The sequence below is a fragment of the Steroidobacter agaridevorans genome, assembly GCF_009932555.1.
Lineage (GTDB): Bacteria > Pseudomonadota > Gammaproteobacteria > Steroidobacterales > Steroidobacteraceae > Steroidobacter > Steroidobacter agaridevorans.
In genome coordinates this window covers 983,691-1,099,033 of record NZ_BLJO01000001.1, presented here as the reverse complement: position 1 = coordinate 1,099,033, position 115,343 = coordinate 983,691, and the positions used below count along the sequence as shown (strand labels likewise).

Here is a 115,343-nt window from a genome sequence, read left to right as displayed (position 1 = left end):
CCAACTTCGACAAGCCGCAGCGAATCGGCGTGTTCTCGTACGGCTCGGGCTGCTGCTCGGAATTCTTCAGCGGTGTCGCCACCAAGGAAGGGCAGGAGCGCGTTCGCGCCATGGGCATCAAGGAGCATCTGGATCGCCGCTATGAGCTGTCGATGGACGAGTACGACGACCTGCTGGTCGGCAGCAATGCGGTGAAGTTCGGCACGCGCAACGTGGTGCTGGACTCGAATTTCATTCCCAAGGCCCGCACGACGCACGGCCGGCCGACGCTGTTCCTGAAAGAGATCAAGGAATACGGGAGGAAGTACGAATGGGTGCAGTAATCGCGGAAGCGCTCCCGTACGAGACGCTGCGGGTCCGGGCGGCCCAGGATGTTTGTTTCATCCAGATCCACCGGCCCGACGCCAACAATTCGATCAACGATCGACTGATCGAGGAATTCACCGCGGCGCTGGATCGCTGCGGCCCGGAAATCAAAGTCGTGGTGCTGGAAGGCAGCCCCGAAGTGTTCTGCTTCGGCGCCGACTTCAAGGGCCTGCAACAAAGCTTTCAGGCCACGGGCCGGCCGGCTGTCATGGATCCGGAGCCGATGTACGAGCTGTGGCGACGGCTCGCCTCCGGTCCTTACGTCACGATCGCTCATGTCCGCGGTCAGGCCAATGCCGGTGGCATGGGTTTCGTCGCCGCCTGCGACATGGTGATTTGCGACGACAAGGCGACCTTCAGCCTGTCGGAGCTGCTGTTCGGACTGATGCCGGCGTGTGTGCTGCCGTTCCTGGTGCGCAGAGTCGGATTCGCTCGCGCCAACTACATGACGCTGATGACCGAGCCCATCACTGCGAAGACGGCGCTCGAGTGGGGCTTGGTGGATGACTGCGCGGCGGATAGCGGCAATCTTCTCAGGAAGAAACTCCTGCGTTTGCGTCGCCTGTCGAAGTCCGCGATTCATCGCTACAAGCGCTACGCGCAACATCTGGACGACACGCTGGAAGCGGCCAAGCCGAAGGCATTGGAAGCAAACGTCGAGGTGTTCTCCGACCGCGCGAATCTGCAGAAGATTGCACGGTATGTGAGCACCGGTCAGTTCCCTTGGGAAGCGGAGTAGCCATGGAACCCGCGGTCGAGCTGCGCTACGTCGACGACGGCATCGCTCAAATCAGGATGCAGGATCGTGTGAGCAAGAACACGTTCTCGATGCCGCTGGCCGAGGGCTTGATCGCGGCATTTGGTGAGGTCAGCGAGGATGAGCGCTGCAAAGTCGTGATCCTCACGGGTTACGACAGCTATTTTGCCAGCGGCGGCACCAAGGAAAGTTTGCTGCTGCTGTCGGATGGCAAAGGCAAGTTCACCGACGTCGATCTTTACAGCCTGGCGTTGAACTGCCCCGTGCCAGTCATCGCGGCCATGCAGGGGCACGGCATCGGCGGTGGATTTGCGTTGGGAATGTTTGCTGACTTCCCCATCCTGAGCCGAGAAAGCATCTACACCACCAACTTCATGAAGTACGGCTTCACGCCGGGCATGGGCGCGACCTTCATTCTGCCCAGAAAGCTCGGGATCACGCTGGCCGAGGAGATGATGATCGTCGCCCGCACTTATCGTGGCGAGGAGTTGCAGAGGCGCGGTGTGCCGTTTCCAGTGCTGCCGCGAGCCGAGGTTGCCGCCTACGCGTTCGATCTGGCGAAGGACATCGCGGAGAAGCCGCGAGTCTCGCTGGTCACGCTCAAGGACCACCTGGTCGAATCGTTACGAAGCGGGCTGCCCGCGACCATCGATCAGGAGCTCGAGATGCACGAGCGGACCTTCCACCGGCCCGAGATCCGGGATCGTATCGAAACGCTGTTCGGGCGCTGAGCGCGCTCACCTTCAATCGAGACAGGAGTACATCGTGAACAAAGAAGACATCTTCGCCATCGTCACCCGCCATACGCAGGAAGTGATTCCGGCGCTGCGCGGCCATCAGTTTCAACCCACCCAGTCGCTGCGCGAGCTGGGCGCCAATTCCATCGATCGCTCCGAGATCGTGATGATGACGCTCGAATCGCTGGCGCTGCGCATTCCGTTGGTCGAGACCGTCAAGGCCACGAACATCGGCGAGCTGGTCAACGTGCTGCATGCAAAGCTCTGACTCATCCGCCGTCCTCGTCACGGGAGTTGGCATCACCAGCGCCATCGGCCACGGCGCGGCCGACTTCACCGCCGCCTTGCTGGAAGGCGAAAGCAATTTCGCGGTGATGAAGCGTCCGGGGCGGCAATGTTCGACGGGAGATGAGCCGCCGACCACGCAGTTCATCGGCGCGGAGATTCCGTCGTTCTCGCCGCCCGATGGGCTGCCCGCGAGCATCCTTCGAACAGCCTCGCTGTCCGGGCAAGTGGCGCTCGCTACGCTTCATGAAGCGTGGCACGACGCCAAGCTGGCGGATGTCGATCCGGTGCGCATCGGTCTCGTCGTCGGCGGCTCGAACGTCCAGCAGCGAGAGCTGACTCGGGCTCACGAGTCCTATCGCGAGCGGCCGCAGTTCCTGCGTCCGACCTACGGATTGTCGTTCATGGATAGTGACATCTCCGGGATGTGCAGTGAGGTCTTTGGCATCCGAGGCTTCGCATACACCTTGGGCGGTGCATCTGCCAGCGGGCAGCTCGCTGCAATCCAGGCGGTACAGGCCGTGGCGTCCGGCCAGGTCGATGTTTGTATCGCAGTCGGTGCATTGATGGATCTTTCCCATTGGGAGTGCCAGGGCCTGCGTTCGCTGGGAGCGATGGGATCCGATGAGTTCGCGGACCAGCCGCAGCTCGCGTGTCGACCCTTCGATCGGCGCACCGATGGTTTCATCTTCGGCGAGTCTTGCGGAGCCGTCGTGGTGGAGCGAGCCGGTGCGACTACACGTGCCGGAGTAAAGCCCTATGCACGCGTTGCTGGATGGGGCGTGCGAATGGACGCCAATAGAAATCCCAATCCTTCGTTCGACGGCGAGGTGGGTGTGATCCGGCAGGCTCTGCAAAAGGCCGGCTTCGACGCGCAATCCATCGACTATGTCAATCCGCATGGCACCGGGTCGAGGTTGGGCGATGCCACCGAGCTCAAAACCATCGAGGAGGTGGGGCTCAAGCACGCCTATATCAACACGACCAAATCGCTCATCGGGCACGGACTGAGCGCCGCGGGCGCAAGTGAGCTCGTCGCTACTCTGCTACAGATGCGAGCGGGCAAGCTGCATCCCTGCGGAAATCTCGACCAGCCCATCGACGAGGCCTGCAACTGGGTGCGCGACCGCTGCGTAGATCACGATATCCAGCGCGCCGTGAAAATCAGCCTGGGTTTCAGCGGCATTAACTGCGCGATGTGCCTCGAAAGGAGTTAGCGAGCCGACGACCTGCAAGAGTTTCCAGCTACGCACGGCGGCGGATCGACGTAAGGTCAGTCCCACGGAAAGGAGGGTGGGACATGTCGCAGACAGATCCGTGGCTGGTGCTTAGAACGCGCAGCCATCAAGAGAACACGGTCGAGCTGTGCCTGCGGCAGAAACAGATCATCGCTTATCTGCCCCGGCACCAAGTGCCGCGCCGGCGCGCCAACGGGCCGCGCACCTTCGTCCAGATGCCTTTATTTCCAGGCTATATCTTCGTGCAGCCGCGCATGGATCAGTTCGAGCACATGCGTTACATCCGCGGCTCGTGCGGCCTGATTCTTTCTGGAGACAAGCCGGCCGTGATGCCGGAGAGGGATCTGGAGGCGGTGCAGATTCTGGTCAGCAGCCGCACGGATCTCACGGTGAATCCGCGTCTCATGCCGGGCGAGCGCGTTGAAGTCGTCGCTGGCCCGTTCATGGGCATCCAGGGCGAGCTCATTCGCATCAAGAACGAGGATCGGCTGGTGATCAACGCGCCACTGTTGAGCAGCAGTGTCAGCGTCGAGGTCGACGTCGACGACGTGACTTCGCTCGAGCCACGTAAGGTCTACTCAGCTGTCAAACCTGTCAGTTACCAGGGCATCCCGGCCTGACATCTAATCCATCCACGGACGGCGCGTTAAGGAAACTCTGGCATGCCAACTCTCTCCACCGGGAACTGTAGGCAACTCAGCTCCGCCCTCATCAACCTGATGCACGAGTTTCGTCACGAAGTGTTCGTGAAGCGGCTCAAGTGGTCGCTGCCGGCGACCGATGGCGTGGAGCGCGATCAGTACGACACGTCGAACGCCAGGTACGTCGTGCTCACCGACGATATGGATCGCATCACCGCCTGCGCGCGGCTGCTGCCCACGATGGAGAGTTACATGTTGCCGGAGCTGTTTCCCCAGCTGCTCGGCGGGTGCGAGACGCCGCGAGCCCCGGGCATCTGGGAGCTCAGCCGCTTCGCGACGAGCGTGCGCGAAACCGGCGAAGGGCGTATTCTTGCGCTTTCCAAGCCGACGCTGGACTTTCTCGAGCAAGTGTTGGAGTGTGCCCAGCGCCATAACATACGCCGATTGATCTTCGTCACGTCGATCGGGGTAGAACGATTGATGCTACGGGCCGGGGTGCCGGCTCACCGTATCGGTCCACCGGCTTTGGTTGACGGACAGCTGACAGTGGCCTTGTTTATCGAGGTCGAGAACGAAAAGGCTGTAGCTCCTGCTCCCGCGCACATCTCATTGGACATGTCGCATCCCAATGCGGCAGGAGTGGCAGCCTGATTTACGATTTGTCACGGCGGTACGGACGCGCCCCCCAAAGTCGGGCGCACAGGGCGGTCTGAATAATGCAGCGTGAGGGAAACACACCGGATGGATTCGTGCGCATACCGAGCGAGTCGCTCGCAGAGGTCGAGCTGCGCCACCTGATTTCGGAGAAGGATGTCACTATCGCCGTGCCCGGCGGTGGCGCGACCATCACCGGCATCACCGAATGGGTGGGGCAGTGGCGCCACCAGACCGTGTCCATCGGCTGGGATTGGGCCGTCGTCGACGGCATCGTCGTGCTGGTCAGTCCCAGCGAAATCCGCACGAATATCCAGCTCGTTTCGCGCACTGGCAGCGCCGAGCCGCCGGCGCTCGCGCAGATTCATTTGTTCCATTGGATCGAGTCGCTGCCCTGGCGCAGCGGCGCCGTCGAAGAGCTGCTGGCCGGCGAGCGCAGCCTGAACAAACAGCGTTAAGCGGGGATTAGCCCTTCTGCCGTTCACGCGCCTGTTACCTTTCTGAAACTCATCTCGTATAGTGTCTTCGGCAGCGCGATGGCGGGTGTCGAGGGCAGGAATGTAAAACATGCCCCGCAGCGCCAGCGTAGCGACAAAAACGCAGGGAGCCAGTCGAGGGGGGCGAGGGGCTCAGGTCAGGGCAACCGGGCAAACGGCCACCTATGGGAAACTCATGGACGCTGAATTTGCTGTGCGAGGCCTACGATGCCATGGAACGCGCGCACAGCTCCGAAGAGCTGCGTGCCGAAATGGACAAGTTCGCACGGCAGAGCGGCTTCGAACATTTCGCGTATGTGCTCACGATCAGCGCGCCGTCGCTCCGGCTGCAGCACCACGTGATCAACGGTTTTCCGCTCCAGTGGCACGAGCGTTACATCGCGCGCGAATATTTCAAGATCGATCCGATCGTGCAGTACGTGCAGAACAGCTCGCTGCCCGCGATCTGGAGCGATGAGAAGTTCCACACCGGCGAATCCCGCGAGTTCTGGGACGAGGCGGAGGCGCTGGGGCTGAGAGCCGGCATGAGCTTCGCGGTTCACGGGCAGCCGGGCCTCACCGGGCTCATGAGCCTGTCGCGCGACAAGCCGCTGAACCTGCCGTCCGCCGAGATGGCCGCGCTCATCGGGCGGGCCCAGATGTTCGCCAGCATGCTGAACGACGCCGTGGTGCGCATCGATTTGCCGAAACTTCTGCCCGAGCAGAGCATCGCGATGACCCCGCGCGAGCGCGAATGTCTCAAGTGGTCCGCCGACGGCAAAACTGCGTGGGAGATCGGTCAGATCCTGAGCATCACCGAGCGCACGGTGGTGTTCCACATGAACAACGTGATCCAGAAGCTCGGCGCCTCGAACAAGATTCAGGCCATCGTTCGGGCCGTGAGCCTGAAGCTCGTTTAACTTATCTCGTTCGTTTTTGCACCAGGACCGCGCGGCTGCACCGGCTTTGCGCGGCTCAGTCCCATTCCCGCTCATCCTGCGAGGCAGGGCCATGATCCGCATTCACAACTCGCTTTCCGGCCAGAAACAGGCGCTGGCGCCGATCAGGCCGGGTCAGGTTCGCATGTATGTATGCGGCATCACCGTGTACGACTATGTGCATGTCGGCCACGCGCGAATGTTTGTCGTGTTCGATATGGTGCGCCGATATTTGCAGCGTCGCGGCTTCGAGGTGACGCTGGTCCAGAACATCACGGACATCGACGACAAGATCATCCGGCGTGCGGCCGAGAATGGCGAGCCCATGGAAGTGCTGGTCGAGCGGTTCATCCGCGCCATGCGCGAAGATCGAGAGCGGCTGGGCATCGTCGCACCGGATCATGAGCCGCGGGCCACGCAATATCTTCCTCAAATCATTTCCATGGTGGAGCGCTTGATCGAGCGCGGCTACGCTTATGTGGCGTCAAACGGCGACGTCATGTATTCGGTCGCGCAGTTCGAGGGCTATGGCCGATTGTCCGGAAAATGTCTTGCGGATCTGCGTGCGGGCGCGCGGGTCGCGGTTGTCGAGGCGAAGCGCGATCCGCTCGATTTCGTGCTCTGGAAGGCTGCCAAGCCTGGCGAGCCGGCGTGGGATTCGCCATGGGGCCGCGGCCGGCCAGGATGGCACATCGAATGCTCGGCCATGTCGACCTCACTGCTTGGCGAGCACTTCGATATTCATGGCGGCGGGCTGGATCTCAAATTCCCGCATCACGAAAACGAGATCGCGCAGTCCTGCGGCGCTTCCGGCCACTCGCACTTCGCGAATCTCTGGATGCACAACGGCTTCGTGAATGTGGACAACGAGAAGATGTCGAAGTCGCTCGGCAACTTCTTCACCTTGCGCGAAGTGCTGGCGCAGCTGCGTCACCCGGAAGTGATGCGCTACTTCATGCTATCGAGCCACTACCGTGGACCGATCAGTTATTCGCTCGAGCAGCTCGAACAGGCGGATGCGGCGCTGGTGCGGCTGTACACCGCGCTTCGAGAGCTGCCGAGAATTCATGAAGTGCAGCCAGGGGTTCACACCGAGCGCTTCTGCGAAGCGATGGACGACGATTTCAATACCCCCGAAGCGTTGGCGGTGCTTCAGTCGCTCGGACGCGGTATCAACTCGGCACGAGCTGCCGGCGACAACTCACAAGCGGCCCTGCTCGGTGCGGAGCTTCGCTCACTCGCTGGCGTGCTGGGCCTCGGGCAAGCCGATCCTGAAGCATGGCTCCGCGGCGCAGGCGAAGCAGATATCGCAGATTCAGCGGTGGAGTCGTTGATCGAAGAGCGGAACACGGCGCGTCGGGGCAAGAACTGGCCCGAAGCCGACCGCATCCGCAAACAGCTCGACAGCGCCGGTGTGATTCTGGAGGATCAGCCCGGCGGCAGAACGCTCTGGCGCCGGGCGTGAAGGAGTGGAGGCGCGGACAGGATTCGAACCTATTTACGAGGCTTTGCAAACCTCTGCCTCACCGATCGGCCACCGCGCCACTGGAGACAGATGCTATGCGATTGGCGTGGGATGTCAGCCTGTCAACTCTGTCAGTGCTTGCTCTTCAGCCAGTGCGTCACCTGTTCCCGCAGCATCGGTAAGGTCACTGCGCCGTTCTCCAGCAGCACGGAGTGGAACTCACGGATGTCGAAGCGGGCGCCCAATGTTTCTTGCGCCAGCTTGCGAAGGGCGAAGAACTCCAGCGCGCCGGTGGTGGTGAGCTGCCCGGGCCACGTGTCGACGGGCCGAACAGCGCGCCGGTGCCGTCGAAGCCGGGCATCAATATCATCGGGCGCCTTGCAATTGGATGCCGGGATACCAGCCGCTCTTCGCGAGGAATGATTTGGCGTCGGTCATTTCCAGGATGTCACGGAACGCCTGAGTCTTGTCGGACGCGTGTTGGTAGTAGGCCTTGCAGATTCGGTAGCCGACCCAGTAGCCGAGATCGCCTGGTTTCTCCAGCGTGCTGTTATCCAGCCATTGCGACAGATCGGTCTTGTCCTGATCGGCGACGAACGCAGTTTCGATTTCCTTCTCCCGACCCTGGGTCAAAGGACCGAAGTGAGCGTAGCCGGTCTTGCCTGACGTGAGTTCCGCGACCAATTCGGCCGCACCTTCCAGCAGTGATCGCTGCAGTACCGTGAAGTGATCTTCGTCGGTGTTGGTCGCCACCTGTTGGATGTGGGCGTACTCGTGCGCGATGACATGCACGAAGCGATCTTCGAGGTTGGGATAAAACCAGTCCACCGCACACAGCGCCTCGAGGCCGATCTGCAATCCCGTGTCGGGATAGCCGACCCCCACGGGCTTGCCGCGACCGAGGACGATCGTGACCGGTGGAATGCGAGCCTGCGGGTAGAGTCTGACCAACTCGCGCAATGAAACTTCAAGACGCTGCCGCACGCGAGGCAGAACCGCGAGACAGCTCTTGGCATTGGTGTACATCGCCGGCTGCTTCGCGATCCGGTCGGCGATGCTCTGAGCGGTCACGTTGCGAATTCTTGCCAGCGTGTGCAGCCCGTCGCTGCCTGCATCGAGATAGTCACGCTGAAGCTGCTCGACGGTCGGATGGCCGTTCGCGGCGTCGTAAATCTCGTAGAAGCGCTCCACGTCCTCGATTTGAATCTCCGGTCCTGCGGCGGCGCTAGCGGTCGCGCAAGCTAAGCCACAGACCAGGATAGCCAGGCCGATTCCCTGCATTGTTCTTACTCTCCTTTCTGCATGACCTTCCGACGCGCATCCCTCGGAAAAGGTTGCACGGAGATTGTAGAGGATCACTCATGGAGAAGCCCAACCTCACATTGGCCACCGACCTGCCCGAGCCGGGAGCGCACATCGTCACCATGCGCAGAGCATACGCTCACCACGGTATTTATCTCGGCGACGGCTTGGTGGCGCATTATGCCGGCTTCGTGCGCGGCTTACGGCCCGGTCCGATCGAAGCGGTGTCGATAGAACGGTTCACGCAGGGGCGGCCGTTGTACGTGATCCCGGAGAGCTCGCCTGCGTTCAGCAGCACCGAAATCGTCAGACGCGCGTTGTCCCGCGTCGGGGAGCATCGCTATCACTTTCTCAATAACAACTGCGAGCATTTCTGCGAATGGTGCCTGCGGGCGGAGCACCGAAGCTATCAAGTGGATCGATTGCTTTCCTGGCCGCTGCGGTTACTTCAGCGAGCATTGGACGTTGCCGCGAAGCTGATCAATCTGCCAGGTTGGTTCGCGCGCGTGCAAAGAGGGCAGGGGAGGTCGCCCGTTCTCTGAGTCCGCTTCCCGGCGTCGCAACGAAGCGGTAGTCTGACGCAGTCCGTGCGTCTGCACTCAAATTCACTGCTATCGATCGCCTTCGGTTTCTCCAGGGATGGCTTTGCACCGCACCTTCTGGCAATGCTTAACCAACCATGACGTCCCGCGGGGTGAGCCGTGCGGCGACCGTCGCTGGATTGAAAATTCTCCGTGCCGTACAACGTGCAAATCTTCACTGCGGCATTCACTTCCTAAACCCACAAATTGACTATGGTATCGGTCGTGACACTATCTGGTAGCCCTAACATACCGATGGGAGACTGTCATGACTGAAGAGAAAGATAAGGCTCTTGAGTTTACAGGCCTTGAAGATGCTGTGAAGTTGATCGACCTTGGCGATGCCGTCGAAGAGACCAGGCAACTAACTCCACATGGAATGTGGCCGGACTGCCAATATGGATTCGGCGCAAAGTACGGGTGCAGCTAGAGTCGCACAGATAGCGTAACGAAGGCTGTTCTGCCGACTAGATTGTCCTGAGACAAATCATAGCCGGCCGTACCGAACACCTCACTGAAACTCGGCGAGTGATCGAAGATATCTGACGCACCAACGGTCACTTTGAGATGCTCGCCGATCTCTTTCGCTAGATTGAAATCGACAATCATTCCGGGGCATACGCGCCTGCCGGTGGCTGCTACCGCGGCGTCGACATCCTCATAGCAAGAGTTCCAACGGGCGAGAATGTTCGTATCCCATTCCGCCATGGCGATCTGCAACCAGCCACGCAGCCGCCATCGAGTGATCGTTCCCTGAACGTCTGCGACTCCAGTTCGTTCCCTGCCAGGATCCCTGACGCTGGGAATGTCTGCGTAGCGAAAACTATCGGTATACGTGATGTCCAGGCGAGGAGTAACGCGGGCGGTCTCCGTCTTGAACGTATTGGAGATCGAAGCATCAATGCCTCGTGTTTCAGTTCCACCGAAATTGGCGCGCCTGACATCGAGCGTTCGTAATCTACCCCGACGGCCAGCCGCAATGTCATCGGCTGTCGCCGGGTCACGCACAACGCGGCCATCCAGCGCAGTATCCTCATAGGCGAGAAGCGTCACAGGAAACACAACCGCGCTCCTGTCCTGCAGTGAAACACTCCAGAGGTCGATCGAGGCTCTGAACGCGTCTTCCGGAGTGCCAAATGCCAATCCGAATGTTGACGATCGGCCTATCGTGGGGCGTAGGTCTTCATTGCCACCAAAGACAATCGTCACCGGCACAATCTCCCCCCACGAAGGGTCCAATATCACCGTCGAAGTTGACTGCACGGGGAAATGAAGATCAAACATTCGTGGCGCGGCGAACGTGTCACTGTATGAAGCGGACAGCCGGAGTCGATGTAGTGGTTTCCATTCCAGCGAATACTGGTAGCTGGTGACGGGATCGAGCTTCTCATAATCATCCAGCCGAGCTCCGAAGGTCGCTTTCACGCCTTCAACGATCGGAAGCTGGAAGATTCCGAACCCAGACACGATCTGTCGATGCAGCTTGGCTGTCACGTTGCCGTAGTCCCCGAACTCACGCCACACTTCACTCCCGATTTGAGCGGATGCGCTTCCACCTGGCATGTTGAAGAGGTCGCCGCGGACGCTCGCGGAAAATATGGTGCCCCCAATGACGGAGCGAACCGTACTGGCAGGAGACAATATGTAGCTGCCGCCCAGGCCAGGCCTGTCCGTCAGAACATTCAATTGCGAGGGCGTTAGGCCCGAGAGGCTTTCCGCTAGAGCACCGTAATCTACCCAATTGCTTGACGTGGTCGCAGCATCTTCTATCGAGTGCAAGGCGTAGATCGAATAGTCGAGCTTGGACCAGCGGCCATCAATCTGAAGTACTCCACGGAGGAGGGTGGAGTCGACTTCAGTCTGCGGCGATGGCAGGCCAGTGAGAGCCGCTTGAACAGCGACCGGCACGCCAAATGGGTTTTGGTAGTGATGTTCTCCAAGCACTAACCCGGGAATGACTTCGGGCGCGTACTGATGCGTCACAGATCGATCCGCCAACAGAAACTCGGATCTCAGCAAGGCCGACCCTACTTCACGCTCCGCCATCGCCGAAACATTCATCCTTCTTATCGCCGGCACGATGTCTTGCCACGCGTAGAGGCTGGACTGATTCTGTTCACCGGCGGCGAAATCGATTGAGCCAGCCGGCGAGACTCTTACCGCGGCCATGGAAGAGTTAAGGCTCGCGAGACTGCCTCCATCCAAACTGCTGACATTCGGAGGGGCGGAAAACGAGGAGCGATAGTCGAGGCCGCCGAAGCGCCTGAAATCCTGATTTCTCCATCGCTCACGCTCGTCGCCCTGCAGGGACGACATCTCGGAATAGTCCAGGACCAATGAGGCGAGCCAAGCATCCTCCGACGTGCCCGCAACAATCGAAGTATGCAATAGACCGGCGCCCCCTCGAGCACCTTGGTACCTGGCATCTGCGCTTTGCGTATCGCTCTTCTTGAGCACCAGGTTAATTGCGCCGCCGAGTGCATCCGCGCCGTGGGCAAATGACACCGCATCCGGGCTCACTTCTATGCGCTCCACGGCGCTGAGTGGAATGTTGTTCAAATCTATGCAGGTATCCTCAAAGAAATCTGCAGCGGATCCAAACATGGGGCGGCCGTTGATCAACACCTTGACAGGCGCGACCCCACGCAGCACGGCGCACTGAGTCCCAGATGGTCGATATCCCAGTCCCCGGTGAAACGCGGACTGGGACAGCTGCTGCAATAGATCTGGCAGATTGTCCTTGCCGCTGTTCTCGATCTCGGTGCGGTCCAGGACCGTTGGCGGAGTAGTATCGGCCATCGAGCCCCACGGGAGGCGCGACTTGGTGACGGTCACGCGTCCGAGCTCCTTGTAACCAAAGTTGCAAACGGACTCGCTCATGTCCGCAAGGAGCTTTTCTTCGTACAACGGCATGACGCTCGGAAATATGCGTGGCTCCACCTGTCCGTCAGTGATCCAGCGGATCATGAAGTCATCGGATCCGATGAAGATCCGTAAGGCGTCGTTGATCGACATTCGCCCGCGAATCGGTCCAACCTCCGTGTCGAGCTCCTGCAGTTCCCGGCCGCCATTGGGAAGGAAACTGAATTGGACAGGGAATTTTCCATCGGCGAGCAGGGCTCGGCGCGTGGCGCGGTCGACGGAGAAATCCATTTCATTCTCGCCAAACATCAGTTTGGCGATGTCGTCGCCAGTCTCCCGTCGCTCGCGAAAGCGAACGATCTTCACATAGGGAGATATCAACGCGTGCCAGAATTCTTCCGGCGACAGGTGCGTTGCGTCGAGAAGCGGGCCCACCTTATAACTTCCACAGCCACCCACGCCGGGTGGCTGGTAGCCCGTGTATAGCTCGATCACATCTGCGGCAATGTCGGCGCTCACTCTCTCCGTCAATTGGAGCCCTGCGCCAATCGACCCCCCGCTCTCATTCGGCTGCGGAGTTTGGCGGAGGATGGTGGTGTAGAATTGGCGGCCGGCTGCTGAGCCGGAACCGCTGGCCGCCATCCACGCCGCGGCCACGAGATATGAGGCGATTTGGGTCCCCAATCGCCCCGAGCGTGACCTTGGCATCCGATGTACTGGAAGGCTACGCATAACTCCGTTTCTGCACATCCTATGTGCACAGACCGGTCAACGGTATTGCGTAATCCGCCTAATCCATTGGATATATTTTTATCGTTCTTGTGCAACTGCAAACTTACCGCAGTGCCTGGATGTCTCCTCGAACCCGATCAGTCTGCCGGATTGCTTCGCGCGCGTGCACGACGGGATCGTCGCCGGAAGAGATAAATCGCCAGTGCCAGTGCTGCTACGACACACGCAATCGGGGCCAGTATCGCGAGAATAGAAATCGTCGCAGCACTGGCGGTCTCCGCAGTGCTGACGACGGGATTGCCCAGCCCGCCGGTCAGGGCCGTGCTTTTCACGCGCAGCAGAGCGGCGCCGGTCTTGGTCAGGCCGGCAATGCCGCCGCCGGCGATGACCGCGATCGGCCACTTTGCTTCCGGCGGCAGATCAACCATCACCGAAGCGCTGGCGAGCATGCCCGCCACGACCGCCAACGGGCCGGCAAGCACATCGAGCAGGTGATCGACGCCCGGGATATAAAAAGCCAGCGTCTCGAGTGCGGCAGCCGTCCCGAGGGCGATCAAAGCGGGCGTGCTTTGCAGCCATTGAAAAGAGTCGGCCAGCGGGATGACGCCGACGCGGGCCGCCAGCCCCGCCACCAGCAGCGGCACGAACACGCGAAAGCCGGTCGCCGCCGCGAGCCCGATGCCCAGCGCGATGCTGAAAAGCATGTTCAGAGGAAGGTCCACCGTCAGTAAAGAACTGGCGGGATATTCTGTTCCATCTGCCGGCGGACAGCGAGATGGGTGGGAGCGGGCAGTCGAGGCTGCCCGCCCCCTCTCGCGATCAGAACGACTTGTTTACGGTCAAGCCATAGGTGCGCGGATCGCCCAGCTGCGCGACGACCAGGCCGGTGCTGCCCGACTGGGTGGACAGAAACTCGAAGTAGTCCTTGCCGAACGCGTTGCGCACCCAGCCGTATACATTCCAGCCGTCGCCGAAGCGGGCGCCGGCACGGAAGTTCGCGAGCGAGTAGCCCGACACGTCGGTATAGATCGAGCGCGACGGGTTCGACGAGAACTTGGAACGATAGCTGCCGTCGAACGCGAAATACGCACCGCCCTCCGGGCCGAGCGCATTCAGCGGCAAGTCATATTCGAAACCATACGACAGGGCGACCTTCGAAACGCCCGGCAACCACTGACCGGAGATATCGCAAGACGGCGGGCTGAAGCCACCGGGTGTGCCTGGCGCGCTCGGCGGATTCGCGGCGCTCGCGGCGGTGCCGCCCGACAGCTCCGGCGGGCACGGCGCATCCGGGAACTTCACATACTCGTGATCCGTGTACGCGCCGTTGAGGAAGACGTTCAGATTGTCGAGCGGTCGCGCGCTCAACTCCAACTCCACGCCACGCACTCTCACTTGCTCGGCATTCGCGAGATAGCCGCGGATCACGTTCGCCTGGCTGTTCGTGACCGTCGCCTGGTAGTCGTCGATGTCAGTCCAGAACGCAGACAGATTGAGCGTCAGGCTCTGCGAGAACAACTGCGTCTTCAAACCGGCCTCGAAATGGTTGGTCTTCTCGGGATCGACCGTTTCCACCGCGGTAATCGGCTGGTTGTTCGCATCCAGCGGCAATCCCGACAGGTTGATGCCGCCCGACTTGAACGAGCGGGCGTAAGTCACATACGCGAGCACGTCATCGGCCAGGTCGTACGACACCGTGAAGTCGCCCGATATGTTGGTGTCATCGAACTCGGGCTCGTAGCTCTGCGGTGCGAGCACGCCGCGTTGAGCCGACGTGAGCGACGTGTTCGTCGCATTCGTCACCGTTGCGATGTACTTGCCTTCCTTCTTGTCGTAGTTGACGCGCAGGCCCGGCTGCAGGCGCAGATCGTCGGTGATGTGCCAGGTGAGCTGGCCGAACGCCGCGACGCTGGTGTTTTTCAGGCCGATGTCGTTCTCCGAGCGCAGGCCGTTGAGAATGGTGGGATCGTTGGCGTTCGCGCCGCTGAGCAGCCAGCGGCTTGCGAGCGGACCTTGCTCCTGCACGCCGGAGGTGTCGACGGTTTGATAGAAGCCGTACAGGCCGACGACGTAATCGATCTTGTCGCCGGAGTCGGCGTAGCGCAGCTCTTGCGAATACTGGCGCTGCTTGGACGGATTCGCGGACACGGTGGTGATGGGCAGGCCGATGAAGTCACGGTCGTTCGACGGACCCCAGTCCCACTTGCGATACGCGCTCACCGAGGTGAGCTGGCCGGAGCCAATGTTCCACTCGGCCAGCGCCGAGGCGCCGCCGAACTGCTGGATGGCCGTGAGCGGAGAGTCCAGGTCGGTCAGGCGATCGAACGGATTGAAGCTCGGCGGCTGATAATTGCCGGACGCAGCGGCGAGCGCGTCGTACTGACGGTTGAGCGCGCGCTGTGTCGAGCCAGTCTTGGCCCACACCTGACCGTAACCGATGGGATCCTGTTCGGTGTAGTCGGCGGAGAAGGTGACCTTGAAGTCGCGGCTCGCCTGCCACAGCAGCTGGCCTTTGACGCCGCGATTGTCCAGCTCGTTGATGTGCTGACCGGTCGCAGTGTTATAGATCGTGCCGTCACGCGAGGTGTAGGAAGCGCTCAGGCGACCGGCGAGCGTTTCACCGATCAGCGGACCGGACACCGACGCTTTGCTCTGGATGTAATCGTAATTGCCCCGCGTCAACTCGACGCGTGCTTCCGGCGTAAACGTCGGCTTGCGCGAAGTGATGTTGACGGCGCCGGCAGTGGTGTTCTTGCCGTACAGCGTGCCCTGCGGACCACGCAGGATTTCGACGCGCTCGACGTCGAGGAAGTCGAACGTCGCGGTGGCGTTACGGTTGTAATAAACCTGGTCGATGTAGATGCCGACGCCGGGCTCGATGCCGTCGTTGGTGAGACCGAATGGCGTGCCCAGGCCGCGAATGTTCACGCTGGAATTGCGCGGGTTGCTGGAATAGAACTGCACCGAAGGCTGCAGCTGCGTGAGCCGGCCGACGTTGATGGTGCCGGTCTGCTCGATGGTGTCGGCGTTGAGTACGGATACCGCCAGCGGCACGTCCTGCACGGCTTCTTCGCGGCGGCGGGCCGTGACCGTCACGCTCTCGATCTGCGAGTCCGCTGAAGCGTTCGTGTCGGCGTCGCTCTCGGCAGCTCGAGCAGTGCTCGCGCTCCCCGCAACGATCAAAGCGAGCAGGGCCGAGTAGCCCAGCGATTCGCCGTTATTCCGTAGTCCGCGCATTCTTCTATTCCCAGGTGGTTGGCCAGTGCGGAGCTATCGTAGGAGCTGGCCGATACCGGTTCAGTCGCGGGGCGGTCACGAATCGGTCACCGTTCATGCCGGGCGGCCATCAGCAGATCACAAATAGTTACCTCGACGGCCGGGGCTGAAACATGGCCGTCATACACTCCGCCTAGCATCTGCCGTCTTTTTCCTGCCGGGGTGTTGGGGACGCGGGTGTCTGATCGAACCGAATTGGAGGGGGACAAGGATTTCCCTCTGGACGATGTCGAGAGGGCTCGCTGGTTCATGCATCACATCCTGCCCCACGAGGCCGCCCTCAGGGGCTGGCTGTCGCGCCGTCGCGCGCCGGCGGCCTTCGACGTGGATGACATAGTTCAGGAGAGCTATGCGCTGTTGGCCGAGCGCGAACGCGTGGACGACATCCTGAATCCGCGCGCCTACCTGTTTCAGGTGGCCCATTCGTTGGTCGTTCGAAGCATTCGCCGGGCGCGGATCGTGCCCATCCTCGCGGTCGAAGATCTCGGGCTGGCGGACCTGCCCGACGATGCGGCAACTCCGGAACAAAGCGCCATCGCGCACGACGAGCTGCGCCGCCTGGCCGAAGTCATCGCCAGCATGCCGGGGCAGACTCGCGAAGCCTTCGTTTTACGCCGCGTCCGCGGCTTGTCTCAGCGGGAGATCGCTTCGCGCATGGGACTCTCAGAGAATACCGTCGAGAAGCACATCGTTCGTGGTCTTCGCTGGTTGGGAGATTGGTTTGCCAGTGGCGGAAACCCACCGGCCAAAACCGGTCGTCGGGCAAAAGTCGCGCCTTTTGACCGACGAGTCGAAAGGGCCTCGGCCACTTTCGACCATGAAAGCAGCCAGTTGAAGCGTGAACAAAGGCGTGCCGGTGCAAGAGCGCGAAACCAGTCAGGATATTGAGCGAGCCGCCGCGGCATGGGTGGCCCGGATGGATCGTGCGCCCCTGACCGCCAGCGAAGCCGAAGAGCTGACGAAATGGCTGGCAGCGGATCGTCGCCGCCGTGGCGCGTTCATTCGCGCCCGGGCTCTATGGATGCGCAGTGAGTCCGCGCGCGCACTCGGGCCACAATACGAGCCTGAGAACTTTCAACTTGCGGCAGCCGCACCCATCGAGCGCCGACGACCGATGATGAAGTGGAGCGGCGCGTTAGCGGCGTCGCTCGTGGTCGTCGTGATGCTGGTGGCCACGTTGCAGATGCCTACGGCCTATGCCACGGCCAAAGGCGAGATGCGTACTGTGCCATTGGGAGATGGCACGACGGTGACACTCAACACCGATACCCACATCAAGGTTTACGGTGACGATGGCCAGCGCCGCATCCGTGTGTTGCGAGGCGAAGTGCTGATCGAAGGCTCCGGCGCGGCGTCGCCGACTTTGGTGGAAGTCGATGGCAAGCAGCTGGAAGGTGCGGCGGCCACTTTCGTCGTGCGCAAACTGAACGATCAGCCCGCGCAGATCCTGGTTCAGGAGGGCCGTGTCGTGCTGGCCGAAGAGAAACAGGCGACGATGCCGCTGTCGGCGAACACCGGCGCGTCGTTGCTCGAAGGCAAGGAGCAGGGATGGCAGCTGCGAGCGCTGTCTTATGGACAACTCAGCCGCGAGCTGGCGTGGCGCGAAGGAAAGATTGCCTTGCAGGGCGAGACGCTGGCGGAAGCGGTTTCGCTTTATGCGCGCTACAGCGACACGCCCATCGTCATCGCCGATCCGGAGTTGGCGAAAGCGCCGGTCACGGGGCTGTTCGCAGTCAACAATGCACTGGGCTTCAGCCGCGCCGTCGCGAATGTATTCGACGCGGATGTGCGACAGGAAGGCGAGCGAATCGTGATCGCTGCCCGACACTGACCTCGCGACTTTGAAGTTTTTTTGACAGCAGACGGAAACGTCGGCGCCAGCGCTCTCTGTTCTCAACTGCTCATTGAGCTCGTCGAGAACAGACATGAATCGTTACAAGAACGTCCTGCTGGCCAGTGCCATCGCCGCCGCGCTGGCGGCCGCGCCTCAGGTCAATGCGCAACAGCGCAAGTTTGAAGTTCCGGCACAGCCGGCGGTCACGGCCATTCCCGAGTTGGCGCGGCAGGCGCAGGTGCAGATCATTGCGCCGGCAGGATCGTTGGAAGGCATCGACACGCCGGCGATCGGCGGCGAAATGGATGCGCGCGAAGCGTTGCGCACATTGCTGGCGGGTACGGGCCTGAGCATCAAGTCCGATGAAGGCAATGTGATTTTGCTGGAGCAGGCGGGCAGCGCTGCCGCGCGTTCGCAGACTCAGCAGAACGTCGGCACTGGCGGCGTACGAGGTCGCATTCTCAACACCGCAACCGGCGAGTACGTGCGTAACGCCGAGATTCGGATCGAAGGCACGACGATCGTTACTTACTCCGAAGATGGCGGCAATTTCCGTCTCAACAGCGTGCCGGCCGGCGAGATCACCGTTCTCGTCAGATATACCGGTCTGCAAGACTCGAAGGCGGCGGTCACCGTGCTCGCCGATCAGATCGTCACGCTGGATTTCGAGCTCCGCGTCCCTTCCTACGCCGACGCGGGCGGTCCGGACGAAGTCAACATGGTGATCGTCACCGCGAAGCGCGAGGGCCAGGCCAGCGCCATCATGGAGCGTCGCGCCGCCATGAATGCAAAGAACGTGGTCGCCGCCGACAACTTCGGTGCGCTCACCATGGGCGATGTGGGCGAGTTCATGAAGTCCATGCCGGGCATTTCGCTCGACTACACCGAAGTGGACGCCACGGCCGTGCGCATCGGCGGCCTCGACCCGAAATATTCCACGTTCACCATCGACGGCGCCCGCATGGCCACCGCGACGTCGAACAACAACACCGGCCGTCAGAACTCCTTCGAGCAGATGTCCATCACCGGCATCGAGGCGATCGAGCTCAACAACACGCTCACGGCCCGCATGGACGCCGACTCGCCCGGTGGCACGATCAACCTGCGCAGCAAGTCCGCGCTCGAGTTGACCGGCCGCGAAATCATTTTGCAGCTCGGCGGCGTCGGCACCTCCGACTCCACGTCCTCACGCAAGTACTTCCCGGACGACAAGAAACATTCGACCATCTATCCATCGGCACAGCTCGGCTACAGCGACATCTTGCTGGACGGCCGCCTGGGCGTTGCGTTCAACACGAGCTACAACGCCAACTACGTCCAGCAGGATCGTATCCAGACCGACTGGTCGTACCTTCCCGATGGCCGCGTCATGCCTTATCGCGTCATGTGGCGTCCGGGCCCGAAGATGACGACGCGCACGGCTGCCAACCTGAGTGCGGACTATCAGATCACCGACGACCTGGTGTTGTCGCTGCGGAGCATGTACTCGTTCTACGACGTCGAGTACTTCAACCAGTACACGTACCTGTACTTCGGCACGGCTTCGACGTCCTATGCCACGCCGGATTCCACGCCCACGCACATCGTCGTGAATCCGAATGGGACCAACACGCGCTTGCGCACCGAGTATTCGCATCGCTACGCCGGCACGCCGACGTACACCATTGCGCCGAAGCTGGAATTCAAGGGCGATACGCTGGAGGTCGCGCTGCGCCCGAGCTACTCCCGCTCGGAATTCAACTTCCGTGACAATGACGAAGGCTTCTTCCAGCGCACCGACAGCTGGCTGACCGGCATCGGCTTCACGCTCGATCGCGCCTCGCAGGACTCGAACGCGTGGAACCTCACGCAGACCGCAGGCCGTGACTGGAGCGATCCCACGAACTTCAATCGTGACGCGGACATCGGCAACAACATCCGCACCCACCAGTCCGATGCCATCAACGAACAGTACGGCGTCAATCTGGACCTGAAGAAGGATCTCGACTTCGGCGACCTGCCGGTCACGCTCTACACCGGCTTGGGCAGCCGTACGAATGACTGGAGAACCGACGAGGGTTCCTACGAGCAGTTCCAGTACGTGGGCCCGAATGGCGATCTCTCACAGCGGGATCCCTCGTCCGTCATTCCGTGGACCCAGAATTATCAGTTTGCAATCGACGGCTTCAACGCCGGCAACATGAACGCCCAGAACTGGCGCGCCGACAGCAACTATGCGGTGTATGACATCTACAAGGAACATCCCGAATATTTCGTGCCCGACACCGTCGGCAACCTCAAGCGCCAGCTGGACTTCAACAAGCGCATCCAGGAAGACGTTGAGGCTGCTTACATCGAAGGCGAGACCCGCGTCGGGAACGCGCGCTTCGACCTCGGTGTGCGTTATGAGAAGACGAAGACGGCAGCGCGCGTAGCAACCATTCGCACGCCCGCCGAAGTGAGTGCCGCCGGTCTCGACGTCAACACCGTCGAAGGCCTGCTGTATCAGTACAACAACGGCGCGTACTCCGATCGCCATGGCGAGTACGACGACTGGTTCCTGAGCGGCGGCGTCAAGTACGACTTCACCCCGAAGCTGGTAGGTCAGCTCGCCTTCAGTCAGGCGATTCTGCGACCCGACTACGGCAACCTTGGCGGCGTCGTGACGGTGAACGAGGACACTTCGATCGTCAACGTGCCGAACCCGGAGCTGCAGCCCGAGCACGCCACAAAGTATTTCGCAGCCCTGCAGTACTACCTCGAGCCGTCCGGCCTGATCGGGCTGTCCTACTACAAGCTCGACATCAAAGACATGCAGATTGCCGGCATCGAGGTCAATCCCGAGGAGGTCGGCTTCGGTCCCGACGAATATTCGGGCTTCACCTTCCGTAGCGCGCAGAACGTGCCGGGCAAGAGCACCAACGAAGGTCTGACGTTCGAATACAGCCAGCAGTTCACCTTCCTGCCGGGCGCATGGAAAGGTCTGAGCGTGTTCGGCTCGCTAACGCGCATCGATCCGGACGGCGTGCGCGTGAACATGCCGGAACGGGCGGCCAATATCGGCGTCGGCTACGCCTACGGTCCTTTCGACTTCAGGGTCAACGGCAACTATCAAGGAAAGTATCGGACCAGCGCGCTGAGCAATACGGCGACCACCGCCAACAATGGCATCCTGTATCACACCTCGCGCGATCTCTGGAACATCAGCGCGAGCTACAAGTACACGGACCAGATCGAAGTGCAGCTCGCGGGCCGCAACATCTTCAACGAGCCTGATATCATCTACTCCAACGTGGAGAGCCGGGTGCAGCAGTACACGATCTACGGTTCGATGTGGAATCTCGGCGTGAAGGTCACATTCTGATGGCTCGTACTTTCATTGCGGCCGCAGCGCTGCTCATCACCACCTGCGTGGCGACGGCCCAGCCCGTCGCTGCGCCCACCACGCGGTTGCCGCTTACGCAGAACGGCGGCACGTGGGATTCGGGGCACGTCCAAGGCATCGCCGTGGACGTGCAGGGTGGCTATATCTATTACTCGTTCACCAATCTGCTCGCGAAATACGATTTCAGCGGCAAGCTGGTGGGCACGGTGGTCGGCTGGACGGGCCACCTCGGCGATCTCGATTTCAATCCCGCCGATGGCAAGGTGTACGGTTCGCTGGAATATCGCGAGCACAACGCGTTCTACGTGGCCGTGATCGACGTGAAGCGGCTCGATCGCGTCGGCATCGAGGCGAGCAAAAGCGACATTTTCCAGACGGTTCATCTTCCGGAAGTGGCCAAGGACTTCCTTGCCGATCTGGATGGCGACGGCAAAACCGATGGCGCCAGGGATCACCGCTACGGCAGCTCCGGCATCGATGGCGTTGCCTTCGGTCCCGCGTTCGGCCGTGTCGATGGCCCGCGCTATCTCACTGCCGGTTACGGTGTCTTCGGCGATACCGCACGCGACGACAACGATCATCAAGTGCTGATTCAGTACGACGTGAGCGATTGGGCAAAGTACGCCCGATCGCTGAATGAATCGGATCCGCATCGCAGTGGACCGAGCTCGTACCGAGGAAAGTATTTCGTCCGCACCGGCAACACGACCTGGGGTGTGCAGAATCTTTCCTACGACGACTCCATGCAGCGCTGGTTCATGGGCGTGTACCAGGGCAAGAAGAACTCCTTCCCCAACTATCTGCTGTTCGCCGTCGATGCACGTACGCAACCGAAGCTGGGTGTTCTCGTCGGCGTTCCGGATCCCGAGGGCAAGGGTTGGGAACAAGGTCAGTTGCTCGCACTCGCCGACGATGGCTTGAAGGATGCCGCCACCGGCGTGCGCGGTTGGCAGCAGAAGGGCAATGTGGGATTCCAACCGGTCGGCAAAAAATTGTTCTATCTCTCGGAGAGCTCGGGCAGCAAGGGCGCGCAGACGTCGGATCTCACGTTGATGCGATGGACTGGCGATGCCAACAAGCCGTTCGTTGCCGCGACTTCGGAAGAGATTCGATGACTCTGAATATCGATCGGCGTCGCCTCGTCGTTGGAGGCGCGCTGGGCTTGGGCGCGCTGATGCTTCCGATCGGCAGCAGCCTTGCTTCCGCGGTGTTGGGAGCGAAAGGCTTCACGCACAGCGTCGCCAGCGGCGAGCCGGGCTCGGACTCCATGCTGCTGTGGACGCGCTACGTGCCGTCGAATGGCGTCGACGATGTTCGGCTGGATGCGGAAGTAGCGCCGGATTCCGACTTCACGCGCGTTGTGTCGGGCGGCAGCGTTCGCATCGGCGCGTTCCGTGACTGGACGGCCAAGCTCACAGTCGATGGCCTGCGGCCCGGCACGAGATACTGGTATCGATTCATCGCGCCGGATGGCTCCAAGTCGCCGGTTGGACGCACCAAGACGCTGCCGGTCGGGAATATCGATCGCTTCCGCTTGGGCGTGTTTTCCTGCTCGAGTCTGCCGCTCGGCTGGTTCAATGCTTACGGCCATGCGGCCGCGCGTGACGATCTCGACTTGTGGTTGCATGTCGGCGATTACATCTACGAGTACGCGTTGGCTGCGTATAAGGACAAAGATCTCGTCTCGGGACGAGATGTCATGCCGGCGCATGAGCACGAGATGATCAACCTGGCGGACTACCGTCTGCGGCTGGCCTGCTATCGCGCCGATCCGGATCTGCAGAAGTTGCATCAGGTCGCGCCGATGGTCGCGTTGTGGGACGACCATGACTCCACCAACGACAGTTGGGAAGGCGGGGCGCAGAATCATCAGGCGAAGTCCGAAGGCGATTGGAGTCTGCGCCGTGCGGCTTCGATTCAGGCGTATCGCGAATGGCTGCCGGTTTCTGAAGAACCGTGGAAGGCGTATCGCATTGGTTCGCTTGCTACGCTGTATCGTACCGAGTCACGCCTTTTCGCGCGCACGCGACCGGCATATCCCGAGTTGGCAGAGGCGCACGAAGCGAGCGATCCCGACGCAGCTCTGCGCGCGTTTCGTGACGGCGCGTGGCGCGATCCGACGGCAACGATGCTCGGTTCGACTCAAGAACTGTGGCTCGCCCAGGAATTGAAGCGCAATGCTGCTGCCTCCCACTGGCAGATGGTCGGCATGGCAACCATCATGGGCCGCACGTTGATGCCAGACTCGGCGCCCGGCTGGCTGCGCCCCGACGCGGGCGAGAACGTCGCCAACAAGTTCAAGAAGGACGTGCGTGGCTCCAAACTCGGTCTGCCCATGTGGATGGATCGCTGGGACGGCTATCCCGCCGCTCGCTCGCGCCTGTTGCGGGCGGCCCAGCAGGCGGATGCGGATCTGGTGATGTTGTCAGGCGATAGTCACAACGCCTGGGCCTATTCGCTTGCGGAAGACGGCCAGCCTGCGGGCATAGAGTTCGCAGGTCATAGCGTTACGTCTCCCGGCATCGAAGGGCAGCTGGGCGTGGATCCCAGAGACGTTGTTCGCGCGTTCGTTGCCACCAATCCCGAGCTGGTGTGGGCGGACACCAGTCAACGCGGCTACATGATGATCGACGTCACGCCGCAGCGTGTGACCGGCGAATGGTTGTTCATGAAGACCATCAAGTCGCGCAGCACGGCATTGGCGGGAAGCCATCGGATGTCGGCCGAGCGGGGACGCCGAAAGTTCTAGTCAGGTCCGCTCGCATCCCCTTGAGTCGTGAGCTTGCGCACAGTCCGGCGACCGGGCCTGCCATGACAATAATCGAGGTGATTTCCGCAGGAAGCGGCGCATGAGCGCCTCAGCGAGTGTGCAATGTCTCTCCGGACGGTTTTGCTGTTGGCTCTGCTCGGCGTCGTAGGCGCCGGGGCCTGGCATGTTCAACGGGTCAGAAATGAGCCGCCGGCGCCTGCAACAGCGGCGCGGGAGCAAAGTCGTCCCGCAGAGACATTGGTCGAAACGCCCGAAGGCGCTCAACAGGAACATCGCCAGGTCCCGCAGGAAAATTCCCGCGTCGAGGATCAGGCCGCGGTGCTGGCGCCGTTCGTCCCTCGGCTGAGCCGAATGGCCGATGACTTCTATAAGGACCTGGGCATCGATGTCCGGGTGGTCACGATCAATGACGCCGAAGCGTCGATCGAAGAGCAGGCCAACCAGATTTTCGAGGGCAAGCAGATCGGCAGGGACTCGCCGGTCGGCGGCGTGCTGATCGTCCTCAATCCACGGTTGGCGAAAGCTCGCATCGAAGTCGGCTACACGCTCGAAGGTGCATTGACCGACCTGCACATGGGCCGACTCGCGCGCGACCAGCTGGCGCCGTATGTTTCTTATGGCGCGGCTGGCATGGCCGTGATGGATGTCCTGCACTATTTGAAAGACCACGTTTACTTGTCGGCGGCGCTGGGCCGCTTGACCTTGCCCGACGATTTCAAGACCGCGAAGGCGTATCTCGAATATGAGCGCTATGTTTCGGGCGGCGCGGGCGCCGGCACGAAGTTGTCGAGCGTGCCGATCGATGCCGACCTGAAGGTCACGGTGCCGCCCGAGCTGCGGGCTCGTTATGCACCGTCCAAGGACCCAAAGGAATCCGTCGCAGCGTATCTGCGTGCAACCGGGGATTTCGCCGGCGATCCGTCGCTCGAGCTGTTCACGGAGGGCTCACGGCTCATGCGCAAACATTATCCATTTGCGCCGTTCGAGGAATTGCGCCGCTTCGAGCGCATCGAATCGTCCAAGCCGCTGCAGTACATCGTGGAGGGCGACTATGCGGTCGCGACCAGCGAGCGGCCGGCGCATGGTTTCGTGCCCATTCTGCTGCATCGAGAACAAGGGCTGTGGCGCATCGATCTGGTGGAGACCTGGAAGAATCTGTTCTTCGACGGCGAGGGCAAGTATTTTCTGCGCAACGCGAATACTCCCTATGAGTTCGGCCTGAAGCAGTTCGGCTCGGCGGGCTATCACGAGATGCACGCTCTGCCGCTGCGTGACGAGACGCTGGAGCGCTGGCTCGAAGATCTGGATCGCGACGACGATGTGGTCGCTGCGCTCTGGCGTGCGGAGCTTTGGCTTCGCAATGGCTTCGTCTTTCCGCCGGCGCTGCTCGACTATGAGAAGGCGCGCCGGCTGGCGCCGCGAGATCCCTGGGTGCTCGAAGTCCTGGGTGAACGGGCGCGCTATCTGAGCTTGCCGGAACTCGCGATCCCTGCGCTCGAATCGATCGGGCGCGGCTTGGAATATTCCATCGCCGACGCCTACAACGAAGCGGGTGACCGGCAGGGCGCGGGCCGCTGGATCGATGCGGCGCTCAAGGAGAATCCGTACGAGCTGCGGGCGTTGGAGTGGAAGAAGTATCTGGCCGAAAAGGCAGACAACGCCGCAGATGCACAACGCGCGCAAGAAGCCCTGGCGATGTTGAGAAACAACCCCGAGCGCCCGCACCAGCCCGTCGTGCTGTTCTTTCATCCAGACATGCCGCGGTTCGAGCCGGACACGACCATCGACGTCGACGGCACCAAGGTGTTCGACCACAGCAAGTTCGGCGTGACGCTGCAAAACACCAGCGGTCGCACCGTCGAAATCGAGAGTGTGATGCTGAAGAGCTTCGGCGATTCGGCCGCGAGCGGGCTCGGCGATATCAAGGGCTACTGGCGCTATCCCCAGGGCAACCATCGCCTCGGCCCCGGCGAGTACCTGTACTTTGAAAAGCAATGGGGCTTCACGGTCGACACCGGACACCACCACGTGCGCTATGTGTTTCACACTTGCTGGCATGGCCTGGGTTCGAGCGTGCGCCAGTGCCGCACCCAGTGGGTGGACACCATGCCGCACATTCCGAATCCGAAGTAGACGCGCGCGTCTGCTTGCACAGGACAATATTCCTGTGTTATCAAGCTTCCATGCAAAAGTCTTTCGTCCGCTATTGGTTTTACTTTAGCTATCCAAAGCCACTGGCGGAAGGACTGACCTCGATTTGACCGTAGCCTGAACCGAGTCACCCGAAAAACCGCCAGCAAACTGGCGGTTTTTTTTTGCGCCGCCAGTAAGCCCCTGGAGCCCCTGTGAACGCCCGTACCGATGATTTAAGAATTCGTGAAATCCGCGAGCTGGTCACTCCTCATCAAGTGATGAGCGAGCATCCATGCACCGAGACCGCCGCGGCCACCATCGAGCAGGGCCGCAGAGCCATGCAGGACATCGTGCACGGTCGCAGCGACCGGCTCGCCGTCGTCATCGGGCCATGCTCGATTCACGATACCAAGGCGGCGATGGACTATGCCCATCGGTTGCGGGAACAGCGGGAGCGCTTCAAGGATGAATTGGAAATCGTCATGCGCGTGTATTTCGAGAAGCCGCGCACCACGGTGGGTTGGAAGGGGCTGATCAACGATCCCGATCTCGACGGCAGTTTCAATATCAATCGCGGGCTGCGCATTGCGCGGCAGCTGTTGGGCGACATCAACGATCTGGGCTTGCCCGCCGGGTGCGAATTTCTCGATATCATCACGCCGCAATACATCGGCGACCTGGTCACCTGGGGCGCGATCGGCGCACGCACCACCGAGAGCCAGGTGCATCGTGAAATGACGTCGGGCTTGTCCTGCCCGGTGGGCTTCAAGAACGGCACCGACGGCAATGTGAAGATTGCGATCGACGCCGTGCAGGCGGCGTCCTTTCCCCATCATTTCCTGGCCGTGACCAAGCAAGGTCACAGCGCCATCGCGACCACCAGCGGCAACGGGGATTGTCACGTGATCCTGCGCGGCGGCAAGGAGCCGAACTACGATTCGGCGAGCATCGATTCAGTGTGCAAACAACTCGACGCGGCCAAGCTTCCGCCGCGCGTGATGGTCGACGTGAGTCATGGCAACAGCTCGAAGAAGCCCGAGAATCAACCGCTCGTCATCGCCGATATCGCCCGGCGCATCGAAGCCGGGGAGCGTCGCATCAGCGGCGTGATGGTCGAGAGTCATTTGAAGGCCGGCCGGCAGGAGCTCGTGTCGGGCAAACCGCTCGAATATGGCCAGAGCATCACGGATGGATGCGTCGACTGGCAGACGTCGGTGCAAATCCTGGAGCAGCTCGCGAACGCCGTGAGCACTCGTCGCAAGGCTTCATGAGGCCGGGCGCGGCGCGTAGAAACCTGCAGCGTGTAGGAGTTTCAGTGGTCGCTGCAGGGTGAAGGGCGGTCTGCCCATCGTCACGCGCTTTGAAGGCCGATCTCCACTTGCTGTTGGAACAGGGGCGGCCGGAAGATGCTGACAGCTGAAACTGCTGCGAGGCGCTTCCATGACTCAGGATTCCTGGCCCGAGCTGCCCTATGCGGCATGGAAAGAGACTTGCAAGACGCTGCATCTGTGGACGCAGATCGTCGGCAAGATCCGACTGGCTCGTACGCCCTGGCTCAATCACGGCTGGCACGTGACGCTGTACGTCACGACCAACGGTCTCACCACCTCGCCGATTCCTGACGGCGATCGCACCTTCGAGCTGCGCTTCGATCTGCGGCAGCACCAGTTCGATATCGAAGTGAGCGATGGACAGTCGCGGCGCATTCCGTTGCATCCCATGTCGGTCGCGGACTTCTATGGGGCGGTGTTGAAGGAGCTCCAGTCGGTCGGCATCCAGGTCGAGATCGACGATCTGCCGAGCGAGATTCCCGATGGCATCCCATTCTCCCGCGATCGTACTCATGCGTCCTACGATCGCGAGTACGTGCAGCGTTTCGCCCAGGTGCTGCGTCAGTGCGATCAGGTCTTCAAAACATTTCGTACCGGTTTTCTCGGCAAGAGCAGTCCGGTGCATTTTTTCTGGGGCAGCTTCGATCTCGCGGTGACTCGCTTCTCGGGGCGGACGGCGCCGCTGTTCACCGGCAGCGCGCCGGGCCTGCGGCAGGATGTGATGCAGGAAGCGTACTCGCATGAAGTCAGCAGCGCCGGTTTCTGGCCCGGCGGCCCCAGCCCCGACGTCGACGCTTCGTTCTATTCATATGCCTATCCGCCGCCGGCGGGCTTCAAGGAATATCGCGTGCAACCGAAGGACGCGACATTCAGCGAAGCCCTCGGTGAGTTCGTGCTGCCCTACGAGCGAGTGCGTGCAGCGAAAGATCCGGCGGCGGCGCTGCTGAGCTTTCTGCAATCGACGTATGAAGCGGCGGCTGTCAGCGGCAAGTGGGACCGCGCTGCGCTGGAGTGCGAGCAAGGCATACCTGGCGTGCCTCGGGGCAGATCGACCTGAATCTCTTCAAGAGGAGACGATCATGAGCATCAGCGCATCGGATCGACATTCAATGCCAGGAATCCTGCCCCTGATCGGTCGCAGCTGGTGGGTGCTGCTGGTGTACGGCATCCTGGGCGTGATCTTCGGATTGTTCGCACTTGCGCGGCCGCTGGCCGCAGCGACGGCCATGGTTTGGGCCATCGGCGTGCTGGCGCTGGCGGAGGGCGTCGTGAGTTTGTTTGCTGCGTTCAGCGGCAAAGTCGCGGTGTCGAAGGGCTGGGTGCTGCTATATGCGGTGCTGTCGATCCTGTTCGGCATCATGGCGGTCGTCAATCCGGTGGGGACGGCGGGCGCTTTGCTGTTGTTTCTGGCCGCGTGGCTCATCTTCGCCGGCATCTATCGCATCATCTTCGCGATCCGCGTGCGCCAGGAAATCAAGGGAGAATGGCTGATCGCGCTCAGCGGCGTGCTGAGTATCGCGCTCGGCATACTCTTTGTGATCAGCCCGCTGACCGGCCTGGTCGTCACCGCCTGGTGGATCGGCGCCGGCGCGTTGATCTACGGCGTGCTGCAAATCGTCGCGGCGTTCAAGCTGCGCGCGCTCAAGTGAGCTGCTGAGGAAAATTCCCCCCGAGTTCGTCATGACCATGACAGCAATGCCGAGCCGCTGACGGGAGTCCGGCGCGGCGCCAACAAACTCGGATCGGGGGGATTCACGTGACACTGCCACAGAAGGGTGTGCGAACGGGCGACTGCGCCCGAAAAAACCTCAAGCTGCGTAATGCCATAGCCATTGCCACAGGAGCGGCGCTCTCATCCGTCGTGCAAGTGAGCGCGGCGGCGGAAGTGGAAGAGGTGGTCGTCGTCGGCGTGCGGCAGTCGTTGGAGACGGCGCAGGAAATCAAACGGGAGGCCGACACTTTCGTCGATTCCATTACTGCCACCGACATCGGCGCCTTTCCCGACAAGTCGGTCGCCGAAGCTCTGCAGCGCGTGCCGGGCATCACGGTGTCCCGCTTGCAGTCGAGCGACGACAGCACGCACTTTTCCGCCGAGCCTGCGAGCGTGCTGATTCGTGGCTTGACGTTCGTGCGCACCGAATTCAACGGGCGCGACAGCTTCTCCGCCGACGGCTATCGCGGCCTGAACTTCAACGACGTTTCGCCGGAGTTGATGGCGGGTGTCGATTCCTACAAGAACCAGACCGCGGACATGATCGAGGGCGGCATCGCCGGCAGCGTGAATCTGCGTACGCGCCTGCCGTTCGATTCCGATGGACAAGTGCTGTCGCTGACGGGCCGTGCGAACTACGGCGACCGCGTCGATGACACGACATACGAAGCATCGGGAATCTACAGCAACGTCTGGGAAATCGGCCCGGGCCGCGTCGGCGCAATGGTCAACTATGCGTACTCGCACGTGAAGACGCAGACCGAAGGCGTCGTCATGCAACGTATTGGCGCCTTCTGCAACGGCGGCAACAACGATGCGGATGGCAATCCCATCATGAACGCGGATGGCACCGTCCCGTGCACCTCGACGCCGTACGGCGGCACGAACTGGCAGTACATGCCGCGTCAGGTGAACTTCTCACAAGTGCTCTATGACCGCGAGCGTCACGGCGCCTCGGCGGCGCTGCAGTTCGAGAGCAACGACGAAAAAGTGCTGGCGACCCTGCAGTTCATGGATTCGCGTTACGACAATCCGTGGCTGGAGCGCAGCTCGAACGTCGGCTTCTTCGACCTGTGGGGCGCGGCGGCGTATTCGCCGCAAACCACGGCGACCATCGCGCCAGCCGCTGGCACACCGGCCTTTACATTCGGTGCGGACGGCATGCTGGAGTCCGGTGTACTCACGCAGCCCACGGGCGGCGGCGGTTGGGGCACCGGCAGCCGGCAGGACAGTATCAATCGCGGCTCGGCGGTCCCTGGCATGCCGTTCGTGAACTACTGCGGCGATGGCAGCTGTACGACCGATCGTCAGGGACTCGATGTGACCAACGAAGCGCGCAATTTCGGGCACACCGAAGGCACGCGCGACATCTCGGCGAATCTGCGTTGGGACATCACCGACAAGGTGCGCAGCACGTTCGATGTCCAGCGCATCGTGGCGAAGACCAACAACTACGACATCCTGGTTGCCTCCCGGACCATGGCGGATGTGCAGTATTCGACGAACTCGGATGGCACGCCGCAGATCAAGCTGCTGCCGGGCTCGAATGTGAATTACGCGCCCGGCGGCCTTGCCAACCCGCACAACTACTATGTGCCGTTCATCCAGGATCACTGGGAAGACAATGACGCAGAAGAAACCGCGGGCCGCGCCGATTTCGAGTTCGACATCGGCGAGAGCGGCTGGCTGGACTCGTTGAAGGTCGGCGTGCGCTATGCGGACCGAGAACAAAAGGTGCGCTACTCGAGCTTCAATTGGTCGGCGGTCGCGCAGCCGTGGAATTGCAATGGCCCGGGGTTCAATGCCGACAACACCACGCCGGCGGCGTATCCGGACTGCGCCGCCGGGCGCACGTTTCAGGGTTACGGCGAGGGTATTTGGGAATCCACCACGCTCGGCGATTTCTACAACGGCGGCGTTTATGACAGCGGCCCGCTCGTCTACTTAAATCGCGCCACACTCGCGAATCGGGACGCTCACATCGGAGCGCTGAGCAGCGAGGCGACCGGCTCGCCGCTGGCATGGAATCCTCTGTGCAGCCGCGCGACCAACACCGAAGGATGTTTCATCGCCCCCGAGCTGCTGGATGTCAACGAGAAGAGCAAAGCGGCGTATGTAATGCTGAAGTTCGGCGGCGAAGACACCTCGCTGTTTGGCCTGAACGTGCGTGGCAACGTCGGCGTGCGCTACGTGAAGACGGATGTCGTGAGCACCGGCGGCGTGTCGTTCCCAACCTCGAACTGGTATTTCCAAGAGGCTGCGACACCTTGCGGCGCGCCGCTGGGCAGCGATGAGGTGACCAACATTTCCTGTTGGCTGACGCCCGAGTTGCTCGCCTTCAGCAACGGCGGTGGGGCCGACAACGATATCGACACGACGTACGAGAACTGGTTGCCCAGCTTCAATGTGCGCTTTGGCATCGGCGATCATCAGTACGTCCGCTTCGGTTACTCGCGGGCCATGTCGCGTCCGGACTTCGGACTGCTGCGCAACTTCGTCGGCATCCAGGCGCCGGTGCTTAACGTGCGTCCGGATTCGCCGTACGTCAGGCGGGATGCAGCCGGCAATGTCACGGGTTATAACTTTGTGTTCAATGCCGACTCGGGCTTCGGCGGCTTGAAGCCGATCACGGCCGACAATTTCGATCTGTCCTATGAGAACTACTTCGGCAAGAGCAGTTCGTTCACCGTGGGCCTGTTCTACAAGAAGCTCAACGGCAGCATTGCCTTCGGCGAGTTCGATCGGGAGTTCGACAACAACGGCACCACGCAGGTCGTGACGGTCCGCGGGCCGCGCAACGGCGAAGGCGGCGGTACGTTGAAAGGCGTGGAAGTGGGCTTCCAAACGTTCTTCGACTTCCTGCCCGGAGCCTGGAGTGGACTGGGTGCGCAGGTGAACTACACGCATGTCGATCAATCGGGCATCAACAACTCGAATCTCGCGGTTCAGCCCGGCTATGCAGCCGGTGGCACGATCGCGTTCGGCGGCGGCTTGCAGGTCAACGGCGCCGTGCTCGATTCGCATCGTCTGGCCGGCATTTCCGACGACGCTTACAACGTCGTGGCGTTGTACGAGTACGGGCCGATTGGCGCGCGCCTGGCGTACAGCTGGCGCTCCGAGTTCCTGACCAACAACCTGGACTGCTGTATCGGCTTGCCGATGTGGCAGAAGGCGAGCGGCTATCTCGATGGATCGATTCGTTATCAGATCGGCAACAACATCGAAGTGTCGCTGGATGCCTCGAATCTGTTGAACACCACCACGGTCAGTCAGCAGCAGGTGTTCGGCGACTCGGCGGCGACGCCGGGCGCGAAACCGGTGAAGATCGACTCGGCGTGGATCCGCAGCGATCGTCGCTATCAGCTGGGAGTGCGCTTCAAGTATTGACGAGATCGCAGTGACGCGAGCGTTGCAGATCGTCATCGTGGGGGGCGGGTCGGCGGGCTGGATGTCCGCCGCCGCCTTCGCTCGCGCCCTGCATCCGCAGCGTTATCGAATCACACTCATCGAATCGGATGAGATCGGGACGGTCGGCGTGGGTGAGGCGACGCTGCCTCACATCAAGGCGTTCAACGACCAGCTGGGGATCGATGAGGCGCAGTTCATGCGCGAGACGCGGGCGACGTTCAAACTCGGCATCGAGTTTAGGAACTGGGGGCAGCCGGGCGATCGATACATCCATCCGTTCGGCGTGTTCGGCGAGCCTTGGGGCGGTGTCGATTTCCAGCATCACTGGCTTCGGGCTCGGCAATTGGGCGGGGCTGTCGCGCCGTTTCAGGAGTACTCGTACGCCATCGCGGCTTGTCGTCGCAATGCCTTTGAGTTTCCGACGGCGGATCGCAAGTCGATTCGCTCTACTTATGCGTATGCATATCACTTCGACGCGGGCCTTTATGCGGACTTTTTGCGTCGGTGGGCGATAGGACGGGGAGTTCAACGCGTCGAAGGGCAGGTGCGGGATGTTGTGCTCGATGCTTCGGGAGCGATCGAATCCCTGGCTATGCAATCGGGTGCGCGCATCGAGGGTGACTTCTTTATCGATTGCACTGGGTTTCGTTCGCTGTTGTTGGGATCGAAGCTGGGTGTGCAATGGGAGGACTGGAGTGCCTGGCTGCCGTGCGATCGCGCCTTGGCGGTGCCTTGCGAGAGAGCTGGGGAGTTCACGCCGTACACGAGATCGACGGCGCAAACGGGCGGATGGATCTGGCGAATCCCGCTGCAGCATCGGACTGGCAACGGGTATGTTTTCTCCAGTCGATTCGTCAGTGAGGAGCAGGCACGGCTGACTTTGCTCAGTCAGCTCGGTGGCGCAGCGTTGGGCGAGCCGCGGCTGCTGCGTTTCAGGCCCGGGCGGCGCGTTCAAGCGTGGAAGCGCAACTGCGTTGCGGTGGGGCTCGCGAGCGGGTTCCTGGAGCCGTTGGAGTCGACGAGCATCTTTCTCATTCAGGCGGCGGTCAGCGATTTGTCGATGCTCATGCCGACGCCGGAGCAGGGGCGCGCGGTTGATCCGAGGCTCGCGGATGAGTTCAACCGGTTGAGCGATATTCAGTATGCGCGGGTACGGGACTTTTTGATCCTTCACTACTGCGCCAATCGGAGGCGGGGTGAGGCGCTTTGGGATTATGTGCGTGAGATGCCGCTTCCCGAAACTCTCGTGCACAAGGTCGGCTTGTTCGAGGCGCGAGGGCATGTGCCGTATTACAAGGACGGATTGTTTTCTCGCGACAGCTGGCTGGCGGTGCTGTTCGGACAAGGGATGATGCCGAGAGCGTACGATCGACTTGCCGACAACGTGAGTGTGGAGCAGCTCGAAAGGAGGATGCGCGAGCTGCACGAACGAATCGCGTCCAACGCAGCCGCGATGCCGTCGCACGCTGACTTCGTCGCGCGCTACTGCGCCGAGGCGCAGATCCGAAGCGTCCCAGGCGAGTGCGTTGACGCAATGAATATCAAGGCTGCCAATGCGGTCGCGAACGAGGCCCGGTTGACGCGAGCAAACGCGGTGGCATCGTGAGCGAGAGTCGCGTTAACACTGTGGTGGTCGTCGGTCGCGATCTCGACCTGTGGCTGTCAGCTTGCGTGCTCAAGACGGCGCTGCATCGTTCCGGGGTCAGCGTCACGGCGGTCGAGCTGCCCACTCATCTCCATGCATCGGACGTGTACGCGACGCTGCCCGCGATGGAAGCGCTTCACAATCTTCTGCGGATCGAGGAAGCGGAGATGCTCGCTTCGACTCGCAGCGTATTCTCCTTGGGTCAGAACTTCATCGCCCACGGTACTGGGCAAGCGTACTTCCACGCTTATGGCGCCTACGGCGCGGCAATCAATACGAAGCCATTCTTCCCGCATTGGCTGCGAGCCCGCGAGCTCGGAGCCAACGTCAGCTTCGAGGACTTCTCACTCACGGCCGCCACCGCGAAGCATGGGCGCATGCTCATCCCGGATCGGGCGACGGAGAGCTACGGCCGAACGGACTACGCATATCATCTGCCTGCCATCGACTACGTGCGCTTCTTGAAACGGCTGGCACAGCAGCGCGGTGTCACGACTTATCAGTCGACCACGGCCAAGTTGACGCAGGATCCACTGACGGAGGACATCTCGGCCGTCACCCTGGACGACGAGCGCCATATCGGCGGACATCTCTTCATCGACGCGACCGGGCCCGAAGCGCTGCTGATCGGCGCGACGCTGAAAGTGCCGCGAGAGAGTTGGAGCGGCCACAGTCCGGTGGATCGAGTGATCGTTGCTTCGAGCAACGCGTTCGCATCCATCCCTCCCTACGCTGAGGTTCGAGCGCATGCGAACGGCTGGGTGGGACTCTATCCAAGTCGTTCGTGCACGCAGGTCATTCAAGCCTATTCGAGCGACATCTGCACCGCGAACGATGCGCTGGACTCAGCGACCACCATCTCTCGCCTCGCGCTTCGGGACGCATTCAACAGAACCTGCGCTCCGGGAATCCGCTCGCGCGCATGGGAGCGAAACTGCGTCGCCATCGGTGGCGCGGCGTGCACGTTCGATCCCGTTCACAGCGTCGACGTGCACGCGGTCCACCTGGGCCTCGTTCACCTGCTATCGCTGTTTCCTGCGGGCGAGCACGTGTGCGCAGCGGAGCGTGCTGAATTCAATCGTGTCACTCGCCAGGCGTTCGAGCGCCTTCGCGACTTTCAGTCCGCGCACTATCTCCTGAACCGATACGAACCCTCGGCGTTCTGGAGTCGGGCTCGCGAGATCACAGCATCCACCGAGTTGGCGCACAAGATCGCAACCTTTCGCGCACGGGGCGAGATGCCGCTCTACGAGCATGAAACATTCTCACTGGACAGCTGGCTCGCCCAGTTCATCGGTCAGGGTGAGGTTCCAGAAACTCACGATCCGACCGCGGACTGCACGCCACCGGATGTGTTGAAGGCCGAGCTGAAGAGCATCCTGCGCTTCATCAAAGACAAGGTCCTCGAGCAGACGCCACACGACGCCTATCTGAAGAGACTTCAAGCATGAGCGCGGTCGAAGCAAGCTGGCCGTTGTTGCTGGGCCAGTCCATCAGCGTCCGATTGCAGCATGTCGGAGCCGAGCGGCAACCGCTCATGATCGTCGACGATGTGCTGGCGGAGCCACAGGCCATGATCGACGAGGCGCGCGTGGCCAACTTCTACGTCCCGCATCACACGAACTACCCCGGCATCAACGCACCGATTCCGCAGTCTTACTACCTGACCGTGATCGCAGCGCTGCGCGGTCCGATCGAAGCAGCCTTCGGATTGTCGCGCTCAGCCTACATTTCTTATTTTGGCTTCTTGGCACTGGCCACCATCGGTGCGGCCGAGGCGCAGCCAGTCCAGAAGATTCCGCATCGTGACTCGCCCGACCCAAACCGGCTGGCGATGGTTCACTATCTGTGCCGCGGCAACTTCGGCGGCACCGGATTCTTTCGTCATCGTGCAACCGGCTACGAGTCGGTCGACGCATCCAGGCAGGCAATCTATGAAAGCGCGGCTCGGCGAGAGCTCGCTGAAACGTCACAGGCGCATCGATATGTCGACGCTCGAACCAGCAACTACGAACTGATCGGACATTCCGAGGCAGTGTTCAATCGTCTGATCGTCTATCGCAGCCACGTATTGCATACAGCGCTGCTGGCCGATAGCGCCGGCAGCCCGGATCCCACTGTCGGAAGGCTCACTGCCAATGGATTCATCGAGGCCGCGAAGTAACACCGCACGCACGCGCGCCTCTTGTGCGGACGACGCGGCGTTGTCATATTCGTCGGCACAGGGGGACCGTCCGCACCAGACGGATCGGGTCGGAACGAACAAGATGGCAGAACTGCCGAATACTCGAAGCGGGTGGTTGGACCTGCTGAGGGCCGTGAAACGTGCGGTCGGCGGCGCCGACAGCGCCGAAGACCTGTTGCATTCCGCGTTCGTCCGGCTGTCCGAGTACAGCGCCCGGGAAAGCGTCGACAATCCGTCCGGATTCCTGGTCAGAACGGCCGCGAACCTGGCGGTGGACGAGCGGCGGCGAGTGCAGGTCCGGCGCGAAAGCCCGATCGACATCGGCGAAATGTTCAACCTGTCCGACGGCCAGCCGTTGCATCCTGAGGTTTTGGCGGCCCGAGAACGTCTTGAGAAGGTCATGGCTGCTCTCGACTCGCTCGGGCCGAGAACGCGGGAGATCTTTTTGTTGCATCGTCTGGACGGGTTGAAGTATCGCGAGATTGCCGCGCGACTCGACATAACGGTCAGTGCCGTCGAAAAGCACATCGCGAAGGCCAGCCTGTTCCTGGTGAATTGGGTGGAAGGCGAATGAGCGGCCGGCACGACAAGGCGCAGCTGCAGGCGGCGCGAGCCGAGGCGGCGGCGTGGCTGGCCCGTTTGCGTTCGGAGGACCGCACGGCGGAGGACGAGCGCGGCTTTCGCGCCTGGCTCGCCGAAAGCGAGGAGCATCGGGCGGCCTTCGAAGTGACCAACGCGATCTTCGAGATGGCCGGCGCCACCGATCGAAGGCCGCAACAGGCCCGCGTCAATCGTCGTCATGTGCTGCGAGCCGGCGTCGGTCTCGCGGCCGCGTCGGTTGCGGGGCTGGTCGTGTATCTGCGCTCCGGCACTACTTACGCGACCGAGATCGGCGAACAACACAAGGTCTCGCTCGAGGACGGCACGCTCGTCAGCCTGGATACGGATACGGAAATCCATGTTTCCATGAATGACACGAGCCGACAGGCGAAGCTCCGCAGAGGGCGCGCCCACTTCGACGTTGCGGAGGACACAGTCCGTCCGTTCCATGTGATTGCGGGAGACCAGCGGATCAGCACGCCGCGCGGTCATTTCGATGTGAGTCGCGACGGCATGGTGGTCTCGGTGCTGCTGGAGGAAGGGCCCGTCGAGGTCGCGCTGGAGAATCCGGTGGCCGGCGTGCCGATGCCGCGGCTCCTGACTGCCGGGCAACTCGTGGTGTTTGCCGAGGACAAGGTCGTTCGCGAGGAGCGGCCGGTCATGGAGCGGGCGAGCGCCTGGCGGCAGGGCCGGTTGGATTTCTTCGGTGAATCGCTCGCAGAGGCGGTTGCCGCGATGAACCGCTACACGCGCCGGCCGATCGTGATCCTCGATCCGGAGATCGCACAGATGCCGATTTCCGGCAATTACAGTGTCGGCGATCCGCAGGCCTTCGCCACCTCGATCTCGGTGCTGCTGCCGGTTCGGGTGGAGATGGAGCGCAATCGAATCACGCTACGTCGGGCTGAGGAAACCCAGGCCCATATTCGTCATAGGTTGGATAGACCGCTGGCGTGACTGGCGGCTACCCGGGGGAGCATGTCGAAGCTGAGTGGCGCGCTGCGCGTTGCCGTGAGGTGCGCGGTTGCTCTTGCAGCCGTCAGTGCCTTCGGTGTCGCAGTTGCGCAGCAAAGTGCCGTCACCATTCATATTGAAGCGCAGTCCGTCGACGCGGCGCTCCGGGAGCTGTCACGCCAGACGAACACGAATATTTTGTTTTCGCCCGCGGCCGTGCAGGGGCTGCGCTCCACGTCGATCAATGCAGTGATGACGGCGGAGGAGGCGGCCAGAGCATTGACCGCCGGCACTGACCTGGAAATCGTGCGCGACCTCACCGGCGCGCTGATCGTGCGCCGTCGCTCTATATCGAAGGCGAGCTTTGACGATCTGAACCCTGCCGACTTCGAAGTCGATCTCGATACCGAGCTGGAAGAGGTCATCGTCGTCGGCGTGCGGCGAGCGCTCGAGACGGCACGAGAGATCAAGCGCGATGCCGACACCTTCGTCGACTCGGTGACCGCAACCGACATTGGCTCCTTTCCCGACAAGTCCGTGGCCGAAGCGTTGCAACGGGTCGCAGGCATCACCGTCTCTCGTCTGCAATCCAACGACGACAGCACGCACTTCTCGGCTGAGCCTGCGGGCGTGCTGATTCGCGGCCTCACGTTCGTGCGCACCGAGTTCAACGGACGCGACAGCTTCTCCGCCGACGGCTATCGCGGCCTGAACTTCAACGACATCTCGCCCGAGCTGATGGCCGGTGTCGATGTGTACAAGAACCAGACGGCGGAGATGATCGAAGGCGGCATCGCCGGCACTGTGAACCTGCGGACACGTCTGCCTCTCGACAGTCCGTCGCGGGTTTTCTCGGTGACCGCACGAGCCAACTACGGCGATCGCAGCGACGACACCACCTACGAAGGCTCGGGCATCTATGCCGATGTCTGGAACACCGCCATCGGCCGCTTCGGTTTGCTGGCGAACTATGCGTACTCGCAGGTGAAGACGCAGACCGAAGGCGTCATCATGCAAAGGATCGGCGCGTTCTGTGACAGCGGCAACAGCGACGCGAGCGGTAATGCCATCGTCGCCGCGGACGGCTCGGTTCCCTGCGCATCGACGCCTTATGGCGGCTCCGGTTGGCGCTACGTTCCGAGTCAGCTGAATTTCTCCGAGGTGCTTTATGACCGGGTCCGTCATGGCGCATCGGCCGCGTTGCAATTCGAGTCGAGCGATCGACGCTGGCTCGCCACCGCGCAGTACATGGATTCGCAGTACGACAACGCCTGGGGCGAGCGCAGTTCGAACCTTTCTTTCTTCAGTCTGTGGGCGGCGCCAGGCTATTCGCCTCAGAGCACGGCGGTCATCGCTCCCGCCGACGGCACACCGGCTTTCACTTTCGGTCCCGATGGAATGCTGCAATCGGGAGTGCTGACGCAACCGACCGGCGATTGGCTCGGCGGCAGCACGGCGGGAAATCTTGCGTACGGCTCCGCGGTTCCCGGATTGCCTTTCGTCAACTACTGTGGCCCGCAGCCCGATGGCAGTCCTTCGGCGTGCAGTACGCAGCGGCAGGGAATTTACGTTGGGAACGAGGCGCGCAACTTCGATCACGCCGAAGGCACGCGCGATGTTTCATTCAATCTGCGCTGGAACGCCACTGATCGCCTGCGCGCGACGTTCGACATCCAGCGCATCGACGCCGAAACCAACAACTACGACATGTTGGTCGCGAATCGCACCATGGCGAACGCGAAGTACTCGACCCATCGCGATGGCACGCCACGCATCGAGCTGCAGCCCGGGTCCAATGTCAACTACGCGCCGGGTTTTCTGGCGAATCCGCACAACTACTATCTTCAGTTCGTCCAGGATCATCTGGAGGACAACGAGGCTCGCGCGACCGCGCTGCGCTCGGATCTGGAGTACCGTGTCGGCAGGACCTGGCTCGAGGCATTGAAGTTCGGCGCGCGGCATGCGGATCGCAAGCAACGTGTTCGTTACTCGATCTACAACTGGTCGCCGATTGCCGCGCCGTCGCTGTGCAATGGGCCGGCCTTCAATATCGATAACTCGCAGGCTGCACCTTATCCAGCGGCCTGCGGCGAGCCGGGGCGTATGTTTCAAGGATACGGCGAGGGCATCTGGGAGGTCGACGGCCTGGGCGATTTCTACGATGGCCAGGTGTTCGCGAACGGTCCGATGGTGTTCATGAATCGCGAGACGTTGCTCGACCGTCAACGTCACATCGACGCGTTGAGCGGCGCGACGACCGGTTCGCCCATGGCCTGGACGCCGCTGTGCCAGCGCGCCGGCAACACCGAGGGATGTTTCATCGATTCCGAGGTGCTGGATGTCGAGGAGCGGACCAAAGCGGTGTACGCCATGTTGCGATTTGGCGGCGACAACGCAACGGTCTTCGGCATCGGCGTTCGCGGCAACATCGGGCTGCGTTACGCTCGCACTGCCGTCTCCAGCGATGGCGCCGTCGCGTTTCCGGTGTCCACTTGGTATCAGACCGCAGCCGCCACGCCTTGCAACTCGCCGCTCGTCGGCGACGATGTCACTCATCTCTCATGCTGGCTGACGCCCGGGTTGCTCGCGTTCAGCAATGGCGCAGGCATCGAGAACGATCTAAAGCGCAGTCACGACAACCTGCTGCCGAGCCTCAATGTGCGTTTCCGGCTCAACGCGAATCAGTATGTGCGGTTCGGCGCGTCCCGGTCTCTGTCGCGTCCCGACTTCGGTCTGTTGCGAAACTATGTCCGCGTGGAGTCGCCGTTGATCGATACGTCCGCCGATTCGCCGTACGTTATCTACCGCTCTCCGGATGCGCCGCGCACACCGGAGAACGTCGCGGGCTATCGCTTCGTGTTTCATTCCGACTCCGGATTCGGCGGATTGGCGCCGATCACCGCGGACAACTTCGACATGGCCTACGAGCATTATTGGGGGCGCAGCAACTCGTTCAGCCTCGGCCTGTTTCACAAGCGGTTGAACGGCAGCATCGCGTACGGCGAGTTCGAGCGGCAATTCGAAAACAACGGCACGACGCAGACGGTCATCGTGCGCGGTCCACGCAACGGCGCGGGCGGCGGCACGCTCGACGGCGTCGAAGTGGCATTCCAGACCTTCTTCGACTTTCTGCCGCGTCCGTGGGATGGGTTCGGCGTGCAGCTGAACTACACGCATGTGACGCAATCCGGCATCGACAACTCGAACCTGGCGGTGCAGCCCGGCTACACGCCCGGCGGCACGATTGCATTCGGCGGCGGGCTGCAGGGCAATGACGAGATCATCGACTCGCATCGGCTTGCCGGCATTTCCGACGATTCCTATAACATCGTGGCGCTGTACGAGCGCGGGCCGGTGGGCGTGCGGCTAGCGTACAGCTGGCGATCGGAGTTCCTGACCAACAATCTGGACTGTTGCATCGGGCTGCCGATGTGGCAGAAGGCCGGCGGCTATCTGGACGGCTCGATCCGGTTCCAGGTCGGCAACAACGTGGAGCTGTCGCTGGACGGCTCCAATCTGCTCGACCGGACCATCGTGAGCCAGCAACAACTGTTCGGCGATTCGGCGTTGACGCCCGGCGCCGGGCCGGTACGCCGCGACTCCGCCTGGATCCGCAGCGATCGCCGTTTCCAGCTCGGCTTCAGGTTCAAGTATTGACTGAGGCAAAGCGCAAGCTCGTTCGTCATTGGTAGGCGGCTCATTGCCGCGATCGGGAGCTGCTGTCTGTGAAATCTGCAATCGGTGCGATGCTCGCGTGCATGCTTGGGTTTCAGGCGGGATCGGCCGACGCCGCCACCGAGTGTGTCGCTTCGCCCGGAGAAGTGCTTCGTGTTTGCGTGGGCGCTGAAGACGGTCGGGCGTTCTACGAGGTGAGTCGGCGAGGGCAGCCGGTGTTGAAGCGCTCGGCGCTTGGGCTCACGTTCGTCGGCGAGAAGCAGGTGAACGTCACGCTGGGTGAGATACGGCGCAGTGCTCACGATGAGACGTGGGAGCAGCCTTGGGGCGAACAGCGGCTAATTCGCGACCATCACAACGAGATGCGCGTGGCGATGCGCGGCGGCACACCGAATAGCAAGTCGTTCGATATTGTCGTGCGTGCGTTCGATGAGGGCTTCGGCCTTCGCTACGACTACCACGGCATGCCATCGAACCAGGAAGTCGCGATCAGCGATGAGCTGACTCAGTTTCGGCCGGCCGCCAGAACCCAGGCGTGGTGGTTCGAGGCTTATCAGAAGGAGCGCGACGAGTATTTGTATCGCCGGACTCCGCTCGAGCAGCTGACCAAGGCGGAGACGCCGCTGACGTTGGAGGCGCCGGGTTTGTTTCTTTCAATCCACGAAGCCGCGCTGATCGACTACGCAAGCATGACACTACGTCTGACCGCACCCGACACGTTGCAGGCGGATCTCATGCCTTGGTCGGATGGCGTGAAAGTTCGACGCACCGGCCCGTTTCAGACGCCGTGGCGCACGGTGCTGATCTCCGAAACGCCCGGCGGGTTGGCCGACTCGCGCATGGAGCTGAACTTGAACGAGCCCAACAAGCTCGGGGATGTTTCCTATGCGCGTCCCGGCAAGTACGTGGGCATCTGGTGGGAGATGCATCTGAATCGCTCCACCTGGGGCAGCGGCCCCAAACATGGCGCGACCACAGCGAACGCCAAACGGTATATCGATTTCGCCGCCAAGCACGGCTTCGGCGGTGTGCTGGTGGAGGGTTGGAACACGGGCTGGGATGGCGATTGGATCGCGAACGGCGCGGGCTTCAGTTTCACGCAGGCCTATCCCGATTTCGATCTGGCGGGAGTCACCGCGTATGCGCGGAGCAAAGGTGTCTCACTGATCGGTCACAATGAAACGGCAGGCGCGCTTGCGAACTACGAGTCGCAGATGGTGGCCGGATTCGAGCAGTATGCGAAGCATGGCGTGCATTCGGTGAAGACCGGCTATGTGAAGCCCAACGGCACGATTCAACGGCTCATGCCGGATGGCCAGTCGCACAACGAATGGTTCGCGGGCCAATATCTAGTGCGACATCATCAACTCGTCACGGAAACGGCGGCGAAGTATCGGATTGCGATCGATGCGCACGAGCCCGTCAAAGACACCGGCTTGCGACGCACCTACCCGAACTTGATGACCCGCGAAGGCGCGAGAGGACAGGAGTTCAACGCCTGGGGCAATCCGACCAATCCGCCGGAGCATGTCACGATTCTGCCGTTCACGCGGTTGCTGGCCGGGCCGATGGATTTCACGCCGGGCATCTTCGACATCGCTGCCGGTAAGCGAGAGGTCCAGAAACGCGTACAGTCGACGCTCGCCAATCAGCTCGCGCTCTACGTCGTGATCTACAGTCCGTTGCATATGGCCGCCGACCTGCCGGAGAACTACGAAAAGCATCCCGAAGCGTTCCAGTTCATCAAGGACGTGCCGACGGATTGGGAACGCTCGCGCACTCTCGATGCGCGCATCGGCGATTACGTGGTCGTCGCACGTCAACAGCGCGGTGGCGAGGATTGGTATCTCGGGGCGGTGACCGACGAGCAGCCTCGATCGTTGTCGGTCGCGCTGGATTTTCTGCAGCCCGGCCGCAGGTACCAGGCGCAGATCTACCGTGACGAGACCGATGCGGACTATCGGACCAACGCGCTCGCGCAAGTGATCGAACGGCGCACCGTGAGCTCGACGGATCGCCTGGCCCTGGCGCTCGGGCCGGGCGGCGGTGCTGCGATCCGGTTCAAAGTTTTGCAGTAACCAGGTCGACCGTCGCAGCCCGTTCAGCTTTCGGCGGTTGCCCGCGCCGGGCAACTCTGAAAACATCGCTGATATGAAATATTCAGCGACGCCTCGTTGTCTGTTGATTGCGACAGCTTCCCTGCTGGCGGCCACATTGCCGCTCGCCGGCGTGGCGCAGGAAATACCAGCGAGCGAGACACCCGCAGCGCCTGCGCCGACGCCGGAGAAACGTTTTGTTTCCGACAAGCTGGTGTTGAATGTCTATGCCGAGCCCGATCAGGGCAGCGAACGTGTCGCGACGATCCAGACCGGCGACTCAGTCGAGGAGTTGGAGCGCTCCGGCAATCTGGTTCGAGTGCGTTTGGAAGATGGCCGGGAAGGTTGGGTGGGCGCGAACTACCTGACGAGCGATGAGCCCGCGATCGTTCGACTTCGCGAGTTGCAGCGTCAGCAACCGAGCGCCGCGCCTCGCGTGGACAAAGCGTCGCTGGAGGAGATCGCGCAGCTGAAAAAAGAAAACGGCGCGCTGCGTGGGCAGGTGAGTGAATTGCAAGCTCGCATCGCCGCTCCGGTTGCACCACCGCCACCGCAGGGTGAAACGATCGTCGCAGCGCCCGAGCCTCCGCTGCAGGCAGCGGTGCTTCCTACCACGGCGCCGACTGGCGTCGTAGGCTGGGTGGTTGCGCTGCTGGTCGTCGGAGCCGTGAGTTTCGCCGGCGGATACCAGACGCTCGCGCGCCGCCTCCGCAAGAAGTTCGGTGGCTTGAAGATCTACTAGCGCGGCCGACCCAACAAAAACTAATCGCTCCGTGCACGTATCTGTTTTCTCGACCGATCGCTCCGATAGGCAGAATCCCCTCTGACAACAGCGTAGCGCTGCCGGCCATGGCAAGCGCGCGTATGACAATGGGGGAAAAACAATGGATCGACGCATTGCTGCGATGCTAATGGCTGGCGGAGCCGGCCTGGTTTCCACGTTGAGTTACGCGCAGGCCGAGAATGAGCCGGCCCTCGAAGAGGTGACCGTTACCGGCTCACGCGTGATTACCAATGGCGATGACAGCCCGACGCCGGTGACCGTCGTGTCCACCGAAGAGGTGCTCGCGGCGCAGCCGGGAACGCTGGCCGATGCGCTCAATATCCTGCCGGTGTTTTCGGGATCGCGTGGCTCGGGCAGCAATCCCACGTCCACGGGCACGGTGTCGGCGGGCAACGCGTCGGCCAATCAGCTCAACCTGCGCAACGTCGGTGCGATTCGCACCCTGGTGTTGCTCGATGGTTTGCGTGTGCCGCCGACGCTGATCAACGGCATCGTCGACGTCGATCTGATTCCGCAGATGCTGGTGCAGCGAGTGGACACCGTGACCGGCGGCGTGTCGGCGGTCTACGGCTCCGATGCGATCAGCGGCGTCGTCAACTACATCCTCAACAAGAAATTCGAAGGCGTCGAAACGCGCATCAACGGCGGCGTTTCCGACTACGGCGACGCGGACAAGTACAACGCGGCGATCGCAGCCGGCACGTCGTTGTTCGATGGCCGCGGTCACGTCGAAGCAAGCTACGAATATCGCAAGGAAGAGGGCATCCTGTTTCGCTCCGACCGTCCTTATATGAATCTGGTCGGCGTCGCCGGATCGGTGCCTGGCGCAGGTGCCCCGGGTTCCGCGACCAATCCTTATGAGATGTACAGCAACGTGCGGCAGGCACAGTATCCATTCGGCGGCTTGATCCGCAACGGTGTGTATGCGAACCGGACCTTCAGCACCGATGGCGTGCTGACTCCGTTCGCTGCCGGCACTGCGACGGGCACCAACGGCCTGCAGATCGGCGGCGAGGGCGGCTACTACGATTCGTCGTTGCTGGCTCCCATGGAAGGTCACCAGTACTTCGGGCGCTTCCAATTCGACTTCACCGACAGTCTGCAGGGCTATGTGCAGATTGCCGGCAACATGAAGACCAACGAGGTCTACGGCGAATATTTGCAGTACGACCGCAACTTCAGTCCGCAGAACGCTTTCCTGAGCCCCCAGTATCAGGCGGCGATGAGCGCCGCAGGTCAGCCCGCTACGTTCCGCATGACCGGCTTGCTGCAGAACGGACCGCGCTTCGAGTCCGATTCGGAATCCGACCAGCGCGGCTACACGGCGGGTTTGAAAGGGTCGCTGGGTGAATACGATTGGGGCTTGAGTTATGTGTTCGGTACGACTCAGCTGGAAACGACGCTGAGCAATAACATCAATGCGCAGCGTCTGGCGTACGCGCTCGATGCAGTACGCGATTCGAGCGGCAACATCGTTTGTAACATCACGCTGACCAATCCGTCGCTCGGCCAGGGCTGCGTTCCGTTGAATGTCTTCGGGCCCACTGCCGCGAACGCGGCGGCGTTCGACTACGTCATGCAGCCGACGAGTTTCAACGGCGAGACGAGTATGAGCGATGTCTCCGCCTACATCAGCGGCTCGCCGTTCGACAATTGGGCCGGCCCGGTCACTGTGGCGCTGTCCGGCGAGTATCGCGATCAGTCTTTCGAAGGCAAGAGCGATGGCGAGCCGACGGAGGTGCTGAGCTGCGCGGGCCTGGGGATTCGGTTCAACAATTGCCGCGATGGCGACCCCATCTGGATTCAATCCTTCGCCGATGCACCGAAGGTCAGCCAGAACGTTTGGGAAACGGCGCTCGAGTTCGGCCTGCCGGTGGTGAAGGATGCGGTGAATTTCAGCGCTGCCGGACGCTACACGAACTACAACACGAGCGGCGACTACTGGACCTGGAAATTCGGCGTCGACTGGCAGATTCTCGACTCGCTACGCTTCCGCGCGACGCGCTCGCGTGACATTCGCGCCCCAACCCTGAGCGATCTGTATGCACCGGACAACTTCGTCTATGTGCAGCCGACCGACTTGCTGACCGGCACGTCGCCGCGCGTGCAGTCGCGCGATCAATCCAATCCCGATCTGACGGCGGAGATCGGCAACACCGTGACTGCGGGCTTCGTGTGGCGCCCGATTCCGGAGTTGAGCGTGGCGCTGGACGGCTACCGCATCGTCGTTTCCGATGCGATCACTCAAGTGAATGGGGCGACCACGGCGTTCCAGAACCAGTGTTATGCAAGCGGCGGCACGTCGCCCTACTGCGAGCTGCAGGATCGGCCGAACGGCTTCTCGGATACCTCGGCCGCGAACGCCGTGACCGCCTGGTACAACGTGTGGCTGAACATTTCCGAGATCGAGACTTACGGCGCCGATCTGGAAGTGAACTGGACCAGCACGCTGTTCGACCGGCCGTTCGCGGTCCGTTTCCTCGGCGCGTATCAGCCGCATATTTTCTATCGGCAACCGAATGTCACGGTGATCGATCAGGGCGGGGTCGGATTCGGTCCGCTCGGCGCGGCGGCGAGTCCGAGCGTGCGTCTGACCGGCCTGGTGAGATTCCAGCCGTTCGAGAACTTCACGGTCGATCTGATGGAGCGCTGGCGCAATGCCATGGACCTCGGCGGCGATCCCACCCAGAACTGGGTCAGCAATCACGTCGAGTCATTCGCGACTACGAACATCAATCTCGCCTACCAGCATGAAACGGGCGGGATGACGATGGAGTACTACGTGAATGTCCAGAACGTGTTCAATGCCGATGCGCCGAACGGTGCGTACTCCGGTAACGGCACACGCGCTGGCCTGCGCGACGGCTTCGCGATGAGCGACAGCCCGCTCGGCCGGTTCTATCTGGCGGGCGTCAATATCAGACTGTGAGCGGGCAGGGGCGGCCGGCTCGATCGCTGGCCGCTCCTCGATCAAGGTTCTCCGACCAGTTGCACGGCGTCGATTTCGTTCCATCCCCAGACTCGTGCGGTCGCCAGCGTGATGCGAGCGCCGGTCACGACGAACGATGTTTTTGGAAACTCCTGGACCAGCCAGCCGATCGTATTCTTCTCATAGGGCGTGGTGTCCGTGCCGCTCCAGATCTCGTGGCTGGCGCCGTCCGCATCGAGCAGCTCGAGCTTGCTGATGGCTCCAGGCGCGGCGCTCTGACGGATGCGCAAGCCGGTTGCGTACACCGCTTTGGCGAACTTCACTTCCAACCATTCTGGCGCCTTGGAGTCGCCGGACTTGGAGGTCCACGCCGCCGGATCGTCGGAGTAGCGTGACACGTTGGGTGTGCCGGTGGCCTGCCATGCGGAGTAGCCGGCCTTGTCACCCGTTGTTTGCGCGTACGTCGAGCTTGCAGTCGCGCTCGACGCCCATTGGCCCAGCGGGTCGGCGAGGATTTTCTTTTCATCGATGGGGGCAGCCGGTTGCGTCGGGGGCTTGCTGTCCTGAGCGGCGGGCGTCGACGACGCGGCGATCGCAGCGTTGCTCGATGAAGCGTTCGCATCCGGCGCTGCCGGCTCCGGCGATCCCAGCTCTGCCTGTCGGCGAGCTTCCCTATTGTGGCGTGCAAGCTCGTCCGCGAACATGGCCTGAGCGTGGGTGGCTCGCAGGCTCGACGTCTGCATCGTCCGAAACGTCACTTCGCCCGGTGTGTCGGCGAGCACGATGCTATCGGCGGGTGTCGCTGCAGGGACATCGATCGCATCTTCGTCGTCGGAGGCGAGCGGCTCGTTCGCATCGGGGTCGACGATTTCGTCGGCGAGATGTATCTCCCTGGTGGCGACGTCTGCCATGTCGAACGATTCATTCGACGGCGCCTCGGCGGCAGCGTGCTGAGCCGGAGCAACTTCGTCTTTGCCGCAAGCGGTCAGGACCGCAAGCGAGATGCACGCGAGTGCGTAGATGCGAGCGCTGGTCATGGCGTCACTCCGCGGCCTGGCGATGCAGTCGCAACGACCAATAGTGCTGGCCCTTGCCGGAGCTGTCGGGTTCGATCCGGATGACCTCGATATCGTCCGGATGCTTGGGATCGATCTCGACCTTCATCGATACGCTGATGCCCGGCATGCGCTGCACGCGTCCCCAGGACCGGTCGGTCTGTTTGTCGGTTCGTTCCCCGCAAGTGCCTTGGGGCTTTTCCCATTCATGCTGGGTCTGCGTGCCTTCGGGCATTTCCGGGACGCGATAGTCGATGGCCAGGGTGCCAGACGCTTCGTTGACTCTGAGAACGCCATCGGCGATGCCGCTGATTCTGCCCTCCGAGCGGATTTCGTTGCCAGCGTCGAACCTCCAGTCGGTTTTCTTGTACCAGCCGCATTCGCCAGGCATCGCCCACGTAATTTTGTGGAACCACGCTTCCTCGCGTGACGCCCGATAGGAGAGTTTGATATTGCCGCCTGCGGCTGGCGCGTCGATGTTCGCCCGGGCGCGGACGGATTTGCGGTCGCCCCTTTGCGCTTCACCCGTGGCGTCGAGATACACGCTGTTCTTACCCTTCTCGAGGAATTCCGAGCTGAACGTGTGGTACGTGAACGCGTACTCGATCACGCCACGCCAGCGCCCATCGCGCGGCGGCCGCTTCTCGCACTTTCGTTTCAAGCGGGCACGCTCGGCGTAGAGAACGTCGAGACCGGCCTTGTACGCGTCCCGATCGTCCCTCGCGAAGAACGCCGCATTGTCCCAGCTGGACTTCGGCGTGTTGCTGCTCTGGCAGGTGTGCTTGTGATGCCGTTCGTGCGTCAGCGTAAAATTCACGATCGCCGCGCATTCGTGGCTCGGGTATTCCCGTTCGGTGATGCGGTCCCATGCGTGTTCGAGCTCCGGTGGATTCCGGTTTTGCTCGCGGGAGCGCTGCGTCTCCCGGAGGACGGCGTTACCCTTCTTGTCGTACTTGTATTTGACCAGCGGGCAGTGCTCGTCCGGATCCAGCAATGTACCGGCGGTCGCGCCGGCGCCGGAACCCGTGCCATGGGGCACTTCGGTAGGCACCCCATAGAACGAGAGTACAAACAGCGCATTCGCCCGTTGACGCACGTCATCCGGCGTAAGCAGCGAGGCGGGCATGTAATCCGCCCATTGTTGGAACAGCTTGTGCAGAAATTCCTGCTGGACGATGTGCTCTTCGATCTGCTCGAGATTGTCGCAATCACAAGGACGGCGCGCCGCCAGCGCCGCGGAACTCGATAGGAACAATGCGCCGAGGGCTAACGCATGAGATGCGATTCGGAATGCAGATGTTTGCCCGAAGGTCGTATGCATGGCGCCGCCAGGTGACGAGGTTCAGCAGTGCATTCTCCGAATTTTGTGAGCGTGGTGCCTCGCTCAAAAGGGCTGTTTCTATCTGGCGGGCGTCGCTCGCCACAGCTGCCTGCGGGCAGTGCCAAGATTGCCGAGCTGATAAATGGCCAGCGTCTCGATCGTGAAGGTCGTCTCGGGAGAGGGCGGCAGCTTATCTTTGTTCGCGGAATTGATTTCGCCGGCAGTGATGTGCGGCTTGAACCGCTCGCTGGTTTGTTTCTGTTCGAAGGTCTGCACGTACTCGATGGTCTTGGCGTCGATCTCGGCCGGGCCGGGGGAAGTAACAAACGCGTCGGGGCCACCCGAAGGGGCTGCAAACGGACGCAGCGCTGCGACCAGGTCCGCTTGAAGCGCGGCCAGCTCTGGCGTTTTTTCAATTTCAATGCTGACCATCTCGGCCTTGCCCCAGGGCGAGTGCTCCAGGCCCGCCGTCTCGAGCTTTGCGCCGGCCAGCCGATGCCTGGCCGAGACGCCCTCGACGGCGGCAACGATTTTCGGCAGATCCTTGGTCGCGACGAACCGATGCAGCAGGGAGATGTGCGCCGTATGCGTCTCGTCAAAGGCGAACGGCTGCGGACGATATCGATTCAACTGCTCGTTGAGCTCACGAGCGCGATCGCGCATCGAGGCGTCAGGTACAGCGAGGACGTTGATGGCGACAACGTCCGCTGCTTCGGATCGAGAAACCAACGGCATAGCCAGAGCGATCCAAGTCATCCCCGCGAGACCGATCAGCAATATCTCTCGGGTATTCATGCGGCTCGAGGCTTAGAAGGCGTTCTTCCGCACCGGCTGGACACCGGAATCGCGCGGCTTCGGCTGTTTGGGGAAGCCGCCCGCGGGCTGCCGCTTCTCCAGGGCGCTCTTCATGGTCTCCGCCCAGCTGGCCTTGGCCTTGGACTTGGCCTTGGCGCCCTTGTGGGAAGGGGCTTTCGAGGTCGTGGTCTTTTTCGCGGCCTTTGCAGTCATGATACCTCCGCAGTGTCGTGATGTTTCCATTGAACGCCCGAGTCGTCGATCAAGCTCCCTGGTGCATCGCCTTCGGCGTACGCTGAGCGCCATGCGCTACTGGAGGCACACCGCTGTGTTGCTATTGGCGTGCGGGCTGTTTCCGGCCCGGGTTGCAACAGCCGCGCAGAGCCACTGGTCGGTAGAGCTCCTGGTCGGTGAAGCTTACAACGCGCGTAGCACTACCCGCATCGAACAGGGCGCATTGGGCCGATTGTCCACCTCGGGAGACTATGAAACCAGGGGGTTGGAGGCGCCATTTCACTACGCCTGGCGCATCTCACGCTGGCAGGGCAACAGCGCATGGGAGTTGCAGCTGCTGCATCACAAGCTGTACCTGAAAAATCCGCCCGACGGTGTCGATTCGCTGTCGGTGAGCCACGGATTCAATATTGTGAGTTTCAATCGCGCCTGGGAGTCCGGTGGCTGGCGTTTCCGCGCTGGCGTTGGGCCGGTCGTTACACACGCCGAAGCAAACATCGCGGGCACAGCCTACGACGGACCCTACGAACTGGCAGGCGCCGCGGTGCTGGTGGGAGTCGGGCACAGACTCGACCTCGGTCCGCACTTTTATCTATTGGGCGAGGTCTCCGCCTCGTTGGGCTGGATCGATGCACATCCTCGCGGAGATCCCGATCTGGAGATCGGCATCCGCAATCCGGCTTTGCACGCTGAGCTCGGCGCGGGTTATCGGTTCTGACAGTTCACGAGCGCGCCGCCGGGGATGAACCCCAGCCTATGCCTGCGGTACTCACCATCGCGCCGTTGCGCCGCCGGCGTGCCCGATCTATCACTTCCATAAAGGTAATGCTCATGAGCACCGCAAGACTCATCCCGTGGTCATGCTTCGCATGCGCCGCATTCACCCTCGTAGCTTTGCCCGCGATCGCGCATGACGATAGTGCCGACGGCAACGGGCGGGCGCGTTCTGTCTATGAATCGAAGGTGCTGGTTTCGAACGGCGGGATACCGGCGAACTTCACCGACCCGAATCTGATCAATGGCTGGGGCGTGGCCTTCAACCCGAGCGGCTTTGTCTGGGTGAGCTCGGCGGATGCAGGAAAATCGGTGCTGTACGACGGCAACGGACAGCCGCAATCGCTGGTCGTGACGGTGCCCGGGCCGGGCGGAGCCGAGGGCAATCCGACCGGCATCGTATTCTCGGGAGGCACGGACTTCGTCGTGAGCGACGGAACGACCACGGGACCGGCGCGATTCATCTTCGCCACCGAGCAAGGCACGCTCGCGGGCTGGGCGCCCAACGTGAACGCCACGAACGCCCTCGAGGCGGTCGACAATTCGCAGCAGGGCGCGGTCTATACCGGGCTCGCTCTGAGCGGCAACGGCACGACACATCTCTTATATGCATGCAATTTCAGTAAAGCGCGCATCGACGTGTTCGACGGCACGTTCAAGTCCGTCGACGTGTCCGGCGACTTCGCCGATCCGGAGCTGCCGAGCACCTACGCGCCTTTCGGCATCCAGGCGATCGGCGGCGACATCTATGTGACTTATGCGAAACAGGAAGAGCCGGGCAGCGACGAGGAAGAGGCCGGCGCGGGTCTGGGCTTCGTCGACGTGTTCGATCCGCAAGGGCATCTGATCCGCCGCATCGCCAGTCATGGCCCGCTCAATGCTCCTTGGGGAATCGCGCTCGCGCCGGCCAGCTTCGGCGCCTTCGGCGGCGCATTGCTGATCGGCAACCTGGGCGACGGGACGATCAACGCCTTCGCGCCGCGCTCCGGCAAATTCCTCGGCAGACTGCACGGAGCGAACAATCGCGCCATCCGGGTAGACGGGCTGTGGGGTATTCAGTTCGGCAACGGCATCCTCGGGCAGCCGACGAACTCCCTGTTCTGGGCCGCCGGACCGAACGATGAGACCGATGGTGCGTACGGAGTCATCAACGTCGTGACCGGCGACGATCAGGACCAATGAAGCCACGCCTTTGACAACCTCCGGCCGGCGAGCTAGTTTGCGCCGTCGAAGTTGTCCGGACAAATTCGCAGTCCGGCCGGAGGTCGAGATGAGTCGTGGCGTCGTGCGCAGTATTACCGGGTCGATCCGCTACACGAGCAACAAGCCGGAGCGGCAGGGACAGGAGCGCGGTCGCGAGTCGTTTCGCATCGACATTCACGCGGATGGCTGCCGGACGATTGCGGCGCATGGCGAAATCGACGACGCGCCCGCTGTCGTGCGCGACGTGAATCTGCGAGTCGGTGCGGATCGCCGGCCGCAGGAGAGCTTCGTTCGTATCGCTGTGGGCGGGCAGTTCACCGGATCGGCATGGTTCCGATTTGCCGACGACGTCGCCGAGTGCGAGGCTTTCACGGCGGCGGAGGGCAGGCTTTCGCAAACGATGAGCCTCGACCGTCCGCTGGTCGCGTTCGGCAATCATGCGATGGTCAACGACGGTTACTTGCTCAATCTGTACGACCTGAGCAAAGGCGCTGGCGTACAGGTGTTCCCGCGCATGTTGCTGTCATCGCCCGATCATCGGGGCGCGACCGGCCCGATGCTCTTCGCTGTCGATCTCGCTCTGGAGTTCGTGGGACGAGAGCGCGTGACGGTTGTCGCGGGGACGTTCGACGCGCTTCATTTCCGGATCGTCGATGTGCCCGGTCTGCCGCTCGAACATCCGGCGTACGATCTTTGGTGTACCGCCGACGGCGACTATGTGTTGCTCAAGGCAGCGGTGGCGGGCTACATGCAGACGGCGTACGAGCTCGTTTCCTATGAGAGTACGCAGTGCGCGACTTGAGCGCGCACTGCGGGCCCATCACTTCTTCAACAGCAATGCGAGCGTCCTGGGGCGCAGTACACGAAGAAGCAGCCGGCGCAGCTCCGCCGGCGTCAATGTGACTTCGCACGGCAGGATGCCGGCGAGGCCGGACAGTTTCAGCAGCCCTTGATTCGCGGTGGCATCATCGATGCGCACGTCGAGCTTCATTGCAGGTGTTACGACACGCATCGGATCAACCCCACGCTCGCAGTCCAGCCGCGTTACGGCCCGCGGCTCGGCCCGAGATCATGGCTTCGGTGAGATACGAGCCGTTCTGATACAGGTTCGAGAACATCGACCCGAGCTCGCCCGCCTCGTACAAGCGCGGGATCGCCTTGCCGCAATGATCCAGCACTTCGGATTCGATGTTCCGACGCGCACCGCCGCCGGTGCAGACGATGGCCGGCACCATGGCAATGGCATAGAAGGGCGGTTTGGCAATCGGTTGCAGCGTGGCCGGGTTGCGCCCAAATTCTTCATCTTCGCCGCGGGCGCAGCCGGCGTTGTAACGCTTCACCGTGTCGGCGAGCACTGCGGGATCGCGTCCAGTCTTGCGCGCCAGCTCTTCGATGGAGTCGGCCTTGACGATCCAGCCGTTCGCCACCTCGGCGGCGTTGTCGTCGCTCCAGGAGTACTTCTCGACCACCGTGTTCCAGGTCATCACGCTGGTCACCAGGCAATTGTACTGGCGCGTGGTCTCATCGAAGATCATGTGCATGGGCATGACGCGCTGATGGGGCGTGTCGATCCATTGGCCCTGCACTTTCTGTTTGTAGTGCGTGATCTGCCACTCGTAGGTCTCGTCGATGAAGCGACGGCTGTCGGCGCCAACGTCGATCCAGCTGAAGCTCTGCCAGAACAGCTGGCGTAGAAACACGGTGGGGTGCTGTGGATACCGGAAGCCGGGCCACACGCCGCCGGACTGACCTTGATTGCGCAAATGCCACAGATCCGCGCCGGCCTTCTGCAGAATCTTGATGCCGTCGCCGGTGTTGCCGGGTGTGCCCAGCGGATAGGCTTCGGACAGGCCGAAGTAATTGCGCTGCATGTCCAGATTGTTCTCGAAGCCGCCGGTGCACATCACCACGCCACGTCGAGCTTTGATGTTCTTGCGAACGCCGTCTTGTGACACGACCGCGCCGAAGATCTCGAGCGTGTCCGGGTCCTGAATCAGATCGACGAGGGCGGTTTGAAAGCTGCGGCGGATGCGCTTGCGCTTTTCGACGTTCGCTTTGAAGGCGAGCCAGACGCCGCTCGGGGCCGGCAGAATGGTCGCGGTGTGCGCGACCGCCGAGGCCGCGCCGAATTCGGGATATTCCAATACTGCCGCACGCTCCGACCAGCCGACGCCGTGAATGTATTGAGCGCCGACTTCCTTCGCCCGCGCTTCGATGTAAGGCTCGAGCGCGACCATGCGTTGAGCCCATGCGTCGAGCATGTCCTCCGGAATCGGATTCGCTGCGCTCATCGCACGCTGATAACTCTTCAGCGCCTCGACGTCCTTGGAGATCAGCAGCGATTGGCCGGACACGCGGGCGTTGCCGCCGGCCAGGGGCTCCGGCATTTTTTCTATCAACAGCACATCCGCCGTTGGATCGCTGTCGTGAGCTTCGATGGCGGCCGCGGAGCCGGCCATGCCGAAGCCGCACACCAGTACATCGGTTTCATCGTGCCATTCCCGGACGCTTGCGAGACTTGCCATCGTTACTCTCGTCTAAAAAATAAGGAACCGCGCGATGCTAAGAACCGTGCATCGCGCGCACAAACAACTACTTTTCCGCAGTCACAGTCAGAACTTGTAACTCAGCGTCACGCCGTACATCCGCTTGAGCGGCAAGGTCACGCCAAAGTCACGAGCGTTGGTCGCAGTCAGTGTGCCGGGCAGCGGAGGTTGTACCGGCACGGTCAGGAAGATCGCCGGATCGACGGTGCGGATCGTATCCACCGAGGTGTCGTCGTCGGTGAGGTTTTCCACCCACGCAGTGACGTTCCACGCGCCGACATCCAAACCCAATCGCATGTTCACGAGGTTGGAATCGCCGCTTTCCATGAGATTGTCGACCTGCACGAAGCGACTCGACTCGTAGCTGTAATCCGCGCGCCACGAGAGCGTGCCCCAGGCGCCAAGCGGATAGCTGGCTGATAACGAAGCCGAAGCGAGATGCTTCGGCACGCGCGGCAGAGCCTTGCCTGAGAGGTCGCCGGCGGCGAGATAGTCCGCATAGCACTGCGAGCCGGCGACGCATCCCGTGTACGGACCCGCGAAGATCAGGTCCGACTGATCCGAGCTGACATAGCGTTTGATCTCCGCATCCTGGTAGGCGTACGTGAGACGCAGGTCCCAGTGCTGTCCGAGCGCAGCGAGCATCTCCATCTCGACGCCGCGGATCTCCGACTTGCCGAGGTTGGCGGTGTAAGAAGTGAGGAACTGAGGCGGCACGGTGCTGCCCACCGCACGACCTTCTTCCGCGACCGGCGCGGTCTGCGTCAGTTGCTGGTTGGTCCAGTCGATGAAGTAGAGCGCCGTGTTGAACTGAACGCGTCGATCCAGCAACAAGCTCTTCAGGCCGAGCTCATAGCTGTCGGCTTCCTCTTCTTCGAACGATTGCAGGCCCAGCGTACGCAGATTGTCACGATCCGTCGGTTGGATGCGTGCGTTCTGCGAGTCCGCGTTGAAGCCGCCCGGCTTGTTGCCCTTGGCGTACTGCGCGTAGTACGTCATCGAATCGGAGCTCACCCAGGTCGCGGTGAAGCGGGGCAGGAAGTTCGTGAACGAAACATCGCTCAGGTAGGGATTGGTGCACGTGAGCGTCTGCCGGTTTGGATTTGCCGCGTTCGGCGTGTTGGTTGCGACGCAGTTCGCCGAGTAGCTGCCCGGAATGAATCCCGTGTTGGCAGACTTGGTGAACACCGAGCTGCCGCCAGTGTGGATCGTGTCTTTGGCGTATCGTCCTTCGGCGGTCAATGTGAGCCGATCGAGCACGTCGAACTCGACCATCGCGAACACCGCTTCGTTCTTGGTGCTCGAATCCACGGCCTGGGTCGCGAACACCGCGGGCAGGTCGGGCAGACCGGCGACCGGATTGGCGACGAGATTGGCGGCGAGCGCCGTCGTGTCCGGATTGCTCTCGTAAGTGTAGAGGCCGCCTTGCCAGCGCAGCCGTCCGTTGCGAGGAGAAGCCACACGTAGCTCCTGGCTCCAGACGTCCTGGCCGGTCTCGCTCAATGTCTCGAACGCACCGCCAAAGCCGCGCGCCGCGCTGTAATCCTGGTCGGAAGCGAGGCTGTCAGTGATGCGATCCCAACTCGTCGTCGACGTGAAGGTGTAGTCGCTCACGTAAGCATTCATCACCAGGCTGGAGCGGAACAGCTTCGTTTGCTGACCTTGCTCGATGCCGGCGGCGTCGAACTCGCGGGTGTTGATCCATACGTGGTCAGGTGTCGGCGCATCTCCGCAGAAATAGCCGCGACGGCGTGTGCCCGCGGTCGGCCGATAACAGTTGCGTACTTCGTCTGCAGAGAAGCCGGTGCCCGGGCCGCCGAGGCGGACGATGGCCGGTTGTTCGTCGTCGTTCAGTGCGTAGTTCGCGCGCAGCGTCGCGTCGAACCATTCGACTGGCGTCCAGCTGAGCGTCGTGCCGAAGGACTTCGTGCGTTCGCCGCCGATGTCTTTCTCGCCGGAGGCGAGGTTCAGGTATTGACCGTCACGGTTGTAGTAGTTGCCATTGACCTGGAAGCGCAGCGCGCCTTCGACGATCGGTCCGCTGGCCCAGAAAGAAACGTTCTGCCGATTGTAATTCCCGGTCGTGGCCTCGATGCGACCTTCGAATTCATCGGTCGGTTTGCGGGTCACGTAGTTGATGGCGCCGGCGAAAGTGCTGCGGCCGAACAGCGCCGATTGCGGGCCGCGAATGATCTCGACGCGCTCCAGGTTGTCGATGTTGTAGCCGCTGATCGGACCGTTGACGTAGATGCCGTCGATGAAGAACGACGCGTTGGCGGAGCCGCTGATGTTGGCCATGCCGCGAATCACAGGACGCTCGAAGCCGCGTCCGAAGCCGTTGCGGAACGAGAAGCCCGGCGTCAGCGCCGCGATTTCCTCGACCGAAGAAATGCCGGCGGCCTGCAGATCGTTGGCGCCGAGCGCGGTGATGGACAGTGGCACCTTCTGCAAGCTCTCTTCGGCACGGCGCGCGGTCACGACGATCTCGGTGATGGTCACCGCTTCGGTCTGATCCTGGTCCTGCGCCAGCACTGGCGTCGCGGCCAGCGGCAACAGGCACGATAGGTACAGCGGATTTCTGGTTTTCATGAACGGCGGGGGCTCCCTGTTTTTTGTCCGGACAATTTTCGAGCGGGTCGAGCCTAGCGACGAGCTGGAAAAGCTGTCCAACAACTCCAAAGGCGGCCCCACAACGCGGAGTTGTTTCAATGGCGCGCAGGTTCGGTGCTAGTGTCCGGCGATCCGATCAGGGGAGAACGACAATGGTTTCGCGTCGCGACGTGCTGGCCGGCGCCGGCATCGCCAGTGTGAGTGCACTGACCGCTTCCTCCGCGTTCGCGGCTCAGTCGACGAAGACAGCGAGCGGCGAGCCTTCGGTGATGAAGCGAGGCGAATACGCGAAAGCGCCGCTGCGGCAGGACGCGATCAATGTCTCAGCCATCCAGTCGCGCCTGATGTCGGTCGACGTGAAGAATCGGGATGCGACGATGAAGCGCAGCCTCGATCATGTGACCAAGCTGATCGACTATGCCCAGGGCTCGGGCGAGGAGTGGGGCGGCCAGCGCCTGTGGGGTGCGAAGCAGGACCTGATCTGCCTGCACGAATTTCCGATCCAGGGGTTTCAGCCCTGGAATCGCGCCGAGCTCAACAAGATTGCATTCGATCTGCCAGGGCCCGAATCTGAAGTCATCGGCGAGCGCGCCAGGCGTTATGGTTGCTACATCGCGTTCGGCTGTTACGCGCGCGACAAGGATTGGCCGAATCATGTGATCAACATGTCGGTCATCGTCGGTCCGGACGGCAATATCGTCAGCAAGCAATGGAAGGCGCGCAATATTCTCGGCTCGTTCGGCGGCATCGGCCTCATCGGGACCACCGTTTACGATGTGCTGGATCGTTACGTGGAGATGTACGGCTGGGACGCGACGTTGCCGATCGCGCGCACCGACATCGGCAACATCGCGATGACGGCAGTGGGCATGGAGCCAATGCTGTACCAGGCGCTTGCGTTGAAGGGCGCCGAGATCATGATTCTCACTGTCACCGGCGCATCGAATGCCGAAACGGCAGTTCAGTCCGCGCGCATGACGCGCACCTACACCATCGGTGTGAGCAACTCGGTGTCGCCGGATAATCCAGGCTTCACCGAATCGGTGGGCGCGCGAGACGAAGGCACAGTCATCGTCGATCCGCGCGGCGTGCCGCTTGCGAAGACCACGAGCCATCACGAAGACATCGCCACGGCGCGTGTGCCCATTGCTGATTTCCGCAACACACGCGCTCCCGCGGAATTTCCAATGGCGCTGCTGTTACCCGTGTTCCAGCAGTACCAGCCCTCGTTTCAGCCCAACGCGTTTCTCGAGCGGTTGCCCAACAATTATCAGGAAGCGGGGGGCCTCGCGAAGCAGCGTATGGGCCGCAAGTAGCACGCGTGCTGGCGTGTCATTCGACGTTGCTGCGCGCGGCAATGTAAAGCGCGTCGATGACCGCCAGCATCGCGGGCACCAGCAGATCGCTGCGTCGATAGAGGAGAACGATGGGCCGGCGCCATGCCGCCTGGGCAACCGCCAACGCGCGCAGTTCTCCCGAGCGCAACTCGTCTGCGATCAGGCTGCGTGTCAGCACGCTCAGGTGTTCGCCATCGCGCAAGGCTGCGCGACAGAATTCCAACGAGTTCGTTTCAATGGCGGGCTTCGGTCGGGCGAGGCCCGCTTCGTCGAATAGCGCCGCCCATGCCAGCTCGACATCGCCAAGCTTGCGTCCGACGATCCAGCGCACGTCAGTCAGATCGGCGACCGAGATCTCGCGTCGTTTCGCCAACGGATGCGAGGAGCCGCAGACGATGACGTATTCGTCCTCGCCCAAGGTTTCACGCACCAGATTGCCCGCATCCAAGCTGTCGGTCTCCACACAGACCGCCAGGTCGATCCGACCCTGCTGCAGACCGGCCACCAGCTCAGCGTGAACGCCGCTGACGACATCGAGACGAATGCGAGGGCGCGTTCGCTGCAGATCGAGCACCGCCTGCGCCACGAGGCCACCGGCCGCGGAGGGGCCCGTGCCCAAGCGCAACGCGCCGGCTTCGGCTTCCAGCAATTGGCTCAGCTTGGTGCGAAACGAGCGGGCTTCGCTCTCGATCGCCCGCCCATGTTCCAGCAACAGCTTGCCGAAGGCCGTCGGCGAGGCGATCTGGGAATTGCGATCCAGCAGCCGCACGCCCAGCTCTTCCTCGAGCGCGTGCATGGCCTTGCTCAGCGCCTGCTGCGTGCGGCCGAGCTCGCTGGCCGCGCGAGAAAAGCCGCCGTGCTCGATGATGGCAATGAAATAGCGCAGCTGTCGCAGTTCCATCGAAGTTGTCCGGACAAATTATTGGCATTATAGTCGGTCCGTCGAAGGTGTGGGGTGATGGCATGAGCGTAGGCTTTGCGCGCGTCAGTATTTTCTGTCGCCACTTGGAGAGGTCGCTCGCTTTCTACCGGGATTTGCTCGGGATGGTGGCGGTCGAGGACAAGGTGATCGAAGGGCCGGCCGCGGGCGCCTTGCTGCAGTTGCCGGCGTGCCGGATGCGCATCGTGCTGCTGGCGCCCACTGCATCGGCGGAAGTCGTGGTCGGTCTGTTCGAGATCAGCGGTGTTCCGCTTGCAGACGTGGCGGCTCCCTCGCAGGGCATCGCACGTGGTCAAACGGCGCTCGTGCTGACCACGACCGAGTTCGACACGGTGCATGCCAGGCTGGCAGCGGCGGGGGCGAAGTTCCTCACGCCGCCCGTGCGTTATCCCAAACGCCAGGCCAGCGAACGCTCACCCGCAGGCTTGTATCGCGAAATGATCGTCTACGATCCGGATGGGCAATTGATCAGCCTGATGCAGATCGATCCGCTGCCGGCAGGAGCCTGAGCGATGTTGCTGCACGTCCTGATGGTCGCGCACATTGCGGTGCTCGGCTACTGGCTCGGCTCCGAGCTCGTTATCAACAGCACTTTTCGCTATGTTTCCTATAGCGCACAGAGTCCCTTCGCCGAGCGCGATCGGTTGATGGATCACGTGATGACCGTCGATCAACACGTGCGCTATGCGTTGGTGCTGCAGTTCGGCCTTGGCTTTTCGCTGGCCGCGCTCTACGGCTACGTTCCTGGCGGCGCGGCCACGGCCAGGGTGATTGGGATCTTCGCGGTTGCGTGGCTGATCTACGTTGAAGTCACTCATCGCTTGCGCCACAGCCCGACCGGCAAGAGTCTGGCGACATTCGATCGTGGCTCACGTTACGTGCTCATGGCGGTGCTCGTAGCGATCGGTTTGCATCTGATCGGCGGCGGTTGGAGCATGCCTTTCTGGTTGCGCCTCAAACTCGGGCTGTTCGCATGCGTGATGGCCTGCGGCGTCGGCATTCGGCTCGCGTTGATCTCTCACTTCCGCACGTGGGCGGTGATGGCCCGAGAAGGTCCGAACGACCATACGAACGCGGTGATCCGCAAGACCTACGTGCAAGCGACGTCTGTGCTCGTGCTGCTATGGGTGTTCATCGCAGCGCTGGTGGTTGTCAGCGTGTGGAAGCCGATGTGATGTCGCACGATCCGCTGATCCGAGCGCTGCAAGAGGCGGCTGGAGCGGACGCAGTTAGAACGGATGAGCCGGCGCGGCAGCTCGCGGCGTCGGATCTTTACTCGAGCGGCCCGCTGCCCGTCGCTGTTGTGAAGCCGCCTTCAGCGGATGCTGTTGCGCGCGCAGTCGGTGCCACAACATCGCATGGCTACGCTGTCATTCCTCGAGGCGGTGGACTCAGTTACACGGGCGGATATACCTGCGGCGTCGAAGACTCCGTGCTCTTCGACTTGTCGGCGCTGAACCGGATTCGGGAAATATCGGCGCAGGATATGTTTGTCGTCGCCGAAGCGGGAGTTACCTGGAAGCAGCTCTACGAAGCGCTCAAACCGCAAGGCTTGCGTCTGCCGTTCTTCGGTACGTTCTCGGGAGCCGGTGCGACGGTCGGCGGCGGATTGAGTCACGGCGCATTGTTCTTTGGCAGCGCGCGTTATGGCTCGGCCGCGGACATCGTGCTCGGCCTGGAAGTCGCTGTTTCAGATGGCGGACTGATGCACACCGGACAATGGGCACTACGCAACGCCGCCAAGCCCGTGTTCCGCAACTTCGGTCCGGATCTCACCGGACTGTTTCTTCACGACGGCGGTTCACTGGGCATCAAGACGCAGGCTTCGTTGCGTCTGATCCGGGCTCCCGCTGCGACAGGTTATGCGTCCTTCGCCTTTGAAGCGTTCGAGGACGCCGCGCTTGCTCTGTCCGAAATTGCGCGCGCAGGAATCGCGGAAGATGCGTTCGTGCTCGACTCGGATGCGATCGCCAAGTCCCAGCAGAATCAGCAGGGCGTCGGTGCAGCGATTTCAGCGCTAAGGTCAGTGGTGCAGTCGGCAGGTGGTGGCGTCGCGGCTCTGCGTGCGCTGATCGACCTGGCACGGGGAGGGTGCGCGGTCGCCCCTCCAGGGACATATACATTGCATTGTGTGATGGCGGGGTCGAGCACAGCGGCCGTTGCTGCGGATCAAGCGCTTGCTCGCAAGCTCGCTGCCAGCCAGCGCGGAATTTCCATTGCTGCCACCGTGCCTAGAATCGCGCGAGCAGAGCCATTTGCGAATCTGAATGCTGTACTCGGTCAGGGCGGCGCGCGCTGGGCTGCGCTCAACGCGAAGGTGGCTCATTCAGAGGCTGCGGCGTTGATCGAAGCGCATCGCCAATTGATGGCGCGGCGCTCGTCCGAGATGGCGCAGAAGGGAGTCAGCGTCACTTATCTATTGTCCGCGCTGGGTAACCACAGCTTCAGCTTCGAGTCTGTGTTCCATTGGAAGGATGAGTGGTTGCCCATGCACGTGACCAAGGTGGATGCGGAGGTGTTGAAAGGCTACTCGCCGCCGCAGGCAAACCCACCCGCGCGAGCGCTGGTCGCAGCGCTGCGCGAGGACACGATCGATCTGTTCCGGCAGGTCGGCGCGGCGTCGAACCAGATCGGTCGGGCATATCCCTATCTCGACGCGCTGAATCCAGGGCCCGCGGCGCTGATTCGAGGATTGAAAGGGCTGCTGGATCCCAAGGGCCGCATGAATCCTGGCGTGCTGGGCCTGAAGTCCTGAGAAATACCTCACGATTATTATAATAACACTTGATACTATCTCAGTGATGACTATATAGTCTGTTGACTATCCAGTCGCCTGGGATCGGGCGGCTCACCCCCTCCCCATTGCGGAGTCGCCGTGGATCGCATGCGAAACTTCGGGTTCATCCTGAAGAACATCGAGCGCCTGTACACCAAGCGCTTCGAAGCGCTGGCCCAGGAGCTGTCGCTGACGCTGCCTCAATGCAAGGCGCTGTTTCAGCTGTCGCGCAACGAGGGCATCAGCCAGAAGCGGCTGGCCGAGCTGGCCGAGATCGAGCCGATGACGCTGGTGCGCATCCTCGATCGCATGGAAAGCGATGGCTGGGTGGAGCGGCGCCCCGACCCCAACGATCGCCGTGCCCGCACGCTGTATGTGACTGCCGGCGCGAAACCGGTTCTGGAACAGATCGACAGGTTGTCCGCGCAGATGCGCGCCGAAGCGCTGGCCGGTCTGAGTGGCGAGCAGCGCAATCAACTGATGGGCCTGCTCGAGCACGTGTACCAGAACCTGCTGGCCACCAAAGTGATTTCATGAGTTCCCCGCAACCGATGAGCGACGATTCCGTGTCCGACTCCGCTTCGAATGAACCGGCCCCCAGCAAGCTGCGCCGTCCATTGATGATTGGCGGCCCGCTGCTGGTGGTGGCCGCTGCCGCTTATTTCTATGTGACGGGTGGGCGCTACGAGTCCACCGACGATGCTTACGTGCGCGCCGCGCAGGTTTCCATCAGCGCCAACGTCGCCGGTCGCGTCAGCGAGCTGGCCATCCGCGACAACCAGCAGGTGAGCAAGGGCGATCTGCTGTTCCGTCTCGACGATCGGCCGTTTCTGATCGCCGTGGACGAGGCGCAGGCGCGACTGGCGTCGGCGAAGTTGGAAGTCGAATCTCTCAAGGCTACCTATCGGCAACGTCTGGCCGATCGCTCGTCCGCGCAGTCGACGCTCGACTATCAGATGAAAGAGCTGGCGCGGCAGCAGGGCTTGCTCGAGCCGGGCATCTCTTCGCAGGCACAGGTTGAGAAGGCGCAGGTCGCGCGCGATGCAGCCCGCCAGGAACTCGAGGCTGCTCGTGAGCAGATCACCGCGGTGCTTGCGCGGCTCGGCGGCGATCCAGACATCGCGATCGACAATCATCCAACGGTGCAGCAGGCGCAGGCTGCGCTGGATCGCGCCAAGTTGAATCTTTCTTATACGACGGTCACCGCTCCGGCGGCCGGCATCGTCACCAAGGTCGAGCAGTTGCAGGTGGGCGATTATCTCAACGCCGCGACTCCCGCGTTCGCGCTCGTATCCTCACAGAACGTCTGGATCGAAGCGAACTTCAAGGAAGTGCAGCTGACGCACATGGCGCCGGGGCAGCAGGCCGAAGTGCTCATCGATGCCTATCCGGGTCACAAGCTGGCAGCCACGGTGGTTAGCGTGAGCCCGGGCACTGGCGCGGAGTTCTCGCTGTTGCCCGCCGAAAACGCCTCGGGCAACTGGGTGAAGGTCGTGCAGCGTTTGCCGGTGCGACTGGAGTTGAAGACGGCCGCGGACGTTCCGCTGCGTGCTGGCTTGAGCGCCAATGTCGAAGTGGATACTCGTCGCCAGCGCACGTTGTTCGGCTTGCGCTCCGACACTGCAGCTGAAACGGTGGCGGCGATCTCTCAATGAGCGATTCGCTGCCCACAGCAAGCGCCGACGAGCTGCGTCATCGCGGCTCGATCGTCCTGGCAGTGATGCTCGGCTCGGTCATGCAGGCGCTGGACACTACCATCGCCAACGTCGCCTTGCCGAAGATTCAAGGCACGCTGTCGGCGACCCAGGAGCAGATGGGTTGGGTGCTCACGTCGTACATCGTGGGCGCCGCCATCATGACGCCGCTGTCGGGCTGGCTGACCGGGCCGGTGGGGCGCAAGAAAATCTTCGTGTCGTCGATCGCGTTGTTCACCATAGCTTCGGCGATGTGCGGCCTGGCGCACGGCCTGACGGAGCTGGTGATCTATCGCCTCATCCAAGGCGTTGCCGGCGCATCGCTGGTGCCCTTGTCGCTGGCCATCCTGCTCGATTTGTATCCGAGGGAGCAGCATGGCAAGGCAACGGCCATGTGGGCCATGGGCGTGACGCTCGGCCCGATTCTCGGCCCGGCGCTCGGCGGCTGGCTGACGGATACGCAAAGCTGGCGCTGGGTGTTTCTGATCAACATTCCGTTCGGCGTGATTGCGATGCTGCTGGCGTCGCGATTCCTGCACGAGACGCCGCTCAAGAAGACGCCGTTCGATTTCTTTGGCTTCGCGATGTTGAGTCTCGCTATCGGCAGCCTGCAGTTGATGCTCGATCGCGGGCAGCTGCTCGACTGGTTCAGCTCCACCGAGATCGTCATCGAAGCCGTGATCGCCGCGGTAGCGTTCTATCTCTTTGTCGTGCACATCCTGACGACGCGCCAACCGTTCATGAGTCCCTCGTTGTTCAGAGATCGCAATTTCGCGCTGGGCTCGGTCTTCATCTTCATCGTCGGTATCGTGCTGCTGGCGACTCTGGCGCTGCTGCCGCCGCTGCTGGAGGGACTGTTCGGCTATCCGGTCGTGACTATCGGCCTGGTCACCGCGCCGCGCGGCATGGGAACGTTCGCGGCTATGCTCATCGTGGGTCGGGTGATCGGCAAGATCGATGCGCGCGTCCTGGTGACGTTCGGTCTGCTGACCACGGCGCTGTCGCTGTGGCTGATGACCGGCTTCTCGCCGCAAATGGATGACCGGCTGGTGATCTGGAGCGGTGTGATTCAAGGCTTCGGCTTGGGATTCACCTGGGTGCCGCTGACGACGATTGCGTTCGGCACGCTCGCGCCGAGTCAGCGCAACGAGGCGACCGCCATTTTCAATCTGCTCCGAAACATCGGCAGCAGTATCGGCGTAGCAATGGTCACCGCGCTGCTGACTCGCAATGTGCAGTTCATGCATGCGCGCCTGGTCGAGCACATCACGCCCTACGATCTGGCGACGCGCACGCATCCGGTGTTCGATGCGTCCACGTTGCATGGACTGCATGGCATCGATGGCGTGGTGACGCATCAGGCCACGCTCATCGCCTATATCAATGATTTCAAGCTGCTGTTGATCATGACGCTGGCCGTGACGCCGCTGGTCTTTTTCCTGCGTCGCGCTCGCGGTGCGTCGGCGCCAGTGGTGCACGCCGATTAGAGTTGAACGAGATGATGAGTCGAATGTTTCGCAGTTTAGTGACGGCCGGCGTGATGGTCGCCTTGTCCGCATGCGCGGTCGGGCCGGATTTCAAACGTCCGGACGAGCCGAGCGTGACTCGTTACACGGCGGCTGCCGATCAAACGCAGCGACTGGTCTACGGACAGACACCGCCCAACGACTGGTGGACGCTGTTCCAGAACGAGGAGCTGAACCGGCTCATGCAGCAGGCGAAGGAGGGCAACTTTACGTTGGCCGCCGCACGTTCGTCTTTGGCGCAGGCAGAGGAATTGCTTGCAGCCCGCAGCGGGACTCGATTGCCTCAAGTGAATCTGGGCGGTGGCGCGGGCCGGCAGCAGTTGGGCGCGCAAGCACTCGGTGACTTCCAGCTGCCGACGTTTACTTACTACGCGATCGGCGCCGACGTTCGCTACACGCTCGACTACAACGGCGGCGTCGCTCGCTCGATCGAGCAGCAGCGCGCGCTGGCGGAGTACTACCAGCACGAGCTTGACGCCGCATGGTTGTCGCTCACTGGCAATGTGGCCGTTCAATATTTCACGATCGTCTTCACGCAAGCGCAGATCCAGGCGCTCGAAGAGCTGCTGGCCGAGGATCGGACCAACGTCGATCTCGTGGCTCGCGCGCAGCAGGCCGGCATCGTGACGAAGGTGGACGAGCTGAGCGCGCGATCGCAGCTGGCTCAGGATACGACGCTGCTTCCTCCGCTGCGGCAGCAATTGGATACGGCTCGACATGCGCTGGCGGTGTTGTTGGGCAAAGCGCCTGGCGAATGGGCGGATGCGCAATCGCACTTCACCGCGGCGAGCGATCTGCGCTTGCCGGAACAGTTGCCGGTCAGCTTGCCTTCCGAGCTGGTGCGACGTCGGCCGGATATTCTGTCGGCCGAGTCGCAGTTGCATGCGGCCACCGCGGCTGTCGGTGTCGCCACGGCAAACTTGTATCCGCAGATCACGCTGTCAGGCAATGTGAGCCAGCAATCCACCCGCACCGGCCATCTGTTCGATGCGTCGAGCCTCGCCTGGGGGGTGATCAGCGGTATCACAGCACCGTTGTTCGACGGCGGAACGTTGCGGGCCGAGCGCCGGGCGGCGTTGCAGGCCGTGCAGGTGAACGCCGCGAATTATCAGCAGACGGTGCTGCATTCGTTCGAACAAGTGGCGAACCTGCTGCAAGCGGCCCGACACGACGAAGAGCTGTTGCTGGCTCAGACCGAGGCGATGGAAACGGCGCGCTCCAGCGTCGATCTCGCTCGCAAGAGTTACAGCGCGGGCAACGTCGGCGTGCTGACTGTGCTCGACGCCGAACGGCAAAGTCTGCAGGCGCGGCTCGGATTGCTGGATGCGCAATCCAAGCGCTTTGTGAATACCGCTGAGTTACTGCTCGCCGTCGGCGGTTCTGGACTAAGCGGCAGTTAATTCGTCGTCAGTCGCGCTTCGAGCAGATCGATCTCACGAACCAATTTGCGGACCAACTCGTCGGAGAGCTGCCGTGCCCGAACGAGGCGGAACAGCTCGTCTCGCTCCGCTCGCAGGCCCGCGAGACGCAGCTGACGTTCGATCTCGCCGATCAGTCGCATCTTCTCCGCTTCTTCGACACTGCGCGGCTGGCTATTGATGCGTGCGCGGTACACATCCATGATCTTCGCGCCGGTGTCTGCATACAAATCGGCGTCCGCCCGGTTCTGACTCAGTTCGTGTTGAGCCTGCTCGATCGCTTTGATGGCCGCTTCGGCTGCGGCGACTCGCGCGCTGTCTTCTTGTTCGTCATGCGCGGGCTCCGCGGGAAGCTGCAGGCCGCCGAGCAGGAATGGCAAGCCGATGGTCGCTGCCACGAGTGACGTGAGAATCACGCCGGCCGCGAGGAAGATGGCCAGGTCGCGGGCGGGAAACGGCGAGCCGTCGGGAAGAAACAAGGGCAGCGTCAACACACCGGCCAACGTGATCGCACCACGTACACCGGCGAGTGAAGTGGCGGCGACCAGGCGAAAGCTCGGTCGGCTGATCGGGGCGCCGATGCCTGCCCTCGATGCGCGAAACAGCGTCAAGCGCAACGAGATCCACACCCAAAGAAACCGAAGCGTGGCGAGTGCGGCATTGATCGCGACCACGTACACGATGAGCCACAGCGGGTCGTGATGGCCTGCGTCCTGCACGACCCGTGCGGCGCTCTCGATGAGATAGGGCATCTGCTCGCCGAGCAGGACGAAAACGACGCCATTGACCGAGAATTGAATGGTGTCCCACACACCCGTGCGACGCATGCGCGTCGTGGCGCGTGCCCGGCCGGTCAATTCCGCGTAACTCATCGTGATGCCGGCGGAAACGGCGGCCAGAATGCCCGAGCAGTGCAGATGTTCGGCGAGCAGGTAAGCGCCGAAAGGAATGAGCAGGCTGATCAGGATCTGCGAACCGCTGTCCTCGCCGAGCCGACGAGTGATCCAGTCTTTGATGCCGGTGATGGCCCAGGTGACGAGCACGCCGATGGCGATGCCGCCCAGCGCCAGCCATAAGAACGTGCCGATCGCGGTCAGCGGCGAGAACATGCCGGTCATGATGGCCGCGACCGCAAAGCGCATGCACACCAGGCCCGACGCATCGTTGAGCAGCGACTCGCCCTCCAGAATGTGCAGCAGTCGCTTGGGAATCGGTGCGCGCGAAGACAAGGCCGAGACCGCAACGGGATCGGTCGGCGAAACGACGGCGGCCAGTGCGAACGCCACCGGCAGGGGCATCGCCGGAATCATCCAGTTGATCAGAAATCCGAGGCCGACGACGGTGAAGATCACCAGGCCCACGGCCAGTTCGAGAATCGTGTCCTTGTCGCGGAACAAGCCTTCCTTGGGAATGCGCCAGCCGTCGAGAAACAGCAGCGGCGGCAGGAACAACAGAAAGAACACGTCCGGGTCGAGCTTCACCGGGGCTTTGGCGACCAGCGCAATCAGCGCTCCGAGCGCGATCTGCACGATGGGCAGCGGCACCGACCAGGGCAGGCCGCGCTGCAGCCAGCCGCTCAGGACGACGGCCAGCAGCAGGAACAACGAGACGGTAATGCTTTCCACTGGGCCGCGGGCTCCATCGATGAGTCAGTCCGCTATTTTGCCTGGGCCCGCACTAAATAAAACCTTTGTCACCCGGCGATCCGATTGATTTGCGCCGCGCGCCGCGTCCTACCGGCAATCGTGCAAAAGGGGAGATCCCAATGTCGGAATCTCGGGTCACAGCGGGGCCGGCACGGCGGCCGATCAGTGGTCCACGCCGTTGCCAGAGGCATGAACTCGCGCTGCATCGGGCAGGCGATCCCTGCCGCGATGAGCTGGAGCGATTCGTCCATGACGTATTCGTGTCGAGGCATGGCGCTCACGTTTGCTCGTTCATGCCGACGTTGCTGGCCATGCGCAATGAAACTGGCGTCGTGTGCAGCGTCGCTGGCTTCCGTTCTGCCGCCGATCGGCCGTTGTTCCTCGAGCGTTACCTGGATGAGCCGATCGAGCAGGCCATCGCGTCGTCGCTTGGGCAACACGTCAGCCGGTCGCAGATCGTCGAAGTGGGCAATCTCGCCGGTCGCAACTGCCGCTCGGCGATACGCCTGGTGCTCGATCTGCCGCGCATTCTGCTGGATCGCGGCCATCGGTGGATGGTGTTCACTGCCACTGACACGTTGCGCGAGCTGCTCACGGGTTATCACGCTCCGTTGCTCGATTTGGGCGCGGCTCCTGCGGCGCGTGCGCACAACACGGGAGATGACTGGGGCCGCTATTACGACAGTCATCCCCGAGTGATGGCAGGCTTTCTCCAGGACGGGCTGGGTTTGTGCCGTCGTCACAGGAAATGATCATGGCGCCCACAGTGCTGGATATGTTGAGCGCCATCGATGGATCGTTGCCGGCCATCGACGATGGGGTGCTCCGCCTCAGCTACGCCGATGTGCAGCGATGTGTCGCGGGGGAACGGCGTTGGCTCCAATCGATGGGAGTGCGTCGCTGCGCATTGCTTGCCGAAAACAGTGCGCGTTGGGTGCTCAGCGACCTCGCACTGCTTGCGTGCGAGGCGGTGAATGTTCCATTGCCGCCCTCTTTCACCAGCGAGCAGATCGAGCACGTGCTGGCAGATGCCGGGATCGACTGGATGCTTACTGACGAGGGGAAGCGCATCACGCGTGAGCATCCGGCATTCAACTGCGTAGCCACTTCTCATCGCACCGGATTGTCGTTACTTCGGCGCGACGGCGGTTCACCCCAGAGCAGTTCTTGGGCCACCCATATCGCCAAAGTGACCTACACGTCCGGCAGCACCGGAGCGCCCAAAGGCGTGTGTCTGCGACAGGGCGCCATTCAAGCGGTGACCGATTCGCTGGTTGCGGCGACGGCCGGCTTGGGGGTGCAGACGCATCTGTGCATCCTGCCGCTCGCAACTCTGCTCGAGAATATCGCCGGCGTCTATGCGCCGCTGACGATGGGCGCCAAAGTGGTGGTACGGCCATCTCACACGATGGGCGTGAGCTACGGCGGCTTGAACGTGCCGCTGCTGTTGCGAGCCATCGATTCGACGCTGCCGGAAAGCATGATTCTCGTGCCGGAGTTGCTGCGTGCACTGGTTTACGCGGTTACCGCCGGGTGGCGCGCGCCGACCTCTCTCAAGTTCATCGCCGTCGGCGGCGGCACCGTGTCGACGCAGGTGTTGCAACAGGCGCGGCAGGCAGGACTGCCCGTATTCCAGGGCTACGGCTTGAGCGAATGTGCTTCGGTCGTGTGCCTCAACACGCCGAGGCACGACAAGGTCGACAGTGTGGGACGGCCTTTGCCGCACGCCAGAGTTCGTATCGATGCAAATGGCGAGATCTGCGTGAGCGGGGCGACCATGGCGGGTTACCTCGGTGTTCCGCTACAGCAAGACTCCGAAATGCGCACCGGCGATCTCGGCGAGATTGACGCCGACGGCTTTGTTTACGTGCGTGGCCGCGTCAAGAATATGTTCATCACCAGCATGGGCCGCAATGTCACACCCGAATGGGTGGAAAGCGAGCTGATTGCCGAGCCCGCCATCGCGCAGGCCATGGTCAGCGGCGAAGCCAAGCCCCATCCGGTCGCATTGGTGGTCGCCATGCCGAATGCGAACGAAGCTTCGATCGATGACGCCATCGCTCGCGCCAACTCACGCTTGCCCGACTATGCACGCGTTCGCCGTTGGACCTCGTTTCCCGAAGCGCCGACACTGGACAATCGATTGTTGACCGCCAACGGAAGGCTGCGTCGCGCGGAGATCGCGGCGAGATTTCACCAGCTCATCGATTCTCTATACGATCATGCAACCAGCCGTCTCCCTGAAGTTTCATGAAGTGCTCGCGGCGCGAACCGCAGCCGGGCGCGACTATCTCACGAGTGCTCCCATCATCCGTCGGGCACTCGCCGGCCACATTCAGTGCGACGAGTACATCGCCTTTTTGACGCAGGCGTTTCATCACGTACGACACACTGTGCCGCTGATGATGGCAGCAGGCTCGCGCCTGCCGGCGCGGTTGGGCTGGTTGCGCAAGGAAATCATTCATTACACGGAAGAGGAGGAGGGGCACGAACAGTGGATACTGAACGACATCGAAGCCGCGGGCGGCGATGCGTCGACTGTGGCCCGCAGCCTGCCCTCGATCGCTACCGACGCGATGGTCGCGTATGCGTATGACACGGCTGCGCGCCGCAATCCGGTGGGCTTCTTCGGCATGGTGTTCGTGCTCGAAGGCGCCAGCGTAGCGCTCGCATGCGCGGCGGCGGATCGTATCCAGGCGTCGTTGCAGTTGCCGAATCGGGCGATGACTTATCTGCGCAGTCACGGGCAGTTGGATCAGCAGCACGTACAAGATCTGTACGAAATCTTGAATCGCTTCGATGAAGAACAGGATAGGACGGCGGTCGAGCGGTGCGCGCAAGCGATGTTTCGTCTGTATGGCAACGTGTTTCGGGAACTGGAGGAGCGGACTGCGGTACCAACCGCGTGGAGGGCAGTATGAACTTGATAGGCAAACGCGTTCTAATAACGGGCGCGAGCGGCGGGATCGGGCGCGCTCTCGTGGCGGCGTTGTTGGGCGAAGGCGCGCATGTGCTATTGAGCGGTCGTGACCATGCCGCATTGGCTGCCGTCGTGGCTCATCATGCCGAGCGTGAGCATGCGGCGGTCTTTGCCGCCGACATCACGAATGCATTGGATCGGGCCAGGCTCTGTGACTTTGCATCGCGTTGGCGGGGTGGCGTCGACATTCTCATCAACAACGCGGCGGTCAACGACTTCACCTTATTGAAGATGCAGTCCGCGGAGTCGATGGATATGGCCGTTGCCACCAACCTGGTTGCGCCGATCGACATGTGCCGACGACTCAGCCCCTGTCTGGAGCGCAGCGAGGGCGCGCACATCATAAACGTCGGCTCGGTCTACGGCAGCATCGGCTTCGCCGGCAATAGCGTGTACTGCGCCACCAAGTTCGGCCTCCGCGGATTCTCCGAAGCACTCCGGCGTGAGCTGGCGGACACCGACATTCAAGTTCATTATTTCGCGCCTCGTGCGACCCGAACCGCGTTCAACAGCGATCTCGTCAACGATCTGAATATGACGCTGGGCAATGCTTCGGATGAGCCGGTGGAGGTGGCGAGATTCATCGTGCAGGCGTTGCAAGCTGGAAGGGCCGAGTCCGTCATCGGCTGGCCGGAGAAATTCTTCGTGCGTCTCAATGCGCTGCTGCCACGCCTGGTCGACATGGCGTTGGCGCAGAAGCTGTCGACCATTCGTCATTTCGTCAAGGGCTGCCCCAAGCCGGGAGAAAGTCTATGAGCGCTCGCACCCTGCGCGGCATCGTGCCGCTCGTCGGCCTACTTGCATGCGCCGCTCAGGCGCAGACGCCATTCGACACTGAGCTCGCGAGTATTCAGCAGCAGTGGGCCGTGGCGAACTACCAGACGGCAGCGAAGCGCGAAAAGGTGCGGGCCTTCGAAACGTTGGCCGCCGAGGCTCATCGGTTCTCCGCGGAGAATCCGCAGCGTGCCGAGCCGTTGATTTGGGAAGGCATCGTGCTGAGCACCTACGCTGGAGCGAAAGGCGGCCTCGGCGCATTGAGCCTGGCCAAGCAATCTCGCGCCGTGCTCGAGGCCGCGCTCAAGATCGATGACAAGGCATTGGAGGGTTCGGCGTACACGAGTCTTGGCGCCCTGTACTCGAAGGTGCCGCGATTTCCGCTGGGTTTCGGGGACGACGATAAGGCGCAGCAGTTTCTGTCGAAGGCGCTGACGATCAATCCCGATGGCATCGACCCAAACTTTTTCTATGCGCAATACCTTTGCGATCGCAATGAGTGTCACGACGCCCTGCGCTATCTGCAGCGTGCAGCTGAAGCGCCGCCTCGACCGGGGCGCGAGTTGGCCGACGAAGGGCGGCATCGTGAGGTCATGGAGCTCATGGCGAAGGCCCGGTAATGTGACAGTCTCGTGAACCCTCGGCAAAGTAGGACTTGCGTCCTACTGCGTTGTGAGGGCCTTCGCGAGAATAGCGCGTCATGTGTTCAAACCCTCGTTTGTTCAATGGTTCGTATCGGACAACTCGCGATTGCCTGCCCGTCGTTGACGCCGCACCACACCTGCGTCGAGGCGCTCGATTATTTTTCCAGCCATCCCGCTTATGACATCCTGCCGATCGTCGATGACGAGCGGCCGGTCGGGTTGATCACTCGTCATCTGCTGCAGGAACGCTTCTCCCGCCCGTTCCATCACGAGCTGTTCGGCAACAAGAGCTGCTCGCGATTCATGGATCGGCAGCCGCTGCTGGTCGATGAGGGCGATTCGATCACCACCGTCGGCGCGGTGGCCGCCAGCGATTCGCGACGAGCGCTGCAAGATGGCGTGATCGTCACGTCCAATGGCAAATATCGAGGCACGTGCAGCGGACCGGTGCTGATGCAAGTGCTCGCCGACATGCAGGTGGAGCGCAGTCGTCAGGTGCTCGAAGGCGTCCGCTACGCCAGCCGCATTCAGCGTGCGTTCCTGCATACCTCGAACGAGAATCTCGCCGAACATCTGCCGCGGCATCGGATCTTCTGGGAGCCCAGAGACATGGTCGGTGGCGACTATTATTTCTGCCGCGGCGACCAGGATCGAGTCTTTGTCGCCGTGCTCGATTGCACAGGACACGGCGTTCCCGGCGCGCTGATGACGATGATCATGTCCGCGAATCTCGAAGCATCGATCGCGGAGGTCGATTCCTGGCATCCGAGCGAGTTGCTATCGAACATCAATCGGCGTGCACGCGCCGCGCTGGGACAGCGCCAACGTGCGCAAATGGATGGCGCTGCGGAGCAGGGCTCCGACGATGGAATGGATGCGTCGCTGGTGCTGATCGATCGACGCAACCGCCGGCTGCAATTCGCCGGCGCGCGCCTGCCGGTGTTCGTGTCGTATGCCGGTCATGATTCGTGGATGTGCTTGCCGGCGGGACGGCCGGGCGTCGGTTACGCCGACACGCCCGACGATACCGAGTGGCCCATCAGCGAGACGCCGTTGGAGGAGGGCATGCGCGTTGCGCTCGCCACCGACGGACTGTTCGATCAGATTGGCGAAACGCGCGCCATCGCTTACGGCAAAGCGAGATTCGCGCAGTCCTTGGGCGCAGCCACCGGAGCGGGGCTGCAGGACAACTTCGAAGAGACATTGTCACGTTACCGGCAGTGGCAGGGAACCCAGAGCCGCCGTGACGATGCGACGCTAGTGATGTTTGAGGTCTAGATGAGTTGGAATGTTGCACATCGGATGACGCCGGAATCGTCCGAGCGAGAGATCTTCAGTTACTCTGGCGCGGTGAGCGCCGGCATCGTGGGCGCGACAGGCGAATCGCTGCGGGCACGGCTGGCCATGTTGAATGTGGAGAGTCAGCGCGCGCGAAAGGTATTCTCCAGCTTCGTCGAGCTGGCCTACAACATCATTCATCACGGCGAGCCGGAAGGCGCACGGGACGTGAAGATCGTTCGTTGCGGGTCCATCGCCGTGTGGGAGGCCGGGCAGCGCTATCATCTGCGCTCGCAAAGTTTGATCTCGGCGGTCAACGCACCGCCAATCCGGCAACGGCTACAGGCGCTGCGCGATCTGACGCCGGAACAGATTCGTTTCGAATTCCGTCTGCGGCTGACGAATCTGCAGTACGCAGCGGACGACAGTCCCAATGGCGGCGCGGGTCTCGGCTTGCTCACGATCGCGCGCAACGCCGCCGAACCCATCGATTTCGAGCTGTCGCCGGTGCCGTCGCATGACGGCAGGCTGCAACTCATCATCCACACCGTCATCCAATAGCAGGAGAGGCAAATGGAACGTCTGACTCTTGCCGCGACCCAGTTCACTCCGCTGGTGGATTTCGACTACGCCAGCCGCGCTCTCACCCTGCAAGGTGAGTCTTATCCGGAGAACGCTGCGGAGTTCTACCGTCCCATTCTGTCGGCGCTGCGCGAATATGCGAGCGATGGCGCCCAGTCGGGAAAAACGACGGTGACGCTGCAGTTCGCATACGTCAACAGCTCGAGCACCCGAAGTCTGCAGCAGCTGTTGACGTTGCTCGATGCCGCCGCTCGCGATGGCGCGAGCATCGAAGTGCGCTGGCTGGTCGAGCTCGACGACGATGTCATGACCGAGCTCGGCGTCGACTTGCTCAGCGACAAATCTTCGTTGAGCTATGAGATCGTCAGCAGGTGATGCGAGATCAATCTCTGCTCCAGAGCGGACTTTTCCACTTCATCAGCGCTTCCAGGAACAGTTTCAGCCGCGATGGCAGGAATTTGCGACCGGGATAGACCGCGAATACCGGGATGGGCGGCGAAGTCCACTTTGGCAACAGCCTGACCAGCGAGCCCTTGGCGATCGGTTCATCGCAGTACGTGGAGGGCAGCAGGCCGATACCGTGACCGCGATAGACGAAGGTGCTGACGGTACTGAAATCCCGGCTCGAGATCGAGCCCGAGACATGCACGCGAGCCTTGCGACGGCCGCCGATCAGGTTCCAGGCGGCTTCATTGTTCTTCGCATTGAGCATCACACAGTCGTGCTGCTCGAGCTCCGCCGGCTCGTTCGGTGGCTTGCGGTTCTTCAGATACTCCGGCGCGGCCACGACGTAGCGAATGCTCTTGCCCAGCCGGCTCGCGACCACGCTCGAATCCTTCAGATCGCCGAAGCGGATCGCGACGTCGACGTTTTCCGCGACCAGGTCGAGAAACACATTGGTGATGTACAGATCCACACGGATCTGCGGATGCGCCTTCAAGAACGCCGATAGAAATTCCAGAAACGCCGGCTGACCTAAAACTACCGGGACCGAAACGCGCAGCAAGCCTTGCGGCTCCTGTTGGGCGTGGGTCAGCACGCGCTCGGCATCCTGTAGAAGATTGAGCGGCTCCTGGCACTGATCGAAGTATTCACGGCCCTGGGCAGTCAGGCTCACGCGGCGCGTGGTCCGCCTCAATAGCGTCGCGCCAAGCTGCGACTCCAATACCGAAAGCCGGCGGCTCACCGTCGAGATCGGCATGCCGAGCGAGCGCGCCGCCCGGCTGATGCTCTCGTACTGAGCCACCTTCACGAAGATCAGGATGTTGTCGAGGTCCGCCATGGCGCGACTTTGCCATTAATGGAAATCAGATTACAGCACTTCCCATCTAATCAAAGCTCGCGGCCGCCCTGACAATGTCCCCACTCGCAACCCGTCAGGAGATTTCAATGACCAGCCAACGCAAGACCGTCATCGTGACCGGGGCCTCTCAGGGGATTGGCGCCGGCATCGCCAATCTGTTTCTCGAACGCGGCTACAACGTCGTGGCCAACTCGCGCAACGTCAGCAGGAAAAACGAGCTGCAACGCTCCGACCATCTGGCTCTCGTCGATGGCGATATCGCTTTGCCCGCGACCGCCGAGAAGATCGTCAGGACTGCCCTCGACCGCTTCGGCGCGATCGACGCGCTCGTCAACAATGCGGGTATATTTTTCGCGAAGCCGTTTACGGATTACACAGCGGAAGATTTCCGCGCGCTCTCGTCCACCAACCTGGAGGGCTTCCTTCACATCACGCAGGCCGTTATCAAACAGCTGCTCGCGCAGCGGTCGGCTGGCAGTGTGGTGAGCATCACGGCGTCGATTGCCGATCATCCGCTCGCAGCGTTGAGTGCGTCCGTGCCCATGATTACCAAGGGCGGCCTCAACGCAATCACCCGCAGCCTGGCGCTGGAATACGCCAAGCAGGGCATTCGAGTGAACGCAGTGGCTCCGGGGTTGGTGGCCACGCCGTTGCTCGCGAGCGTGCCGGAGGATTTTCTGCGGAGTCTGTCGCCGATGGGTCGGATCGGCACCGCGAAGGACATCGCCGAAGCCGTGTTCTATCTCACCGAGGCGGGCCAGGTGACCGGTGAAGTGCTCAACGTCGACGGCGGCTCGCATGTGGGCAAGTGGTGAGGAGACTTCGATGAACTGGAGTGCCGAACAACGGCTCGAAGAATCGGGCATTGCTCTGCCGATGGCGCCGCAGCCGCTCGGGGCTTACGTGCCGGCCGTACGAGTCGAAAACTTGTTGTTCCTGAGCGGGACGCTGCCATTGGAAGGCGGCGCTCCCAAGTTTCAGGGGCGGATAGGAAATGACATCGGCATCGAAGACGGACGGAGCGCGGCACGATTGGCCGCGCTCAATGCGCTCGCACTGGCACGGCAGCACTTGGGCTCGCTCGACAGAGTGACGCGCATCGTCCGGCTGACGGTCTCGCTTGCGGCGACGGCCGAGTTTCGCGATCACGCCAAAGTTGCCGACGGCGCTTCGGAGTTGCTGGCGACGGTGTTCGGCGCCGAAAAAGCGCCGACACGCATGGTCTCAGGAGTACTGAGCCTGCCAGCCGGCGCGCCTGTTGTCGTGGAGATTCTGTTAGAGGTCGACTAGCGAGGCGCCCTCAACGCAAACTCGATCGCCGCGCACGCCGCTGCGACCTGAGCGTCATTGCATTGTTGGGGCGTGGCGCGTGGGCTGTCGGGATAGACTTCCGTCGTCGTGGTGTAGCGCGCTCCCGTGATGCCGGCGCACAGGCCGAGCTGGCGCATGGCGTATCGAATGATGCCAGGTGCGACGACGTCCGAGCCAATGATCTGGCCGTTCGCATCCGCCGGCGCGATGTGAGTCACCTTGCTCACGGCCTCGATGATGGCTTGTTGAAAGGCTGGCTGCGGATTCTCGATGTCGTCGACGAGATAGAAACCGTCGGGAATCTGGTCGGGCTCGGACGTTTTGCCGTCGCGGGCGGCGAGCGCCGGGCGGAACTCGCTTTCGTCGGTGTCGGTCGTCTCGTGCAGATCGACGTGCAATAGAAAGCGTCCCTTCAGCGGAGCAACCAGGCGCAGCAGGGCAGCCGATTCTTCGGCCGGGCTGTTCTCGCGGAACGAGCGGTTGGGATCGATGGCATTCGCGTTCCAGCGATGAATGCGTTCATAGGCCCAAGGGCTCACGCAGGGCGCGACGAGCAAGTTGATCTTATTCGCATACTGCGCGGCGTGGCGATCCAGGAATTGCAGAGCGCCGTGCACGCCGCTGGTTTCGTAGCCGTGGACGCCGCCAGTCACGAGCGCGACCGGAACATCATCCCGCCAGCTCCGGCTGCGAACAGCAAACAAACGATACTGATCCGGCGGATAGTCGAGCTGACCGTACACCTCGACATCGAATCGATCGGACAGCCGCTCGACCGCTTTCGCTACATCGTCGTGGTAACTGCGATGTCGAACCTGACGCGATAGCCACAGCGCGCGCTCGGCAGCGCCCCAGGGAACGCCGGGTGTGCCGATGGGATAGGGCGCGGAGGAGGAGGTGGTCACGGAGGGCTCCTGGCGACGAAAAGGGCGCACTTTAACTCAGCCGGCCCACGGTCCGGCCCGTCTCGAATTACAATTCCATTATTCCAATGAATTGAAATTTTCATTCCATTGGGTTAGCGTACCGGTCGGGGCGTGTGGCTCGCCGCACATTCGACGACTGGCATGACTAAAGAACACATCACCGCGCATCGACGCGGCTTCGACCGGGGATTTACGGCCATCGCGCGTCAGCTGGATCCGGACAATCCGTCTCGGATTGGCATCGGCGTCTGGCGTCTGGCCGGGAGCGAGCGGTCCGTTCAGCACATCACGTGCGAAACGGCCTGGCTGTTAATGAGCGGCAGCGTGCGGGTGACGGTCGGTCAGCGCGAGTTCGAACTCTCGCGCGAGTCGTTGTTCGATGAATCCGCGAGCTGCGTTCATGCTCCCGCCGGTGCCACGATCGCTTTCGACGCGTCACGCGATACCGAGATCATGGTGTTCGATTGCGCCAATCTCAGGCCATTCGAAGCTCGCGTGTTCACTGCGAAGGACGTGCCGAACGAGCCGCGTGGCCGCGGGCAGGTCGGCGATCGGGCGCTGCGCTACGTCCGGACCATCTTCGATCGGAGCAATTCGCCCGACGCAGTCGAGCTGGTGCTCGGCGAAGTGGTGACGTTTCCAGGCGGCTGGTCGAGCTATCCGCCGCATCATCATCCGCAGCCGGAGATTTATCACTATCGTTTCACGCAGCCGCAGGGGTATGGTCATGCGGAGCTGGGCGACAACGTCGTCAAAGTGATGGAGCACGACACCATCCATATTCCCGCCGGCCTGGATCACGCGCAGTGCGCGGCGCCAGGCTATGGCATGTACTACTCGTGGGTGATCCGCCATCTGCCGGACCAGCCTTACACGATTCCCGACTTCACCGCCGAGCATGCCTGGACTTTGCAAGCCGGCGCTCCTTTCTGGCGCCCGCGCGAGATGGACCACAATGAATAAGACGTTCGACCTGATTTGTCTGGGCCGCGCGGCCGTGGATTTCTACGGCGAGCAGATCGGCGGCCGGCTCGAGGATATGCGCAGCTTCGCAAAATATCTGGGCGGATCTTCGGCAAATCTGGCAGCAGGAACCTCGCGGCTCGGCTTGCGTGTGTCCATGTTGACGCGCGTGGGAGACGAGCACATGGGACGTTTCGTCCGCGAGGCTTTGCAACGCGAAGGCGTCGATGTGAGTCATGTGGCGACCGATCCAACGCGTCTCACCGCGTCGGTCGTGTTGGGCATCGAAGGTCCGGCGGCTTATCCGCATATCTTCTTTCGCGAGAACTGCGCAGACATGGGAGTGTGCGCGCAGGACTTCGATGAGTCATACATTGCGGGCAGCCGCGCCGTTGCCGTCACGGGCACGCATCTGTCGACCCCAGGGACTCGCGCAGCGGTCGAACAGGCGTTCCGCTGGGCGCGAGCGAATCGAACGCGCGTCATCCTCGACATCGACTATCGGCCAGTGCTTTGGAAACTGACGAATGCAGGGCAGGGGGAATCCCGTTTCATCGAGTCGGCCGAAGTGACCCAGGCACTGCAAAGGGTGCTGCCCGATTGCGATCTGGTGGTGGGCACGGAAGAAGAAATCCGGATCGCCGGCGGTTCCGACGATGTGCTTGCGTCCTTGCGCGCGATCCGGCGCAAAACGCACGCGACCATCGTGCTCAAACGCGGGCCGGCGGGATGCAGCGTCATTACCGATGAAGTCCCGGCGACGCTGGCGGAGCTGCATACGATCGCGGGCTTTCCGGTCGAAGTATTGAACGTGCTTGGCGCAGGCGATGCCTTTCTCAGCGGCTTTCTCTCAGGATGGCTGCGAGGCAGGCCGCTTGCCGAGTGCGCCCGGCTTGGCAATGCCTGCGGGGCGCTGGTCGTATCACGACACGGCTGCACCCCGGCCATGCCGAGTGCACTGGAGCTTCAGGAGTTTCTGCGTCGGGCTGCGAGCGTGCGACGCCCCGATCTCGATGCCGAGCTCTCGCATGTGCATGAAGCCACGACGACTCGCCGGCCGCGAGAATCGTTGTATGTACTCGCGTTCGATCATCGTCGGCAGCTCGAAGAGCTGGCGGACGAACACGGCGCGTCGCGGGCGCGCATTGGTGAATTCAAAGATCTGATCGCTCGTGCCGTCGAGCGTGTGGCCGCGGGCACACGAGATCGGGAACATCTGGGTGTCATTGTCGATGCGCGTCACGGCTCGGCTGTTTTGAATCGACTCACGACGCAAGGCTTCTGGATCGGCCGTCCGATCGAAACGCCCGGCTCGCGTCCGGTGGCGTTCGATCCTCCCGATAACGTCGGTTTGCATCTGACGAGCTGGCCGGTGGCCCACGTCATCAAGTGCCTGGTGTTCTTTCATCCGGACGATCCCATCGAGCTGCGTCTCGCGCAGGAACGTCAGATTCGCACATTGAACGACGCCGCTCGCGCTCAGGATCGTGAGTTGCTTTTGGAAATCATCTGCAGCGGACGTGGCTTGCCGGTGGATGACGCGACCACTGCCCGGGCGTTGACTCGTATCTACAACCTCGGCGTGCGCCCAGCGTGGTGGAAGCTGGAGGCGCAATCGCGGGCTGCTTGGCTGAACATCGCGGAGGTCATCGAGCGGCGCGATCCGCACTGTAATGGCGTGCTGATGCTAGGGCTCGACGCTCCAGAGGAAGCGCTGCAAGCGTCGTTCGAAAGCGCGGCGGCCATACCGGTGTGCAAAGGGTTTGCGGTCGGCCGAAGCATTTTCAATCCGGCGGCGCGAGGCTGGTTTGCCGGCGCGCTGAGCGACGAGCAGGTCGTCGCCGATATCGCGGACCGATATCAACGTTTGATCGACAGCTGGCGCGCATTGCGCGCGAGCCATGCTCGTTTATCCTCACGAGTCTCCGATGCCTTGGCGGAGCAGTCCTTATGAGCGATCGAGTCCGCCTGACCGCCAGTCAGGCCATCGTGCGCTATCTGTCGGCACAGCGGACCGTCGTTGACGGCCAGGAAGTCCCGCTGTGCGCTGGCGTATTTGCAATCTTCGGGCATGGCAACGTGGCCGGCATGGGGGAGGCGCTGAGCGCCTCTCGCGCCGAGCTGCCGACGTATCGTGCTCACAATGAACAGGCGATGGCTCACGCCGCGATTGCTTACGCCAAGACGATGCGCCGACGTCGCTTCATGGCGTGCACGACCTCTATCGGCCCGGGTGCCACTAACATGGTGACGGCGGCCGCGCTCGCTCACGTCAATCGACTGCCCGTGTTGTTATTGCCCGGCGACGTGTTCGCCAGCCGTCGACCGGATCCAGTGTTGCAACAGGTGGAAGACTTCGGCGATCCCACCGTCACCGCCAACGATTGCTTTCGTCCGGTGTCGCGCTATTGGGATCGCATCAGCCGCCCCGAGCAGCTGATGCGCTCGTTGCCACAAGCGCTCGGTGTGCTGACGGATCCCGCAGAGTGCGGACCGGTGACGCTGGCGTTGCCGCAGGATGTGCAGGCGGAAGCGTGGGAATATCCCATCTCGTTCTTCCAGCCGCGGATTCATGAGCTGACTCGGCTCGGGCCAGATACGCGTCAACTGACGGCTGCGGCCGAAGCGATCAGGCGAGCGAAGCAGCCGCTCATCATCGCAGGCGGTGGAGTTCACTACGCGCAGGCATGCGAAACACTGGCTCGCTTCGCCGAGCGTTTCAGCATTCCGGTAGCGGAGACCCAAGCAGGCAAAGGCGCGCTGCGCTGGAATCATCCCCAGAATGTCGGCTCCATCGGCGTCACCGGATCGAGTGCGGCGAATGAGTTGGCGCGCGATGCCGATGTGATCATCGCTATCGGCACCCGGCTGCAGGACTTCACGACGGCGTCGTCGAGTTTGTTCCGCAATCCGCGGCGACAGTTGGTTGCAATCAATGTGTGTCGTTTCGATGCCGCAAAGTTCGGAGCGCTGCAGTTGCAAGGTGACGCGCTCCGCGCGCTGGACGAGTTGAATGTTCTGCTGGAGCCGTCTGTGAGCGCCGAGTATTCAGCTCGGGTCAAGCACCTCGCGCAGACGTGGAATTCATCGGTGGAGGCTGCCACTGCCGTCTCCGACACCACTTTGCCGACTGACGCGCAGGTGCTTGGCGCAGTGAACCGCGCAATTGGAACGAACGGCACGGTTGTCTGCGCGGCCGGCGGATTGCCAGGAGAATTGCACAAACTGTGGCGTGCTCAGGATAGCGACGCTTATCACCTCGAGTACGGCTACTCCTGCATGGGCTACGAGATCGCCGGCGGCCTCGGCGTCAAGCTGGCCCGCCCCGATCGGAACGTGGTCGTCATGGTGGGCGATGGCAGTTATCTGATGATGAATTCCGAGATTGCCACCGCCATTGCGCTGGGCCTGAAACTGACCATCGTGCTGCTGGACAACCGCGGCTACGGTTGTATCAGTCGGCTGCAAAAGAGCTGCGGTGGAACGGCGTTCAACAATTTGCTCGAAGAGGCCGCGCCCGCTGTCGATTTTGTCGCGCACGCTCGCTCTCTCGGCGCCGAGTCGCTTCAAGTCAACAATGTGCGCGAGCTCGAGCGCGCACTGAATGACACGCGCGCCCAGACGAGGACCGTCGTGATCGTGATCAATACCGACCCGCATCACAGTACGGCCGCGGGTGGCGCGTGGTGGGATGTCGCCGTGCCCGAAGTGTCCGGCTCCAAGGACGTGGCTGCGGCAAACGAGAAATATCGCAAGACGCTCCGCGACGTGAGCGATCTCGAGTAACAACGCAACTGACACCGGCACTCATGAACATTCGCATCGGCATCAATCCCTTGACGTGGACCAACGACGACCTGCCGTCGCTGGGCGCTGAAACGAGCCTGGAGACCTGTCTGCGCGAAGCGCGCGAGGCGGGTTACACGGGCATCGAGCTCGGCAACAAGTTTCCACGGGTTGCCGCTCAACTCGGGCCGATCCTGCAGGCTCACGATCTGCAATTGGTGTCCGGCTGGTACAGCGCACGTCTGCTCGAGCGCGATGTCGACGCCGAATGGGACGCGATGAGCGCGCATTTCGAACTGCTGCACGCGTTGGGTTGCGAGGTGATGGTGTTCGCCGAAGTTTCACGCTGTACCCACGGCGATCAGCGAGCCCCGTTATCGCAGCGACCTCATCTCACCAAGGGCGATTGGCAGCGCTTCGGCGAGCGCATGACCCGGCTTGCGGAGAAGATGCGTTCTGCGGGGCTGCGGCTCGCCTATCACCATCATATGGGGACGGTCGTGCAGTCAGCGGCGGACATCGACAATCTCATGCAGGCAACCGGCGATGCCGTAGGCCTGTTGCTCGATACCGGTCATCTCACCTATGCAGGCGGCGATCCCGCGCAAATGGCAGGGCGTTATGCGGCGCGCATCGCGCACGTTCATTGTAAGGATGTACGCCGGCCGGTCCTGGAGCGAGCTCGTAATGAAGACACCAGCTTTTTAAATGCAGTGCTCGATGGTGTGTTCACGGTGCCTGGCGATGGCATGGTCGACTATCGCAGCGTCTTGCAGCCCGTGGCTCGCAGCGGTTATCGCGGCTGGCTGGTGGTCGAGGCGGAGCAGGATCCGGCGGTGGCCACGCCGATTGTCTACGCGAAGATGGGTTATCAGCATCTGTCGCGCCTCGCGACCGAGCTGTTTGTTTGAGGAGAAGGCTCCCTCGCTCGCGAGGCGAGGGAGCGCCAGTTTCCTTAGCTCAGCGCCACCGCAACTCCCGTCGTCAACGAGCGTTGGGCTGCATCCGCCAGCAGGAGTGCACGTCGGCCGTCCTCTCCGGTTGCAAGCTCGACCTTCTTGCCGTTGAGCGCGCCGATGAAATCCTCCAGCTCCAGGCGATACGCATCGGCGTAACGTTCCAGGAAGAAGGGCAGTGCGGGCTCGGTCGTGTAGCCTTGCTTGTCTGCGACAGTCACGCTGGTGGCGGTGTGATTGTTGGCGCTGACCATGCCGGCCGCGCCGAACGCCTCGATGCGCTGATCGTATCCAAAGCTGCAACGCCTGCTATTCGCGATCTGGCACAGCCGGCCATCCGCCGTCCGTAACATCACCATGGCCGTGTCGATATCGCCCGCGGCGCCGATCTCCGGATCGACCAGGGCACTGCCTCGCGCGAACACTTCCACCGGCTCGGCGCCCAGCAGCCAGCGCGCCATATCCAGATCGTGAATCATCATGTCGCGGAACAAACCGCCCGAGCGGCGCACGTAGTCCACTGGCGGCGGCGCAGGATCGCGGCTGGTGATGTGCAGCGTTTCGAGCGAACCGATCGTCCCTGCGGCGATTTCATGCTTGAGTCGCGCAAAGGAGGGGTCATAGCGACGATTGAAGCCGAGATACAGCGGGACGCCGGCCGCTTCAGCCTTGCGCATGCATTGCGTGGCCCGACCGATGTCCAGATCGAGCGGCTTTTCGCAGAACACCGGCTTGCCGGCGGCGGCGCAGCGCTCGATCCAATCGGCGTGAGTGTCGGTTGAGCTGGCGATGAGCACGGCGTCGAAGTCGGTTTGCGCCAAGGCTTCATCCGGTTTCACGGCGCGGCATGACCACCTGCTCGCAAGCTCTGCGGCTGCGCGTGCATCGGCGTCGGTGACGGCCACCAGACTGGAGCCCGCCCCGCGCACTATGTTCTCCGCGTGGATACGACCGATACGTCCCGCGCCTATCAATAGAAATCGAATCATTTGTCCCCCTGACGGACGCTGCCTCGCTCAGCGTACGCGGCCACGTTTTTCCATGTCGAATGCATAACTGATGACCAGCGACTGCGCGAGGCACAGCGACGCGGTCAATGAACGGAACTGACGCACCTCCGCGTCCTTGATCTCGAACACCAGGTCCGAGGCGGCCGCGATCGGGCTCAAGCGACTGTCGGTGATGGCGATGATCCTGGCCTTCTGCTCACGCGTGGAGCCGACGATCTCCACGGTTTCCGCCGCGTAGGGCTGGAAGCTGATGGCGATCAGCAAATCCTTCGACGTGAGCATGGTGCTTTGTTCGGCCAGCATGCCGGCCACGCCGTCGAGCAAGTAAGCGCGCTTGTCGACGTGGCGCAGGGCATAGGCAAGATAGGAGGCAACCGGAAAGGAGCGTCGCAGGCCGACGATGTAGACCGCGCTCGCCCCGGCGATCATTTCCACCGCCCGCTCCAGGTCGGCTTTGCGGACGCTGCTCTTCAAATGCTCCAATGCGAGGATGTTGCTGTCCGCGAACTCGTGCATCACATCCTGGGGAGCAAGCGCGCCCGCGGCGCCTGCACGGCGCGAGAACTGCCGGATGCGCTCGGCGTAACTGGGGCTCGGCGCTTGGGTAAGCATCTCGTCCTTGAACAGCTCCTGCATATCGCTCGCGCCTTCGTAACCGAAGGTTTTGGCGAAGCGCACGATGGTGGAGGGCTGGACTTCGCAGCGCTCGGCGATGACCGCCAGGGTCTGCAGCGCCATGTCGTTCGGATTTTCCAACACGTACTTGGCGACCTGCTGCAGTCGGGGACTGAGCTCCTCGTACCGGCGCACGATGTCGCCCCGCAGGGTCTCGAGTGTTTTTGCGCTGCTCGCCACGGCTAATTCTCTGAGTGTCATGGAAATTCCCAAATCATACGGTCGCTGCAATAAATATTCTATGCAGCTCTTCAGGACCGGCGGCCGCAGCGTGGCGCAACTATAGCATCTGGAATTTTTATTTCACTAGTTGCGTTCAATGAAATGTTCGTTCTAGACTCTCGACCAGCTGCACTCGAGTGCGGAACTACAACTCATGCACGATTCAGAGACGCGTCGAGCGTCCAGGGGGAAAGCGATGAGACGGTTAAAGCAGGGGAGCGTCCTGGCGAGCGCGGTGTCGATTACTCTGGCGACGGCGGCAGCCAATGCTGCCGAACCGGCCAAGGAAGACACCCTGGAGTTCATCGAAGTGCTCGCCAAGCGCGTCAATGCGCGCGAGCGCACCGAGCTGGCCGAGCCGGTGCTCACTTATTCCGAAGAGTATTTCCAGCGCTTCGAGCCGCTGTCGGTCGGCGAAATGATGAAGCGCGTGCCGGGCGTGACGTTCAGCGACGACGTTGGCGAGTACGCGGCGCCGTCGTTGCGCGGCATCGGCTCGGAGTACACCCAGATCCTGATCAACGGCCGCCGCATCTCCGGCTCGGGCAATGACAACACCGTGCTGGTGGATCGCATTCCGGCCGAGCTGGTCGAGCGGGTCGAAATCATCCGCAGCCCCACCAGCGACATGGACAGCCAGGGCATCGGCGGCACGCTGAACATCATTCTCAAGGAAGGCGCCGAATTCAACGGCGGCATCTATCGACTCGGCGGCTACTACATCGACGGCGAGACCCGGCCCAGCGCGTTCGTCTCGTACGGGCACACCAACGACGCGGTCCAGTGGGGCACTTCGCTCAATTATCAGGAGCGCTTCAATCGCAAGCAGGTGTATTCCGTCGAGCGCGTGCTGGATGGCGAAGGCAACGCCGAGCCGGAATTCAAGACCACCATCGAGCCGGACGAGCGCGACACCCGCGACATCGCCTGGACCGGCGACCTGGCATTCAAGCTCGACGGCGGCCAGGAGCTGCAGTTCAACTCGCTGTTCGTGGACACCGACCGGGTCGAGCACGAGTTCGAGCGCGCCTTCGAGGCCGAAGACGACGACGGCGACCTGGACTCGGGCGCCGAGCAGACCAATCAGACCGATGCATTCCGTGAGCGCAACTGGATGCTGGCCGCCACGTTCACCGCGCCCACCGATGGCGGCAACTCCTGGGAAGTCTCGGCGAGCTACGACCGCACCGAGGGCGAAGCGAAGGAAACCAATTACCTGGTCGACATGGATTTCGACTTCGCCAGCGTCGGCCTGAGTTCCGGCGACGACATCCTGCCGTTCCTGTCTTCATTCAACGATCCGCAGTTGAATCAGCAGTTCCGCGCCAACAGCACCCAGTTCGGTCACGAGATCGACGTGTTCGACAACATCGACAGCATCGAGAACGAGGACAGCGAGGACTCCGAGGCCAAGGCGGGCGGCAAGTTCAAATGGAAGTTCACCGCTGCGACCCTGAGCGTCGGCCTCGACTACGTGCTGAAGAAGCGCGATTACAGCTTCAACGTGCAGGAGCTCGACGACGGCCAGCTGGTCACGCTCGATGACCTGTTCAGTATTTTCAACGTCGACGACGAGCGCATCGCCGGCTTCGTGCAATGGGGCGTCGATCTCACCGACAGCACCAAGCTCGAGCTCGGCGTGCGTGGCGAGCAGACCAACCTGGAAATCACGTCGACCGTCGCCGGGCCCGTGGCCGATGCGGCCGCCGCGCTCAGCTCGCTGGGATTGAACGTGGAGGGCAATCAGATCGCGGTCGACAACGACTACTTCGAGCTGAACCCGACCGCGCATATCCGCTGGGACGCGACCGATTCGCTGCAGCTGAGACTGTCGGCGGCGCGCACCGTGCGCCGTCCGAGCTTCGACGAGCTCAATCCGACGCTGCTGCTCGACGAAGACGAGAGCGTGCTGGGCAATCCGACCCTGGATCAGGAAACCGCGCTCGGACTCGACGGCGGCTTCGACCTGCGCTTGAACGCCGAGGACGCGGTGCTCGGCGTCAACGCGTTCTACCGGCGCATCGAGAACAAGATCGAGCTGAACGGCGTCGGCGACGAGGTGAACGCCATCTTCCAGGCGCAGATCGATGACGAGATCGAAGCCACGCAGTATGTGAACAATCCGAACAAGGGCACGATCTACGGCGTCGAGTTCGATCTGAGCTATCCGCTGGAGGTGATCGGAGCGCCGAATTTCCACGTGTTCGCCAATTACACGTACGTGCACTCCGAGATCCGCGACGCCAACAGCAACTTCCCCATCGACCGGCGCTTCTCCATGCAGCCGGACTACATCTATAACGTCGGCTTCGACCACCTGATCGAGAGCTGGGCGCTCACCTGGGGTTCGAGCTATCAGAAGCGCGGTGCGGCCGAAGAATGGGTCGATTCGGGCGCCGCCACCAAGGAGGTCGCCGATGTGACTTTCGAGGGCAACCTCGAAGTGTTCCTCGAGAAAACGTTCGCGGAGCGCTATGTCGTGCGCGTGGCCGCGCAGAACCTGCTCGACGCCAAGCGCAAGGATGTGACTCGCATCTACGAATCGGCCGCGCAGTACAACGCGCGCACTCCGGTCAGCTCCGAGATCGATCAGGAAGAGTCGGATCCGTGGATCATTCTCACGTTCCGCAGCACCTTCTGAGCTGATCGTTTTCCCACCGCACGTCGATGGACGGCGCTCGCATCCGCGAGCGCCTCGATGCCCTGTTGTCACACCCAAAGGAGGGTTCCATGTCGAAAGTGCATTCCGTCCTCGCGCTTGCCGTGCTCGGTGCGTTGTCCGCCGGGCTCGCTCACAGCGCGCAAGTCCAGGCCGTTCGTGAAACTCCGCCGTCGCTCGACTACGACGATGGCGAGCATCTTGCGAACGCCGACGATCCGGCGATCTGGGTGCATCCCAACGAAGATCGCCAGCACAAGAGTCTGATCGTCGCCACCTTGAAAGAAGGCGGCATCGATGTTTACAACCTGCAGGGCCAGCTGTTGCAACACATCGCCGGGCTGCCGCACGCCAATCCCGACTATCCCCGTCAGCGCTTCAACAACGTCGACCTGGTGTACGGATTCAAGCTCGGCTCGCGCACCGTGGATCTGGCGGTTGCCACCGACCGCGGCTTCGATCGGCTGGCCATCTTTGAAATCAACAAGAGCGGTTCCGATGCGGCCGTGCCGCTGACCGAAGTGACCAAGGCCGGCTTGCCGTTCGTCTTCGCCGCCAACCAGGGCGAAGTGAACGATGAGCTGACGGCGATGGGCATTGGCACCGCTAAGCTGGAGAACGGTCAGACCATCGCTTTCGTCACGCGCAACGATCGCTCGCAGGCCGCCAAGTTCCGTTTGTACGACGCCGGCGGCGGCAAAGTCGGCTACGCGCCGTTGGTGCGTTTCAACTTGCCATCGCAGTTCACTTTGCCCAATGGCCAGCAGTGGGCGCCTTGTCAGGATGAGGACGGGCCGACGCCGATGGCGGAAGGTACGGTCATCGATCGGGATCGCGGCTACGTTTACATCGGTCAGGAAGCCGTCGGACTGTGGCGTACGACCATCGACAATCCCGGCGCCAACCTGCAGCTGATCGACAAGGTCGACACGTATGGCACGCCGTACACGCGCACCTGGGATCCTGATGAAGAAGAGTATGTGTGCGAATACCAGACGCAGCAGGATCCAGGGTACGGCGGACGGCTGACCCGCGACGTCGAAGGCGTGACGTTGTACGAAGCGGACGACGAAGAGGGTTATGTGATCGTCTCGAGTCAGGGTAACAACGAGTACTTGGTGTATGACCGCGAAGACAACGACTACGTCGGCCGATTCTCCATCGTGGACGGCATGGTCGACGGCACGCAGGAAACCGACGGCATCGGCGTCAGCAATGCCGACTTCGGCGCCCCGTTCGACGACGGTTTGTTCGTGGCCATGGATGGCGGCAACACCCCGGACATCCTGGATCCGGAAGGCGAGGCCATCGAGAACACCAACTTCAAGTTCGTGCAGTGGGAGGACATTGCCGATCAGCTCGACCTGATCGTCGACGACGAGCACGACATTCGCGATCTGGATTGATTGCTCGAGGCCGAGTCAGGCGCGCCCTCGCGGGCGCGCCTTTTTCTTGCTCGTTATTCCTTGCGCAGCGAGCGCAGCGCATCCTTCCAGGACACGTACTTGAAGTTCTGGCGTTCCGCCGGCATCAGGTTGCGACCATCCTGCACGACCAGCAAGCCTTCCGGAAAGCGCTCGCCCAGCGGCGCGCTCACGATATCCAACCCATCCGTTTCGGAGGCGCCGTCGATGCCGGCTTCACTGTTCGCGACTACAGCGAACTTGCCGAGGTACTCGTTGTTACCTTCGCGACGATACACGGCGTAATTGTCTTCACCCTGATTCGATACGACCAGATAACCGGCGCCATTCGCGCCGTAGTAGATCGACAGGCCTTCGATATCATCCGTCAGGCGGCCTTTCTCGACAGTGTCGATGGACGTGCGACGTGAGCCGTCCCGCGGCTCGGCGGAATATTTCCAAAGCGCCACGTCTTCTTCCGCGACATACAGATGACCGAGCTCGTCGTCTGCCGCGCAACCTTCGGCCTGCGAGCCGACCTCGATCTCGCGCACCAGCTCGCCAGCGATCTTTCCGGCTTTGGCTGAGACCCGCCATTGGCGAATACGGCCGTCGGCGCTGTCGTTGGCAAAGACGTAGTAGGCGCCATTCTTCGCGCTTCGATACATGCACAGACCGTATGGATCGTCGAAGCCGGTCGCCAGATCGCCGCCGGGCAAGGCCTGCAGCTGCCGCGCCTGGGCATCGTAGCGATACAAGCTGATGGATTTGCGCGTTCGATTGGTTGCGGCCACGAGCGTGATGGGGCGTCCGCCGAAGGTGAAGCCGTCGCGCACGTCGACGTTGTTCATGCGACCGTCCGGCACACTGTGGATCAACTTGCCATCCAGGTCATAAACATTGAGGCCCAGTTTCTTGTCTGTCGCGATCACGACGCTGCGGCTGGGGGCCTGACGATCCACCCAGATCGCCGGATCGTCGGCGGCATCGCCGAAGCTGGCCACCGGCTCGCTCTCCACGGCCGGCGCCACTGCGCCTGGAATGAACTCGCTGGCCGCAGCGGCGTTCTGCGCCGTCGGTAAATCCAGCGATTTCGTGAGCGCGCTCAACGACACCAGCTTGTAATCGCCGGCGTCTTCATCGGCGACGATCAGCACGCCATTGGGAAATGCACCTCCGAGCGGCTCGGCGGCGATCGTCAATCCTTCCGCGTCGCCAATCTGCTTGGGCGCGCCCAGCTGGACTCGCCGCGGCTCGCTATCGGGCAACGAATAGGCGACAAAGCCATCGGCATCGCGTGCTAACAACAGCGTCGTCCCGGAAGCAGGATGGACGGCAATGCCTTTGACTTCTTCGCTCAGCCCGCCGCGTGGCGCGACGAGGTCGACGGCTTCGCGTGCCGTATCCGATTCAGGTTCCGCTGCGATACTCCACACGCCGACCGACTCTTCGCTGAAATAGACGCGACGGCGAGCATCGTCGACTGCGCAATGACCGACGCCTTTGCCTGCCGCGATCCTGCGCACCATGCGCCCGGCAACCTGCTGTGCCTGGGAAAACAACTCCCACTGTTCGAATTGACCCTGACCGGTCGAGACGAACGCGTAAAGCTTGTTCGTCAGTGGGCTCACATACGAGCACAGGCCGGTAATCTCATCGTCAATGCGCAGCGGCTGCGGAGCGACTTCCTGCAACTTGCGAGTGCCTGCATCGAAGCGGAAGGCTCGAACGGCGCCGGCGCGTTGGTCACTCACTAGTACGAGCTTGTTCAGGCCCTGCGGCAAGCTCGATCGGTCCGGTACCTCGACGAATCCGACTTCGACCTCAGCGAAGGCCGCGACTCGCTGCCCAGCCAGATCGTGAATTTCCAGGCCGCCTTCACCGGCCGCCACGATCAACAGGCTATTCGCGGGTTGCGCCGGATCCCGCCACACGGCGGCATCGAGCGCGAACTTATGGGAGGTGGGCTGCGTGGTTCGGTCCACCGGCACGCTGATGGCTGGATTCTGTTGTGTCGAAGACTGCGCCTGCCATGCCAACAGGCCAAGGGCGAGGGCGGTCAAAAGCGGAGGGTATTTCATGGCGTCTCTCTTGATGGAATGCCGGCGATTGGGCTTGGAATATTTTTTCCATTGTTTTAAGCTAATGGAAATCAAATTTCAATCATCGGCATTGACGGGGGAAGTGGGTGAGCGCTGGCGAACCGGAGATCGAAGGTCTGCGACTGGCGGGGAGGGCTTCGGCATTGGGCTCATTGCTGAAGTTCTTCGCGACCGGCGCGGACCGTCCCGTGCTCCAGGATTCCGCCGCAGTCGACACCTTGTTTCGCTATCACCGCGTGCGAGTGATGGTCGCGATCACGCTTTGCTACGGTGTGATCTATACGTGCCGATTGGCGCTCGGCGTCGTGAAGAAGCCGCTCATCGATGCCGGCGTGTTCGGTCCTGCCGAGCTGGGCATGATCGGTTCCGCGCTCTTTTATGCCTATGCCATCGGCAAGCTGACCAACGGCTTTCTCGCCGATCACGCCAACATCAAACGATTTCTGGCGTTGGGCTTTTTGTTGACCGCGCTGTGCAACGTGGGGATGGGTTTTTCCACCACGGTTGCATTGTCGGTGCTGCTGTGGGGACTGAATGGCTGGTTCCAGAGCTTCGGCGCGCCGTCCAGCGTGGTCGCCATCACCGCCTGGTTCAGCAATCGCGAGCGTGGCCGGGTCTACGGTTTGTGGAGCACTGCGCACTCCATCGGCGAGGGACTGACGTTTCTAGTGGTTGGCGCAGTGGTCGCGGTACTCGGCTGGCGATGGGGATTCTGGGTGCCGGGCCTGATTGGCATCGTCATGGCTGCGGTGGCGTACCGCTTCGTGCAGGATCGGCCGCGCACCTTGGGCTTGCCGACTGTTGCCGACTGGCGCAACGATCACTACGCCCAGGTGAGCACGCAACAGCAAAGCACCTTCGCCACACAGCTGTCGATCGTGAAGATCGCGCCCATCTGGATACTCGCGCTGGCCAGCTCGACCATTTACATCACGCGCTACGCCATCAACTCGTGGGGCGTGCTCTATTTGCAGGAGGCGCGCGGCTATTCGCTGACCATGGCCGGCACGTTGCTGATGATCAGCACGATCGCAGGCATGGTCGGCGCGATCTCGTATGGATTCGTGTCCGACAAGGTCTTCCACGCGCGCAGGCCGCCGACCAACCTGGTGTTCGCCATCGTCGAACTCGCGGGCCTGGTGTTGATCTTCTTCGGGCCCGCGAACACCTCCGTGCTGATTGTCGGCATGGTGCTGTTTGGCATCGGCCTGACCGGCCTGGTCACGGCGCTCGGTGGATTGTTCGCGGTCGACATCTGTCCGAAGCGGGTCGCCGGCGCCGCCATGGGCTTGATCGGCATCTTCAGTTATCTGGGCGCGGCCATCCAGGAAAACGTCAGCGGGCATCTGATCGAGCGCGGCATGACCGTCGTCGATGGCGTCCGCACTTATGACTTCAGCACGGTCATCTGGTTCTGGCTCGGCTCGTCGTTGTTGTCGATGCTGCTGGCCGCCTGTCTGTGGCGCGTGAAGTTGCACGATTGAGATTCATCGGGGGGACATTCTCTTGCACACGTTCGACTTTGTTTCTATCGGCGCATACACCAAGGACACTATCGTCACGCGCGCCGGCACTCGTCAGGTTCATGGCGGCGGCTATAGCTATTCGGCACACGCCGCGCGCTTGCTGGATCAACGCGTCGGCGCCGTCACTCGGCTCGCGAGGGAGGACATCGAGTCCACCCGGCTGTTGAAAGAAGCGGGCGTGGAAGTGATGGTGCGAGACTCGGCGCGGTCCACGGTCATGCGGCTGGAATATCCGACGGCCAACGTCGACGAGCGCATTCTGACGGTCACCGACATTGCCGATCCCTTTCAGATCGAGGACGTTGCCAGCGTGCGCGCCGAGGCAATCCTCATCAGCGCGTCCATTCGCGGCGAAGTGTCGCTGCCGGTGGTGAAGACGATTCGCGAGCGCGCGAGGTTGCTTGGGGTCGACGTGCAAGGGTTCGTTCGCATCGTCACGCCTGAAGGCAAGCTGACGTATCAAGGCTGGCCGGAAATGTCAGAAGTGCTGTCGCTGGTCGACGTGCTCAAGACCGACGCGGTGGAAGCGGAATTTCTCACGGGCCAGTCGGACATCCGGGTCGCGGCCCGCAAGCTTGCCTCGTACGGTCCCAAGGAAATCGTGCTGACGCACAAGGACGGCTTGCTCGTGCTGGCGAACGGCGAGTATTTCGAGCAGCCGTTCCGGCCGGAGGAGCTGCGGGGGCGCAGCGGTCGCGGTGACACCTGCGTCGGCTCCTATCTTTCCGGCCGCCTGCAGATGACACCGCAGCAGGCGACCACATGGGCCGCAGCGCTGACCAGCCTGAAGCTCGAGGCGGAAGGGCCGATCCGTCGTACACGTGCGGACGTGGAAGAGTTGATCCGGAGGCAGTACTCGTGAAGCTATCGAAGAGCTCGCTCTGGTTATCGACCATTGCGCTGCTGCTGAGCGCGACGCTGCTCTCCTGCAGGTCCGTCGACGTAGACCCCGCGAAGCCAGCGGTGCAGGCGGCGACCGATGTTTCGATCCTGGTGTTCGGCGACAGCGGCTATCACTACGACTATCTCGAAGCCGAGGACTACGAGATCGTCGTGACCGAAGAGAACTTCAAGGCCAAGGAGCGGCGCGACTGGATCGAGGACAAACGGCCCATCGACGAGCTCGCTTATTCGCCGATGTATCGTCTGCCGCGTAACGGCAGCATGATCACTGCCAGCGGACTCGAGCCGGTTGCGAATGCCATGCAAGCGTACTGCGCCGGCGCGGCGGACTGCGACTTCGGGGTGATGCTGGGAGATAACATCTATCCTGACGGTGCGACGGCCAACGTCGACGGGCGCGACACGCAGCGGTTTCGTGACTTGTTCGTGACGCCGTTCGCGGGTCTGGGGCGCAGGCACGACGACTTTCGTATCTATTCGGTGCTGGGCAATCACGATTGGCGGACTTCCCGCGAGGGCGCGATGGCTCAGGTCCAGTTCCTCGAGCAGACGCGGCCGTTCTATATGAACGGGCTGTTCTATCGCGTACAGCCGCCGGCGGCTCATGGCGACGTGGAGGTGTTTGCCATCGACACGGAAGTGCTGCTCGCGGGCACCACCGTTTACAAGGCGACGCTCGCGGACGATGCGAGCGAGGTGCGCAGTCAGAAGCGCGAGAAGCTATCGAAGTGGGCGGTCCCGCAAACCGATGCCGAGCGCAACATGGTCGCGTGGCTGGAAGATTCGCTGCGCAATTCCAAGGCGCGCTGGAAAATAGTCATCGGCCATCACCCGCTGTGGTCCGGGGCGGGCAGCAAATTCGAGCAGGCACATGCGTTGCGGCGGCTCATCCTGCCGACATTGTGTCGCTATGCCGACTTCTATCTCGCCGGTCACGAGCACACGATGGAAGTGCACACCGACGATTGCTCGCAGACCGACACGGGCGCGAGCGATCCGTTGCCGCAGGTCGTCTCGGGCAGCGCTGCGAAGATGCGCCCGACCAATAGCGCGTTCATTCGCAATCAGCTCGCCAGCTATCCGCAGTTGCGCACGCTCTATGCCAAGGGGCTGACCTGGGGCTTCGCGCATCTGAGCATCGAAGGCGACAAAGCGACGGTGAAGATCATCGAGGTGCCCACGGACGGCTCCGGCGGGTCACGCGTCACTTTCGAACAATCGTTTGCACGCCGGCGCCACGTAGCGTCGTAGTCGTTCTCCAGGAGTTTCCATGAACATGCAAGTTGCGACGTCCGCGGACGGCCTGCGGACCTTGAGTCATTTTGTCGACGGCAATCTGCGTGCCGGCGCGAGCGGCCGATTCGGCCAGGTTTTCAACCCTGCGACAGGGCAGGTGTCGGCGCGTGTGAGCTTCGCGTCGACGCAAGAGACGCAAATGGCAATCGCGGCTGCGCGCAAAGCTTTGCCATCGTGGGCCGCCACGCCGCCGGTGCAGCGTGCGCGCGTGATGTTCCGCTTCAAAGCATTGATGGAAGCCCACATCGACGAGCTGGCCGCCATCATTACGAGCGAGCATGGCAAGGTTCAATCGGACGCGCGCGGCGAAGTGAGCCGGGGGCTCGAGGTCGTGGAGTTCGCCTGCGGCATTCCTCATCTGCTCAAGGGCGAGTTTTCCGACGATGTCGGCCGCGCCATCGACAGCTGGTCGCTGCGCCAGCCGGTCGGCGTCTGCGCCGGCATCACGCCGTTCAATTTTCCAGCGATGGTGCCGCTGTGGATGTTTCCTATCGCGCTGGCATGCGGTAACACGTTCGTGCTCAAGCCTTCCGAGAAGGATCCGTCGTGCGCGCTGCGTATGGCGCAGTTGTTGAGCGAAGCCGGCTTGCCCGCAGGAGTCTTCAACGTCGTGAATGGCGATCGCGAATCGGTCGACGCGCTGCTGAGTCATCCGGATGTCGCGGCAGTGAGTTTCGTCGGCTCGACACCCATTGCTCAACACATCTACGAAACGGCCGCCCGGCATGGCAAGCGGGTGCAGGCGCTCGGCGGCGCGAAGAACCATATGGTCGTCATGCCGGATGCCAATCCAAAGCTGGTTGCGCAGGCATTGATGGGTGCGGCCTTCGGATCGGCGGGCGAGCGATGCATGGCGATCTCGGTGGCAGTCGCGGTGGGTAACGCCGGCGATCGGCTGGTCGAAGAGCTCAGGCCGATGATTGCCGCGCTCAAGATCGGAAATGGCGCCGATAGCGCAGTGGAGATGGGGCCGCTCGTTACTCGCGAGCACATGGAGCGGGTGCGCGGCTACATCGATATCGGTGTGCAGGAAGGGGCGACCCTGGTGGTGGATGGTCGTTCTCAATCCGTGCCCGGGCACGAGCAAGGTTTCTATCTCGGCGCGACTCTGCTGGATCACGTGAAGACCCACATGCGCGTTTACAAGGAAGAGATCTTCGGTCCGGTGCTCGCCATCGTGCGCGTGCCGGATCTGGCCAGCGCGCTCAAGCTCATCGAGGAACACGAGTTCGGCAACGGCACGTCGATCTACACCAATGATGGCGACGCTGCGCGAACTTTCTGTCACCAGGTGCAGGCGGGCATGGTGGGCGTCAATGTGCCCATCCCGGTGCCCATGGCGTTTCACAGCTTCGGTGGCTGGAAACGTTCCCTGTTCGGCGACTTGCACGTGCACGGTCCGGATGGCGTGCGTTTCTACACTCGCATGAAAACGATGACGGCTCGCTGGCCGACAGGAATTCGCAGCGTCGCCGAGTACGTCATGCCGGTCATGAAGTAGCTCGCGTGCGCCCGCTCGTTTTTTCCGTGTGCCGTTCCTCGCGGCACGGGCTCCCTGCGCGCCGTCGGAATCCCTGGACTGCCGATGCGCTCCGCCGTCTTCGCGAGCTGGCGGCGATCGGCGCCCCGGTCAGCGACATCGCTTCGGCACTGGGGCGCAGCGAGTCGGCCATTCGAAACAAGGCGGGTCTGCATGGGATCTCGCTGATGGGGGTGGCCGCCGGTTGCAAAAATAATCAATAGAGAGCAGATTCGAGCAAATCCGATTAGGGGGCGTCATCCGGGCGGCGAAAGCCGCTCATATATAAGGAGTGCTCGATGGACCAGCTGAAAGGATGGCGGCGGGGGATTGCCGCTGGCTGCATTGGAATGTTGCTGCCGATTGTTCACGCAGGGGCGGAGACCGACAGCCCCAGTCGGTTGCCCGCCAGGCAGGCGGAGTTTCTGGATCGCGGACTGGTGGCGGTGAAGACGGATGGAGGAGTGTTTCTAAGCTGGCGATTGCTTGGCAGCGAATCGTACGACGCGGGGTTCAACCTCTATCGCAACGGTAGAAAGCTCAATCGCAAGCCGCTCACTTCGACGACGAACTATTTGGATCCCGCAGGGACGACGGATTCGATTTATACAGTCCGTCGTGTGTTCGATGGCCGGGAGCAACCGCTGGCAGCGTTGTTCGAGGCGGTGACGCAAGGACGGCGCGGCAGGGCGGATTCCGCCGAAGTCTGGGCAGGTTCGTATCTTCCGATTCCATTGCAGCGGCCGGCCGACGGTGTGACGCCGGCAGGCGAGGCGTACACCTATCGCGCCAACGACGCGAGTGTGGGCGACCTGGATGGCGACGGCGAATACGAGATCGTGCTGAAGTGGGATCCTTCGAATCAGAAGGACAACTCGCAAAGCGGCTATACCGGCGAAGTCTTCTTCGACGCCTACAAGCTCGATGGCACGCTGCTCTGGCGCATCTCGCTGGGAAGAAACATTCGAGCCGGGGCGCACTACACCCAGTTCATGGTGTACGACTTCGACGGCGACGGCAAAGCCGAAGTCGCGATGAAGACCGCCGACGGCTCCACTGACGCCCGAGGCACGGTCATCGGCGATCCCGCCGCGGACTATAGAAACACCGCGGGCTACGTGCTCAGCGGTCCGGAATATCTGACGATGCTCGATGGCGCCACTGGCAAAGCGCTGGCCACCATCGACTACGTTCCGGCGCGCGGGACCGTCGAATCGTGGGGCGATAATTACGGCAACCGCGTCGATCGCTTCTTGGGCGGCGTGGCGTATCTCGATGGCCGGCATCCGAGTCTGATCATGAGCCGCGGTTACTACACGCGCACAGTCATCGTGGCGTGGGATTGGAAACATGGCGAGCTCACGCAGCGCTGGGTCTTCGACTCGGACATTTCAGGCGCGGAATATCGAGGCCAAGGCAATCATCAGCTGTCGGTGGCCGATGTAGACAACGATGGCAAGGACGAGATCGTGTTCGGCGCCATGACTATCGACGACGACGGCACGGCGCTGTACAACACCGCGCTTGGCCACGGCGATGCGTTACATGTCGGCGACCTCGATCCCAATCGACCCGGGTTGGAAGTGTTCAAAGTCATGGAGTCGAGATCGTCGCCTTACGGACTCGCTTCCTGGGATGCCGCGACCGGCGCAATCCTCTGGGGCAAGCTCACAGCGGCGGACACGGGCCGCGGAATGTCAGCCGACATCGACCCGACGCATCCTGGTGAGGAGATGTGGTCCAGCGCAGGCGGCGGACTACACACCGCGACGGGCGATCCGCTCACGGGAGTTCCTTCGAGCATCAACTTCGGCATCTGGTGGGATGGCGATCTGTCGCGCGAGCTGCTCGATCACACTTACGATTCCGTGGCGGGCGCGGGTGTCGGACGCATCGACAAATGGGATTATCTGAACAGCGTTTCAGTGCCCATTCTGGTCGCCGCCGGCACCTATTCCAACAACGGCACCAAGGGAACGCCGGCGTTGCAAGCCGATATTCTCGGCGATTGGCGTGAAGAGGCGCTCTGGCGCTCGCAGGATAGCAGCGAGCTGCGCATCTACACGACCACCGCGCCGACCGAATATAAGCTGCGCACGCTCATGCACGATCCGACGTATCGTTTGGCCGTGGCCTGGCAAAACGTTGCTTATAACCAGCCGCCGCATCCCGGCTTCTTCCTGGGGACAGACATGAAGTTGCCGCCGGCAGCCCGGCTGTACTTTCCGCGGCCTCGGAGGTAAGTAACATCAGGCTCGCGTCGCTCGAAACGCGGCGCGAGCCTGGAACCCGCACGCGCCGTCGGGAATTGTTTCGTACCTGCCGCGATGACGTTCGCAGGCAGGGCGACGAAGCTGGCCCGACCTGGTCTTCCTGCACGGGGATGCAGTATGCGCGACGAAGCGTTCCGGTCTTCACGTCAGTCGATCCATGGCCTGCTTTGTATATTTGCCAGTGTGGCCCTGCTGGCGCTCTCGATATCACCTCCCGCGCGGGCCGATCTGCCCGCATTTCTGGAATCCGCAAAGCTGACTCCCATCGGCGGAGCCCCGGAAGGCGGATTCGGCCGCGCCGTGGCCATCGACGGCGACCGCGCCGTCGTCACAGCGAACCAAGGCTCCTTCATCATGGACACGACGCCGGAAGAGATCGGCGCCGCCGCCTATGTTTTCGAACGAGACGCCGCCGGGGTATGGCATCAAACCGCGAAGCTGGTTCCCAATGCACCCATCGGCCAGTCGGGGTTGTATGGTTACTCGGTCGCGCTCGAAGGCAACGTCATCGTCGTCGGCGCGCCGTACTGGTCGGCCGCGCATGTCTATGAATACTCCGGTTCGAGCTGGGTCAACTCAACCTCGTTGAACGGTCCTGGCTTCGGCATCTCGGTCGCGATCGAAAACGGCATCATCGGCGTGAGCAGCAATACGCCTCATGGCATGCGCCTCTTTCAACGACAGAACGGCGCGTGGACGCAGATCGCCACGTTTGCGAACGGCGGCAACGCCGGTGGCAGCAACTACATGGGCCCCAATGTCGATGTGACGACGAATCATGCCATCCACTGGAGCCCCGGCGACAACCTGACCGACCCGGAACTGCCGGAGGCGGTATATATCTATTCGCGTCCCGCGAGCGGCGACTGGAGCACCGCCACGGTCAGCACTTTGACCGGTAACATCAATCGGAACCTGAAAATCTCCGGCAATGCCGCCGTCATCGGCGGCGCTGTGTACGAACGAAGCGCCGGCGGAGAATGGGTGCCGGTCCCGGGCGACCTCGCGGTCGAAGGAGATGCAGATATCGACGGGGCATTGGTCGCACGTGGCGAGCTGGTGCGCGAGCGAGCGAGTGTCGGCAATTGGCCTGCGGTTGCGAGGCTGGTTGCCAGCGACGGCCAGCAGCTCGGTCGGTCCCGGTTGAGCGGACGACGTATCGTTTCCAATCGCCTGCAACAGGATGAGCCTGCTGCCTATGTATTCGATGTACCGGAGGATCCGCAGGAAACATTCCTGCAGCCGGTCGACTTCGAGAGTGGGCAAGCCTCGGGCTGGAACGCGCTCAGTGGCAATTTCTCTGTCGTGACGAGCGGTGCTACGCGGGTCTATCGTCAGAGCGATTACGCCGGCAATGCCACCTCGATGTTCACCGGCAGCTACGGTCGCAACCAGTCGGTGCACGGCTACATCGTGCCCAGGGCCTTCAACGGTGCCGATCGGTGGTTCGGCCTCGCCGTGCGCTACACCGATGCCAACAATCACTACTACATCACCGTACGCTCCTCGCAGCAGATCCAGCTGAAGAAGATCGTCGGCGGCGTGGTGCAGACGCTTGCGTCGGCGTCGATGTCGGTAGCGGTGAATCGCGGCTACAACCTTCGTCTCGAAGCGAACGCCGCGCGCCTGCGAGTCTTCGCCGACGACCGATTGCTGTTCGACGTGACCGACAACTCGCTGCTGCAAGGATATTCGGGCGTCATGATGTACAAGGCGCGAGCCGACATCGACAACATCACGTTCGGCGGCAATCCTGGCGCCGTGCATTTCAGCACGGGTTTTGAAACGGGCGATCCGAACGTCGCCGGCGCGAATGGCTGGCAAGTCGTTACTGTCAATGGTTCGCAGGTCATTTCCAATGCAACCACGAGCAACACCAGTCACGCAGTGGCCGCCGGAAGCCTGCACTACAACGGGACCGCCGCGAGCGTTCGCGCCAGGGCCACGCAGTTCGACGGTGCGGATCGTTGGTTCGGCCTCGCGCTTCGATACAAAGACGCGCAGAACTACCACTACATCACCGTTCGCGGCAGCAACACGATCCTGTTGCGCAAGTTGGTGAATGGCGTTCCCCAGACGCTCGACAGCGCTTCGTTGCCGGTGACGTTGAACACCTGGTACCAGCTGCGGCTGGAAATCATCGATCAGAAACTGGTCGCCTACGTCAACAACAACCCGGTGCTAGAAGCGACCGATCCGAGCTTGCCCTCGGCGGGGAACCTGGGCGGAGCGGCGCTGCTGACCTACAAGGCGCTCGGGCAGTTCGATGACTTCCACGTGTTCGGCTATTGAGGCTCAGGCGTCACGCGTCACTGCGACCCGCAAGTCCGTCGACAGCCACGCTTCATCGGCGCGATCGAAGTCGAAGAGGGTCGTCGGAACGTCGCTAGGACGAAAGCTTCCGCCGTGACACAGCCGGAGCACGTTTTCCATCTGCGGCCGGACATTGGGCCGGCCGGTTCGGAGCGTGATTCCTTTGAGATACATATCTCGTAGCGGCAGCGGTGTCGCGTTGTCGAAATAGATGACGACGCTAGTGAAGAGCGCTTCCGGCTCGGCCGCGGCCAGTGCTCGCTGGAGGCCATCGACAGTTCCTCCAGCATCGATGACGATGCCAAAGGAGCGGGGCAGGGCGCTCGTCATATCCAAAGCAGTTGCGCCCAACTCGGCGGCTACGCGCCGACGTTGCTCGTCGGCGTCCCAGTAAACGACTTCGCTTGCGCCCATCGATACTGCGATGCCAGCGGCGTAGAGGCCGATGACCGATGCGAGCCCGCCGACGACGAGCACTGCCGCTTCGGGCCGCTCGTTGAGTGCGGGGCCAACAGCACGCCACGCATCGAGTGCCATGTCTGCCGCGCCGATAGTCGCGACAGGATCGAGCCCTTTCGGTAACGGAACCAGCATTGCATCGGCATAGGGCACGCGTAACAAGTCGGCGAGTGCGCCACCGAAATCCCCAGGGCGCCCCATGCCGTAAGAAGCAGCGAACGGAACGGATTCGCATCGTCCGGTGTGGCCGCGTTTGCAGCTTCGACAATAGCCACAGCAGATCTGGGCCGATACCAGCACGAGATCGCCGGGTTTCACTGTTCTTACGTGCGAGCCAACGTCGATCACGCGGGCGATGCACTCGTGGCCCAGCGCGCTGCCTGCCGCGATCGGCGCCACGCCGCGCACGAATCCCACATCGAGGTCACATCTACCGACGACCATCGGAGCAACGATGGCTTCGAGATCCGACGACAACTTCGGCGCGCTCGTCTCACGCCATCCCAGAACGCCTGGACGCTCGAATGCAAGGAAGCGCATACATAGCCTCGCCGAATGTTTGTGTCACGCGAAGCCTAACGTTGCGTCGAGAGCCACTCCAATGCAGAACCTGCATCGGGTGTCATGAATGCGATGAATGGCCGGACCGAATCGCGCCGCACTTGTAACTCTCGCTCGAAGCGGTTTCTCGACCACACTGTGCTCCGTCCGATCTCAGGGTTTTCAAGGAGCACAGTCATGTTCGACATACTGCATCGGGTGGGTATGAAGGCGCCGCTCGGCAAGGTTTATCAGGCGCTCGCGACGCCCGAAGGCGTGGCGGGGTGGTGGACCACCGAGACGACCGGCGATCGCCAGGCCGGCGGGACGATGAAGTTTCGCTTCACCGACAACGGCCGCGAGCTCGGCGTCTTCGACATGAAGATCGTCGAGTTGCGGCCCGACACGCGAGTGGTCTGGGAAGTGGTGAAGGGGCCGCCGGAGTGGGTCGGCACGCAGGTGCGCTTCGAGCTGAAGCAGGAAGACGATTTCGCCATCGTGCTGTTCAAGCACGAGGGCTGGCGGGAGCCCGCCGAATTCATGTATCACTGCTCGACCAAGTGGGGCGTGTTCCTGCAGAGCCTGAAGTCGCTGATCGAAACGGGCCACGGCCGGCCCAGCCCGAACGATGTGAAGATCGGCAACTGGCACTGAGCTCAAAGCCGGGACGCGCCGGCGCTCGGTTGGCGCGTCTTATGCGATCAATACTTGAATGAATGCTGGCCGCGTTCGCCGGGTACCAGTCCGATGAACAGGATGGCCTGTGCCTTGGAATCCCAGACGAACGGCGCGCCGGTATAGGGCATGCGAAGAGCGCTCGCCTCGATCTCGGCGCGGATGTTTGCTACGTCCACCTTGCGACTTCTTAACTCTGTAGCTAGCACCGCTGCGCGGCGGGCGCCTTCCACATCGGCAACTCGTGGAGGATAGGAGTCATAGCTGCCGCTGGCGACGCTTGCCAACATATCGCCTACCGGGTTGTATAGGTTTGCAACGGTGCCTACTCTCGCGGCAGAGGATGAAAATATTTCCGCCGCCGATGTCCGCGCCTCGGTGAATTGCTCGATCGGCACTTGCAAGGCGTCGGCCGCGCGAACCAGCATTTCGGCGCTTTGATTGGTGGTGTCCTGCAGCTGAAACAGCGGCTCTATGGCCAGATCCTGCAGTCGGGTCAGGAAACCGTAATTCTCTCCATGGAGTGCGGCTTCGGCCGCCGCGGGCCCCGTCGCGATTTGACTCAGCACGCTCCGAGCGTAAAGCCATTCACCGGCAAAACAGCGATGCCACGACAACTCGTCCGCCGTGAACGGAGCTCGCCATGCCTCGGGCATCGCGGCCCACTGCATTTCGGGTGGCAGTCGCCGTAACGCCAGATTGCCCATGCTGAAGTGGCGACTCAGCGCCGCCACGGCAATCATTCTCGAGATCAGGATGTCCGAGTCGGTCAGGACCCCTCGCCAGAAATGCACATCCCGTTCGAGAATCTCGCGGACACCGTCGGCGTCCTGCTGACCAGCGAGGGAGTGGGCCTTGACGAGCAACAGTCTTTGAGCGTCCAGCACCGGTGCGTAAGCAGGCAGTGGCATCATCACGTCCGGAGGCAATGTTTCCAGCCAGCCAGGCCGTGCCAACAGCGTGCGATAACGATCCACTCGCCATTGTTCGGCAGGGAGCCACTCGGGCAGGGTGGCGTCGCTTTCCGCGAGCGCGCGGTCGCAACTATTCGCGCCCCACCCGCAAGCGTCACGAATTTTTTCAAAGGCAGGCAACTGAGGCGATTGATACTCGCCCGGCAGGGGATCGGACGGGCTCTGATCTTCCGGATGTTCGGCTCGATGCCGCAGCCACGCAACGCGTTGCAGCCCCATCTCATGCGGATCGGCTTCCGGCGCCGCCGAGAATCCCATGACATAGATGTAGCCGTTGTCCGCGTCGGCAACCGCGGGTCGGTTCCGATAGATATCTTCCAGGCGCAGTGCGAATTCGGACGGCGGCTGATCTCGCAGATTGATCAGTAACAATGCGATGTAGCAGCTGGCGACCAGCGCCAGTGCGCCGCCGGTCAGCCAGCCCAACCCCTTCAATATCCCCCTGCCAATCTGCTTCCACGGCATTGTCATTGCGTCCGTGCGCTGCGTTCGACCAAACGCTACGTTCTCAAGCGTCGTCAAACGCAGCCGTGATGGAGTTCACGATTCACAGGCGCCCGACGCCCTACAACGACTTCAAATATTCCACCAGGTCGGCTCGCTCACTGCTCGAGAGCGACAGACTCAACAAATCGTCGTAGTGATCGATGACGTCTTCCAGCCTGGCGAAGCGCCCGTCGTGGTAGTAGCCGCCTTTGCCATGAGTCCACAGGCCCTTCAGAGGCGCTGTGCGATAGCGCTCATCCGGCGAGCGATCGGCTTGGAAACTGTCGATGCCGATCTCGTCGGGCGTATGCATATTCCAGCCGGGCTCAGTGAAAATCGGCGGAACGTGGCATCGGGAGCAATCGGCTCTGCCTTCGAACAAGGCTTTGCCACGCTTGGCCGCAGCGGCATCGAAGCTGCCACGGGGCGGGCGCGGTGCGGGCAGGCTGAGTTGATAGAAGTGCAGCGGCGCGAGCTTCGGCGTGACGAGATCGGGCGTGCGCCGCACGTCGCCGAAGCCAGCCTCCGCAGCGATAGGAAACTTCGCTGAGTCGTTCAAGCGTGGATCGAAGAAGGTTCCCTGGCCCTGCATCTCCAGGTTGGCGACGAAGCCGTTCCAATGGGTCACCGAGCCCCAGCCGGTCCAGGTGTGCAGATTCACTCCCGCCAAGCCAAAAGCCGGCGGTATCAACGTCGCCGCCGGTTTGCCGTCGGGGCGAACGGCTTTGCCGTCCATGAGCAACTCAGCATCGAACTTGCCGGGGCCCCAGCTGCGCAACACGGTACGCACGGTCGCGGCGTCGATCGAGGGAATGGCAATGCGCAGCAAGTCAACGAGCGGTTGCACGTTGGGAGCGAGCGCAATGATCTCGCCGACATTCAGATCGCGGGCCGCCCAACCATCCAGCCGCCGGCCGATACCGGGAGCAAACGAATCGTCCACCGTCGAATGGCAGAGCGCGCAGGTAATACCCACCGATTGCAGACGACGGCCGCTGTCATCGAACAAACCACGCACGCCGACCACGGCGTCGAGCTGCAACAAGGCGAGCGTCGTCGCGGGAGAGTCGAGATCGACTTGTTTCTTCTGCAAATCGGCGCGTAAAGCTGGCGGCAGCGCCTCGACATCGACCTTCAATCCAACTGCAAGCGCCGCCTTTGGACTCAGTCCGGCGCCGACCCCACCGTTGGCGCTGCCCGCAATTGCCGTATGCAAGCGCAATGCGTCGCCCCAGAAGGCTTCGTCGCCGAACGTGTCGTAGCGAAAGATCTGTCTGCCGTGTTTGATTTGTTCGAGCGCGAACTGAAGATTTTTCAGATCGGTGCGGGACAACGCTCGAGTGTCGGATGTTTCCTCGGCGTTCGCAGGTTGCATCGCAATGGCCAGAAATCCCGCGGCGGCCAGGACCGCGCAGGTCGTCGACAGGAATTTCATTTCGGTCTCCCTGCGGTGTGCACGAGAGGAGTGCACTCATTAGACGCAGCGAGTCCGACGAATGTGCCCGATTTTTTCGAGCCTCAGCGCACGCTCAGCGCCGGGCGCTGGAGTCCTGAGGGCAGCGGCGCTCTGAGCGTTGTTCGGCCGGCTTCTTGGCGTGCGCCAGGTTGCAGGCCGTTGCGACCAGCGACAGGTGGGAGAACGCCTGGGGAAAGTTGCCGACCAGTCGCTGCGTTGCCGGATCGTACTCTTCCGCCAGCAGGCCCACATCGTTGCTCAGCGCCAGCAAGCGATCGAACAAGGCCTGAGCCTCGCCGAGTCGACCGCACATGACATAGGCATCGGCGAGCCAGAAGCTGCAAGGAAGAAACACACCTTCGCCGGGCGGCAGGCCGTCGTCGGTGATTTGCGTGTCATAGCGTTTGACGAAGCCATCGCTCAGCAGGCTGGCTTCGATAGCCCGCACCGTGCCGAGATAGCGCTCGTCGTCGGCAGGCAGGAAACCGAGCTGTGCAATCAGCAGCAGGCTCGCGTCCAAAGCACTGGAACCGTAAGACTGCACGAAACAATTGCGCTTCGAGTCGTAACCTCGTTCGCATACATGCCGATGAATGCGATCGCGAAGGGTGGACCATTCGGTGAGCGGCGCATCGAGCTCGTAACGCTGCGCATCCTTGATGGCGCGGTCGAAGGCGACCCAGGCCATGACTTTGGAGTAGGTGAAGTGTCGCGGCGGACCGCGCACTTCCCAAATGCCGTAGTCCGGCTGCTCCCAGATCTTGGCCAGATGTGAAAGCAGCTGGCACTGCAGGTTCCAGCCAGTTTCCGTGGTCGCGATGCCGCCTTTGCGTGCCTGGTGGAGCACGTCCATGACTTCGCCGAACACATCGATCTGCAACTGCGAGTAGGCGGCATTGCCGATGCGCACGGGCGCGGAGTTTTCGTAGCCGGGCAGCCAGGACACTTCCCATTCGGTGAGTCGACGCTCGCCGGCAATGCCGTACATGATCTGCACCTGGTCCGGACTGCCGGCGATGGCGCGCAACAGCCAATGTCGCCAGGCGTCCGCTTCTTCGAAATGACCGGCATTCATGAAGGCCAGCAGCGTCAACGTAGCATCGCGCAGCCAGCAGAGCCGATAGTCCCAGTTACGCACGCCGCCGATCTTTTCGGGCAGCGACGTGGTCGGCGCTGCGACGATTCCGCCGGTCGGGCTGTAGATCAAGGCGCGCAGGGTAATGAGCGATCGGGTCGCGGCATCGGTCAACGGCTGCTCGTGCTGTCCCTTCGCAACCCATTCGCGCCAGAAGTGCTCGGTGTCGGCCAGTGCGCAATCGATGTCCGGTTTCTTGGGCGGCGGCAGATGCGAAGGGCAATGAGCGAGCACGAACGAGACGCGCTCTCCCGCTTTGATGGTGAAGCGGCACACCGACTTCAGATTCTCGCCCTTCATCGGGATGTCGGAATGCAACTGGAGCATGTCCGGGCCGGCGATCGCCTGCCATTGTTCCGGAGCCACGTGCGTCACCCAGGGAACGACGGCTCCATAGCCGAATCGAATCACCAGCTCGGTATAAAGCGCGAGCTCGCCGCGTTCGCCGATGACCAGGCGAATGACATCCGACGCGTTCCCTCGTGGCGGCATGAAGTCGATGATGGTGGCCGCGCCGGCGTCGCTCTCCAGTCTCGTTTCGAGAATGAGCGTGTTCTCACGATAGCGCCGGCTGACTTTGACGCCGGAGTCCGCGGCGCATAGCAGCCAGCGCCCGTGTCTCGCATCGCCAAGCAGTGCGGCGAAGCAGGCATCCGAATCGAAGCGCGGCCAGCACAACCAGTCGATGGAGCCATCGCGCCCGACCAGCGCGGCGGTTTCGAGGTCGCCGATCAATGCATAATCTTCAATCCGGCCCGGCATGACGCGCATCTCTGAAGCATCGGTCACAGACCCTAATGGATGAGAGCGCGCTGTCGTTCAACTGTACTTAAACGGGCCCTTCGCCCATCGAGGAGCACTGGCCCATGGCACGGCCGGTGACACGCTGAGAGAACGTCATGTTTTTGCCCCCCAGCTTTACATCGAGCGTGCCTCGGATGAGGTGTTCTTCCACATGCCATGTTGCCTGGCCCGTGGTGCCGGAGGCGCGGTGACAAACCAGCTGATATGAAAACGTGTTCTCGTCATGGCTCTGCTCGCGCAGCTGGCAGCCGGCGAGCGACGGGTGATGGAGAACCGGAAACGCCGACGCAAGATCGTCGCGACCCAGGCAGCGCTGACTGCGCTCGATGGTGTACCTGAGGTTTTCCTCCAGGTGGGGCATGCTGGTTTCGGCGGTGAGATCGTAGCGGAGGGGAGCGTCCGTCATTGACGTGCCGAGGGCGAGCAGCAAACAGATGCGCCACATCGACTGCATAGCTCGGCCCTCCGTACTCGCCTGAGATCCGCAAGTCTCTCAATACTCGATCGTTGCTCCCGGCGCGCTCCGATTGTTGCGTTTATCGCGTCAGATTGCGGTCCGCCGTAGCGACGGCGTTGGAGGCCTTTCGTTTCAGGCGATACATCTGCGCGGGACGATGAGCACCGCGCGTGGCAGGCGGATTCGGCGCGGGCTCGACGACATCGAGCTCCTCGATGCGCCGGCGGAAGCTGCGCTTATCCAGCTCGGTGTCCAGCAGCGTCTCATACACCTTCTGCAATTCGCTCAACGTGAAGGTCGGCGGCATCAAATGGACGGGCAGGGACGAGTAGTCCGTCTTGGAGCGCACTCGATCCACTGCCGCACGCAGAATGTCGCGGTGGTCGAAGGGCAGGGAGCGAATCGAATCCACGGCCCGCCACTTGAGAGGCGAAGCATCGCCGCCTTCGGCGGATAACGTTTGGTGGGGCACCAGCGCGTAATGAGCGATGGAAACCGACCAGCCGCGGCTGTCGCGATGCCGGCTGGCAAAGGTCTGCAACTGCTCCAGATAGGGACTCTCGACGCCGGCCTTGGTCTTGAGAATCCGGGTGGCCGCCGCCAGGGCATCCTCATCCGTGTCGGTGTGAACGAAGCCGCCGGGCAGGGTCCATTCCCCAAGATGCGGCGGCCGGGGTCGCTGTAACAGGGCCGCGCACAGCTCATTCTCCTTTAAAGTGAGCAGCACGATGTCCACCGTCACGATGGGCTGCTCGTAGGCGGTCGGCGGGCTGGTTTTCGAGTCGGCCATGGGGCGCTATGTCAGTTAGTGCGTGACGGTCCTTAACATAGCACACGGCGGCAGTTGCCTCAGGCGAAACGCGGTGGCATCCCTCAAATAGTTAGTGCAGTTATGCACTAACAGCGCTAGGATGGCGCCACTGGCTGGAGCACACATGAACACATTGTTAATCATCGATCCCCAGAATGACTTTTGTGACCGGCAGGGAACGCTGTTCGTGCCCGGCGCCGGCGAGGATATGCAGCGTCTGGCCGGCTTCGTTCGCGAAGCCCGCGGCCGGCTTGGCGAAGTGGTCGTGACGCTGGATTCGCACCCGAGCGTCGCCATTGAGCGTCCCACGTTCTGGAAGCGCGCCGATGGCGAGCCCGTGGCGCCCTTTACGCAAATTACGCATGCGCAAGCCGCCGCTGGCGAGTACGCGCCGATCGACTCATCGTTGCTCCCGCAAGTCCTGAATTATCTGCAAGCCTTGGAGTCGCAGGGACGGTATAAGTTGATGGTCTGGCCGGTGCACTGTGTGATCGGCGCCTGGGGTCACAACATTCATGGCGCCGTGCTCGAGGCGGTCGGCGAGTGGGAAACGCAGGTCCAACGCGGAGCGTTCAAGGTGCTGAAAGGCCAGAATCCGCTGACGGAGCAATACAGCGCGGTGCGCGCTGAAGTGCCAAGGGCGGACGATCCGCGCACTCTGACCAATCACGAGTTGATCGAGAAGTGCCGGCCCAACTCGGGAGTGCTGTTTGTAGCGGGAGAAGCCGCCAGCCACTGCGTGGCGGCGACACTCGAGCACCTGTTCGAGTCGTTCTCGGATGAGGAGATCGGCCGCGTGGTGTTGCTGGAGGATTGCATGAGCTCCGTCACCGGCTTCGAATCGAACGGCAAGGCCTGCATCGACGGAGCCCTGGCGCGCGGCGCCCGGGCCATGACCAGTGTGCAAGCGCTGAGTGAAATCCCCAGGAACTAAGCTGGCGACTCCTATGTTTACCCCCATCATCCGCTCGCTGCTCGACACCGACTTATACAAATTGACCATGCTGTCGCCGATGTTGCATCGGTTTCCGGCCAATCAGGCGGTCTACAGTTTTGTCTGCCGCAACACCCCTGAGTATCCGCTCGCAAGCCTGCAAGCGGAGGTCGAAGCGCAGATCGAGCATCTGTGCACGCTGACGTACACCGAGGAAGAGCTCGACTATCTCGCGACCAAGTCGTTCTTCAAGAGCGACTTCATCGACTTCCTGCGCATCTTCCATTTCCAGCGGCGCTACATCACGGTGAGCACCGAAGGCGATACCCTCACGGTCGTGGCGCGCGGTCCGCAGATTCATGTGATGGGCTTCGAGATCTTCGTGCTGTCCATCATCAATGAGCTGTACTTCCGGCGTTACGCGACGCCCGAAGCGATGGAGGAGGGACGCAAGCGGCTGGCGGAGAAAATCCTCATGCTGCGCGATTTCCGAACTCAGAGCCCGGTGGCGGAAGTGACCGCGCCCAACGTGTTGAAGTTCGCGAATGGCACGAGCGCACCGATGGCCGGCGGCGCGTTGCATACGATCCGGCATCCGTTTCAGTTCTTCGACTTCGGCACACGGCGCCGATTCTCGCGCGACTGGCACGAAGAAATGGTCGCGACCCTCGCGCGCGAAGTGCCGCAGTACTTCAGGGGCACATCGAATGTGTATCTCGCGAAGAAGTATGGGCTCTCGGCCATCGGCACCATGGCGCACGAATATCTGCAGACCTTCCAGGCCGTGGGCGTGCAGTTGAGGAATTTCCAGAAGGAAGCCCTGGAGGCCTGGGTTCACGAATATCGCGGCGATCTCGGCGTGGCGTTGACCGATGTGGTCGGCATGGACGCGTTCCTTTCCGACTTCGATCTGTACTTCGCGAAACTATTCGACGGCCTGCGCCACGATTCCGGCGATCCGGTGGTGTGGGGCGAAAAAGCGCTGGCTCACTATCAGCGCCTGCGCATCGATGCGCACACCAAGCGCCTGGTGTTTTCCGATGGCCTCAACATCCCGAAGGCGCTGCGGCTGTACGACCATTTTTCGGACCGGGTGCAATGCGGCTTCGGCATCGGCACCGATCTTTCCAACGACATGGGCGTGCCGGCGCTGAACATCGTGATGAAGCTGACGGAATGCAACGGCCAGCCGGTCGCCAAGCTCTCCGACACGCCGGGCAAGACATTGTGCTCGGATGAAACGTTCCTCGCCTATCTTCGCCAGGTCTTCAAACAGGCGGCTTGACCATGCCCACGCTCACTATCGCGCTTGCCCAGATCAATCCGACGATCGGCGACATCGACGGCAACCTGGCGTTGATGGTTGCAGCCGCGCAGCGAGCGCATGCCGAGGGCGCGAAACTCGTAGCGTTTCCCGAACTGTCGCTCACTGCTTATTACCCCGCCGATCTGCTCGAGGATCCGGACTTTCAGCGGCGCTTGGCGAAGGGTATCGAAGACCTGCTCGTTGCAACCAAGGATTTGCCGGATCTGCACTGGGTCGTAGGCGCGCCGACGCCCAACACCGGCGTCGGCAAGCCGTTGTTCAATTCGGTGCTGGTGGTGAAGAACGGCTCCATCCTGCTGCAGTATCACAAGCAGTTGCTGCCCACCTATAACATCTTCGACGAGCGCCGCCATTTCGAGCCGGGCCCCGACGTGGCCAAGATCCTCGACATCGAGGACGTGCGCGTCGGCTTCATGATCTGCGAAGATGGCTGGAACGATGAGCAACGCGACTACGTCGTGAATCCGTTCAACCGGCTGGCCGACGCGGCGCCGGACGTGGTGGTCTCGATCAATGCCAGCCCGTCGAGCATCGGTCGGCGCGAAATGCGCCATGAGATCTTCTCCAAGGCGAGTGCGCGCCACGGCTTGCCGTTGGTGTACGTGAATCAGATCGGCGGCCATGATCAAGTGGTGTATGACGGCGCCTCGTTCGCCGTCGATCCCAAGCTCGGCGTCGTGATGGAGGGCGCTCGGTTCCAGCCCGATCTCATGCTCCTGCAAGTGCATTCGCGTTCGAAGTTCCTGGATCGCAATGGCAAGGAACTCGCCCCCATCGACTCGAAAGGGTTGTCGACGAACGAGTTCTATCGCCAGCAGCTGGTGCTGGGATTGCGCGACTACGCGCGCCGCTGTGGATTTTCAACGGCGGTGGTCGGCTCTTCGGGCGGCATCGATTCGGCGCTGACGCTGGCGCTTGCCGTCGAGGCGCTGGGCGCGAACAATGTCGTGGCCATCACCATGCCTTCGCAGTACTCGAGTACCGGCAGCGTCACGGATTCGGAGCGGCTGTGCCAGAACCTGGGCATTGCGCTGTACACGCATCCCATCGGCGAGCTGGTCGAGCAATACGCGAGTCAGTTCAACACGGCATTCGGCGAGCCGCTCGTGGGCCTGGCGAAAGAAAATCTGCAGGCGCGCATTCGCGGCACGATTTTGATGGAGTATTCCAATCGCTTCGGCCATCTGTTGATCACGACAGGCAACAAGAGCGAAATCTCCGTGGGCTACTGCACGCTGTACGGCGACACCAATGGCGGCCTCGGCGTCATTGGCGATCTGTACAAGACCGAGGTGTTCGAGCTGTCGCGCTATTACAATGAAGCGGCCGGACGCGAGCTGATTCCCACGACCATCATCGACAAGCCGCCCTCGGCCGAACTGGCGCCGGGCCAGAAGGACACCGACAGCTTGCCGCCGTACGACGTGCTGGATCCGATCTTGAAAACAATCATCGAAGGCACTCGCTTGTCGCAGAAGGAAGGCGAGGCCGCGATGAAGTTCGTGCTGGAGACTTCGTCGACGAGCGAAGGCAAAGCGCTCATCGAGCGGATCAAGCGGATGATTGCGCGCAACAGGTACAAGCGCCGCCAGGCGCCGCCCATCCTGCGCGTGCGCTCGAGGGCGTTCGGCAGCGGACGGCAAATGCCGATTGCCGCGAAGCATTGATCACGGATAGAGAGTCCATGAGCTCGAACATCGCCGTCATCATCGGCCGGTTTCAAATCCTGCAGCGAGGTCACGGCACTTTGTTACAGGCGGCGCTCGACATCGCGCCCAAAGTGCTGATCGTCGTAGGCTCGGCGTTTCGTGCGCGCGACGCTTACAATCCGTTTACGTGGGAGGAGCGTAAGCAGCAATTCGAAGCCGTGCTGACTCCCGAACAGCGGCAACGGGTCGAGTTTCTTCCCGTCCGTGACTACTTCGACGATCAGCGCTGGGGCGATGCCGTGCGTGCCGGTGTCGAGCGAGTCGCAGGTCGAGCCGCCGACGTTACTCTGGTCGGATTCAAGAAGGATCGCACTTCGAGCTATCTCGACTGCTTTCCCGGTTGGGCCGTGCAGGAAGTCGAGCCCGAGGTCGATATCAACGCCAGCGATCTGCGCCGGATCTATTTCGAGACGGATAACATTGCAGCGGCGCTCACGGTCATCGGCAATTACGTCGAGCCGGGCGTGCGCGACTATCTGCAAGCTTGGGCGCAATTGCCGGCGTATCGTCAGTGTCAGGCCGAACATCGCGCCGTCGTCGAGTATCGCGCGAAGTACACCGCGCCTTT

94 protein-coding genes and 1 tRNA gene (1 of these 95 only partly in view) are annotated in these 115,343 nt (G+C 62.1%); 69 read left to right on the top strand and 26 right to left on the bottom strand.

Annotated features, from left to right (window positions below):
• The 10 genes from GYH35_RS04805 to cysS all read left to right on the top strand — a co-directional run.
• Positions 1–323 carry the 3' portion of a hydroxymethylglutaryl-CoA synthase family protein gene (locus GYH35_RS04805; RefSeq protein ID WP_161827769.1) on the top strand. The gene continues 940 nt to the left of window position 1, outside the view, so the window shows 323 of its 1,263 coding nt (coding positions 941–1,263); its start codon lies beyond the left edge, outside the window; its stop codon occupies positions 321–323.
• The gene (locus GYH35_RS04800) at positions 311–1,105 is read left to right on the top strand and encodes an enoyl-CoA hydratase/isomerase (protein WP_161814551.1); all 795 of its coding nucleotides are present in this window, start codon (positions 311–313) and stop codon (positions 1,103–1,105) included. The genes GYH35_RS04805 and GYH35_RS04800 overlap by 13 nt, the downstream gene beginning before the upstream one ends.
• A gap of 2 nt (positions 1,106–1,107) precedes the next feature.
• Positions 1,108–1,854 (top strand): polyketide synthase, encoded by a 747-nt coding sequence (locus GYH35_RS04795; RefSeq protein ID WP_161827768.1) that lies wholly within the window; start codon positions 1,108–1,110, stop codon positions 1,852–1,854.
• Between the two features lie 34 nt (positions 1,855–1,888).
• A complete protein-coding gene (locus GYH35_RS04790; protein WP_129645096.1) occupies positions 1,889–2,128 on the top strand; it encodes an acyl carrier protein in 240 nt (79 codons plus the stop codon).
• Positions 2,115–3,362, top strand: a complete 1,248-nt coding sequence (locus GYH35_RS04785; RefSeq protein ID WP_161827767.1) for a beta-ketoacyl synthase N-terminal-like domain-containing protein — start codon at positions 2,115–2,117, stop codon at positions 3,360–3,362. Before GYH35_RS04790 ends, GYH35_RS04785 begins: the two co-directional genes overlap by 14 nt.
• 83 nt (positions 3,363–3,445) lie before the next feature.
• Positions 3,446–4,003, top strand: a complete 558-nt coding sequence (gene nusG, locus GYH35_RS04780; protein ID WP_161814548.1) for a transcription termination/antitermination protein NusG — start codon at positions 3,446–3,448, stop codon at positions 4,001–4,003.
• Positions 4,004–4,045: 42 nt separating this feature from the next.
• Positions 4,046–4,675, top strand: coding sequence for an acyl-homoserine-lactone synthase (locus tag GYH35_RS04775; RefSeq protein ID WP_161814547.1), 630 nt, complete (start codon positions 4,046–4,048; stop codon positions 4,673–4,675).
• 98 nt (positions 4,676–4,773) lie between these two features.
• On the top strand, positions 4,774–5,136 hold the full coding sequence (locus GYH35_RS04770) for a DUF4902 domain-containing protein (protein WP_161814546.1): 363 nt from the start codon (positions 4,774–4,776) through the stop codon (positions 5,134–5,136).
• A 203-nt stretch (positions 5,137–5,339) separates the two neighbouring features.
• Complete coding sequence (locus tag GYH35_RS04765; RefSeq protein ID WP_161827766.1) at positions 5,340–6,074, top strand: LuxR family transcriptional regulator; 735 nt, start codon at positions 5,340–5,342, stop codon at positions 6,072–6,074.
• Between the two features lie 91 nt (positions 6,075–6,165).
• Positions 6,166–7,557: a cysteine--tRNA ligase gene (gene cysS / locus GYH35_RS04760; protein WP_161827765.1), complete on the top strand. Its 1,392-nt coding sequence runs from the start codon at positions 6,166–6,168 to the stop codon at positions 7,555–7,557.
• A 5-nt stretch (positions 7,558–7,562) separates the two neighbouring features.
• Here the strand turns inward: cysS and GYH35_RS04755 are convergent.
• The 3 genes from GYH35_RS04755 to GYH35_RS04745 all read right to left on the bottom strand — a co-directional run bounded on the left by GYH35_RS04755 (position 7,563) and on the right by GYH35_RS04745 (position 8,838).
• Positions 7,563–7,636, bottom strand: a tRNA-Cys gene (locus GYH35_RS04755).
• A 52-nt stretch (positions 7,637–7,688) separates the two neighbouring features.
• On the bottom strand, positions 7,689–7,922 hold the full coding sequence (locus GYH35_RS35355) for a DUF885 family protein (protein ID WP_161827987.1): 234 nt from the start codon (positions 7,920–7,922) through the stop codon (positions 7,689–7,691).
• A 1-nt stretch (position 7,923) separates the two neighbouring features.
• Positions 7,924–8,838, bottom strand: a complete 915-nt coding sequence (locus tag GYH35_RS04745) for a gliding motility protein GldB-related protein (protein WP_161827764.1) — start codon at positions 8,836–8,838, stop codon at positions 7,924–7,926.
• A gap of 80 nt (positions 8,839–8,918) precedes the next feature.
• Between GYH35_RS04745 and GYH35_RS04740 the strand changes: the two genes are divergently transcribed.
• Together GYH35_RS04740 and GYH35_RS04735 are read left to right on the top strand one after the other, a co-directional pair.
• Positions 8,919–9,401, top strand: a complete 483-nt coding sequence (locus GYH35_RS04740; protein ID WP_161814536.1) for a lecithin retinol acyltransferase family protein — start codon at positions 8,919–8,921, stop codon at positions 9,399–9,401.
• 307 nt (positions 9,402–9,708) lie between these two features.
• Positions 9,709–9,870 (top strand): hypothetical protein, encoded by a 162-nt coding sequence (locus GYH35_RS04735; protein WP_161814535.1) that lies wholly within the window; start codon positions 9,709–9,711, stop codon positions 9,868–9,870.
• On the opposite strand, the gene GYH35_RS04730 is transcribed toward GYH35_RS04735, so the two are convergent.
• From GYH35_RS04730 to GYH35_RS04720, 3 genes are all read right to left on the bottom strand, one after another.
• On the bottom strand, positions 9,867–12,821 hold the full coding sequence (locus GYH35_RS04730; protein ID WP_161827763.1) for a TonB-dependent receptor domain-containing protein: 2,955 nt from the start codon (positions 12,819–12,821) through the stop codon (positions 9,867–9,869). The genes GYH35_RS04735 and GYH35_RS04730 overlap by 4 nt on opposite strands.
• 350 nt (positions 12,822–13,171) lie before the next feature.
• Positions 13,172–13,738, bottom strand: coding sequence for a DUF4126 domain-containing protein (locus GYH35_RS04725; RefSeq protein ID WP_161814533.1), 567 nt, complete (start codon positions 13,736–13,738; stop codon positions 13,172–13,174).
• Between the two features lie 115 nt (positions 13,739–13,853).
• Positions 13,854–16,271 (bottom strand): TonB-dependent receptor, encoded by a 2,418-nt coding sequence (locus tag GYH35_RS04720; protein ID WP_161827762.1) that lies wholly within the window; start codon positions 16,269–16,271, stop codon positions 13,854–13,856.
• 216 nt (positions 16,272–16,487) lie between these two features.
• On the opposite strand from GYH35_RS04720, the gene GYH35_RS04715 reads away from it, so the two are divergent.
• The 19 genes from GYH35_RS04715 (at position 16,488) to GYH35_RS04625 (ending at position 47,729) form a co-directional block, all read left to right on the top strand.
• The gene (locus GYH35_RS04715) at positions 16,488–17,198 is read left to right on the top strand and encodes an RNA polymerase sigma factor (protein WP_202624085.1); all 711 of its coding nucleotides are present in this window, start codon (positions 16,488–16,490) and stop codon (positions 17,196–17,198) included.
• Between the two features lie 28 nt (positions 17,199–17,226).
• Positions 17,227–18,141, top strand: a complete 915-nt coding sequence (locus GYH35_RS04710) for a FecR family protein (protein ID WP_161827986.1) — start codon at positions 17,227–17,229, stop codon at positions 18,139–18,141.
• 94 nt (positions 18,142–18,235) lie between these two features.
• Positions 18,236–21,487, top strand: a complete 3,252-nt coding sequence (locus tag GYH35_RS04705; RefSeq protein WP_161827761.1) for a TonB-dependent receptor — start codon at positions 18,236–18,238, stop codon at positions 21,485–21,487.
• On the top strand, positions 21,487–22,623 hold the full coding sequence (locus tag GYH35_RS04700) for a hypothetical protein (protein WP_202624084.1): 1,137 nt from the start codon (positions 21,487–21,489) through the stop codon (positions 22,621–22,623). Before GYH35_RS04705 ends, GYH35_RS04700 begins: the two co-directional genes overlap by 1 nt.
• Positions 22,620–24,257, top strand: a complete 1,638-nt coding sequence (locus GYH35_RS04695) for an alkaline phosphatase D family protein (protein WP_161827760.1) — start codon at positions 22,620–22,622, stop codon at positions 24,255–24,257. Before GYH35_RS04700 ends, GYH35_RS04695 begins: the two co-directional genes overlap by 4 nt.
• 123 nt (positions 24,258–24,380) lie before the next feature.
• Positions 24,381–26,411, top strand: a complete 2,031-nt coding sequence (locus GYH35_RS04690) for a TPM domain-containing protein (RefSeq protein WP_161827759.1) — start codon at positions 24,381–24,383, stop codon at positions 26,409–26,411.
• A gap of 212 nt (positions 26,412–26,623) precedes the next feature.
• Entirely contained in the window at positions 26,624–27,682 is a 1,059-nt protein-coding gene (locus GYH35_RS04685) for a 3-deoxy-7-phosphoheptulonate synthase (RefSeq protein WP_161827758.1), read from the top strand.
• A gap of 169 nt (positions 27,683–27,851) precedes the next feature.
• Complete coding sequence (locus GYH35_RS04680; RefSeq protein ID WP_161814526.1) at positions 27,852–28,799, top strand: DUF5996 family protein; 948 nt, start codon at positions 27,852–27,854, stop codon at positions 28,797–28,799.
• 22 nt (positions 28,800–28,821) lie between these two features.
• The gene (locus tag GYH35_RS04675; protein WP_235936694.1) at positions 28,822–29,391 is read left to right on the top strand and encodes an HdeD family acid-resistance protein; all 570 of its coding nucleotides are present in this window, start codon (positions 28,822–28,824) and stop codon (positions 29,389–29,391) included.
• Positions 29,392–29,498: 107 nt separating this feature from the next.
• A complete protein-coding gene (locus GYH35_RS04670) occupies positions 29,499–32,840 on the top strand; it encodes a TonB-dependent receptor (RefSeq protein WP_202624083.1) in 3,342 nt (1,113 codons plus the stop codon).
• 10 nt (positions 32,841–32,850) lie between these two features.
• Entirely contained in the window at positions 32,851–34,467 is a 1,617-nt protein-coding gene (locus GYH35_RS04665) for a tryptophan halogenase family protein (protein ID WP_202624082.1), read from the top strand.
• Positions 34,464–35,957, top strand: a complete 1,494-nt coding sequence (locus tag GYH35_RS04660; RefSeq protein WP_161814525.1) for a tryptophan 7-halogenase — start codon at positions 34,464–34,466, stop codon at positions 35,955–35,957. Before GYH35_RS04665 ends, GYH35_RS04660 begins: the two co-directional genes overlap by 4 nt.
• Positions 35,954–36,670 (top strand): DUF6445 family protein, encoded by a 717-nt coding sequence (locus tag GYH35_RS04655; protein ID WP_161827757.1) that lies wholly within the window; start codon positions 35,954–35,956, stop codon positions 36,668–36,670. The genes GYH35_RS04660 and GYH35_RS04655 overlap by 4 nt, the downstream gene beginning before the upstream one ends.
• A gap of 154 nt (positions 36,671–36,824) precedes the next feature.
• Complete coding sequence (locus GYH35_RS04650; protein ID WP_202624081.1) at positions 36,825–37,265, top strand: RNA polymerase sigma factor; 441 nt, start codon at positions 36,825–36,827, stop codon at positions 37,263–37,265.
• Complete coding sequence (locus GYH35_RS04645; protein ID WP_161814522.1) at positions 37,262–38,248, top strand: FecR family protein; 987 nt, start codon at positions 37,262–37,264, stop codon at positions 38,246–38,248. Before GYH35_RS04650 ends, GYH35_RS04645 begins: the two co-directional genes overlap by 4 nt.
• Positions 38,249–38,269: 21 nt before the next feature.
• Positions 38,270–41,902 carry a TonB-dependent receptor gene (locus GYH35_RS04640; RefSeq protein ID WP_202624080.1) on the top strand — a complete coding sequence of 1,211 codons (3,633 nt, stop codon included), beginning with the start codon at positions 38,270–38,272 and terminating at the stop codon, positions 41,900–41,902.
• Positions 41,903–41,991: 89 nt separating this feature from the next.
• Complete coding sequence (locus GYH35_RS04635; protein ID WP_161827982.1) at positions 41,992–43,998, top strand: glycoside hydrolase family 97 protein; 2,007 nt, start codon at positions 41,992–41,994, stop codon at positions 43,996–43,998.
• A gap of 73 nt (positions 43,999–44,071) precedes the next feature.
• Positions 44,072–44,758 (top strand): SH3 domain-containing protein, encoded by a 687-nt coding sequence (locus tag GYH35_RS04630; RefSeq protein ID WP_161814521.1) that lies wholly within the window; start codon positions 44,072–44,074, stop codon positions 44,756–44,758.
• A gap of 142 nt (positions 44,759–44,900) precedes the next feature.
• Entirely contained in the window at positions 44,901–47,729 is a 2,829-nt protein-coding gene (locus GYH35_RS04625) for a TonB-dependent receptor plug domain-containing protein (RefSeq protein WP_161827756.1), read from the top strand.
• A 41-nt stretch (positions 47,730–47,770) separates the two neighbouring features.
• On the opposite strand, the gene GYH35_RS04620 is transcribed toward GYH35_RS04625, so the two are convergent.
• From GYH35_RS04620 to GYH35_RS04605, 4 genes are all read right to left on the bottom strand, one after another.
• Entirely contained in the window at positions 47,771–48,766 is a 996-nt protein-coding gene (locus tag GYH35_RS04620) for a hypothetical protein (protein ID WP_161827755.1), read from the bottom strand.
• A 4-nt stretch (positions 48,767–48,770) separates the two neighbouring features.
• Entirely contained in the window at positions 48,771–50,105 is a 1,335-nt protein-coding gene (locus GYH35_RS04615) for a hypothetical protein (RefSeq protein ID WP_161827754.1), read from the bottom strand.
• A gap of 78 nt (positions 50,106–50,183) precedes the next feature.
• Complete coding sequence (locus tag GYH35_RS04610) at positions 50,184–50,900, bottom strand: 2'-5' RNA ligase family protein (protein ID WP_161827753.1); 717 nt, start codon at positions 50,898–50,900, stop codon at positions 50,184–50,186.
• 12 nt (positions 50,901–50,912) lie between these two features.
• Complete coding sequence (locus tag GYH35_RS04605; RefSeq protein ID WP_161827752.1) at positions 50,913–51,113, bottom strand: hypothetical protein; 201 nt, start codon at positions 51,111–51,113, stop codon at positions 50,913–50,915.
• A 91-nt stretch (positions 51,114–51,204) separates the two neighbouring features.
• Between GYH35_RS04605 and GYH35_RS04600 the strand changes: the two genes are divergently transcribed.
• From GYH35_RS04600 to GYH35_RS04590, 3 genes are all read left to right on the top strand, one after another.
• The gene (locus tag GYH35_RS04600) at positions 51,205–51,852 is read left to right on the top strand and encodes a hypothetical protein (protein ID WP_161814515.1); all 648 of its coding nucleotides are present in this window, start codon (positions 51,205–51,207) and stop codon (positions 51,850–51,852) included.
• A 113-nt stretch (positions 51,853–51,965) separates the two neighbouring features.
• Positions 51,966–53,090, top strand: a complete 1,125-nt coding sequence (locus GYH35_RS04595) for a TIGR03118 family protein (protein WP_161814514.1) — start codon at positions 51,966–51,968, stop codon at positions 53,088–53,090.
• 88 nt (positions 53,091–53,178) lie between these two features.
• The gene (locus GYH35_RS04590) at positions 53,179–53,913 is read left to right on the top strand and encodes a DUF3108 domain-containing protein (protein ID WP_161827751.1); all 735 of its coding nucleotides are present in this window, start codon (positions 53,179–53,181) and stop codon (positions 53,911–53,913) included.
• A gap of 18 nt (positions 53,914–53,931) precedes the next feature.
• Here GYH35_RS04590 and GYH35_RS04585 read toward each other — a convergent pair whose 3' ends face one another.
• The 3 genes from GYH35_RS04585 to GYH35_RS04575 form a co-directional block, all read right to left on the bottom strand.
• Complete coding sequence (locus tag GYH35_RS04585) at positions 53,932–54,123, bottom strand: hypothetical protein (protein ID WP_161814512.1); 192 nt, start codon at positions 54,121–54,123, stop codon at positions 53,932–53,934.
• A gap of 4 nt (positions 54,124–54,127) precedes the next feature.
• On the bottom strand, positions 54,128–55,636 hold the full coding sequence (locus GYH35_RS04580) for an FAD-dependent oxidoreductase (RefSeq protein ID WP_161827750.1): 1,509 nt from the start codon (positions 55,634–55,636) through the stop codon (positions 54,128–54,130).
• A gap of 87 nt (positions 55,637–55,723) precedes the next feature.
• Positions 55,724–58,246, bottom strand: coding sequence for a TonB-dependent receptor (locus GYH35_RS04575; RefSeq protein WP_161827749.1), 2,523 nt, complete (start codon positions 58,244–58,246; stop codon positions 55,724–55,726).
• A gap of 173 nt (positions 58,247–58,419) precedes the next feature.
• Here GYH35_RS04575 and GYH35_RS04570 point away from each other — a divergent pair, with 173 nt between their 5' ends.
• Positions 58,420–59,583, top strand: a complete 1,164-nt coding sequence (locus GYH35_RS04570; protein WP_161814509.1) for a nitrilase-related carbon-nitrogen hydrolase — start codon at positions 58,420–58,422, stop codon at positions 59,581–59,583.
• Positions 59,584–59,599: 16 nt separating this feature from the next.
• On the opposite strand, the gene GYH35_RS04565 is transcribed toward GYH35_RS04570, so the two are convergent.
• Positions 59,600–60,505 carry a LysR family transcriptional regulator gene (locus tag GYH35_RS04565; protein WP_161814508.1) on the bottom strand — a complete coding sequence of 302 codons (906 nt, stop codon included), beginning with the start codon at positions 60,503–60,505 and terminating at the stop codon, positions 59,600–59,602.
• Between the two features lie 62 nt (positions 60,506–60,567).
• On the opposite strand from GYH35_RS04565, the gene GYH35_RS04560 reads away from it, so the two are divergent.
• The 7 genes from GYH35_RS04560 to GYH35_RS04530 all read left to right on the top strand — a co-directional run bounded on the left by GYH35_RS04560 (position 60,568) and on the right by GYH35_RS04530 (position 67,940).
• Positions 60,568–61,053 carry a VOC family protein gene (locus GYH35_RS04560; protein WP_161814507.1) on the top strand — a complete coding sequence of 162 codons (486 nt, stop codon included), beginning with the start codon at positions 60,568–60,570 and terminating at the stop codon, positions 61,051–61,053.
• A gap of 3 nt (positions 61,054–61,056) precedes the next feature.
• Positions 61,057–61,719, top strand: a complete 663-nt coding sequence (locus GYH35_RS04555; RefSeq protein ID WP_161827748.1) for a hypothetical protein — start codon at positions 61,057–61,059, stop codon at positions 61,717–61,719.
• Positions 61,719–63,299, top strand: coding sequence for an FAD-binding oxidoreductase (locus GYH35_RS04550; RefSeq protein ID WP_235936727.1), 1,581 nt, complete (start codon positions 61,719–61,721; stop codon positions 63,297–63,299). The genes GYH35_RS04555 and GYH35_RS04550 overlap by 1 nt, the downstream gene beginning before the upstream one ends.
• Before the next feature lie 129 nt (positions 63,300–63,428).
• On the top strand, positions 63,429–63,857 hold the full coding sequence (locus GYH35_RS04545; protein WP_235936726.1) for a MarR family winged helix-turn-helix transcriptional regulator: 429 nt from the start codon (positions 63,429–63,431) through the stop codon (positions 63,855–63,857).
• Entirely contained in the window at positions 63,854–64,975 is a 1,122-nt protein-coding gene (locus GYH35_RS04540; RefSeq protein ID WP_202624078.1) for an HlyD family secretion protein, read from the top strand. The genes GYH35_RS04545 and GYH35_RS04540 overlap by 4 nt, the downstream gene beginning before the upstream one ends.
• Entirely contained in the window at positions 64,972–66,501 is a 1,530-nt protein-coding gene (locus GYH35_RS04535) for a DHA2 family efflux MFS transporter permease subunit (protein WP_161814503.1), read from the top strand. Before GYH35_RS04540 ends, GYH35_RS04535 begins: the two co-directional genes overlap by 4 nt.
• Positions 66,502–66,524: 23 nt before the next feature.
• Entirely contained in the window at positions 66,525–67,940 is a 1,416-nt protein-coding gene (locus tag GYH35_RS04530; protein ID WP_161827746.1) for an efflux transporter outer membrane subunit, read from the top strand.
• Here GYH35_RS04530 and GYH35_RS04525 read toward each other — a convergent pair.
• Positions 67,937–69,583 (bottom strand): Na+/H+ antiporter, encoded by a 1,647-nt coding sequence (locus GYH35_RS04525; RefSeq protein WP_161827745.1) that lies wholly within the window; start codon positions 69,581–69,583, stop codon positions 67,937–67,939. The genes GYH35_RS04530 and GYH35_RS04525 overlap by 4 nt on opposite strands.
• A 140-nt stretch (positions 69,584–69,723) precedes the next feature.
• Here GYH35_RS04525 and GYH35_RS04520 point away from each other — a divergent pair, with 140 nt between their 5' ends.
• The 8 genes from GYH35_RS04520 to GYH35_RS04485 all read left to right on the top strand — a co-directional run bounded on the left by GYH35_RS04520 (position 69,724) and on the right by GYH35_RS04485 (position 76,237).
• Positions 69,724–70,356, top strand: a complete 633-nt coding sequence (locus tag GYH35_RS04520; RefSeq protein WP_161827744.1) for a thermostable hemolysin — start codon at positions 69,724–69,726, stop codon at positions 70,354–70,356.
• A 2-nt stretch (positions 70,357–70,358) separates the two neighbouring features.
• A complete protein-coding gene (locus GYH35_RS04515; RefSeq protein ID WP_161827743.1) occupies positions 70,359–71,858 on the top strand; it encodes an AMP-binding protein in 1,500 nt (499 codons plus the stop codon).
• Positions 71,845–72,525: a TenA family transcriptional regulator gene (locus GYH35_RS04510; RefSeq protein WP_407700192.1), complete on the top strand. Its 681-nt coding sequence runs from the start codon at positions 71,845–71,847 to the stop codon at positions 72,523–72,525. Before GYH35_RS04515 ends, GYH35_RS04510 begins: the two co-directional genes overlap by 14 nt.
• On the top strand, positions 72,522–73,340 hold the full coding sequence (locus tag GYH35_RS04505; RefSeq protein ID WP_161827741.1) for an SDR family oxidoreductase: 819 nt from the start codon (positions 72,522–72,524) through the stop codon (positions 73,338–73,340). The genes GYH35_RS04510 and GYH35_RS04505 overlap by 4 nt, the downstream gene beginning before the upstream one ends.
• On the top strand, positions 73,337–73,978 hold the full coding sequence (locus tag GYH35_RS04500) for a tetratricopeptide repeat protein (protein ID WP_161827740.1): 642 nt from the start codon (positions 73,337–73,339) through the stop codon (positions 73,976–73,978). The genes GYH35_RS04505 and GYH35_RS04500 overlap by 4 nt, the downstream gene beginning before the upstream one ends.
• A 105-nt stretch (positions 73,979–74,083) precedes the next feature.
• A complete protein-coding gene (locus GYH35_RS04495; RefSeq protein ID WP_161827739.1) occupies positions 74,084–75,280 on the top strand; it encodes a SpoIIE family protein phosphatase in 1,197 nt (398 codons plus the stop codon).
• Positions 75,281–75,841 (top strand): SiaB family protein kinase, encoded by a 561-nt coding sequence (locus GYH35_RS04490; protein ID WP_161814499.1) that lies wholly within the window; start codon positions 75,281–75,283, stop codon positions 75,839–75,841. It begins immediately after the preceding gene.
• A 12-nt stretch (positions 75,842–75,853) separates the two neighbouring features.
• Positions 75,854–76,237, top strand: a complete 384-nt coding sequence (locus tag GYH35_RS04485) for a DUF1987 domain-containing protein (protein WP_161814498.1) — start codon at positions 75,854–75,856, stop codon at positions 76,235–76,237.
• Between the two features lie 7 nt (positions 76,238–76,244).
• Here GYH35_RS04485 and GYH35_RS04480 read toward each other — a convergent pair whose 3' ends face one another.
• The gene (locus tag GYH35_RS04480; RefSeq protein ID WP_161827738.1) at positions 76,245–77,144 is read right to left on the bottom strand and encodes a LysR family transcriptional regulator; all 900 of its coding nucleotides are present in this window, start codon (positions 77,142–77,144) and stop codon (positions 76,245–76,247) included.
• A gap of 107 nt (positions 77,145–77,251) precedes the next feature.
• Between GYH35_RS04480 and GYH35_RS04475 the strand changes: the two genes are divergently transcribed.
• Both GYH35_RS04475 and GYH35_RS04470 read left to right on the top strand, forming a co-directional pair.
• A complete protein-coding gene (locus tag GYH35_RS04475; protein WP_161814496.1) occupies positions 77,252–77,980 on the top strand; it encodes an SDR family NAD(P)-dependent oxidoreductase in 729 nt (242 codons plus the stop codon).
• Positions 77,981–77,990: 10 nt separating this feature from the next.
• The gene (locus tag GYH35_RS04470; RefSeq protein WP_161827737.1) at positions 77,991–78,455 is read left to right on the top strand and encodes a RidA family protein; all 465 of its coding nucleotides are present in this window, start codon (positions 77,991–77,993) and stop codon (positions 78,453–78,455) included.
• On the opposite strand, the gene GYH35_RS04465 is transcribed toward GYH35_RS04470, so the two are convergent.
• Positions 78,452–79,381 carry a M14 family metallopeptidase gene (locus GYH35_RS04465; RefSeq protein ID WP_161814494.1) on the bottom strand — a complete coding sequence of 310 codons (930 nt, stop codon included), beginning with the start codon at positions 79,379–79,381 and terminating at the stop codon, positions 78,452–78,454. The two genes, GYH35_RS04470 and GYH35_RS04465, sit on opposite strands and share 4 nt — an antisense overlap.
• 162 nt (positions 79,382–79,543) lie before the next feature.
• On the opposite strand from GYH35_RS04465, the gene GYH35_RS04460 reads away from it, so the two are divergent.
• From GYH35_RS04460 to iolE, 4 genes are read left to right on the top strand one after another with little or no spacing between them, the layout of a single operon-like run.
• Positions 79,544–80,365 (top strand): 5-deoxy-glucuronate isomerase, encoded by an 822-nt coding sequence (locus GYH35_RS04460; protein WP_161814493.1) that lies wholly within the window; start codon positions 79,544–79,546, stop codon positions 80,363–80,365.
• Positions 80,358–82,319 carry a bifunctional 5-dehydro-2-deoxygluconokinase/5-dehydro-2-deoxyphosphogluconate aldolase gene (locus tag GYH35_RS04455; RefSeq protein WP_161827736.1) on the top strand — a complete coding sequence of 654 codons (1,962 nt, stop codon included), beginning with the start codon at positions 80,358–80,360 and terminating at the stop codon, positions 82,317–82,319. Before GYH35_RS04460 ends, GYH35_RS04455 begins: the two co-directional genes overlap by 8 nt.
• On the top strand, positions 82,316–84,151 hold the full coding sequence (iolD, locus tag GYH35_RS04450; protein ID WP_161827735.1) for a 3D-(3,5/4)-trihydroxycyclohexane-1,2-dione acylhydrolase (decyclizing): 1,836 nt from the start codon (positions 82,316–82,318) through the stop codon (positions 84,149–84,151). The genes GYH35_RS04455 and iolD overlap by 4 nt, the downstream gene beginning before the upstream one ends.
• Positions 84,152–84,174: 23 nt before the next feature.
• Entirely contained in the window at positions 84,175–85,062 is an 888-nt protein-coding gene (iolE, locus tag GYH35_RS04445; RefSeq protein WP_161827734.1) for a myo-inosose-2 dehydratase, read from the top strand.
• A 44-nt stretch (positions 85,063–85,106) separates the two neighbouring features.
• On the opposite strand, the gene iolG is transcribed toward iolE, so the two are convergent.
• Both iolG and GYH35_RS04435 read right to left on the bottom strand, forming a co-directional pair.
• Complete coding sequence (iolG, locus tag GYH35_RS04440) at positions 85,107–86,096, bottom strand: inositol 2-dehydrogenase (protein ID WP_202624077.1); 990 nt, start codon at positions 86,094–86,096, stop codon at positions 85,107–85,109.
• 27 nt (positions 86,097–86,123) lie between these two features.
• Positions 86,124–86,993: a MurR/RpiR family transcriptional regulator gene (locus GYH35_RS04435; protein WP_161814489.1), complete on the bottom strand. Its 870-nt coding sequence runs from the start codon at positions 86,991–86,993 to the stop codon at positions 86,124–86,126.
• 217 nt (positions 86,994–87,210) lie between these two features.
• On the opposite strand from GYH35_RS04435, the gene GYH35_RS04430 reads away from it, so the two are divergent.
• On the top strand, positions 87,211–89,655 hold the full coding sequence (locus tag GYH35_RS04430) for a TonB-dependent receptor plug domain-containing protein (protein ID WP_161814488.1): 2,445 nt from the start codon (positions 87,211–87,213) through the stop codon (positions 89,653–89,655).
• Positions 89,656–89,744: 89 nt separating this feature from the next.
• Positions 89,745–91,079: a phytase gene (locus GYH35_RS04425; protein ID WP_161814487.1), complete on the top strand. Its 1,335-nt coding sequence runs from the start codon at positions 89,745–89,747 to the stop codon at positions 91,077–91,079.
• A gap of 53 nt (positions 91,080–91,132) precedes the next feature.
• On the opposite strand, the gene GYH35_RS04420 is transcribed toward GYH35_RS04425, so the two are convergent.
• The gene (locus GYH35_RS04420) at positions 91,133–93,157 is read right to left on the bottom strand and encodes a phytase (RefSeq protein ID WP_161827733.1); all 2,025 of its coding nucleotides are present in this window, start codon (positions 93,155–93,157) and stop codon (positions 91,133–91,135) included.
• Between the two features lie 107 nt (positions 93,158–93,264).
• Between GYH35_RS04420 and GYH35_RS04415 the strand changes: the two genes are divergently transcribed.
• The 6 genes from GYH35_RS04415 to GYH35_RS04390 all read left to right on the top strand — a co-directional run bounded on the left by GYH35_RS04415 (position 93,265) and on the right by GYH35_RS04390 (position 102,987).
• Complete coding sequence (locus GYH35_RS04415; protein ID WP_202624076.1) at positions 93,265–94,662, top strand: MFS transporter; 1,398 nt, start codon at positions 93,265–93,267, stop codon at positions 94,660–94,662.
• Between the two features lie 22 nt (positions 94,663–94,684).
• Positions 94,685–95,566 (top strand): PfkB family carbohydrate kinase, encoded by an 882-nt coding sequence (locus GYH35_RS04410; RefSeq protein ID WP_161814485.1) that lies wholly within the window; start codon positions 94,685–94,687, stop codon positions 95,564–95,566.
• Positions 95,563–96,858 carry a metallophosphoesterase gene (locus tag GYH35_RS04405; protein WP_161814484.1) on the top strand — a complete coding sequence of 432 codons (1,296 nt, stop codon included), beginning with the start codon at positions 95,563–95,565 and terminating at the stop codon, positions 96,856–96,858. Before GYH35_RS04410 ends, GYH35_RS04405 begins: the two co-directional genes overlap by 4 nt.
• Positions 96,859–96,877: 19 nt before the next feature.
• Positions 96,878–98,404, top strand: coding sequence for a CoA-acylating methylmalonate-semialdehyde dehydrogenase (locus GYH35_RS04400; RefSeq protein ID WP_280178327.1), 1,527 nt, complete (start codon positions 96,878–96,880; stop codon positions 98,402–98,404).
• A gap of 317 nt (positions 98,405–98,721) precedes the next feature.
• Positions 98,722–100,665, top strand: a complete 1,944-nt coding sequence (locus GYH35_RS04395; protein WP_161814483.1) for a rhamnogalacturonan lyase — start codon at positions 98,722–98,724, stop codon at positions 100,663–100,665.
• Between the two features lie 147 nt (positions 100,666–100,812).
• Positions 100,813–102,987, top strand: coding sequence for a hypothetical protein (locus GYH35_RS04390; RefSeq protein ID WP_161814482.1), 2,175 nt, complete (start codon positions 100,813–100,815; stop codon positions 102,985–102,987).
• A gap of 3 nt (positions 102,988–102,990) precedes the next feature.
• On the opposite strand, the gene GYH35_RS04385 is transcribed toward GYH35_RS04390, so the two are convergent.
• Positions 102,991–104,007, bottom strand: coding sequence for an alcohol dehydrogenase catalytic domain-containing protein (locus GYH35_RS04385; RefSeq protein WP_161814481.1), 1,017 nt, complete (start codon positions 104,005–104,007; stop codon positions 102,991–102,993).
• A 198-nt stretch (positions 104,008–104,205) separates the two neighbouring features.
• Here GYH35_RS04385 and GYH35_RS04380 point away from each other — a divergent pair, with 198 nt between their 5' ends.
• Complete coding sequence (locus GYH35_RS04380) at positions 104,206–104,661, top strand: SRPBCC family protein (protein WP_161814480.1); 456 nt, start codon at positions 104,206–104,208, stop codon at positions 104,659–104,661.
• A 47-nt stretch (positions 104,662–104,708) separates the two neighbouring features.
• Here GYH35_RS04380 and GYH35_RS04375 read toward each other — a convergent pair whose 3' ends face one another.
• The 5 genes from GYH35_RS04375 to GYH35_RS04355 all read right to left on the bottom strand — a co-directional run bounded on the left by GYH35_RS04375 (position 104,709) and on the right by GYH35_RS04355 (position 110,784).
• A complete protein-coding gene (locus GYH35_RS04375; RefSeq protein ID WP_161827732.1) occupies positions 104,709–106,121 on the bottom strand; it encodes a hypothetical protein in 1,413 nt (470 codons plus the stop codon).
• Positions 106,122–106,221: 100 nt separating this feature from the next.
• Positions 106,222–107,577 (bottom strand): hypothetical protein, encoded by a 1,356-nt coding sequence (locus GYH35_RS04370; protein ID WP_161827731.1) that lies wholly within the window; start codon positions 107,575–107,577, stop codon positions 106,222–106,224.
• 94 nt (positions 107,578–107,671) lie between these two features.
• Entirely contained in the window at positions 107,672–109,495 is a 1,824-nt protein-coding gene (locus GYH35_RS04365; protein WP_161814477.1) for a glycoside hydrolase family 15 protein, read from the bottom strand.
• Between the two features lie 67 nt (positions 109,496–109,562).
• The gene (locus tag GYH35_RS04360; RefSeq protein ID WP_161814476.1) at positions 109,563–109,991 is read right to left on the bottom strand and encodes a DUF3617 family protein; all 429 of its coding nucleotides are present in this window, start codon (positions 109,989–109,991) and stop codon (positions 109,563–109,565) included.
• A gap of 82 nt (positions 109,992–110,073) precedes the next feature.
• Positions 110,074–110,784, bottom strand: a complete 711-nt coding sequence (locus tag GYH35_RS04355) for an NUDIX hydrolase (protein WP_161814475.1) — start codon at positions 110,782–110,784, stop codon at positions 110,074–110,076.
• Between the two features lie 145 nt (positions 110,785–110,929).
• Between GYH35_RS04355 and GYH35_RS04350 the strand changes: the two genes are divergently transcribed.
• The 4 genes from GYH35_RS04350 to GYH35_RS04335 all read left to right on the top strand — a co-directional run.
• Entirely contained in the window at positions 110,930–111,739 is an 810-nt protein-coding gene (locus tag GYH35_RS04350) for a cysteine hydrolase family protein (RefSeq protein WP_161814474.1), read from the top strand.
• Positions 111,740–111,752: 13 nt separating this feature from the next.
• Positions 111,753–113,024 (top strand): nicotinate phosphoribosyltransferase, encoded by a 1,272-nt coding sequence (gene pncB / locus GYH35_RS04345; RefSeq protein ID WP_161814473.1) that lies wholly within the window; start codon positions 111,753–111,755, stop codon positions 113,022–113,024.
• A gap of 2 nt (positions 113,025–113,026) precedes the next feature.
• Positions 113,027–114,733 (top strand): NAD+ synthase, encoded by a 1,707-nt coding sequence (locus GYH35_RS04340; protein ID WP_161827730.1) that lies wholly within the window; start codon positions 113,027–113,029, stop codon positions 114,731–114,733.
• Between the two features lie 17 nt (positions 114,734–114,750).
• On the top strand, positions 114,751–115,343 hold a 593-nt coding region (locus GYH35_RS04335; RefSeq protein ID WP_161827729.1), incomplete at its 3' end, for an adenylyltransferase/cytidyltransferase family protein.

Coding starts and splice junctions, on each gene's coding strand:
- GYH35_RS04800 (WP_161814551.1), top strand. CDS start 311: ATGGGTGCAGTAATCGCGGAAGCGCTCCCGTACGAGACGCTGCGGGTC.
- GYH35_RS04795 (WP_161827768.1), top strand. CDS start 1,108: ATGGAACCCGCGGTCGAGCTGCGCTACGTCGACGACGGCATCGCTCAA.
- GYH35_RS04785 (WP_161827767.1), top strand. CDS start 2,115: ATGCAAAGCTCTGACTCATCCGCCGTCCTCGTCACGGGAGTTGGCATC.
- nusG (WP_161814548.1), top strand. CDS start 3,446: ATGTCGCAGACAGATCCGTGGCTGGTGCTTAGAACGCGCAGCCATCAA.
- GYH35_RS04775 (WP_161814547.1), top strand. CDS start 4,046: ATGCCAACTCTCTCCACCGGGAACTGTAGGCAACTCAGCTCCGCCCTC.
- GYH35_RS04765 (WP_161827766.1), top strand. CDS start 5,340: ATGGGAAACTCATGGACGCTGAATTTGCTGTGCGAGGCCTACGATGCC.
- cysS (WP_161827765.1), top strand. CDS start 6,166: ATGATCCGCATTCACAACTCGCTTTCCGGCCAGAAACAGGCGCTGGCG.
- GYH35_RS04745 (WP_161827764.1), bottom strand. CDS start 8,838: ATGCAGGGAATCGGCCTGGCTATCCTGGTCTGTGGCTTAGCTTGCGCG.
- GYH35_RS04740 (WP_161814536.1), top strand. CDS start 8,919: ATGGAGAAGCCCAACCTCACATTGGCCACCGACCTGCCCGAGCCGGGA.
- GYH35_RS04735 (WP_161814535.1), top strand. CDS start 9,709: ATGACTGAAGAGAAAGATAAGGCTCTTGAGTTTACAGGCCTTGAAGAT.
- GYH35_RS04725 (WP_161814533.1), bottom strand. CDS start 13,738: ATGCTTTTCAGCATCGCGCTGGGCATCGGGCTCGCGGCGGCGACCGGC.
- GYH35_RS04720 (WP_161827762.1), bottom strand. CDS start 16,271: ATGCGCGGACTACGGAATAACGGCGAATCGCTGGGCTACTCGGCCCTG.
- GYH35_RS04710 (WP_161827986.1), top strand. CDS start 17,227: ATGGATCGTGCGCCCCTGACCGCCAGCGAAGCCGAAGAGCTGACGAAA.
- GYH35_RS04705 (WP_161827761.1), top strand. CDS start 18,236: ATGAATCGTTACAAGAACGTCCTGCTGGCCAGTGCCATCGCCGCCGCG.
- GYH35_RS04700 (WP_202624084.1), top strand. CDS start 21,487: ATGGCTCGTACTTTCATTGCGGCCGCAGCGCTGCTCATCACCACCTGC.
- GYH35_RS04695 (WP_161827760.1), top strand. CDS start 22,620: ATGACTCTGAATATCGATCGGCGTCGCCTCGTCGTTGGAGGCGCGCTG.
- GYH35_RS04690 (WP_161827759.1), top strand. CDS start 24,381: ATGTCTCTCCGGACGGTTTTGCTGTTGGCTCTGCTCGGCGTCGTAGGC.
- GYH35_RS04680 (WP_161814526.1), top strand. CDS start 27,852: ATGACTCAGGATTCCTGGCCCGAGCTGCCCTATGCGGCATGGAAAGAG.
- GYH35_RS04675 (WP_235936694.1), top strand. CDS start 28,822: ATGAGCATCAGCGCATCGGATCGACATTCAATGCCAGGAATCCTGCCC.
- GYH35_RS04655 (WP_161827757.1), top strand. CDS start 35,954: ATGAGCGCGGTCGAAGCAAGCTGGCCGTTGTTGCTGGGCCAGTCCATC.
- GYH35_RS04645 (WP_161814522.1), top strand. CDS start 37,262: ATGAGCGGCCGGCACGACAAGGCGCAGCTGCAGGCGGCGCGAGCCGAG.
- GYH35_RS04640 (WP_202624080.1), top strand. CDS start 38,270: ATGTCGAAGCTGAGTGGCGCGCTGCGCGTTGCCGTGAGGTGCGCGGTT.
- GYH35_RS04635 (WP_161827982.1), top strand. CDS start 41,992: ATGCTCGCGTGCATGCTTGGGTTTCAGGCGGGATCGGCCGACGCCGCC.
- GYH35_RS04630 (WP_161814521.1), top strand. CDS start 44,072: ATGAAATATTCAGCGACGCCTCGTTGTCTGTTGATTGCGACAGCTTCC.
- GYH35_RS04625 (WP_161827756.1), top strand. CDS start 44,901: ATGGATCGACGCATTGCTGCGATGCTAATGGCTGGCGGAGCCGGCCTG.
- GYH35_RS04620 (WP_161827755.1), bottom strand. CDS start 48,766: ATGACCAGCGCTCGCATCTACGCACTCGCGTGCATCTCGCTTGCGGTC.
- GYH35_RS04615 (WP_161827754.1), bottom strand. CDS start 50,105: ATGCATACGACCTTCGGGCAAACATCTGCATTCCGAATCGCATCTCAT.
- GYH35_RS04610 (WP_161827753.1), bottom strand. CDS start 50,900: ATGAATACCCGAGAGATATTGCTGATCGGTCTCGCGGGGATGACTTGG.
- GYH35_RS04605 (WP_161827752.1), bottom strand. CDS start 51,113: ATGACTGCAAAGGCCGCGAAAAAGACCACGACCTCGAAAGCCCCTTCC.
- GYH35_RS04600 (WP_161814515.1), top strand. CDS start 51,205: ATGCGCTACTGGAGGCACACCGCTGTGTTGCTATTGGCGTGCGGGCTG.
- GYH35_RS04595 (WP_161814514.1), top strand. CDS start 51,966: ATGAGCACCGCAAGACTCATCCCGTGGTCATGCTTCGCATGCGCCGCA.
- GYH35_RS04590 (WP_161827751.1), top strand. CDS start 53,179: ATGAGTCGTGGCGTCGTGCGCAGTATTACCGGGTCGATCCGCTACACG.
- GYH35_RS04585 (WP_161814512.1), bottom strand. CDS start 54,123: ATGCGTGTCGTAACACCTGCAATGAAGCTCGACGTGCGCATCGATGAT.
- GYH35_RS04580 (WP_161827750.1), bottom strand. CDS start 55,636: ATGGCAAGTCTCGCAAGCGTCCGGGAATGGCACGATGAAACCGATGTA.
- GYH35_RS04575 (WP_161827749.1), bottom strand. CDS start 58,246: ATGAAAACCAGAAATCCGCTGTACCTATCGTGCCTGTTGCCGCTGGCC.
- GYH35_RS04570 (WP_161814509.1), top strand. CDS start 58,420: ATGGTTTCGCGTCGCGACGTGCTGGCCGGCGCCGGCATCGCCAGTGTG.
- GYH35_RS04565 (WP_161814508.1), bottom strand. CDS start 60,505: ATGGAACTGCGACAGCTGCGCTATTTCATTGCCATCATCGAGCACGGC.
- GYH35_RS04560 (WP_161814507.1), top strand. CDS start 60,568: ATGAGCGTAGGCTTTGCGCGCGTCAGTATTTTCTGTCGCCACTTGGAG.
- GYH35_RS04555 (WP_161827748.1), top strand. CDS start 61,057: ATGTTGCTGCACGTCCTGATGGTCGCGCACATTGCGGTGCTCGGCTAC.
- GYH35_RS04550 (WP_235936727.1), top strand. CDS start 61,719: ATGTCGCACGATCCGCTGATCCGAGCGCTGCAAGAGGCGGCTGGAGCG.
- GYH35_RS04545 (WP_235936726.1), top strand. CDS start 63,429: ATGCGAAACTTCGGGTTCATCCTGAAGAACATCGAGCGCCTGTACACC.
- GYH35_RS04540 (WP_202624078.1), top strand. CDS start 63,854: ATGAGTTCCCCGCAACCGATGAGCGACGATTCCGTGTCCGACTCCGCT.
- GYH35_RS04535 (WP_161814503.1), top strand. CDS start 64,972: ATGAGCGATTCGCTGCCCACAGCAAGCGCCGACGAGCTGCGTCATCGC.
- GYH35_RS04530 (WP_161827746.1), top strand. CDS start 66,525: ATGTTTCGCAGTTTAGTGACGGCCGGCGTGATGGTCGCCTTGTCCGCA.
- GYH35_RS04520 (WP_161827744.1), top strand. CDS start 69,724: ATGTCGGAATCTCGGGTCACAGCGGGGCCGGCACGGCGGCCGATCAGT.
- GYH35_RS04515 (WP_161827743.1), top strand. CDS start 70,359: ATGGCGCCCACAGTGCTGGATATGTTGAGCGCCATCGATGGATCGTTG.
- GYH35_RS04505 (WP_161827741.1), top strand. CDS start 72,522: ATGAACTTGATAGGCAAACGCGTTCTAATAACGGGCGCGAGCGGCGGG.
- GYH35_RS04500 (WP_161827740.1), top strand. CDS start 73,337: ATGAGCGCTCGCACCCTGCGCGGCATCGTGCCGCTCGTCGGCCTACTT.
- GYH35_RS04495 (WP_161827739.1), top strand. CDS start 74,084: ATGGTTCGTATCGGACAACTCGCGATTGCCTGCCCGTCGTTGACGCCG.
- GYH35_RS04490 (WP_161814499.1), top strand. CDS start 75,281: ATGAGTTGGAATGTTGCACATCGGATGACGCCGGAATCGTCCGAGCGA.
- GYH35_RS04485 (WP_161814498.1), top strand. CDS start 75,854: ATGGAACGTCTGACTCTTGCCGCGACCCAGTTCACTCCGCTGGTGGAT.
- GYH35_RS04480 (WP_161827738.1), bottom strand. CDS start 77,144: ATGGCGGACCTCGACAACATCCTGATCTTCGTGAAGGTGGCTCAGTAC.
- GYH35_RS04475 (WP_161814496.1), top strand. CDS start 77,252: ATGACCAGCCAACGCAAGACCGTCATCGTGACCGGGGCCTCTCAGGGG.
- GYH35_RS04470 (WP_161827737.1), top strand. CDS start 77,991: ATGAACTGGAGTGCCGAACAACGGCTCGAAGAATCGGGCATTGCTCTG.
- GYH35_RS04460 (WP_161814493.1), top strand. CDS start 79,544: ATGACTAAAGAACACATCACCGCGCATCGACGCGGCTTCGACCGGGGA.
- GYH35_RS04455 (WP_161827736.1), top strand. CDS start 80,358: ATGAATAAGACGTTCGACCTGATTTGTCTGGGCCGCGCGGCCGTGGAT.
- iolD (WP_161827735.1), top strand. CDS start 82,316: ATGAGCGATCGAGTCCGCCTGACCGCCAGTCAGGCCATCGTGCGCTAT.
- iolE (WP_161827734.1), top strand. CDS start 84,175: ATGAACATTCGCATCGGCATCAATCCCTTGACGTGGACCAACGACGAC.
- iolG (WP_202624077.1), bottom strand. CDS start 86,096: ATGATTCGATTTCTATTGATAGGCGCGGGACGTATCGGTCGTATCCAC.
- GYH35_RS04435 (WP_161814489.1), bottom strand. CDS start 86,993: ATGACACTCAGAGAATTAGCCGTGGCGAGCAGCGCAAAAACACTCGAG.
- GYH35_RS04430 (WP_161814488.1), top strand. CDS start 87,211: ATGAGACGGTTAAAGCAGGGGAGCGTCCTGGCGAGCGCGGTGTCGATT.
- GYH35_RS04425 (WP_161814487.1), top strand. CDS start 89,745: ATGTCGAAAGTGCATTCCGTCCTCGCGCTTGCCGTGCTCGGTGCGTTG.
- GYH35_RS04420 (WP_161827733.1), bottom strand. CDS start 93,157: ATGAAATACCCTCCGCTTTTGACCGCCCTCGCCCTTGGCCTGTTGGCA.
- GYH35_RS04400 (WP_280178327.1), top strand. CDS start 96,878: ATGAACATGCAAGTTGCGACGTCCGCGGACGGCCTGCGGACCTTGAGT.
- GYH35_RS04395 (WP_161814483.1), top strand. CDS start 98,722: ATGGACCAGCTGAAAGGATGGCGGCGGGGGATTGCCGCTGGCTGCATT.
- GYH35_RS04390 (WP_161814482.1), top strand. CDS start 100,813: ATGCGCGACGAAGCGTTCCGGTCTTCACGTCAGTCGATCCATGGCCTG.
- GYH35_RS04385 (WP_161814481.1), bottom strand. CDS start 104,007: ATGCGCTTCCTTGCATTCGAGCGTCCAGGCGTTCTGGGATGGCGTGAG.
- GYH35_RS04380 (WP_161814480.1), top strand. CDS start 104,206: ATGTTCGACATACTGCATCGGGTGGGTATGAAGGCGCCGCTCGGCAAG.
- GYH35_RS04375 (WP_161827732.1), bottom strand. CDS start 106,121: ATGCCGTGGAAGCAGATTGGCAGGGGGATATTGAAGGGGTTGGGCTGG.
- GYH35_RS04370 (WP_161827731.1), bottom strand. CDS start 107,577: ATGAAATTCCTGTCGACGACCTGCGCGGTCCTGGCCGCCGCGGGATTT.
- GYH35_RS04365 (WP_161814477.1), bottom strand. CDS start 109,495: ATGCCGGGCCGGATTGAAGATTATGCATTGATCGGCGACCTCGAAACC.
- GYH35_RS04360 (WP_161814476.1), bottom strand. CDS start 109,991: ATGCAGTCGATGTGGCGCATCTGTTTGCTGCTCGCCCTCGGCACGTCA.
- GYH35_RS04355 (WP_161814475.1), bottom strand. CDS start 110,784: ATGGCCGACTCGAAAACCAGCCCGCCGACCGCCTACGAGCAGCCCATC.
- GYH35_RS04350 (WP_161814474.1), top strand. CDS start 110,930: ATGAACACATTGTTAATCATCGATCCCCAGAATGACTTTTGTGACCGG.
- pncB (WP_161814473.1), top strand. CDS start 111,753: ATGTTTACCCCCATCATCCGCTCGCTGCTCGACACCGACTTATACAAA.
- GYH35_RS04340 (WP_161827730.1), top strand. CDS start 113,027: ATGCCCACGCTCACTATCGCGCTTGCCCAGATCAATCCGACGATCGGC.